Below are 115,343 nucleotides of genomic sequence, written 5' to 3' on the forward strand. Positions count from 1 at the left end.
GATCCAAATAATCCAGATGGACCTCATTATCCTAATGGAACTGGTGTAAATGACCTGACTAAGAACATTACCAGAACCGTGCATTATGTCTATGCTGACGGTAGTAAAGCTTCCGATGATAAAGTTGAAACAGTTACGTTCAACAGAACTGCCACCTTTGATGAAGTTACCGGCAAGGTAACTTACAGTAACTGGACTTCAACGAACGCAGTCTTTGGTGAAATCAATTCACCTGAAATTACGGGATACACCCCAGATAAGGCAAGTGTTGGTTCCGAAACAATTGGACCTGACACAACGAATTCTAGTGTTACCGTTACCTACAATGCCAACGATGAAAAGGCTCAAGTTGAGTACATCGATCAAGACAATGGTAACGAGGTTATTCATACTGATGGCTTGAACGGGAAATTCGGTTCTAAGTCGGACTACAGTACGAAGGAAGAAATCGCTAAACTAGAAGCCCAAGGATATGAACTTGTATCCGATGGCTTCCCAGGTGATGGTTACACCTTCAATACTGATAACCCAACTTTCAAGGTTGTTTTGAAACACAAGACCAAGGAAGTTACTCCGGATAATCCAGGAAACCCAGGACAACCAGTTGATCCAAACAACCCAACTGGACCAAAGTATCCAGATGGTACTAGCAAGACTGACTTGACCAAGACCATCACTAGAACCGTGCATTATGTATATGCTGACGGTAGCAAGGCTTCAGAAGACCGCATCGAAACCGTTACGTTCAACAGAACGGCCACCTTTGATGAAGTAACGGGTAAGGTAACTTACAGTAACTGGACGTCAACGAACGCTGTCTTCGGTTCAATTGTTTCCCCAACCATTACGGGATACACTCCAGATAAGGCAAGTGTTGGTTCACAAACTGCCACGGCTGACACGCCAGATTCAAGTGTCACGGTTACCTACAATGCTAACGATGAAGTCGTTCACATTAACTACGTTGACCAGGATAAAGGCAATGCCCTTATCACTAGTGATACCGTTAACGGTAAGTTTGGTAGCAAGGCTGACTACAGTACGAAAGATGAAATTGCTAAGTTAGAAGCGCAAGGATATGAATTAGTATCCGACGGATACCCTGCGGATGGCTTTACCTTTAATACTGATGGCCCAACCTTCACGGTTGTGCTCAAACACAAGAGTAAAGAAGTTACGCCAGACAATCCAGGAACTCCAGGACAACCAGTGGATCCAAACAACCCAACGGGACCGAAGTATCCTGACGGAACCAGCAAGTCCGACCTAACTAAGAACGTTACTAGAACCATTCACTACGTTGATAAGAATGGTAACAAGTTAGCTGATGATGTGGTTCAATCAACGACCTTTACTAGAACGGCAACGTTTGATCAAGTTACTGGTCAGGTAACTTACAGTGCATGGACGACTAAGAGTGACGTCTTGAGTGGGGTTAACTCGCCAGTTATCAATGGTTACTACACCAACACTGCTTCAGTTGGACAAGCAACCGTTAACGCTGATTCCAACGACTCTGAAGTAACCGTTGTCTACTATGCCTTAGGTCACTTAGTTCCTGATGTTCCGGGAAGTAACCCGATCGTTTATCCAAATGATCCCAACAACCCAAGTGATGCTGGTAATCCACTTATCCCTGACATTCCTGGATACACTCCAGTTGATAAGAACGGGAACAAGTTGGTCCCTGGCACACCATATCCGATCGATCACAATGATTTAGGGAAAGATACCCCAATTCATTATGTGAAGAATGCTGAACCAGAAACTCCGGTAACTCCAAACAAACCAGAGAAACCTTCAGTACAACCGGAACCAACTAAGCCAAGTGCACCAAAGGAAGTTCCGGCCGCACAACCGGAAGCTCCGAAGGCTAAGCAGGCCCCACAAACTCCTGCTAAAGCACCGGCTCAACCAGCTAAACCACAAGCAAAGCAAGTTCCAGCAGCCAAACCAGCTAAAAAGTCTGAAAAGAAGACGACGTTACCACAAACTGGTCAAAATTCTGATAGCTTCTTAAGCCTAATCGGAACCATGCTTCTGTCACTTCTCAGCTTCTTTGGCTTAGGGAAATGGTTTAAAGACCGGAAAGAAACCAAGTAAGTCAGTTTGTGATTTAAAGATTAAGCGAGATTAATAAGTTTAAAGGCTAACATCCATTTTGGGTGTTAGCCTTTTTATAAATTCATACTTTCAAGGACTCATACCGATATTTAATCTGTGTGAGTCTTTTTTCTTACCTGAAATGTTTGCTTTAATGTTAAAAAAATATTTAGTCATAATAAAAAGCTCCAAATCAGTTAGTTTTTACCTAACCATTTTGGAGCCTATTAATGTCTAAAAATTACAGAGCACTTCATAAATTAATAAAATGTTTTTTAATGACAAATTATTAGTCAACGTTTTCACGTCGAACCACACAGGTACCTTCAGGAACTTCGAAATCTTTTTGAATCAAAGTTAATTTTCCGGTATCGGCGTCTCGTGAGTAAAGAGTAGCATTGTCACTGTTTTGGTTAGCAACGATAAACATTGATTCATCGGCACTAAAGTTAAAGTCGCGAGGGAACTCACCTTCACTTGAAATCAATTGAATTCGTTTTAAATCACCATTTGGTTTAATCTTAAAGACCGCAATTGAATCGTTACCACGGTTTGAGACATAGACAAAGCGGTTGTCCTTTGAAACTTTGATTCCAGCAGCACCGTTGTGACTTTCCCAATCGTCAGGAATGGTTGAAACAATTTGTTGAACCGTGAATAATCCAGCCTCTTCGTTGTAGTCAATCACAGCAACTTTACTGCTTAGTTCACCAACAAGGTAACCCTTGCCAGTTCCTGGAACAAAAGTAATGTTTCGTGGTCCAAAGCCAGGGTGAGCGTTGACTTCGCTGACTAAGTTTAATTTACCTTGATCAGAAACATCATAGAGGTAGACGCGGTCAAGACCAAGGTCACACACTACCAGTCGATTATCAGGAGTTAGATTGGCATAATGAGGGTGTGGCCCGTCGGCCTGCTCAGGAAGTGGCCCAGGAATTCCATTATCTTGGGCACGATCGGTAAGCTTTAAAGTGCCATCTGCTTGGATTTTGTAAACGCTGGCGTGTCCCATGTGGTAGTTGGCGGTAAAGACAAATTGGCGTCTTTCGTCAATGGAAACAAAGGCGGCTGAAGTACCTTTTTCGATGCATTCCTGCATTTCTTTAGCGGGGATGGTTTTACCATCGAAAGTTGCTACTCCACCACGGAGTTCTGGTTCGTCCATATTACGATCAACGGCGTAGATCTTGTGGGCTTTTGACTCAGCAAGATATGTAGGACTCCCAATCTCGGCTACTAATTGAGTGTTTTGTAATCTTTTTTTGTCGGTATCTAACTCGATTTGGTAGATCCCCTGGCTAGCATTAATGGTGTAAGTTCCAATTAAATATTTTTCAATCATGATCTCAATTCCCTCCTAATATATACAGTTTCATTTTGCCACAAAAGTGATCCTTTTGCAGTCGAAATGTATTTTTATTTATTCAAGTTTCAAATTTTATGGATGGTAAAAGTAGTAATCGTGACGGAAATGAAATTAGTTTATTAAATTCTATTGACGTATCACATGAGCGGTGTAAACTATTGGAAATTTCACCTATCAACTAATCGTGAAATTATCAACAGGTTTGGAGGGATAAAAATGGGAAGCAAAGCAAAATTTGTTAACTCATCAAACGAACTTTTTGCTGGTTCGTTTGGCATCGAGATCGAGGAGGATCGGGTTGATCTGAATCATGACAGTCTCTCTCGCTACGCTCACAGACGTGAACTAGGTGATCGACGAGGGAAAACCCACTTTCAGACTGACTTTGCTGAGTGTATGGAAGAATTGGTTACGGATAAACACACGACCACCAAAGGAGTGCTCCTACAAATGCGATCACTTCAGTCTATTCTTCATGGAACACTAGAACCAAGTGAGATTATTTGGCCGATGTCGATGCCACCCAAACTTGATGAAGATGATGTTAATTTTGTAAGAAAGACGTTTAAGCGCTTTTGGATGGATGATTATCGCAAATGGCTCGTGAGACGCTACGGAATTTTTCGTCAAATCATGTGTGGTATTCATTTTAACTATTCACCCAGTGCTCAAATTATTGAGATTTTTCAACGAAATTATTCCATTGATAGTCGGAAAAGGGCACAGTCAGAGCTGTTGTTTCAAATTGCTCAACAATTGGTAGGATATCGTTGGCTTTTAACGTACCTTTTTGGGGCAAGCCCGCTATCAGAAAATCCAGAAGATCACTTATTCGGTGCTGAAAAAAAGATTGTCCCAGTCCGTTCTTTACGTTCCAGTCAATACGGATACGAAAACTTGGATAATATCCATGTTTCTTACGCTAGTTTGAGTCAATACGTAAACAACTTGCAGCATGAGGTTAATTCCCACAAATTATTTTCCGAGAGTGAGTTTTATGGTCCGGTGCGCTTGAAGGCTAAAGATGGGATTAATTCTGTTAAGGAAGAGGGATTCGACTATCTTGAACTTCGGACCCTTGATCTTGATCCATTTGACTTTTTAGAGATTAATTTAAAAACTTTAAATTTCATCCATCTTATAATAGTTGACGGGATTGTTAATCCTCAGAAATGGACTGACGAAAGTTTAAATGAAGCAAAAGATCAAAATAATCGGGTCGCTTTACAACATCCAACTGCTCCGTTACCACCATCTTTACAGAGTAAGACTTATCGGGTCTTGGATCAGCTTGATGAATTAATTGAACATGCTCCTAATGATTTAAAACCAGAGCTAGTTCAAGCTAATGAGGCCGCTAGAAATAAAGTTGATAATCCAAACTTGACACCATCCGCAAAACTAATGAAATATGCTGAGAATCGCTCATTAATGAATTTTGGAATTCAGCGCGGTGAGCAACTAAAAAAAGAGTATGAAAATCAGAGCATTGAGGATGCTTTTCCTGGGGTTCAACCAGATACAGTTAATCAATACATTGAGAAACAAAAGGGAGTTTAATGAGTATTCATTAACTCTCTTTTTGAATCATCTTGAGACTATATAAATGACACACCCGGTATGTTATACTTATAAGAGTTTGGAGGCGTCAAAATGGCAGATAACGAACAATTTGTGATTATCACGGGCATGAGTGGAGCAGGTAAAACACTGGCCATGCAAACATGTGAAGATTTAGGATACTTTTGCGTTGATAATATCCCACCTTCTTTAATTCCGAAGTTCATGGAATTGGTTCACACTTCTAGTGAAATTAAGAAGGTTGCTTTAGTAATTGATTTAAGGGCTCCAGCCTCATACCGCGAAATTGTTGATACCTTGGTTAATATGTCTAACGACAAAGACACTGAGGATCAGGTGATTTTTCTTGATGCCTCTGACGAAAAATTAGTGTCTCGATATAAAGAAAGCCGGAGAACCCATCCCTTAGCACGAAAAGGGCGGGTAGTTGATGGAATTGAAAAAGAACGAAAATTAATGAAAAGGGTCAAAGACTCTGCTGATCTTGTTATTAATACAAGTGATTTAACCCCACAGGAATTACGTGAGGAAATCATTCATAAGTTTAAGCTCTCTCATTCAGAGCCATTTCACGTGGAATTGATGTCGTTTGGATTTAAATATGGTCTTCCAATCGATGCTGACATTATTTTGGATGTGCGTTTCTTAAAGAATCCATTTTATGTGGTTAAGTTAAGAAGTAAGACTGGAAAAGATCCAGATGTTTATGACTACGTTATGAACCAAGATGAAGCTAATGAATTTTATAAAAAAGTCTTTGACCTCGTTAAATTTACGTTACCTAAATTTAAAAAAGAAGGAAAATCGACTGTCACCATGGCAATCGGTTGTACTGGCGGTCAACATCGTTCGGTTGCAATGGTTGAACGATTGGCTAAGGATATCAAGGATCAACTTGGATATCCAGTTAATGTTACCCATAGGGACATTAACCGTCACAAAGGGGTTAAATAAATGATCGATAAAGTAGGTAAAAGAATCGGACGTCCTAAAATGGTTGTAATTGGCGGAGGAACCGGGTTACCTGTAATTTTAAAAAGTTTAAAAAAGCGTGATGTTGATATTACCGCCGTTGTCACGGTGGCTGATGATGGGGGATCATCAGGGATCCTTAGAAACTATATTAATGTTTTGCCACCGGGAGATATTCGCAATGTTATAGTGGCACTTTCGACGTTGCCTCAGATTGATTTGGATATCTTTCAGTATCGCTTCGAATCTTCCGACAAGTTTCTTGCTGGGCATGCCATTGGCAATTTAGTAATTGCGGCGCTTTCTGAAATGAGCGGCGGCTTTTTTGATGCCATCCAAAAATTGACCGACATTATGAAGGTCGATGGGCATGTGTATCCGGTGTGTGATGAAAGTCTAGAACTACACGCTGAGTTTTCCGACGGGACGACCATGTCTGGAGAATCTGAAATTACCAATTCTGACAAAATGATTAAAAAAGTGTGGGTTGAATCTACTGATGGCAATAAGAAGCCAGAGGCAGTTCCAAGTGTGATCAATGCGATCATGAACGCTGACCAAATTGTTTTGGGACCGGGAAGCTTGTTTACCAGTATCTTACCCAATCTGATGGTTGATAATGTTGGCAAAGCGGTTACTGAGACCGATGCGGAAGTTGTTTATATTTGTAATATCATGACTCAGAAGGGTGAAACCGATAATTTCACTGACGCTGATCATGTCCAGGTTTTAAATCGTCATTTGAAAACTAATTTTATCGATACCGTTTTGGTTAACAATAAAAAAGTCCCAGCGAGTTATATTGATCATCAACGCTGGGGTGATGAAGCTCAACCAGTGAAATCTGATTTTAAGGGTTTAAAGAAACAAGGTTGTCGGGTAATCTCTTCTGATTTTCTTGAATTAAGAGACCACGGAGCTTTTCATAATGGATTACTAGTGTCCGATGAACTGATTCGTTTATTAGGACAACCTAAAATTCGCCATTAGGGGATGATTAGATGTCATATGCTAGTGACGTCAAAAAAGAATTAACTAACCTAGAAGTCCATCGAGCTAACGCAAAAGCAGAACTGATGGCATTAATTCGAATGAATGGAACACTTAAAATATCCGAAAAACACCTGGTGTTAGATGTTCAGTCCGAAAATCCAGCAATTGCTAGACGACTGTATCAACTTTTACTTCAGTTTTATCACGTTGAAGGAGAAGTTCTGGTTCGAAAAAAGATGAAACTAAAAAAGAACAATCTATACGTGGTGCGTTTGAATCATCATGTAAGAGCAATCTTGGATGATTTGGGCATTTTGGATGGAAACAAGATTATTGAACGGGTGCCATTAGAGTTACTTAAAGATGATGGGCAGGTTCGTTCTTACTTACGTGGTGCATTCCTAGCGGGGGGATCCGTTAATAATCCAGAAACATCTCGGTATCACCTTGAAATTTATTCAACGTATGAGAATCATAACGAAATGATTGCGGAGATGATGAATCGTTATCATTTGGGCGCTAAAACTACCACGAGACGAAGCGGGTGTATTGCGTACCTGAAAGAAGCTGAAAAGATTGCGGATTTTCTGCAACTAATTGGGGCTACTAATTCTATGTTAAAATTCGAGGACATTCGAATTGTTAGAGACATGCGGAATTCCGTTAACCGACTTGTAAACTGTGAAAATGCCAATATGAACAAGGTAGCCAATGCATCAACTAGGCAAATTGAAAACATTCAGTTTATAAAAGAAACCGTGGGACTTAAAAAGTTGCCACCAAAGCTTCGAGACGTTGCCGAGGTTCGCATGAAGCATCAAGAAGTGAGTTTAAAGGAGTTAGGTGATTTGGTTCCAGGAGGACCGATTTCTAAGTCCGGCGTGAATCATCGATTACGCAAGATTAATGAGTTTGCAACTCAATTACGTTCCGATAATGCCTAATGAAACGAACAAAAAAGCAGCAATTAGAATTATTCTAATTGCTGCTTTTGTTATAAACAGAAACTAATTATTTTTTGTCAGAACTGTTTTTCATGATACCATCAATCAAACCGTAATCGACTGCTTCGTCAGCAGTAAGATAATTGTCTCGTTCAGTATCACGGTTAACTCTTTCAAGGGGTTGACCGGAATTTTCGGCAAGTAATTCATTAATCATCTTACGAGCACGCAAAATTTCTTTTGCGGCGATTTCGATTTCAGTTTGTTGACCTTGAGCACCACCAGATGGTTGGTGAATCATGATTTGAGCATGTGGCAATGCAAAGCGCTTTCCTTTGGCACCAGATGAAGCCAAGACACTGGCCATTGATGCTGCCATCCCCATTACGATGGTTTGAACATCGGCGTGGATGAAGTTCATCGTATCGTAGATTGCCATTCCAGAAGTGATAACACCACCTGGTGAGTTGATGTACAAGTAGATATCTTTGTCAGAGTCTTGAGCATCCAAGAACAATAGTTGAGCAATAATTGCGTTAGCCATATCATCCTGGATTTCACCGGATAACATAATGATTCGGTCTTTTAGAAGACGTGAGTAAATGTCATATGCACGTTCACCTTGTGGTGAGTTTTCGATGACAGTTGGAACTAAATTCATATCCATACTCCTCCTTTGATAATTTCAAATTATATCAAGTTATAAAAATCATTCTACATTAAAGGTCAACAAAGGTCAAAAACTTTGCTTGATGATAATTATGCGATTGATTCACGTGAGTATTTGTGTAAATCAACTTCTTTATTGTAGTTCATCTTAGTGTCTTCTGGGAAGTAAACACCATACCAAAGAATGAAAGTATAGATGGTAAAGATCTTTTGCATGCTGGATTTACCTTCCATGTGTTCTTTCAGGATGCGGTCTAATTCGTCCACATTAAAGAACTTTTGGGCAATATCGGAATGAAATGCTGTTTCGATTTTATCATGGTATTTGGGTTCTTTGATCCATTGTGCGATTGGGGATGGGAAACCTAGTTTTTCTTTGTCGGCAACGACCTTTGGTACTTGCGAGGAAGCCGCTTTTCGAAAGGCCACCTTAGTGATTGGATTGCCGTCTTTATCAAATGAAATTCGAGTTTTAGTTGGCATCGTTTTGGCGAATTCTGCTACGTCTTTGTCAACTAGTGGAGTTCGAACTTCAAGACTGTTAGCCATGCTCATCCGGTCAGCCTTTTGCAGGATATCAAAGGGTAACCAGGTGTTAATGTCAAAGTACTGTTCCTGCGTTACTTCGTCCTTGCCAGCCACTTCATCAAAGATATGCTTAGTGTACTGACCAGTATCGAAGTTAAGTGATTTATCTTTTAAGACGCGCTCACGATCGTGTTCGTCAAACACGTAGTTAACCCGATAGTATCGTTCATACAACGGTTGAGCACCACGGATTAAGAAACGACGACCGTGAAAACGTGGGAGTGATGAGGCGATTTTACCGAGAGCGGTTCTAACAAACTTTGGTACCATCTTTTGGTACTTCTCAAAGGTAAAAGCTTCAAGGTACGTATTGTATCCGCCAAAGAATTCATCAGCACCTTCACCGGATAATGAAACAATTAGGTCTTTTCTAGCACTATGTGACAGGTAGTAAAGTTGTGGAGCAGAAGGATTAGACAGTGGTTCGTCCATGTAGTACATCATAGTAGGAAGGAAATCGAAGTAATCCTCACCATCAATTGTGGTGGCCGTGTTCTTTTGTCCAATTTCTTTTGCAAACTTAGTTGACCATTTTAATTCACTGTACTTAGAACCGTTAAACCCAAGTGAAAATGATTGCATGGGTTTAATCTTAGCGGCTTCATTGAGCACATAACTGGAATCGACACCGCTTGAGAGAAAACTACCCAAAGGAACGTCAGACGCCATGTGCGCCTTAACACTGTCATCAACTAATCCTTCGATCTTTTTAGCGTCCCCATCAATGGTTTGCGAATTATCAATGTGATCGTAGTTGTACTTGTAGTATGTGTCAGTGGTAGTTTTACCATCTTTATAGATGAAATACTGTCCTGGCATCACCTTATAAACGTTTTTAAACATTGTTTCTGATGATGGGATGAATTCAAAACTTAAGTGAACTGGTAATAATTTGGTATTCAGTTCCTTTTTAAAATTAGGGTTTGCCAAAAAGGCTTTGATTTCGGATCCCCACATGAAGTTCGTTCCATCATCATAGTAGTAGAGTGGTTTGATACCAAAGTGGTCTCGAGCTCCGAAGACTTGGTGTTTCTTTGAATCGTAGATTGTAAATGCAAACATTCCGCGAAGCTTTGAAAGTAATTTTTTCGGACCCCATGCTTCGTATCCGCGAATTAAAACTTCTGAATCACAGTCAGTATCAAATTTTTGACCTACTGCAATTAATTCTTTTTGTAAATCTTTATAATTATAAATCTCACCATTAAAGGTTAAAACGTCGGTATCATTATCACCAAACATTGGTTGATGACCATTGGCTAAGTCAATGATTGATAAACGACGAAAACCCATTGAGATTTCATCATTTTGGAAGAAACCATCATCATCTGGTCCACGGTGTTTAATTCTTTTAGCCATGCTTTTGATAGTATCCTTCGGGATATTATTTTGGTTAATATAACCAGTAAATCCACACATAGTATCCTCTCCTTTTCAATTGCTTATTAAATTGATTATTTCTGCTAACCAAACTCCATTAACTATCTTAAGTTGTTCGCACACAAAAGGCTAGCTATGTATGGCTAGTCTCAATAAAATATTAATAAATTTGTCTATTTAACGGTTACATTATGGGTTACATTGCTTACAGAACAGCCCTGGTTAGCCGGAACTGTCTAATTAATTTTTAGACGAACGCTTAACCGTCATCCGCTTTAACGGAAACAAGATTCCAAGAATCAAGCCAATACTTAATGTAAATGAAAACATAATTATACCAATAATGGTTCCGACTTTCATCATTAAATCATGACTAAGCATGGCATCAAGATTGATAACACAACCAATTATAAAGATTACTACCCATAATATCGGAGATAAAATCTCGACCTTTTTCATTAAAGGTTTGTCTTGTGTAATGGTTTTCCAGTTCTTCTCATAGAGAATAATGATGCAAATGTCAATCACGAAGAGGGGGATTAACCAAAGGTCACGTAAATTAAAGGGCACAATAAATAATATTATCCCAATTACGAGTAAGACCAGCTCAAAAAAGTAAGCATACTTTGAGATATAACCATACCGTTTTATACGGATCATCTTTTGTCTAAAACTTAATTTTGGTTTGTGGCTATTTTCAGGGTTGTTACCGGTCAGGTTACTGACTGGAACTTGATAAAGGGTAGCAAGGTTGCTTATCGCATTTTGATCAGGCTTACTTCTACCATTTTCCCACGCTGAAATGGTTTTTCTTGAAACGTTAATTTTATTGGCAACTTCTGCTTGAGTTAATTGATTTTGTTTTCGATATTTTTTAAGGTTTGCGTTTAATTTCATATATAAGTTCCTACAGTTCGACTTAACCTCTATTATAACGGTAATGGTCAATTGAAAGAAATTAAAAGCAGTGAGCGAGACTCTCTCACTGCTTTATGCGCATGGACGGAATCGAACCGTCATCTCAAGAACCGGAATCTTACGTGCTATCCATTACACTACACGCGCAACACAATATTAAATATAGTAGATTAGAGGAAAAAACTCAAGATAATAATGGTTTTTAATTACAAATGGGGTTTGTTTTTGCTATACTATTTCTGGTAATGAATTTCGAATTCATTGTCACAATTTTATCGCTTGTAGCTTGTCATTTGGTGTTTTTAATCACTGACATGATTTGGCAAAAGTGTTAAGATGTGAATGTATTAAAATTTGATTATTCCAAAAGGAGGAAGCATATTATGACTACAAAAATTGGTCTTAATGGTTTCGGAAGAATTGGTCGTCTAGCATTCAGACGTATCCTTGAATTGAATTCAAGTGATATCGAAGTTGTAGCAATTAATGATTTAACTACCCCTTCAATGTTAGCTTACCTACTAAAATATGACTCAGTTCATGGTCGCTTTGACGGTGACGTTTCAGCTACTGAAGATGCAATTATCGTTAATGGTACTCGTATCCCAGTTTATGCAGAACGTGACGCAAAGAACATTCCTTGGGTTAAAAATGATGGTGTTGACTTCGTACTTGAATGTACCGGTTTCTACACATCAAAAGAAAAAGCACAAGCTCACCTTGATGCTGGTGCAAAGCGTGTCTTGATTTCAGCACCTGCTGGTCAAATGACTACTGTTGTTCCTGGTGTTAACATGGATGATTTGACTTCAGAAGACAAGATTGTTTCTGCTGGTTCATGTACCACTAGTTGTTTAGCACCTATGGCTTACTGGTTGAACAAAGACTTTGGCGTTAAGTTAGGTACTATGACTACTGTCCATGCTTACACTGCTTCACAAGCACTTCAAGATGGTCCACGTAGCGCTAAGTTACAAAACAACCGTGCCGCAGCTATTAACACTGTACCTCACTCAAGTGGTGCTGCTAAAGCTATCGGTTTGGTTATTCCAGAACTTGATGGTGTCCTTAAAGGTCACGCACAACGTGTTGCCGTAGCTGATGGTTCATTAACTGAATTAGTAGCTGTCTTAGACAAGAACGTTACTGCTGAAGAAGTTAACGATGCTATGAAGAGTCATGCAAACGATGCCTTTGGTTACGCTGATGACTACATGGTTTCAACCGACGTTATCGATGACTCACACGGATCAGTATTTGATCCAGGTCAAACTGAAATCACCCAAAGTGGTGACACTCAATTAGTTAAAACTGTTGCTTGGTACGATAACGAATGGGGCTTCACTTGCAACATGGTTCGTACCTTGTTGAAATTTGCTACTCTATAATTTTAGATTGCAACTTTGAAAAGGCGGAGGAGGGAAATCTCTTCCGTCTTTTCCTTTATAAAATATAACTAACACTGGAGGCAATCACGATGGCAAAAGTAATCGTTGATGATTTAGATGTTCAAGGTAAAAAAGTTCTGATGCGTGTTGATTTTAACGTTCCAATTAAGGACGGTAAAATTGGTGATGACAACAGAATCGTTGCTGCTCTTCCAACAATCAAGTACGTAATTGATCATGGTGGTAAAGCAATCTTATTCTCTCATTTAGGCAGAATTAAAACAGAAGATGATAAACCTGGTTTATCACTTCGTCCAGTTGCAGAAAAATTAGCTGAATTGCTTGGCAAACCAGTTACATTTGTTCCTGTTACTGAAGGTCCGCAGCTTGAAGAGGCAATTGACAACATGTCTGACGGCCAAGTCCTTTTGGTACAAAATACTCGTTATGAAGATGTTGTTAATGGTAAGAATGTTAAACGTGAATCTGGTAATGACCCTAAGTTAGGGGAATACTGGGCTTCACTTGGTGATGAATTCATTAATGATGCGTTTGGGACTGCTCATAGAGAACACGCTTCAAACGTTGGGATCGCTAAAGCAATGGAAAAGGCTGGTAAGCCAGTTGCTGCCGGATACTTGATGGAAAAAGAAATTAAGTTTTTAGGTAACGCTGTTGATAATCCAAAGCATCCATTTATCGCAATTCTTGGTGGTGCTAAAGTTTCCGACAAAATTGGTGTGATCGATCACTTGTTGGACAAGGCTGATAAGATTATTATCGGTGGTGGAATGACCTATACATTCTATGCCGCTAAGGGAATCCCAGTTGGTAATTCACTTGTTGAAAAAGATAAGATTGATGTTGCTAAAGATATCCTCAAAAAAGGTGGAGACAAGATCGTCTTACCTGTTGACTCAGTGGTAGCCGACAAGTTTTCAAATGATGCAAAGGCTGAAGTCGTTGATGGTGGAATTCCAGACGGCATGATGGGTCTTGACATTGGTCCTAAGAGTATTAAATTATTCGAAGACGTTTTAAAGGACGCCAAGACCGTTGTTTGGAACGGACCAATGGGTGTTTTTGAATTTCCTAAGTTTGCTAAGGGAACCTTGGCAATTGGTAAATTCTTGGGTACATTAACTGATGCTACTACCATCGTTGGTGGTGGAGACTCAACTGCTGCTGTTAAGGAATTAGGTGTGGCTGATAAGCTTACCCATATCTCAACTGGTGGGGGAGCTTCGCTTGAATATCTTGAAGGTAAGACTCTTCCAGGGATTGCATCAATTTCTGATAAAAAGTAATTTAAAAGTCACCGATTTAATCGGTGACTTTTTTGTTTGTATCAATTTTCTAGCTTATTGCTTCTCTTTCGGCTAAAATGTAGGTGAAGATGAATTATGAGAGGAGAAGTATCATGCGTATTCCCTTTATTGGTGGGAACTGGAAAATGAACTTGTCTTTAGATGAAGCAGTTCAATTTGTGATTGATATCAAAGATAAAATACCAGATCCTAAAAACGTTGAAACAGCTCTTGCAGCTTCACCGTTATTTCTTGAATCAATGCTTAAAGCCAACGGATCGAGTCCATTGCACGTAACAGCTGAAAATTGCTTTTACAAAAATGAGGGTGCTTATACTGGAGAAGTTAGTCCTAAAGCTCTCAGTCAGATGGGAATCCCGTACGTGATCGTTGGTCATTCTGAAAGACGTCGTTACTTTAACGAGACTAATGACATCATTAATAAGAAGGTTCATGCGGTTTTAAATAACAATATGAAACCGATATTATGTTGTGATGAAACGATGGGACGACTTGAGACTGGTGATCGAATCCACTGGGTAGTTAACCAGGTTACCGCTGGTTTAAAGGGTGTTTCCGAAAAAGACGCTTTAAAGGTCGTTATTGCCTATGAACCAAGTTGGGCAATCGGGACCGGTCATAGTGCTTCAACTACCGAAGCGGAAGAGGGATGTTACCTAATTAGACAAACTTTAGCTGACATTTACTCGGATGATATTGCTAACCAGATTCGAATCTTATATGGTGGAAGTGTGGACCCAAATAACATCATCTCGCTTATGAAACAAATTGATATTGACGGGATTTTAGCCGGTAAAAGTAGTCTTGAACCAAAAGAATTTTTGGAGCTTGCGAATTACCAAGATTTGCAAAATAATTAGTTATTATGATTGCAAGTTAAAGCCTAAACTAATAGAATTAAGTTGACCTTTAAATATAGGTAACAAATTCACTAAGGAGAGATAACATGTCAATTATTTCTGATATTTATGCTCGCGAAGTATTGGATTCACGTGGAAATCCAACTGTTGAAGCTGAAGTTTACACAGAAGACGGTGCAATGGGCCGTGGAATCGTCCCATCTGGTGCCTCAACTGGTGAACACGAAGCCGTAGAACTTCGTGACGGAGACAAAAATAGATATATGGGTAAGGGTGTTACTAAAGCTGTTAGCAACGTTAATAACATTATTGCCAAACAAATCGTTGGTTTCGATGTAACTGATCAATTAGGTATTGACCAAGCTATGATCAAACTTGATGGCACTCCAAACAAGGCTAAGTTAGGTGCTAACGCAATCTTAGCCGTTTCAATTGCTGCTGCTAGAGCTGCAGCTGACGAACTTGGCGTTCCATTATATAACTACTTAGGTGGTTTCGATGCACATGTTCTTCCAACTCCAATGATGAACGTTATCAATGGTGGTAAGCATGCTAACAACAAGGTTGATTTCCAAGAATTCATGATTATGCCAATTGGTGCAAAATCATTTAGAGAAGCTGTTCGAATGGGATCAGAAACATTCCATAACTTGAAAGCAATCTTAGCAGAACGTGGATACTCAACTGCTGTTGGTGATGAAGGTGGATTTGCACCTGATTTGAAGAATAACGAAGAGCCATTTGAAATCTTAGTTGAAGCAATCAAGCGTGCTGGATACAAGCCAGGTAAGGACATTTCAATTGCCTTTGACTGTGCCGCTTCAGAATTCTACAATGCCGACACTAAGAAGTACAACTTGGTTGGTGACGGTAAATCATACAATGCTGATGAATTCATCACTTTGCTTGACAGCATCGTTGAAAAATACCCAATCATTTCAATCGAAGACCCATTAGATGAAAACGAATGGGAAGATTGGCAAATGGCTACTAAGCGCTTAGGTAAGAAAGTTCAAATCGTTGGTGATGATTTGTTCGTTACTAACACTGAGTACTTGTCAAAGGGTATCAAGATGAACGTTGCTAACTCAATCTTGATTAAACTTAACCAAATCGGTACTTTAACTGAAACTGTTAATGCCGTTAACATGGCTAAGGAAGCTAGTTACACTGCAATTATTTCTCACCGTTCTGGTGAAACTGAAGATACCACTATTTCAGACTTAGTTGTTGCTTTAAACACTGGTCAAATCAAGACTGGTTCAATGAGTCGTGGTGAAAGAATTGCTAAGTACAATCAATTGATGAGAATTGAAGATCAATTAGGATCAGTTGCTGTGTACAAGGGAATTAACTCATTCTACAACTTGAGCCCAGAAGCAAAAGAAGCAATCATCAAAAAATAATTGATTTAAAAACACCTTCGTTATGAAGGTGTTTTTTTTACATAAATTTCGTGAGTTCGTAAACCTTCCTCGTATTTAATCACAGAAAGAGGAGGAGAAACATGAATATTACAAAACAATTTTCATTATTTTTAGCATTAATTGCGATTACAGTTGGGTTATCACTTAGGATTTTTACGCCAAATGTGAGGGCAAGCGAGTACACCATTACCGCTCATAAACATTGGGTAAATAAAGATGGAAAAAAGGATTCATCGTATGCCTTTGACATTGCCAGAGTGAACGTCAAAAGTCGAGCTGATATCAAAGCGCCACTAATTCCTGGGTTTCATTTAGATAAAAGTATTTCACCAATCTATGTGGGAAGTGACGTGGTCGTTTTTAACTACAATAAAGACGAAGATTTGCCGATTCCGTCACCTCACATTCCGATTAAACCAATTCCAAGTAACGATCATCCAGATTCTGGTGGAATAGTTCCATCCAATGATCATAAGCACGATCGTCCAGTTGAACCGGCTGATAATCGTAAACCAATCGTACCGGATGAACCGACTAAAAAGACCGCTCATTCTCAAGATCTGCCTCTGCCAGATAACCGACCTCATGAATCAGGTAGAACTACCCCAGATAAAAAGATAGCTGGGAATCACAATGAGCCAATGGCAAAACGTATCAGTCAGAGTAGTAAGGAGCAGAAAGATCAGCATGAACCCGCGAAGAAGGTACTTGAAAATGGGATGAATCCAGTGTTGTTACGTGGTAAAAAAAGATCTGGGAGTCGTCCTGTTCAAATGCCAAATGAAAACGGAATGAGCAAGTATAATCGACGTAATTTCACTCATCACGCTATGCACCTAGATGCGAACCACGATCCAATGGCAACGGTTCACGTGAGAAGAAGTAAACATGGGGTAAACAGAACCCATACGAATCGCCAACCTGCTAAAAGGTTACCTCAAACCGGGGAACGCACCAGCAAACTTCTTTCACTGATTGGAATGGTAATTTTGCTGTTCAGTTCGATTTTGTATATTAGGACCAATCGAACTGAGAAATAATGATGGACTGGAAATAACTCCTAGTTTATGCTAAACTAATTAAAGTATTGATAAGCCTGTTTAGCTGATGGGTAGGAGGCATTTTTTTGAATAATCTTTTGATGATATTATTATGGATCGTTAGTATTCTCATTATTGGTGCAGTTTTAATGCAACCTTCTAAAAATAATGATGCAATGTCATCACTCTCTGGTGGTGCAAACGATTCTTCCTCTGAGTCCAAGCCGAGGGGCTTTGAGGCATTTATGCAAAAAGTGACTGTGGTACTAGGAATCTTTTTCTTTGGTATCGCATTAATTCTAATGTGGATTTCATCACATTAATAAAAAACCTCCTGTTAAACAGGGGGTTTTTGCATTTAAAGCGGATTACTAGCGTTTATTAAAGAATGAGATTTATAATTGACGTATAAGTCAATTGGATTGTAGAGGAAAATATATTGCAAGATAATAAGTTAAAAAATGAAATTGAGCAGGAGTTACAATCACATCCTGATCAAAGTTATAGTGTCGAAAAATTAGCTGATGATTTGAATTATCATGGATCATCAGCTTTCAAATTAATCGTTTCAGAGCTCGCTTCACTGGAACGAGACCGTGCCGTTGTGGTTACTGAAAACGGTGATTTTAAGGTTAATCCAAGTGAGTTGAAGCTAGAGGGGATTTTCCACTCTAATCCAAAGGGATTTGGCTTTGTTAGATATGATGATGAATTACCTGATGCCTTTGTCGCACCTGATGAAACGATGCATGCGATGAACCTGGATAAGGTTGAGATTCAGATTACTAAGCCAGGTGAGAAAGATTCTGATCGGGGACCACAAGCTAAAGTGGTTAGTATTTTAGAACATCATTACACTCATGTGGTTGGTGAATTTCGTAAGACTGATGATGATCATGGTTATCTTGGTCAGGTTGTTTTAAAAGACAAAAAATTAGCAGGATTCAAGTTCTACGTGGTAGATGCTGGTCTTCATCCTACTCCAGGAGAAGTGGTTACTGCTGATATTACGGAATATCCAAGTAACGAGCATCCGGATTACATGGTTGGAATTGTGAAACAAGTAATTGGAAGTGTTGATGACCCTGGGATTGATATCTTACAGGTTGTCTATGCTCATGATGTTCCTTCCCAATTTCCAGAAGATGTTCTAGAAGAAGCAGATGCTATTCCGGACCATGTTTTGCCTGAGGAAACCAAAGGACGAGAAGATATTACCGGTCAGACGTTAGTTACCATTGATGGAGAATCATCCAAAGATTTGGATGATGCCGTCACGGCATGGAAATTACCAAATGGCAATTATCATTTAGGGGTTCACATCGCTGACGTTAGTCATTACGTTAAACAAGGAACACTACTTGATCGTGAGGCGTATAAACGTGGAACCTCAGTTTATTTGACCGACCGAGTTATTCCAATGTTGCCTCGTCGTCTATCAAACGGGATTTGTTCGTTAAACGAGGGACAGTTACGGTTGTGTTTAAGTTGTGATATGGAGATTAATCCACAAGGAAAAGTTGTCAAAAAGCGGATTCATCCGAGTGTTATGAAGTCGAAGGCTCGAATGACATATACAGCTGTCAATAATATTCTTGAATCACATGATAAGAAAACGAGAGAAGAATACCATGATTTAGTACCAATGTTTGAAACCATGGCTGAGTTACACCGAATTTTATACAAGCAAAGAAAGCGTCGTGGGGCGATCGACTTTGATGATGATGAAGCAGAAATCATCATGAACAAAGAAGGTAAACCCGTTGATATTAAACTTAGAACGAGAGGTTTAGCTGAACGAATGATTGAATCATTCATGTTGGCTGCAAACGAAACTGTTGCTGAAACTTACTATCGGCTTAAAGTTCCGTTCATTTATCGTGTCCATGAGACGCCAGATCCAACGCGAGTTAAGGACTTCTTTGAATTCCTAACTGCCTTTGGAATTGAAGTAAAGGCTGATCCAGATCACTTAACTCCCAAGACTTTACAGAACATTTTAAGTAAAGTACACGGACTTCCTGAAGAAACAATGGTATCAGTAATGATGCTTAGAAGTTTACAACAGGCCAAATATAGTGATAAATGTGTTGGACACTTTGGATTAGGTGCCAAATACTACACCCATTTCACTTCACCAATTCGACGTTATCCTGATTTATTTGTTCATCGTTTAGTTCATTATTATGAAGATAATGGGATTAATGATGTTACCAAACAAACTTATGCTGACCAGGTTGGAGAAGTTGCGGTTCACTGTTCAGAAACTGAGCGTCGCGGGGTTGACACCGAAAGAGACGTTGATTCGATGATGAAGGCTGAGTACATGACTCAACATATTGGTGAGGAATACGATGCCGTTGTATCTTCAGTGATGAAGTTCGGAATGTTCGTTGAACTTCCAAACACCGTTGAAGGTCTTATTCATATCAGCAAGATGAATGATGATTACTATGAGTACGTTGAAAAGTACTTGGCGCTTGTTGGTAGAAATACCAGAAGAACTTATAAGATTGGACAAACGTTACGGGTTAAATGTGTTGCGGCCGACGTTGATCAGATGACCGTTGACTTTGAGATCGTTAAACCAGAAGATGCTCCATTGAGTGAACTTCTCCCAAAACAGGAACATAAAAATGATAAGCACCATCACAGTGGCAAACATTCTGATGGGAAAAATCGTCGTCAGAGTTATAAGAATCAAGATCGTAGAAAGAACGGTAAAAAAGGTCATTCGTTTAAAATCAGAACCAAACCATCTAATAGTCGCAAAAAATAGGGGATGGGAACATGGCTAGAAAAAAGCATCAACCAACTGAAAAGAACGTAATGGCAACTAACCGAAAGGCCCGACATGATTACTTTATTTCTGATACTTATGAAGCTGGCATCTCACTAACGGGAACTGAGATTAAATCAGTTAGAGAACGCCGTATGAATCTAAAGGACGGATTCGTGCAGGTGAGAAACGGACAAGCTTATTTGATGAATGTCCACATCAGTGAGTATGCGCAAGGAAACCAGTTTAATCATGATCCATTGCGTAATCGAAAGTTGTTGCTGCATAAAAAAGAGATCAAAAAACTTGGTGAAGCGACTTTGACTAAGGGAATTACCATTGTTCCCTTAAAAGTTTATTTAAAACATGGCTACGCTAAGGTGCTGATTGGGGTTGCTAAGGGGAAGCGTGAATATGATAAACGTGAAACCATAAAGCAACGTGATACCCAACGGCAAATTGATCGCGTTATGAAACATTATTAATTAAAAGAGAGTGCAATAGCACTCTCTTTTTGCTTGCCTAAAAATTCACATTTTATGGTAGAATAAATTGGAGGTGTTAATAGTGAAACCGTTTATTCATAACGACTGGTGGCCGATTCTGGAGCCAGAATTTGAGAAACCATATTATCAAAAGTTAAGGCGTTTTTTGGTTGAAGAGTATAATAACAAGACGATTTATCCAGAAATGCACCATATTTTTCAGGCATTTGAGTGGACTCCCTTTAGTAAGGTGAAAGTCGTTATTCTGGGACAAGATCCATATCATGGTCCTAATCAAGCCAATGGTCTTAGTTTTTCGGTAATGCCAGGCGTAGCTGTTCCACCATCTTTAAAGAATATTTATAAGGAATTACAAAGTGATTTGGGCATTAAACCAGTTAATCACGGTTATCTAAAGAGTTGGGCTGAACAAGGGGTATTGTTGTTAAACTCCGTTTTGACCGTTCAAGATGGAGTGGCTTTTTCTCATCGTGGCAAAGGATGGGAAAGACTCACTGATTATTCTATTGAACAATTGTCAAAGCGTCCTGAACCGGTTGTCTTCATCCTATGGGGAAGGGCTGCTAGGGATAAGATTAAGTTGATTAATACTGACGCTAATATTGTGATTCAGTCGGCTCATCCCAGTCCCCTTTCTGCGAATCGAGGCTTTTTTGGCTCAAAACCGTTTTCAAAGACGAATGAAGCACTAAAAGCCATGGGTGAGACGCCGATTAACTGGAAATTACCGGAACACGTCACTGCCACTAATAAGGAGAGTTAATTATGGACCTTTTTGATAGTTTGAAAGCAAAGATTAACGATAAAAACATTAAGTTAGTATTCCCTGAAGGGGAAGATCCAAGAATTATTGAAGCAACTAGTCGGCTTAAAAAAGATAATTTGGTTGAACCAACGTTATTGGGTGATCCCCACAAAATCAAACAAGTTGCTAAAGAAAACGGAAATGATTTAGACGGAATTACCATCATTGATATCCAAAACGTTGACTCTGACACGTTCAACGAGATGGTTAGATCACTTGTTGCACGGCGTAATGGCAAAACGGATGAAAAAACAGCTCAGCAATGGTTGAAAGATCCGAATTATTTTGGCACGATGATGGTATACATGGGAACCGTTGACGGAATGGTATCCGGTGCGGCTCACCCAACTGGTGATACGGTTCGTCCAGCACTTCAGATTATTAAAACTAAACCAGGTGTGAAGTTGATTAGTGGTGCTTTTGTCATGCAAAAGGGTGACACACGTTACTTGTTTGCAGATTGTGCTATTAACATTGAACTTGATGATCAACAACTTGGTGAAGTTGCCGTTGAAAGTGCACATACAGCCCGGTTGTTTGATATCGATCCCAAAGTTGCCTTACTTAGTTTTTCAACCAAGGGTTCAGCTAAGGGACCAGAAGTCGATAAAGTTCAAAGTGCAACCAAGATTGCCCAAAAGTTAGATCCAGATACTCCAATTGATGGGGAACTCCAATTTGATGCTGCGGTTGTTCCCGCGGTTGCAAAGAGTAAGGCACCGGGTTCAAACGTTGCTGGTCAAGCAACCGTTTTTGTCTTTCCAGAGCTTCAGTCAGGAAACATTGGTTACAAGATTGCCCAGCGTTTAGGTGGATTTGAAGCCATTGGGCCAATTCTTCAGGGATTGAATCAACCAGTTTCTGATTTATCGAGAGGATGCAATGCTGAGGATGTTTACAAGGTAGCCATTATCACGGCTACTCAAGCACTTTAATTTGAGGCGATTGAATTGATTAAATTTAAGGTTGATAATCCCGATCAAACCGAAAAATTAGGCGAAGAACTCGCCCCGGATTTAAAAGCTGGAGACGTTATTTTACTCGATGGTGACCTTGGCGCGGGAAAAACCACCTTCACAAAAGGACTTGGAAAAGGTCTCGGAATTAAGCGAAACATCAAAAGTCCGACTTTTACCATTATTCGGGAATACAAAAATGGACGGTTGCCCCTTTATCACATGGACGTTTATCGTCTTGAAGAGGGAGGAGCCGACGAATTAGGTCTGAATGAATATTTTAACGGTGATGGAGTCAGCGTCGTTGAATGGTCCAAGTTTGCGGAGGAAGAACTTCCCGACCAGTATTTGAGAATCAGATTTACTAGAAATGATGATCTGGGGGATAACGATCGGACAATTGAAATGACTGCTAAGGGACAGCATTTTGATTCAATTTTAAAGTCAGGAGACTTAGTGCTTGGCAAAGGATAATGAAGAAATTACGATTCGTGCTGCTAAATCGGACGATTCCGAAGAACTAATCGAGCTAATGAAACGATTAAGTCAAGAATCTAGTAACTTTACGACGGATGTTCAGATTGATCAATTGACCGCTGAAACCGAAGCAGATGCCATTGACGCGGTGAATGCCACTGGGACTAACATCATTTTAGTGGCAGTTGCTGGGACGAAATTAATTGGAGTCTTGAGTGTTAGTCAGGTTGACGAGACTGCTGGGGAACTTGGTGTCGCCGTTTTAGCTGATTATCAGGACATTGGACTTGGAACCCATCTGATTCAGGAAGCCATTGACTGGGTGGTCACTTTTAGTCACCTTAATGAATTGCGATTAACAGTATTAAAGTCCAATGTAGGGGCTTTTCGATTGTACAAAAAATTAGGATTTATCACTAGTGATCAAAACGATCATGTTATTGAAATGAAAATGAACGTAAAAAAAGACTGAGAAAAAATTCTCAGCCTTTTTATATTAACTTGACGAACGGTTTAACGGCGTTTTTACCAAACTGCTGGTATTCATAAATTAAGATGTTAGCACACGCTAAGCTGTCATCTAGCGCATTATGATGGTGTTTTAATTCGATCCCTAAGTTCTCGCTAACCGTGTTTAACTTATGGTTAACAAATCCAGGGTAAAACTTTTTGGAAGTCTTAACGGTATCAAGAGTCTGATAGTGTGGTTTTGATAAACCATACCTTTCCAGACTCTTTTTTAATACACTATTATCAAAATTATTGTTGTGGGCAATCACCAGCTTATTTCTATCAAAGAGGGGGCTAATTTGATCCCACACCTCTGGAAAGGTTGGTGAGTCAATTACATCTTTTTCATGAATACCATGAACATTGATATTGCGCCAGTTAAACTCACATTCGGGGTTAATTAATGAGTAAAACTCATCAACGACTTCGTTATTTCTTACTACCGTTAATGCGACCGAACAAGCACTAGCCCGTTGGCCCGCAGCAGTTTCAAAGTCAATTGCCGCAAAATTCATTTAACGATTCTCCTCTAATCAATCTTAAGTCCATCAGTAATTAATTGGATCGGAGCATGATCTGAGCCGGTTACCTCACCAAGAATGTTTGACTCGGCAACGTCATCTTGAATTGAGTTAGAAACCAAGAAATAATCCATTCTCCAACCACGATTTTGGGCTCGCTCGTCGTAACGGTAACTCCACCAAGTATAGGCACCACTTTGGTAAGGGTGAAGTGCTCTAAAGGTATCTACAAATCCGGAAGCTAATAATCGACCAAAATCGTCACGTTCCTGTTGGGTGTATCCAGCCTTGTGGTGATCTTCTTCTGGGTCATCAATGTCAATTGGTTGATAAGCAACGCTCATATCGCCGCCAATCACGACCGGCTTTCTTTCAGCAAGTTTACTTACAAAGGTAATAAATTTTTGGTCCCAATCAAGACGGTAGTCGAGTCTTTGCAGCTCTTCGCCTGAATTGGGTACGTAAGTATTAATTAAATAAAAGTCAGGATATTCGAGTGTCAAACAACGGCCCTCGGTGTCAGTGTCGCTTCCATCAACACCATAAAACACGTTATCAGCTTTATGCTTTGTGAAAGTAGTTACGCCTGAGTAGCCGGGGCGTTCCGCTGAGTCCCAGTATTGGTAATAATCACCTGGTACTTCTAAAGCAATATCATTTTCGTGAACTCGAGTTTCTTGAACATTAAAAAAGTCAGCATCAGTTTCATTAAAAAATTCGTAAAAATTCTTTTTAACTGCTGAACGTAAACCATTTACGTTCCATGAGATAAAATTCATTGTATCCCCTCCCTTAATGCCAGTATAGCACGATCAGAAGTGTTTAAATAATGATAACGTGCTAGAATGTAATATGGATAATTAGAAAGGAAAATGACGAATGACTGAAGATTTAACAAAAAAATTCAAGGATATTAAAATTTTAAAAGATGAACCACTTTCCAAGTATTCTTGGACTAAAACTGGTGGGAAAGCTGATTTTCTTGCATTTCCTTCATCATTTAAAGAAACCGAAGAATTATTAAATTATACAAATGAAATTAAAATGCCGCTTACTGTGCTGGGAAATGCCAGTAATCTAATCGTACGAGATGGTGGAATTCGTGGGTTAACCATGATTTTGACCCAAATGAATAACATTAGAACTGAAGACCATCGGGTAATTGCCGAGGCTGGGGCTGCTTACATTGATGCAACTAAGGCTGCTCAAAAAGCCGGTTTGACTGGATTAGAGTTTGCTGCTGGGATTCCTGGCAGTGTCGGTGGCGGAGTGTTTATGAATGCCGGTGCTTATGGGGGAGAGACCCAGTATGCACTTGAATCAGCCACGGTTTTGACGCGTAAGGGTGATATTATTGTTTTAAATAACGACCAGTTAGACTTTGGTTATCGTCATAGTAGTATTCAAGACTATGGGGACGTTGTTTTGGAAGCGACCTTTAAACTTGAACCTGGGAATAAACGTGAGATTCAAAACGAGATGGATCATTTGAACTACCTGAGAAGGTCAAAGCAACCTTTAGAATGGCCTTCATGTGGGAGTGTTTTCAAGCGTCCTAAAGGATACTTTGCTGGAAAGTTGATCCACGATGCTGGACTACAGGGATATCGCTCTGGCGGAGCTGAAGTGTCCAAAAAACACGCCGGATTTATCATTAACGTTGGGGGTGCCACCGCTACTGATTATTTGAATGTGATTAAGCACGTTCAGGAAACTGTGTATAAAGATAATGGGGTTCACCTTGAGACTGAGGTTCGAATTATTGGTGAGCCAAAATAGGAGGAAACATAGCTTATGGTAATAGTTGAAGCAGTCATCACATTAATAGTTTTAGTCCTGCTTTCTAGCATTATCTCTCACTATGTCACTAAGATTCCAGTTAGTTTGATTCAAATTTTGCTTGGTTTAGGATTAGCATTATTCTTTAAATTCAAAATTGATTTAAACACGGACTGGTTTTTATTGCTGTTCATCGCACCATTGCTATTTAATGATGGTCGTGACTTTCCAAAACGAGAACTTTGGGAATTACGTGGTCCCATTTTTGAAAATGCCATCTGGTTGGTGTTCATTACAACCATTATTGGCGGTTATTTCGTTAATTTGCTGGTACCATCAATGCCACTGGCAGCCTGTTTTGCTCTAATTGCGATTTTGTCTCCAACCGATCCAATTGCCGTTCAGTCCATCTCAAAGCGTGTTCATCTTCCAAGTAATATTTTGCATCTAGTATCAGGTGAGAGCTTGATTAACGATGCTAGTGGACTAATTGCGTTTAAATATGCGATTGCTGCAGTTGTCACCGGTTACTTTTCTTTGGAACACGCTGCGGTTGATTTTGTTTATACCGCACTAGTGGGTTTGATCATTGGAATTGTTGGAATGTCTTTAATTATTGTTCTTCGTAATTTGTTATTAAAGGTACACTTCAATGACGTGATTTTTAACGTCGTCCTGCACATCTTGACACCGTTTATTATTTATGTAATTGCTGAAGATCTTCTTCATGCTTCGGGAGTTATTGCGGTGGTTGCCGCTGGGATTATTGATCACTTACAGACTAACGTTACCAATACCAAGTCACCAGAAGTCAACTTGTTGACCAATCGTACTTGGGATGTCATTGTTTACTGTTTAAACGGGATTGTGTTTTTAATCTTAGGTATTGAATTACCGGTTGCTACTAGGGTGGTCATCAATGGATCGGAATATCGAACTTTAGCATCCTTTGGGATTGCTTTTGCTGTTTGGGTGGCTCTTTTGGTAATTCGAGTGGTCTGGATTTTAGGATACGAATTCTTTTCGTACTACGTTACTAAACGGTCCAATAAGAAGCCAAGTTTGTCGGTTGCGCTATTGGCTGGAATTTCCGGGGTTCGTGGTGCCATTACCATGGCAGGAATCCTTTCGGTTCCCGCATTCTTATCGAATGGAAAGGAGTTTCCCGACCGTTCTTTGATGCTTTTTATTGCCGCAATGGTTATCGTGATCAGTTTAGTTGCGGCTACCATTATCTTGCCAATCATTTCCCCAGATGCTAGTTCACTTCAGACCCGAGCCTCATTGATTGATAAGGATGAAGATGATGATGAGACGGAAGATGAAGAAGATGAGCAGGAGGGCTATATTTCGGAAGATGCCGCTCGGATTTACATCGTAAAGAGTGCCATTGTCAGTCTTGAAAATAATAAGACCAACGATAATGAACGAGCGGTATATGATATTGTTTTGGATTATCAGGTTGAGTTACGAAAACTTTTAAGAAAGACGAGAGACGATAGTGCAGAAAGTACGTCTCTCAATGAAGAACTTAGTTTGAGACGAGTTGCTTTAAAAGGAAAACGTGACGCGGTTAAAGATTTGTATCGTGAACAACAAATCTCAAAAGATACTTACTGGATTGCAAATCGAAGGATTAATCGTGAGGAACGTCGAATGTTTGCAAATGGTTACGACGGCTATCGCAAAAACCACTGGTATTATCCGGGATGGTTTTCATCGATTCTTCATTCCATTAAAACCTGGCAGGTAAGTGAATCAGAAAGTAAAAAGACCAAGAGTGAATTACGACTTGTTACGATTGTTGGTGATCAGGCCGCCATTGATGCTATTTCAGACTTTTTAAGTCGAAGTGATATTAATGGTCAGGACTTTGACTCACAAATTGTTCACTTTATTGTCACTTTCTATCAGAGTCAGATTGAACGGGCCAATTCATACGATGATCCCGACGAAGATGATGAAGTCTTTGAGTATCAGTTGTTAAGATTGCGGTCGGTTGCACTGGAAGCAGAACGTCGCGCTGTGGAACAATTGATTAATAATAAAAAAGTTAGTCACGCGATGGGCCTTCACTTGCGTCAGGACATTAATTATAAGGAAACGCTAATGTTGAGTGATAACTAAAGAATCCTCCACTTATTGATAAGTGGGGGATTTTATATTATTCCTTATTATTACTGATAATGGAATAAATCCAGTAGATCATTAACTGTAGAACGGTCATCAAAAATACGAATACGACCATGTGCATATTCCACATGTTTAAAAATGGTCGAATGTACATCCTAGGTGAAAGGATGAGGTAAATTGTGTGGACTCGCATAAACCGTCCAATGAATAGTCCGATGGAACTTGCAACCGTTAGAATCACAATTGTAACGAAGTTAGAAAAATTACCGGATAAATGAATTTTAACGTCAATGGCCTTAGCAACGTGGACTAAACTCCAGAAACCGATAAAGGCACAGCTTAATGCACTGATCATCAGACATGTGTATAAAAACCAGACGTGCGGATCAAGTCGAAGTAATCCATTGGCTTCATCAGGATGTAGCCAAGCGAGATGAAGTAGGTCGGTCAGAATGTAAGGTGAATTGGGATAGAACAATAACCACAGAAGTGATAGGATCCAGAACACGAAACTATTTTGGTGTGGTTTGTTACCGATGTGGAAACTAAGTTCAATTGGGATATATCCTAGAAGGGTGTTGAGCGCTAAAAAACCGAAGCGTGTATCACGTAGAAACATGAATAAAAGCACGATCCACCCGATGAAAAATATTCTAACTTGCCATCTTTTATTTTGTGACATTATAATTTGACCCCTTTTCTTCTATATATAAATTAAACCCCAAATTAGCAAAAAAAACTAGAAATTTAACCATGGAATTTAATTTTTTTAACATTTGGAATTAGTTAACTGCCTTTATTTCAGCAATAATTCAGTGATATAATAATATACAAATTGGAGGTCGTTCTATGGGGATTGATTGGAGTAGCTTATTTACATTACATAACCTAAGCAACTTAATTGATATATTGGTTGTCTGGCTCGTGATATACGAGTTAATCATGCTTCTTCGTGGCACTCGGGCAGTGCAACTTTTTCGCGGCATTATTGTAATTATTATCGCTAAAATTGCCAGTTGGTATTTAGGACTGACGATGGTATCTTGGATTCTGGATCAAATTATCAATTGGGGAGTTATTGGATGCATTATCATCTTCCAACCTGAAATTAGACGCGGACTTGAAAAATTAGGACGCGGCTCACTCTTTAGAGCAACCCAGAATCAGGATGAAAAAGCCAAAAAAATGATTAATGCTTTAGATGGAGCAATTCAATACATGTCTAAGCGTCGAATTGGAGCGTTAATCACCATTCAAATGCATACCGGGCTAGAAGAATACATTGAGACCGGGATTAAGCTTGATGCTGACATTTCAAGTCAGTTATTAATTAACATTTTTATTCCCAATACGCCTCTTCATGACGGAGCGGTCATCATTAAGGATGATAAGATTGCTGCAGCGGCTGCCTACTTACCGTTATCGCAGAGTAATTTGATCCCTAAGGAATTGGGAACTCGTCATCGTGCTGCCGTTGGAATCTCGGAAGTTTCCGATGCTTTAACGATTGTTATCTCAGAAGAAACGGGAGAAGTTTCAATCACTAGAAACAATGAGCTTCTTCGTGGGATGACTCAGGAGGATTACCTGAAATACCTGAGAAGTCAGTTGATTCCTCGTGATCGACAGGAGCAACATCCAACGATTGTGACTCGTGCGATTAGTTTCTTTCAGAAGCATTTCGGAGGTGACAAGTAGCCATGAAAAAATCTTTTCGGAGTAAATTATTCTATGCTATCTTGGCACTAGTCTTTACAATTGCACTGTTTTTCTATGTTCATGATGGCAAAAATGATATGGGTCTCACTAACAGTACCAGTAATTCGACTAAAAGCACCCAGATGGCAGCTAATAAAACCAAGACACTGTCAGTTCCATTACAGCTCAACGTAAACTCAGACAAGTATTTTGTAATTGGTTATCCAGAAAAAGTTAACGTCCAGTTGTCAGGACCATCGGCGTTAGTCACTACAACCGCTAATACCCAGAACTTTAAGGTGTACGCTAACCTTAGTAATTTGGGGCCCGGAGAACACATCGTTAAATTACAACAGCAGGGGCTAAATTCTGACATTAAGAGTAAGATTAAACCTGCTCGCATTAAAGTTAACATTCAACCACGTCGGACCGTTAAGTTCCCCGTAAAAGCTGTCTACGACAAGAAAAACATTGCTTCTGGTTATAAGGCCGGAAAGCCGTCGTTAGACGTCAGTTCTGCAAAAGTGACTGGACCGAGTGATCAAATTAATCGAATTGATTCAGTAGTTGCTAAAACTAACTTGAAGCCTAACACCAAGCGTGATATAAAACAGGATGCGGTGATTGAGGCTTTAGACAAAAAAGGAAAGACCATCAACGTTATTATTACCCCATCAACAAGTTCGGTTGATTTACCGGTTTCAGCAGGTGATAATAAGAGGGTACCAGTCAAGGTTAATTTAGTTAATAAGCAGGCTAGTAAGACCTATGACGTTAAGTGTGATCCATCTGATGTGTTATTGTTAGGTGATAAAGACACGATTGATGGGATTAATTCGGTTAATGCCGACGTTGATGTCGAAAACATGTCTGGTGATAATACTAAGACGGTTTCACTTGATGCGGGTAACTCCAAAGTAAGTGGCTTGGATCCGGAAACGGTTAAAGTACAGATTAACGCAAAGAATAAGTAATAAAGTGAGGACTATATATGAAATATTTTGGAACAGATGGAATTAGAGGAGTTGCGAATAAAGACTTAACCCCAGAATTGGCCTTTCGGGCTGGTCGTGCAGGTGGTTATGCTCTGACTAAGCACAGTGTTCAAGATCATCAGCCACGTGTCTTGGTATCAAGAGATACACGAATTTCTGGACAGATGTTGGAAGATGCTTTGGTAGCTGGAATGTTGTCCGTTGGAATTGAGGTGGTTCAACTCGGAGTTGTCACTACCCCCGGAGTAGCATACTTGGTTAGAGATCAAAGTGCTGATGCCGGAGTTATGATTACGGCTTCACATAATCCCGCTGAGTTCAATGGAATTAAATTCTTTGGCGGTGACGGATATAAATTGTCCGATGACATCGAGGCTGACATCGAGAAGATTCTTGAAAGTGATACTGATGACTTACCACGTCCCTCAGCAAAGGGATTAGGCACTTCAGCAGAGTACACCGAAGCATCGCAAAAGTATCTTCACTTTCTGTCCCAAACGATTCCAGATGAATTAAGTGGGATTAAGGTGTCAGTTGATGCCGCAAATGGGGCTACCAGCAACTTGGTTCCCCGCCTTTACGCTGACCTTGGCCTTGACTTTAAAACAATGGCGACCTCACCTAATGGACTAAATATTAATGATAACGTCGGTTCCACTCACCCAGAACAGTTGCAAAAAATGGTTGTTGAAAATGGTTCCCAGTTAGGAATTGCCTTTGATGGTGATGGTGATCGGTGCATTGCTGTCGATGAAAAGGGAAACATCGTTGATGGTGATAAGATTATGTACATCTGTGGTAAGTATATGGATGCTAATGGTCGATTAAAGCATGACACCATTGTTACGACAGTGATGAGTAACCTCGGAATGTACAAAGCCATGGAAGCCAACGGCTTAAATAGTGTGAAAACTAAAGTTGGGGACCGATACGTGGTTGAATCAATGAAAGCCAATGGTTACAATTTAGGTGGCGAACAGTCCGGTCACATTGTGTTTTTGGACTTTAATACCACTGGCGATGGGATGCTAACCAGTCTGCAATTAATGCATATTATGAAAGAAACCGGTAAACCGCTTTCCGAATTAGCAGACGAAGTGAAAAAATATCCTCAAAGTCTTGTTAACGTGAAGGTTTCTGACAAAAAGCACGCGATGGATCATGACAATGTTAAAAAGGCCATTGATGATGTTGAAGATGAAATGAATGGGAATGGTCGTGTCTTGGTTCGACCAAGTGGGACTGAGCCGCTGTTAAGAGTCATGGTAGAAGCTCCGACTCAAAAAGAAAGTGATAAGTATGCAAACAAAATTGCCGACGTTGTTAGAGACGATATGGGAATTGAGTAAAGCAATCACGAATTAATAAAAGAGTTAACGTTTGTTAACTCTTTTATTATGCTTAAATTTTTATTAAATTTCGTTCATCAGTGCTATACCAATTCTAACTTATATTTGACAAACACTTGTGAAACCATTATTATCAAAGATGTTAAGTATATAAATAAAATTTAAATACATCTATACCAATTTTAAAGAGAGGTCATTCCCATGTGCGGAATCGTTGGAGTTACAGGCAATAAGAATGCGACATCCATTTTAGTTAATGGATTAGAAAAATTACAATATCGAGGATATGATTCAGCCGGAATCTTTGTGGAAGGAAAAGATCACAAAGATTATTTAGTGAAAACGACTGGAAGTATCGACGATTTAAAGAAAAAGATTGGGCCAGAAGTACAGGGAACTGCCGGAATTGGACACACTCGTTGGGCTACTCACGGTGGGGTAAACATTGAGAATGCTCATCCACAATTCTCAGATGACAACCGGTTCTATCTGGTTCACAATGGTGTGATCGAAAACTATGAACAACTGAAGAAAGAATACTTATCAGACGTTAAGTTTCATAGTCAAACTGATACCGAAGTGGCGGTTCAATTGGTTGATAAGTTTGTGATTGAAGACAAAATGAGTACAAAGGATGCCTTCATTAAGATGCTTTCACTCCTTAAGAATTCTTCATATGCTTTCATTTTAATGGATAAAGAAGATCCAGATACTTTATATGCAGCCAAAAACAAAAGCCCCATGTTGATTGGATTATGTGACGGTTTCAACGTAGTATGTTCTGATTCAATTGCTATGTTAGACGTTACTGATACTTTTCTTGAGGTGGTTGATGGTGACGTTGCGATTGTAAAGCCTGATAAGGTAACCATCCTTGATGAAAACCGTAAGCCAGTAGAGCGTCATCAGTTCAAGGTAACCATTGATCCAAGTGCGTCTGATAAGGGGACTTATCCTTACTACATGCTTAAAGAGATTGATGAACAACCCAATGTCATGAGAAAATTAGTTAAAGAGTACTTTGATACAGACGGAAACATGAACGTTGGTTGTGGCGTAATGGATACCATCCTTGATTCAGATCGAATCTATATCGTGGGTGCTGGTACCAGTTATCATGCTGGATTAGTCGGTAAAGATTTGATGGAGAAGTACACTGGAATTCCAACTGAAGTGCACGTCTCATCCGAGTTTGCTTACGAAGATCCATTGCTTTCTAAGAAACCATTCTTTATCTTTTTGACTCAAAGTGGGGAGACCGCTGACAGTCGGGAAGTTTTAGTGAACGTTAACAAGCATCATTTTCCTAGTTTAACCATTACTAATGTTGCTAATTCGACATTGTCACGCGAAGCAACTTACACGATGTTGCTTAATGCTGGTCCAGAAATTTCAGTTGCTTCAACTAAAGCATATACTGCTCAAATTGCAATCCAAGCCATTTTGGCAAAGGCCGTTGGTATGCGGGGTAATCGTCAGGTCGCAAAAGATTTTGATTTAGCACGACAATTGGGTTTGGTTGCGACTGGGATGCAGTCAATTGTTGAAGAAAAAGATAAGATTGATGAAATTGCTAAGAAATATTTCGTTGATGCTAAACAGGCCTTTTACATCGGCCGTGGGGTTGATTACACTGTTTCCCTTGAAGCAGCGTTGAAGTTAAAAGAAATTTCTTATGTCCATGCGGAAGGCTTTGCTTCTGGTGAACTTAAGCACGGAACGATTGCATTGATTGAAAAGGGCACTCCGGTGATTGGTATTATCACCCAGAAGAAGACCGCTGGATTAACTCGTAGTAATCTGGAAGAAACTGCAGCTCGTGGTGCCAGTGCTTTGACGATCGTGCGACAAAGTCTAGCTCAAGATGGTGATACGTTTGTGATCCCGGACGTTGATGAGTTGTTAACACCGCTGCTTAGTGTCATTCCAGCTCAACTAATTGCTTATTACACTAGTTTGAACAAGGGATTGAACGTTGATCGTCCAAGAAACCTTGCTAAAAGTGTTACAGTTGAATAATGTTTTTAAGAGCTACCATTCTTGGTAGCTCTTTTATTATGTTGTTGAAGCATCGTTGAGTACTGAACTTTCTTTACATTTTAGTAATTTTCTCGTATTATTTTATTATCGTGTCAGTTGTAATTTTGAATTTAGGAAGTAAACCATGACTGAAAAAAATTATAAAATTAAAGTACAAGATGTCACCAAAGAGTATGACATGTTCAAGACTCAATCTGACAAGTTAAAGTCGTTTTTCTCATTATCAAGGAAAAATAAAACCCCACATTTTTGGTCTTTGATGGGAATTTCATTTACCGTTCAGCCTGGTGAAGCATTGGGAATCATTGGTGTAAATGGTTCAGGAAAGTCAACCATTTCTAACATTATTTCTGGCATTATTCCGCAAACGACCGGCCAAGTTGACGTGCGCGGAGATACTTCGATTGTTGCGATTAACGCTGGATTGAGAAAGAATTTAACTGGCCGTGAAAACATCCGAATGAAGTCATTGATGCAGGGACTTACAAACCACCAAATTGATGACATGATGGATGATATCATTGCCTTTGCTGATATCGGTGATTTTGTTGATCAACCAGTAAAAGACTATTCTAGTGGTATGAGGTCCCGACTTGGCTTTGCCATTGCCGTTCACATTAAGCCAGACATTTTGATTATTGATGAAGCCTTGTCCGTTGGTGACGATACCTTCTACCAAAAATGTGTTGATAAGATTGATGAATTTAAAGAAGAAGGTAAGACCATCATCTTTGTATCTCATTCACTAAAGCAGGTGCGTTTGTTGTGTGACCGAGTTGCTTGGATTAACTACGGGAAGCTACGGAAAATTGGTCCGATGGAAGAAGTCGTCTCCGAATACCAGAAGTTCATCAAGTGGTTTAAGTCGTTAAGCAAAAAAGAGAAAAAACAGTTCCAGAAAAAAGAAAAGACCATTCAGAAGAATTTTGATATTGATAAGTATCAAAAAGAAATTACTAATGAGTATGCTGAGGATCACCCGAATGACCCTAATCCAGCACGAACCATCCATAAGCGGTTCTATAGTGAAGTTATTCAAGAAAAGATGCCGTTGACCACTAAAATTATGACGTGGGCGGTTTTCTTTGCCATGATTTTCTTTTGCTTGGTAAATGTATCTGGTCATCCAACGATGGCAGTTGTTAGACATCCAAGTTATATCATTCACCCAAGTAAGAAGATGAGGTACCAGAAGAAAAATGGTAAATCAGTAATGGTCACCAAGCATGAATACAAACAACTTGAGAAACATGCCTGGGGACAACGATAAAAATTTTGCTATTATTCATCAAAGTGAATAATAGCATTTTTGTTTAGGAGGAAGATTTAGATGGCAATGAAGAGTCATGAAACATTTACATTGATTGAGGAAATTACGCGATTAGATGGTTCTAAGTACCTTGAAATCAGCAACATGGTGCAGAACGGACGAGCTGAGCTTGCTGCAGAACGAAAAATGATTAAACAGGTTCGAATCCTTCAACTAAACATTCCTCACTCCGTTCATGTCATTAATTACGAGAACTATGTTAACCAGAATTATGTGATGCCAAAGGAAAACTTTGACCACTTTGAGGAGTGGAAACGAACCCCAGCAATGGATCATGAAGTCCAGATGATTTTAAAAGAGAACCATATTGGTTAAATCAATTGGCTAATCTTTTTGTGAATTAAATCATTAATATTTGTTATCACCAACCACCAAATATGGCATAATGAGTATGAATAATATTTGGAGGTGTTGATGATGACTGAAAAATTTTTAATTGGAACTTATACCCAAAAAACTAGTAAGGGCGTTTATCAAATTGAATTAAACAAAGACAAAAAACAGCTGGAAAATGCTCAGCTAATTGCGCAAATTAGCTGTCCAACCTATGTTGTTGATTCTGATGACCATAAAATTTATGCGATTGATCGTAATCAAGATGAATCGGAAACACGTGGTGGGATTGCTGTTTTTGATAGCAGCACCATGCCAGCTAAATTAATGCAAGAAGACATTGAAGTGGGTCCCTCACCAGCCTACATTACTGTAGACGAAGGACGTAAGATGGTCTATACAGCAAATTATCATACTGGTAATGTCATTGCGTATCACATTGAAAGTGACGGGACTGTCAAAGAATCACAGCGAATTCATGACGATGGAATGACCGGTCCACTACCAGAACAACAAAGTGGTCCTCATCCACACTATGCCGATCTAACTCCAGATGATCGCTTAGTGATTTGTGACCTGGGATTGGATCGAGTTTATTTGTATGATGTTTCTGACGCGGGTGAGATTACCCCAGTTAGTGAGGTTCAGTTGTCACCTGGATTTGGTCCAAGACACATTGCTTTTGCTGAATCGACGGGAAAGGCTTACTTAATTGGTGAACTAAGTAGTAAGATTGCAGTTCTTGATTATAATGAAGAAGCTGGCATCTTTACCGTCCAACAAGTTGTTAAAACTATTCCTAATGACTACAAAGATGCCAATGGTGGAGCTGCAATTCGAATAACTAACGATGAGAAGTTTGTGTATGTTTCTAATCGTGGCAATGATTCGATTGCTGTTTTTAAGGTCCTAGATGATGGTGACTTAGAGCGAATTCAAGTAATTTCAACTGAAGGGGAATTCCCGCGTGATTTTAACTTTAATTCAGATCAATCCTTCCTAATTGCTGTAAATCAAAACACTAATAACGCAACCTTGTACGAGCGAAATCATGAGAATGGTAAGTTGTCTGTCATTCAAAAGGATTTTGCGGTACCAGAGGGAACCTGTGTTGCTCCTCGAAAATAGTTAATTTAATTAAAAGTTAATGCTTTTATAGCGTTAACTTTTTTCATTCCCTTAACAAATTGATATAATTAATTTAAACAGGTGGGGTGGAGATTTTGATTAAATTAATTGTGACAGATATGAACAAAACCTTTTTAAATGAAGCTAATCGATATGATGAGATTAAGTTTTTAAAAACGTTTCAAAAAATGAAACACCAAAACGTTAATTTTGCCGTCGCTAGTGGCGGACCGAATGATAAATTACAAAGCCTGTTTATTGATTATCGGGACCAAATGGATTTTATTTCTCAAAATGGTTCAGTAATTTATCGTGGTAATGATTTAGTCCATGCCGAATCGCTGAATGATGATCAGATTAAACAGACTTTAAAGATGCTTTATGATGATTTTGGCCCTGACATTGTCGGGGTTAACGTATCTGGGCTTAAGCATACTTATGTAGATAAAAGGCTACCCGAAAAAATGTATCAGTTGATGAAACAATACTACAGTAATACGGTCCGTTTGAATGATTTGGCTAACATCACAAGTGAGAACACTGATGATCAGTTGGTAAAAGTTGGTGTGACGTTTAAGCAAGGTGCAAACGTGATGCGAAAAGTTCATGAAATGCGACAGATGCTTCCAGATAATCTTGAGAGTTTAAACTCTGGCTTTAATACCGACCTAATTGGTGTAAGGGGGGTTGACAAAGCAACTGGCGTGCGCTATTTGATGAAAAAATATGATGCCAATCCTGAAGAGGTTGTCACATTTGGGGATAATGAGAATGATTTAGGAATGTTGGATTTAACTCCGAATAGTTATGCTATGAAGAATGGCATTCGGGAGGCAAAGGACGCCGCTGGTCACGTTACCGAGTTTGATAATAACGATGATGGGGTTCTAAGGACAATTGATACCATTTTAGATAATCAGTAGTTTCATTTAGTAAGGTAATGACAGTACAAATATACGTGAGGCGATTAAAAATGAATAACGAAGAATTAAATAACATTGTTGAAGGACGTTTGGATAAGTACTTTGAAAAATATCCAAGTACTCCTGATGTTGAGATGTACAAGATTGAGTTGAAACGTTCAATCGTAAAAGATGCATTAGCTAAGATTTCAGATGAAGTTACGATTAACGATGCAATTAACCAGGCTTTTTCTGACTTTGGTGACATTGATCACGCTATTAATCAGATTGTTTTTAAAAGTCATGGAATCAAGGATTAAAATGAATTAGCCGTTGTGGCTTTTTTTATTAGGATACATATGATAATGTATTCATATGAAGTAAATTACATATATAAGGAGAAAATCATGGATTCTAAGATTAATCCCAAAAAATTAGAAGAAGCTCATGAGTTATTTAAAATTTTGAGTAATCCGGTTCGGATTCAAATGTTAGTGTTGTTAGAAAATCACTTACTCAACGTTGGTGAGATTAGTGAGGAACTTGGGCTTGAACAATCAGCTACTTCTCATCAATTGGCAATGCTTAAAAAGCATCAATTGGTAAGTAGCGAACGGAAGGGCAAGTCAAATTATTATCGCCTGGATGATCCTCATATTATGGACATTGTAAATGAAGGACTAGCTCATTCGGATCACGTGGTAAGGGGTGTCAAACATGGAAACTAAAAACGTGGTTGGATATGGAATGATAATTGAGATGGTTGCGATTGCTTGGATGATAGTAGAATTTTCGGTTGGCTTAAAGGCCGGGATCGATGCCCACTCAATTGTATTAATTGCGTTTGGTCTTGATAGTTTGATGGAGATTATTGCTGGATTTGTTTTACTATTTCGTTTGGAAATTGAGTTTAAAGGGAATTCAAAAATTGACATTAATCGAGTGGATAAGGTTGCCACGAAGATCGTTAGCATCATTTTGCTCCTTCTGTGTGTCTATATTCTAGTTACTTCTGGATATAATTTGTTTCAGCATGAAGGTGCTGATGGCAGTCTGATGGGGATCATCATTTCTATTTTGTCTCTTATTATCATGCCAATGATCGCCTATGCTAAGTATTGGATTGGGAAAGTAATTGGTTCTAACGCTTTAATTCAGGATGCCATTTGTAGTGTTACGTGTGCTTATCTTGCTGGGACGGTGCTTATCGGAGTTTTGCTTAATTATTTTTTCCATATTTGGTGGATCGATTCAGCAGCAGCAATTCTAATTGTTTTCCTTATTGGTAAAGAGGCATTAGAATGTCTTGTGGAGAGCTAATCTTGACAAGTGCAATTATAGAACTATAATAATAATTGTATAAAGTTTAGTTGTACAAAACTAAAGGGTGAGGTGTTAAGTATGAGTGAAAACAATTATCAATTTGATGTATTGTATTTAGGAAGTGGACATGGTGCTTTTAACGGTGCTATTCCATTGGCCCTAAAGGGTAAAAAAGCTGGCATTATTGAAGTTGGCAAGATTGGTGGAACTTGTCCTAACCGTGGATGTAACGCTAAGATTGCTTTAGACTTCCCAGTTAAGATGAAAAAAGACGTTGATAACTTCCAAGGACACGGCTTAGATGGAACTACTAAGATCAATTGGGCCGATAACGTTAAGCATGAAAAAGAAGTTATCAGTCAATTACCTGGTGGAATCGAACAAGGTCTAAAGAGTGTTGGCATCGATGTGATCCATGGGTATGGAAAGATCGTTGATGCGCACACCATTGACGTTGACGGTACCAAGTACACCGCTGATAAACTTGTTGTAGCAACTGGAGCTCATTATCACAAGATTGATATTCCCGGTGCTGACTTGGCATACGATGGAACTGATTTCTTGAACTTAGAAAAACAACCAGAACACATGACCGTTATCGGTGGTGGATACATTGCCATTGAATTTGCTACAATCGCAGCAAATGCTGGAACTAAGGTTACCATCCTATTGCACCATGACAAGGCTTTAAGAAAGTTTTATCAACCATTTGTTGAGTCATTACTTAAAGATCTTGAATCTCAAGGAGTTCAAATCATTCGAAACGTTGATCCTGAATCAATCGAAAAATCAGGTGATGGTTTTGTAGTCAAGACTAACAAAGACGACATTGACTCTGATTGGGTTCTTGACGCAACTGGCCGTGATCCGAACGTTGAAGGATTCGGTCTTAAAGAAGTTGGCGTTGATTACGATAAGAACGGAATCAAGGTTGATGATCATCTTCAAACTTCAGTTGACAGCATTTACGCTGCTGGCGATGTTCTTGATAAACAAGTTGGTAAGTTAACTCCAACTGCCATTTTTGAGTCAATGTACCTTACCAAGTTATTTACTGGTGCTACTACTGATCCAATTAAGTATCCAGCTGTTCCAAGTGCAGTTTTCTCATCACCACGAATTGCTGAGATCGGTGTTAGTGTTGACGAAGCTAAGGCCAACCCTGATAAGTATGATGTTAAAGAATCAGACCTTGCCACTGATTGGTTCAGATTTGCAATGCAGGAGAACAAAGGTAAGACCATTTCAATCACCGACAAACAAGGTTACCTAGTAGGTGCTACTGAAATCAGTTCTGAAGCTGATAACGTTATTAGTACTTTGGCACCATTTGTTGAGTATCACATCTCACCAGAAAAGATGAGCGAATTGATCCCATTGTTCCCAACACTTGGTTCTGAGACTTTGAATCATCTATAAAATAAAAAGTTCGCCATTTGGCGAACTTTTTTTGTACCTAATTCTATTTAAGAAATTCCGGTTTTCTGAAATCAGGATCTGGATAAGTGTAAAAGCCCTTACTGGATTCAAGACCAATGTTACCTTGGTCAATCATATCCTTGAATTTTTCGGAAGCTTTTTTAACTTCTGGGTTAGTTGACATCTTAGTGATATCATACATGGTTTTCATCCCAATAATGTCCATAATAGCGAAAGGACCAAGTGGTGCACCAGTTCCAATCATCCATGCCTTATCGATCGTTTCAGGATCAGAAACGCCATTGTTCCAGAGGACTAAAGCATCTGATAGAAATGGTACTAACAGTGAGTTCAATAGGTAACCCGGTTGTTCCTTGTTAACTAGGATTGGAACCATTCCAATTTCGCGTGAAAACTGTTCCATCTCTTTTGGAAGATCCTTATTAGTTTTAGATTGTGACATGATTTCAGCGGTATTGTTTTTCCAAATTGAGTTAGCGAAGTGGTAACCCAAATACTTGTCAGGACGACCAGTAGCATCAGCAAACTGTGATGGTAGTAAAGTCGAAGTGTTAGTAACGATAACAGTATCTGGATCAGCTAAATCGTTGAACTTTTTGTAAAAGTCATTTTTAACATCTGGATCCTCAGAAAGAGCCTCGATAACTAAGTCAGCACCCTTAAGAGCGGCCTTTAAATCAGTGGTGTAATGGAGATGTTCCTCTGCGTTCTTGACCTGTTCATCGGTAGCTCCAATGTCTTTTTTTACTGCTTTTTCCCAACGAGCTACTCGCGCCTTAGCACGATCGAGTGAGCCGTCTGAACGGCCCCAAATAGTAGTGTTTTTTCCGTGAAAAGCCGACATGAAAGCAATTTGTGAGCCTAAGGTGCCTCCACCGACAATGACAACGTTATTGAATGTCATGGTGATTTCCTCCTATATATTTACTTATTATCCACTTCTATTTTATGCTAGTGAAAGCGCTTAAGCAACCTTCTTTATCTGTTATAAATGACAATGGTTGCAAGCCAGAGTAAATTAGTTAAAATATTAACTAAATTGTTAATGGAGGTTCAAAATGATGAGTGAGATTAGAAGGGTAACGATTGATGATATTAGTGCTTTACGAGCCATTAGTCGGGAAACGTTTGCCGAGACGTTTGGAACCGAAAATAAACCTGAAAATTTAAATCAATACTTGGATAATGCCTACGATCCGGAAAAATTAAAGAATGAAATTTCTGATCCTAATTCTCAATTTTATTTTGCCTACGTTGATGGAAAATTAGCTGGTTATCTAAAGTTAAACGTTGATGATGCTCAATCTGAAGAAATGGGTCCGCATCTCTTAGAAGTGGAACGAATTTATTTGAAAAAAGAATTTAAACGTCACGGTCTAGGAACCGAATTGATTGATTTGGCTGTTGATGAGGCGCAGAAAAAAGGGAAAGGAAAGGTTTGGCTTGGCGTGTGGGAACATAATAATGCTGGACTGAAGTTCTATCAAAAAATGGGATTTAAGCAAGTTGGGGATCATGTTTTTCAATTGGGCAAGAGTGCTCAGCGTGATTTGATAATGGAAAAACCAATTAGTGGTAACATTAAGTAAGTAGTTAATAATCTTAATTGGGAAAGTTGGTTCTTTCGTTGTTATTTAATGGTATTTTTCTTTTAATTGCTAGCATCATTGCCGGAACGTTGAGTAGTGTCGTTGGCATGGCAAGTGTGATTCTTTATCCGGCACTTTTGTTTGTTGGATTACCACCAATTATGGCAAACGTCACGATCACGGTGGGAATTATTTTTAGCGGAACAAGTGCGGTCTTGTCATCAAGACGAGAGCTCAAAGGACAGGGTTCGGTCACTCTCCACGTTATGCTATTTGCGGTCATTGGTGCGGTTATTGGATCAATTATCCTGTTACATAGTTCCAATAAGAGCTTTCAAGATGTTGCTCCCTTTGTCATCCTACTGTCCGGAGTTTTAATGTTAATTCCAAAACGACAGTCAACGTTTGCTTCTGAAAGCATTTCAAAAACAGCGAGTGCAATTGCTGCGATTGCCATTGTGATTGTTGGGATTTACGTTGGCTACTTCGGTGCAGGCGGCGGAGTGCTAATGGCTGCCATCCTGATTCGAATTATCGATGCACCATACGCTATTTGTAATGCGGTCCGAAACGTGACGACTTTAACCATGAACGCAGTATCGGCTGTCATCTTTATTTTTACGACACCAATTAGTTGGAGTGCTTTAGTGGTGCTTGCCATTGGGCTGTTTATTGGTGGGTACATTGGTCCCATTATTGTCAGAGTGATTCCATCAGCTGTAATGAAATACACGGTTGCGATCGGTGCGATTATCCTGGCTGCTTTCTTAGCATATCAGGCATATTTTTAAAAAAGATGAATGTAGGGAAAATATTATGTGGAATTTAATTTTTTTAGTAGTGGCAGGAGTTGTTAGCGGGGTGCTTGAAAGTACGGTTGGACTGGCCAGTTTGGTTGCTTATCCAGCGATGCTTCTGGCGGGATTTGCACCGATCGTTGCAAACGTCACCAACACGGTTGGCTTTGCCTTTAGTGATTCAAGTGCCATTTTAGCGTCCCAAAAAGAACTTAAGGGACAAAGCAAAGTCATCTTTAAGGTTACCATCTGTGCTGGAATTGGGACCATTATTGGTTCTTTAATTTTACTTAACAGTTCGAATAAAAGTTTTGAAAACGTTGCCCCAATCATCATTATGATTTCGGGAGTTTTGATGTTGCTGCCAAAGAGTCAAAAACAATTATCTGAGACGCATATGACCGTGTGGGGAAAGATAATTACCGCCATTGCACTTCTTTTTGTTGGGATGTATTTAGGTTACTTTGGTGCTGGCGGAGGAGTCATGTTGATTGCGATTTTACTTCGAGCCGTTAATCAACCCTATGCTGTTTGTAATGCAATCCGAAATTTTGTTTCGTTAATTTTGAACTGGATTTCGGCCATCATATTTATGTTTACAATGCCAATCAATTGGGTGGCTTTGATTGCCATCACAGTTGGGTTACTAGTAGGTGGATATATTGGGCCGTCAGTCGTACGTCATATTCCATCCAATGTTATGAAGTATGGGGTTGGGATCGGTGCCATTGTATTAGCGATTTGTTTGGGAATTAAGACTTATTAATAAAACAAGGAGAAAGTGGAAGTTTGATTTTAAAGTATTTCTTATTGATTTTTGCTGGGATTTTAAGCGGAATTATGGGAACCGCTGTGGGACTTGCTAGCGTTATTTCATATCCAGCAATGTTGGCTTCCGGACTATCACCAATCGTTTCCAGTGTGACTAACATCGTTGGTTTTGCGTTTAGTAACATGAGCGCAGTGGCTTCATCTCAAAGAGAATTAAAGGGTCAAGGTAAGACCATTTTAAAAGTGGTTATTTTTGCTGGAATTGGGTCTGCACTCGGTTCCCTGATTCTTCTTCGTAGTTCCAACAAAAGTTTTGCAGATATTGCACCAGTTGTCATCATGTTGTCTGGGATTTTGATCATGCTACCGAAGAGTCAAAAGCAATTAACGAAAACCCATTTGGGCTTATGGGGTAAGACCATTACCGCCATCGCACTGATGTTGGTTGGAGTGTACTTAGGTTATTTTGGTGCTGGTGGTGGAATTCTGATCATGGCAATTTTAATGCGAGCTTTAAATGAGTCGTATGCCGTGGATAATGCCATTCGAAATGTGATGTCACTAGTGATGAATTGGATCTCGGCTTTGATCTTTATTTTTACAATTCAGATCAACTGGCCGGTTCTGATCACGCTAACGATTGGATTGATGATTGGCGGATACATTGGACCAGCCATCGTGCGTCTCATCCCATCCAATATCATGAAGTATGGGGTTGGAATCTTAGCGGTTTTATTGGCCATTTATTTAGGAATTAAAACTTATTAATGCTGTTGCAACCAGCCTGTGATTATGGTACTTTTAAATCAAATAAGATATGACAATAAAGAGGACGAGTACCATTAGTTTCTTTTATAGCGAGTCGAAGCGGGTGAGAGTTCGATAAAGAGTTAGTGGGAAAAACACCTTGAGTTTTAAAGCTTGAACGAAGTAGGGCTTAACGGTCGCAATCCGTTATCATTGTGTGAGTTGGTTTATGTTACATAAACAATATGGGTGGTACCGCGATGACCTCGTCCCTTTTTGAGATGAGGTCTTTTTTATTGTCTAAAAGGGAGTTGTTAAGTATGAAAGAGCAAAACGTTTTAGCAAAAGATTTGTACACTAAGAAACACGATTTTGGTAGTGAATCAGTAGTTCTAGAAGGATGGATTCGAACCATTCGTAATTCTAAAAAAATTGCCTTTATCGAAATCAACGACGGTTCATACATTAAGAATGTTCAGGTAATTGTCAAGAGTGATCTAGATAACTTTGATGACATCATCAAACTGCCGATTAGTTCAACTCTGAAAGTAATTGGAAAACTTGTGGACACCCCAGACGCCCCACAGCCATTTGAAATTCATGCGGAGCAAGTTAAGATTGAGGGTGTTTCTGATCTAGATTACCCACTGCAAAAGAAGAAGCAATCACTTGAGTACCTTCGTTCTATTGCACATTTACGTCCTCGAACCAATACTTTTTACGCTGTTTTCAAGATTCGTTCGATGGCAGCCTTTGCGATTCATGAATACATGCAAAAACACGGCTTTGTCTATGTAAACACTCCGATTGTTACTAGTAGTGACACGGAGGGTGCTGGTGAGATGTTTCAGATCACTAGCTTAGATCAAAATGACCTTCCAAAGGATAAAAATGGTAAAGTCGATTATTCAAAGGATTTCTTTGGTCAAGAGACGAACTTAACCGTTAGTGGACAATTACCAGTCGAGGCCTTTGCTCTGGCATTTAGAAACGTATACACTTTTGGCCCAACTTTTAGAGCTGAAAATTCGCATACTAAACGCCACGCTGCCGAATTTTGGATGATTGAACCGGAAATGGCATTTGCTGATTTAGATGACATTATCGAAACGTCTGAGGACATGCTAAAGTATGTCATTAATTATCTACTTGAAAATGCTGCAGAGGACCTTCAATTCTTAAATGATAACGTCGACGACAACTTACTTAAGTTGCTTCAAACTACTGTGAACGAGAAGTTTGCGCGGATCACGTATACGGAAGCAATTGATTTGCTTGAAAAAGCTGACGTTGAGTTTAAATATCCGGTTAAGTGGGGGATTGATTTAAAGGCTGAACACGAACGTTATCTATCCGAAAAAGTGTTTGGCAAACCCGTGTTTGTCACTGATTATCCACGGAATATCAAAGCCTTTTATATGCGTGATAACGACGATGGTAAGACCGTTGCTGCTTCAGACCTTCTGGTTCCAAGAATTGGTGAACTAGTTGGAGGAAGCCAACGAGAAGAGCGTGAGCAAGAATTGGCTGACAAAATGGATGAATTTCATTTATCAAAGGATGAGTACGAGTGGTACCTCGAATTACGTAAATACGGTGGCACTAAGCACTCTGGCTTTGGAATTGGCTTCGAACGATTACTGATGTATGTCACTGGGATGGATAATATTCGTGATGTTATCCCTTATCCAAGAACCCAAGGTAGTATTAAATTTTAGACTAAAATGAGCCCATGAGAAATCATGAGCTTTTTGTTATCTTTTGTAACAATTCAAATGAAAAAATGATAGTCTATAAATAGCTATTAAATTAGTACAAATCGAAAAGGAGCGCTTTATATGGCAAAAAGTAATGGACTTAGTAGATTAGAAAGATTTTGGTTTATTACCATCATGTTAATCGGTACTTTCACCATGTCGATTAGTCAGTCATCACTATCGACGGCTTATCCCACATTGATGAAGTACTTTGATATTTCAGCATCAACCGTTCAATGGTTAACGACTGGTTTTATGATCATCATGTGTATCATGATGCCGATCAGTCCTTGGTTGTTGAACAACATGAGTTTTAAGAAACTCTTTATGGGAGTTTTACTGATGTTTGATCTAGGGACGTTAATCATTTTAATCAGCAATAGTTTTATGTGGGTGCTGATGGGGAGAGCCTTAGAGGCAATTGCCGTTGGAATTTTGTTTCCATCGTATCAAACGGTATTACTAAATATCACACCGGAAGATGATCGAGGAACGATCATGGGAGTTGCTGGACTAGTCATGGGTTCAGCTCTGGCGTGTGGACCAATCATTTCCGGAATCGTTTTGAAGTTTACCACTTGGCGTGGTTTGTTTGATGTCTTCATTGTGATTATCACTGCTGTATTCCTGATTTCATTCTTTGTGATGAAAGACGTTATGCCACGAATTAAATCAAAGTTAGATTGGCTTTCAATCCTCTATTCATTTGGTTTGATTGGAATCTTGTACGTAATTAGTGAAATTGCTAAACCAAACAATAACTATGGAATGCTTTTACTCATCCTGATTATTAGTATCGTTTTGATTGCGTTGTTTGTTTTCCGTCAGTTTAGAATCAGCAATCCACTATTGAACTTAAACGTGTTAAAGACGTTTAACTATGATTTGGCGGTACTATTAACCGGATTCTCATACATTTCATTGATTGTAGTTACGATCATTTTCCCACTGTACTATCAACAGGTACTGGGAGTATCACCATTCATTTCCGGGATGGCACTAGTTCCTGGAGCTGTTTTCTTAAGTATCTTGAACCCGATCACGGGTACGATTGTTGATAAAATTGGATTTAAGCCAGTTATGTTAACAGGAATGTTGATGATTGTGCTGGGCTGGGCCATTTTAGCCTTTTTCCCAATTTATAATATTTGGGGCATGATGATTCTGGCAATGTTAATTGAGGGTGGAAATGCCTTTGTCATGATGCCTGCGGTTACGCTTGGGGCCGATTCACTGCCGGAAGATTTGATTTCTTATGGAACGGCTTTAATTACGACGGTCAGACAGGTACTTGGGTCAACCGGAGTTGCGGTTGCTACGATTGTATTAGTGAGAGCAACTGGATTCTTCAAACTCAGCATGCCGGCAATGCCAGCTCAGGTTAATGGATTCCACATGGTTTACTGGGTCTTCTTGGTAATTGCGGTTATCGGACTACTGTTTGCGGTTATGATTAGAACGCCAAAAAAAGATCAAAAATAAATTAAAAACGTATTTTAGGTGGAAATCAAATGATTTCCATCTTTTTTTGGTTAATTATAAATTAATTTCACAAAGTATTGCTTTAATTACTGAAATTAATGGATTTGCAATCGTGATGTAATCATTTGGTATTAATCCTAACCTATCATAGAAAGTGTAGGATGATTGTAAAATAATACACAATAAATTAATAAAGGAGCTGGTAAGATGTTCAAAGGATTAATCAGAGGTGTAACAGTAGCGATTGCGTCGTTAGGTTTATTTGGTGTCGTAAACATCGCCACTAACCAAAATCAAGTATCCGCAAGTAAAGCCCATTTTTCAAACGTTAAGCGGGTTGCGACTAGTGAGCTTGGTAAATCATATTCGTACGGTGCAGTCGGACCTAACAGTTTTGATTGCTCTGGATTTACTCAGTATGTCATGAAAAATGGTGCTAACCGCAATCTTGTAAGAACCGCACAAAATCAATACGATACCTATAAGCATGTCAGAAAGAGTAAAATTAAAAAAGGTGACTTGGTATTTTTTGGCTCAAGTAAAAGTGACATTTACCACGTTGGAATTGCCTTAAACAAACATCAAATGATCGATGCACAAAATCGTGGAGTGGTGATTGAACCAATTCATGCTCCGTGGTGGCATTTAGTAGGTGTTTCGCGTCCCGTTTCATTTGCTAAGAAAACAGTTCAAAGTCCCGTTAGGTTTTAATGAGCCTGACGGCTTTTTTTGACTTCTCCAACTTTGCTGATTACTATGTAGGCAAATGTTGAAGGAGTGCATTTCAAGTGTTAAGAAAAGACGAGCCATTTTTACCGATTACATCTAGAAAGGAACTTCGGGACTGGTTTACCGAAAACTGCAAGAGAGAAGATTGTCTGTGGATTCCGGTCAGTATGAGTAAAACGACTGAAGAAAAGATGTTTTATTTGGATATCGTCGAAGAAGCCCTGTGTTTTGGCTGGGTTGATGGTCTGCACAAAAGTTCGGATGAAACGGGACTAGCACAACGATTGACTCCTCGAAAGGAAAACAGTAACTGGACCGAGCTCAACAAGGAGCGGGCTCGAAGACTAATTAAACTAGGTTTAATGACTGAAGAAGGCAAACGAGTGTTACCAGATTTGTCGCCTAAATCGTTTAAGATTATTCAGCCCGTTAAACGAGCTTTAAAACGTGATCCGAAAGTATGGGATAACTTTAACCAGTTTCCCGATTTGTATCAACGAGTTCGCGTTGATGGCGTTCAATCACGCTTGAAATTTAGTAAACCCCAATCATATAAACATCGGTTACGTAAGCTAGTAAAGAAGACGAGAGTCAATGAGATGTATGGTGGTTGGTGTGATGATGGAAGATTGTTGCATTATTAATTTCTTAATTATTAATAATAAATGAATCTTTCCATACTTTTGAATATTGCTGATTAATTTGTTTTGCTGTAAGAATATTGTTATCAAAGGTAGAAAATGAATTATCCGGAACAGTTATCTTAAATCCCAAATGAAATCCTACTTTGATGGTAGTATCAACACAATACTCAGTTTGTGCACCACATGTTTCAATGGTATCCACTGATTGACTGTTTAAAAATGATTCTAAACCAGTTTCATAAAATGAATCAGGAACATACTTATTAAAGTATCTGTCCTGAGGTAGGTTATTAATATTGTGATTAAGCTGCCATTCTTCACTGTTAATGTGCATTGATTCACTGATATGTTGCATAAAAATGATTGGTTAATTATGTTTTCGGTAGTAGTTTATTCTTTTGTTTATATTGTTTATAATTGAGTCCATCTTATATATTTTTTTTAGACCTTCTTGCATATCAATTATTAATAGTGCTTTCATAATTTCATCTCTCAAACAAATAATTTACATCATTGTACAACGATTATTTGAAATAGGTATATTGTAGAATTCTTTTTGTTTGTGTAATATATAAATATGTAAGTAGATATTAAAACAAGATGATAAAGGAATTCAAATGCCTAAAAAATATTTAACCAGTGGGACACGTACCAGTCATACGTATCAGTTTTATAAGGAACGCAGAAATGATCCAAGTTGGCGGGAAGATTACTTAGAGGTTAAATCAAAACGAAGACGTAATTTTCTGATGAAATTAGTTTCAGGGGTTGTGATTGTATTGATTGGGTTCTTTCTGTTTAACCATTATGCTGGTGCTTTAATAAGTAGAATACAAAATGAGTTTAGACGGAATCCTTCATCAATAATTTCAAATCGAACTTCCAATCAACATAATTCAGCACAAATAACTCCTAATTCTTCTCAAGCAGAAACAGGAGCAACTCCAGCAAATAGTAACAATAATCAGGCTGAAAATGATGTTAAGCAAACAAGCACTTTGACAGAACCAATTGCTAAACAAATATTAGAGAAAGAAACACCTTATTTCCAAAATACGACTACTAATAAAATTAGTTATTGGAATTATGGTGGTAAACTATCTGGAGATCAGACGGGATATTGGTTTATAACTCAAAACGCTACTAGTGATATTGGATTAGAGGGGACCGTTAAAGATAATGGGGACGGAACTGCTCACATATCAGAAAACGTTGTTTCAAAAGCAACCGGTCCACATTCTTCAAATTTAGAAAAAGATGTGACAATTCCACGTTAAGCTTATAAAACACAAAAAAGCGAACCAATCAATTTAATGACTGGTTCGCTTTTAATTATGGAGGCGGCGGGATTTGAACCCGCGTCCGAGCATATTGCCTCCTGAACGTCTACATTCGTAGGCTAATCATTTGAAGTTCACTGTACAATCCGCAATTAGTCAATGCTAGCATGCACAGCTAATCTGATTAATCTCTTCATACTACTTCAGATAGGAGCAGTAAGCGTATCCTATTAAAGGTAGGACCTAGGACTGATCCATAGGAAAAATCAGCTAGATCTACGTCAAGCGCTTATTAGGCAGCTACGGCGTAAGAATTGTTATTATTTTTTGCAGTTATAATTAAACTGAGCGATTTGACGCATCGTCGTACGGAATGCAATTCAGGCTCAAACTATACCCGTCGAATCCATAACGCCCCCGACAGACACATTATTACTATACCATGATATCTGCCTAATTTACAGTAATTTAGATCAGGTTAAAATGCTTCAGTCCGTTGACAATTCCATGGTCGGTATTTTTGGTGGTAATGAATTCACCATGTGGTTTGACATTTGGAAGTCCATTACCCATTACGACCGGATGATCAACGTAGTCTAACATTGGGATGTCGTTATTACCGTCTCCAAACGCGTATGTTGGGATTCCAGTTAGTCCAGCAGTGTTGTTTATTAATTGCTTGATTCCAGTAGCCTTAGAAACGTCATGAACGACCACATCAATTGAATAGGGCGAATTACGGTAAAAGGTTAGGACATCTCCAAAGTTTTCTACGTAGTCAGTATCCAGATCAGTATTGGTAACCACCATCATGTTAATGGGATTTTCGTGCCAATACTTTTTTGTGACAATGGTCGGAAGTGGAGCGTGGACGTGTTCAAAGGCTTTAACTGCCAATTCATCGTGATTGGTAATGGCACCACGTTTTTGGTTCAGTAAAACTAATGTATTATCGTGTTTTTCAACAAAGTTGTACAAACGATCAATGATTTTGGGGTTGATTGTATTAGAAAAGACTTCTTGGTTTCTTAACATTCCAAAATCACCGTTTGCGGCTACCACGGAATCAATCTTGGTTTTCTCTAACGTATCTCTGATTTCAAAAAGATTCCTTCCGGTTGAGATTACAGGAAGGCCACCATGTTTTCTGATTTCATCCATTGCGTTTGCAACTTCATCGTTCACCTTTGAATGTTCATCAAACAAGGTCCTATCTAAGTCAAAAAATACTAAATATTTATACATAATCGAATCTCCTTTGCTTATTATTTTAACATATGACCTACTTTGCAATCCTACTAATTAATCGTGATTACATGTACAATGAGATAGGAAGCGATTTTTAGAGGAGAATAAAATAATATGAAAAAAGTTGAAATAACCGGTAAAGCCGTCAAAAAGTTTGAGGGCGGTTATCCACAAATTAGTGAAAAAGATTTAGTTAACGAAGCGGATTTTAGCAACGGCGAAGTCGTGGCTTTAATTAAGGGAGATCATTTCGTTGCCAGTGCTTACTTTGGCAAACAAGCCGGCGGATTTGGTTGGATTTTGGATCGCAAGGAAAATCAATCTATCGACGATCGTTTCTTTGGTCATTTGTTTAGTCAGGCCTTCAGTAAAAGGATCTTACTTCAAGATGAAGGCATTGATATTCATCGCCTGTTTAACGGACAGGGAGACGGTTTGGCCGGAATTACGATTGACAGCTACGATGGTCAAGACGTGATTACCTGGGAAAATGCTGGAATTTACCAATTGCGAAATCAGTTGATTCCAATCATTGTTAATCAATTGGGGAGTTACCAGAATTTATACGAGTATCAGCAGTTTGAACATGGTTCTGAAGTCAAGTCAGTTGAAAACGCTAGTCCCGATCCAGTAGGCTCGGCCAATGTCTTGGAGGGTGAAGTAACGTATCCAATTAGTTTACAGAACGCCAAAACGACAGGATTAGACATCATTTATCGCGATGTAAGACAGGACGTTTTTGATCAATCACAAGATAAAGTTGGTCTAAATTTATTTTATGAGGGAACCGGAGTTGCTAGTGCCATGATTGGTGGTGGTAGCGTTAAGACCGTTAATGTTGACGATAGTAATCGTGCTAAATCTCAATTGATTAATGAAATTGATGCTAATGGATACGTGATCGGTGCCCAAGAGGTCAGAAAAATGAGTGTCTTTGGGTATTTAGACTATGCGCAAAAGCATGATTTGAAGTTCAACATAATCACCGTTAACGTGCCTGTCTTTGTTAGAGATAAAAAGAATCGGTTTGAGATTAAGCGTGACTTACAAGATCTCGTTAGTGCGGTAAGTCAAGTTGCTAGTAAGGATGCGTCTGTCTTCTTTACCACAGATACCAATAAAATGAATTCGAAAAAGTTTCGGTCTGAAATCTCGGATGCATTTGCCGCAAACGGTGTTAACGTTAATTTTGGAAAAACCTACTCTAACCCAAATGATTTTCCGATTGACCCTGATTATGAACGTGAGGGATCATTTAAGGGGATCAATGTGCGGATTAAATAAGAACTAATATAATAAAATTAACAGAGCAAAAACATCATTATGTAATTAATTTTTGTTGTATAATGTAAGCGATATTATAGAAAGTGGGGATAGTGTAATGGCTTATTTGAAATTTGATGATTCTAAGTTAAGCAAGTTTGTACATCCGGATGAGTTGCCTGAGATTCAAGCGATGGTGACTGCAGCGGATAAAGAGTTAAGGGATGGCACTGGTGCTGGAAATGATTTCCGGGATTGGTTAGATCTTCCAGAAAATTATGACAAAGATGAGTTCGCAAGAATTCAAAAAGCGGCTGACAAAATCAAGTCTGATTCAAAGGTTTTAGTTGTAATTGGAATTGGTGGTTCATATTTAGGTGCCAAGATGGCCGTTGATTTTCTAAATGGTACGTTTTACAACTCTGAACCTGACGACAAGCGTCGTGGTGTAAAGGTTGTCTTTGCGGGTAATTCACTTAGTGCTCCATACATTCATGATTTGTTGAACTACATTGGTGACGATGACTTTTCAATTAACATCATTTCTAAGTCTGGAACAACCACTGAGCCAGCAATTGCTTTCCGAATTTTCAAGGAAAAGTTAGTTAAAAAGTATGGTGAAGATGAAGCTAACAAACGAATCTATGCTACTACTGATGCTCATCGTGGTGCTTTGAAACAAGAAGCCGACGCTAACGGCTACGAAACCTTCGTAATTCCAGATGGTGTTGGTGGACGATACTCAGTTCTTACCCCAGTTGGTTTATTACCAATTGCTGCAACTGGTGCTGACATTAGTCAATTAATGAAGGGTGCACTTGATTCTTCTAAGGAATACACCAATCCAGATGTTAATAAAAACGATGCCTATCGTTACGCTGCGTTGAGAAATATCCTTTACAGAAAGGGTTACACCACTGAATTACTCGAAAACTACGAACCAAACATGAGAATGTTCTCAGAATGGTGGAAGCAGTTAATGGGTGAGTCAGAAGGAAAAGACCAAAAGGGAATTTATCCATCATCAGCTAACTTTACAACTGATCTTCATTCATTAGGTCAATACATTCAAGAGGGGTTACGTGATCTGATTGAAACGGTTGTTAAATTAGATAAGCCTGATGACGATATTGCGATTCCAAAGGAAGAGTCAAACCTTGATGGTCTTAAATACCTTCAAGATGACACGGTTAACGAAGTTAATACCAAAGCCTATGAAGGGGTTGTTTTAGCTCATACCGATGGTGGGGTTCCAGTTATGACCGTTCATATTCCTGATCAATCAGAATATTCACTCGGTTACTTGATTTACTTCTTTGAAGTTGCGGTTGCTATTTCTGGTTACTTAAATGGTATTAATCCATTCAACCAACCAGGAGTTGAAGCTTACAAGAACAATATGTACGCACTATTAGGTAAACCTGGCTACGAAGAATTAACCAAGAAACTGGATGCAGAATTAAAAAAGGAAAACAATAACTAAATAGACAAAAAGAACGGATTCAGTTGAATCCGTTCTTTTTATATGGTTAATGATTTGATTGTAATAAGAGGGTTATTCCCATTTTCCTTCAAGAGTACGTAGCTTCTTAATTAAGCGTTGTTGTGCTCTTTCAAGATCATTCATTTGATCATCAACGTGACGGTTTTTGTCCATCCCACGTTTATCATCTCGAGCGGGCTTAGCAACCTTAGTATCACGTAAGTTATTGGTCTGATTTTCATTTTCAATTAACTCTTTCACAACGTCCATTCGTTCGTTGTAATTAGATAATAAATCAGCACTGAATTTATCTGAGTTTTCTTTTTGAAACTTTTCTTGATCCTTGATTAATTTTTTGAGTTCTTTTTCTTTTGAGTGTGCGTCCATATTGTCATACCTCCAATATAAAAAGAATAGCACTAATGCTGTTTCAATAGCAATCTAATTTTATAAATAAAAATGGTCTTCCGATAATCGGAAGACCATTTATTAGTTTAGATATTATTTGTCAGTATCTTTACGTCTGAAGCCAAGTACTGCAGCAAGAGCAACCATGATAGAACCAATGGCACTCATAAGTAGTGTACTTGCTTGACCAGTTTGTGGCAAGATGTGACCATTCTTTTGGTCATTGTTTTTAACTGCAGAAGCTTGACCGTTATCCTTAGTAGCAATGTGTGAAGTTGTCTTATCATCATTGTTTACCTTAGCAGCAGTTTCTTTGTTTGAAGCATTCTTGTCAGAAACTTCTTTGTTTGAAACAACCTTAGCGGAAGTCTTCTTGTTAAGAGCTGCCTTTTGGTCAGTTGACTTCTTTGAAGCGTTCAAATCAACTGTGTTCTTCTTAGCAGTAGTGTCATTTGACAAGTTACTTACTTGTTCTTTAGGTGCTGCTGGAGTTTGTTGAACATTTTGTTGAACGTTAGGAGTCGTCTTTGAAGTTTTAACAGTTTCGTTAGTGTTGGCACTAGTATTTGATGATGCCTTTGTTGGTTGAACATTCAAGTTAACCGTCTTAGTGTTATTTTGTGATACAACACTAGTAGTTTGTTGTTTGCCATTTGAAGCAGTTGGAGTTGGTGTAACACTAGCTGATTTATTAACAGTGTTCAATTGAGTAGTAGGGACACTAGCTCTCAAGTTGTAAGTGTATGCTCTGTTATTAGCAGGTCTTGCAGCTGGAGTGCTTACGTTTTGTTGAACGTAATTAACTCTTGGAGTATATGAATTGTTGTTAGTGTTTTGGCTTGGTGTGTAAGTACTTGCGCTTCCACCGTTAAATCCGTTAACACGTCCGAATAATACGGTACCAGGGAAGTAGCTTAGTGAATCGTTGTAAATAACACCACGGTTTTGAGCATCAAGCATTAAACCGTTACCTAAGTAAATTCCAACGTGGTAAAGATCTCCACCGTTAGAGAAGAATACTAAGTCACCTTTTTGAGCCTGGCTACGTGAAATGTGTTGTGTAGCAGGGTATTGACTGTAAGTAGTTCTTGGAAGACTGTATCCAGCCTTGCCAAATACGTATTGAACGAATCCAGAGCAATCAAATCCAGCTGGTGTACTGCCACCCCAAACGTATGGAGTTCCAACATATTGTCTACCAATGTTAACTACTTGATCGGCATTAGTGTTTTGAGCTCTAAAGCTGACATTTTGAACTCTAAAGTTAGTTGCGGCTGCACGAGCGGCACTTAATTGAACGTTTGAGTAAGAATGAGCTGCTGGAGTAACATTGTTGTTTTGAGTGTTAGTCTTAACAGTTTCGGTCTTAGCTGATTGTGCGGGAGTAGTAGTTTTAGCATCAGCTTGTTTTGCATCATTGTTTGAAACTGGTGCTTGCTTAGCAGGTGATTGTTGAGTAGTTTCAGATTTAGTAGCTGGGGTTACATTATTTTCAGCTTTTTCAGTATTTACTGATTGTGCTTGTGTAGTAGCTTCGGCTTTAACTGAATCATTGTTAGTAGTCTTTTGGTCAGCGTTGTTGTTTTGCTTGTTATCTGCTTTAGCAGAAACAGCGTTGTCTAAATTATTAACGTTAACATCAGTTTTAGCTGATTGTGCAGGAGTAACAGCTTCTGCAACCTTGTTTTCAATCTTGTTTGGTGTAACAGTTGATGTTTGGTTATCGTTTTTAACGGCATCATTGTTAGCATCATTTTGATTGTTTTGGTTGTTTTCAGCTACTTGATTATTATCAGTAGTTGCTGATTGATCGTTAGTAGTTGTAGCTTTTGTTGCATCATTAGTGGTGTTGTTTACATCATTGTTTGAAGCAACATTAGTTTGAGTAGTGGCATCTTTAGTTGCATTAGCATCGTTTGTTTGATTATCAACGTTAGTGTTAACTTTGGCTGCGCTCTTAGATGAGTCATTTTTAATAGTGCCGTTATCTTTCTTGGCACTTTGAGTAGCTTGTGCGTTATTTCCTAAGGCGTCAGCGTTAACAACGCTGCTGGTAGTTAGAAGGCCACCGGCAACCATCGTAGTTGCAAGGGCAGCAAACATCCATCTCTTACCAGCTTTGTACATTTTATAGTGTAATTTATCATTATTCATATATTTAATTTCCTCCTTTGGAATATATAAACAATAACATCAAAACTATGTGAAAAAAAGAGTTAAACTCAAGCGTAACTATAATGATATAGTGCGAAACATTCAGGAAATGGTTTGTTAAACTAGTAATGTTTCAGTAACATTGGTGTAATATAACTGTGCTACTTATAAAATGTGACTAAACGGCTTGACCACGACGTTACGTAACGGTTAACAATGATTTATAGAGAGGTATCATGCATGCTTAAAATAAAAGAATGAGCCGCTATGGCGGGCGTTATAGCTCGTTCCCTTCAATACTATGATTGAATATATTTATTGGTTCTCAGAAGAGATATTGATTCTGGTTATCGAAATTATAATTCTAACGATATTTTGAAATTACAGGTGATTTTATTTTACAAAAGTTTTGGTTTTGACTTAAAAGAAATTAAAAAAATTATGAGTGATCCAGCCTTTAGTTTTCACAATGCAGTACTGATTCAAGAAAGATTTTATCTGAACTGGGCCGGCACCTTACCCGATTAATCAAAAGCATTTAAACTTATTTGCCGTTGATTTTCAAAATATACAAGAAATGGAAAGTCGAATGATTGGTTTATTAAAACAATCATTAAGGAATAAAAATACTGATTATAAAAAATACTGATTATAATGGAAGAAAAATTTACAAATTACACAAAAAGTGTTTGCAATATACATGGCCAAATTATTCTATAGAAGCTCATCAAGGACTGTCTAAAATTTATTTAAATGATGGCCGGTTTCAAAAATATTACGATAATAAAGCGGGAACTGGTGCCACAGAAATTTTGGCTCAATCAATTCAAAAATATGCAAAGTAATGACCCTAACCCCAAAGACGTTTTATTAAACACTGATTAACCGAATTGTTCAATGTTTGGTAGAATTAGTGTAATACATTTAAGAGGGGGATTATGATGGCATATGGAAACTTAGACTATTATTATGCAATATTAGGATTACCCACAACAGCAGACAAACAAGAAGTTGACCGAGCTTATCGCAAATTGGCTAAGAAGTATCATCCTGATGTTAATCATTCTCCTGATGCTGCCTCCAAGTTCAAAGAAATTACCAGTGCGTATGAAATTATTAAAGAAAATAATTATAGTTCTGGATCATATGCAGGATCAAGTCAGTCTAGTTATGAATCACATTCTAATGAGTCTAACGCTAACAATGATTCTTATCAGCAAAACACTAATTATAATTATTCTAATTACCAGCAACAAAATCAAAATCATGAACCTCATCATTTCACTGAAGCTGACATTGGTAAGGTAATTTTCTGGATTGCAATCGCAATTTCGATTGCGACGGTAGTGATTGTCATTAAGGTCTTACCTCTTAGTATTACTTATGCGGTTTTGATTGTGTGTGGAATTTTGTATTACTTCTATCAGAAAAAGTGATTAATTATAAAGATCGAGCATTAAAATGCTTGGTCCTTATTTTTATTAATTAAGTTTTTATTGTAATAAAAACTTACATGAAAAAATTCTTTATGGTAGATTAATCATTGCTGAAAAATTAGGAGGTTAAGTATGCCAAAGGATTTTAAGGAAGAATTATTGTTTACTGGATTAATGGCAGGTATGATGGTGATCGTGATGGAAGCCTATAACATTGCACTCGGGAGTGGGGTTGATTCCACTTTTGTTAAAAGTGTGTTAGTGGGTTATCCATTTGCGTTAGTTATTGCGGCTGTTTGTGATTTACTTTTTGTGGGACCACTTGCAAAGGGGATCTTTTTCAAATTTATCTTTAATGAAAAGATGGAAGAGAAGCCACTTTTGATTTCTTTAGGAATTTCAATTTTGATGGTTTTAGGAATGGTAACTTGCATGTCAATTTTCGGAATTGTAGTTGAAGGCGGATTTTCTAGTCTTAATCTAGCAACGTTTGGGATGACATGGATTAGAAACTTGATTTTGGCGCTACCATTACAACTTCTGATCGTTGGACCAATTGCTAGAATGGTTTTGGGTAAAGTTCAAGAAATCAGGAATTAGAATCAATTCAATAAAAAAGAACCATTTCAATAGTTATTGAAATGATTCTTTTAGTATTATAGTTGAGTATACTGGGCTCGAACCAGTAAATTGCGGATTCAGAGTCCGCTGCCTTACCAATTTGGCGAATACTCAATATTTGAACAATTAATATACTACAATTCTTTATGGACAGTTGTCAACAGAAAATTTTGCATTACTTTGTTGACAGACCGGTTTAAATTGGGTAAACTATGTAATTGTTCAGTTTATTGCCCGTTGGTCAAACTGGTTTAAGACGTCGCCCTCTCAAGGCGGAGCTATGAGTTCAAGTCTCATACGGGTAATTGATATAAGCTTCTAAACACTGGTTTAGAGGCTTTTTATTTTGCATTGGTCTCCATTTGGTCTATTTAGTTGATTTTATCGAGTAATTTTGTGTTTTTTCTGCTTCATCGTTCTCCTTAGTTTTGAGGAGATGTGCGTAAACGTCTTGGGTAATTCCAATGTTTTTATGGCCAAGTCGTTTGGATACATATTGAATTGAAACATTTTGGCTTAAAAGGTAACTTGCATGTGTATGTCATAGTTCATGAAAAGATACTTGTTTAATGCCTAATTTTTTTGCATAGTATTTCATAGATTTATTAATACATGAATTAGAAATAAAATTATTCATGCGACCAAGGAAAACAAAATTGTTCTTATTTTCAAAATGATTTCTAAGCAAAAGTTCATATAATTATTAACTATCTTTTTTGCTCATTGCATTGATGATTTTAGTATGAGAATGATGTGTTTTTTATAATGAAATCTTTTATTAGTTAACGACGAAAAGTCGTTTTTAAATATGTAATATATGATATTATTATTCATATAATAACATTTAATAACATTTAAATGTTATTAAAGGAAATTGGGGGATGACACTATGCTAGTAGATTTTTCTGTCAAAAACTTTAGGTCATACATGGACTGTGCTGATTTGTCGATGGAAACGGGTGATCGACTCAGAAAAAGAAAAGAAGAAAATACCTTTAAAATTAATGATAAAATGAGTTTAATAAAAGATGCAGCAATATTTGGTGCAAATGGATCAGGTAAAAGTTCTATTTTGTTAGCAATGAACACAATGCGTTTTTTGGTTTTAAATCCAACCAAGGATATAACAACTCCATTAACTTACACACCATTCAAATTTAATAAAAATAGTAGAGAAAAAAACACCTATTTTGGTATTAAATTCATTAAAAATAGGAGATTATATGATTATAGTTTTTCGTATAATCAAAGTGAAATCGTAGATGAAAAATTACTTGTGTCTAAAGTAGGTAAAAAACATCTTTCGGATCCAAAATTAATTTTTGAAAAAAAAGATGGAAAAGTAGTTAGTTTAATTAAAGAATATAAAAGTGATTTTTTGGCTAATAAATTTAGAAAAAACTCACTGATTTTATTCGTTTTGCAGGATATTAATTCAGATTATGCAGTTGATGTTTTTAAGTGGTTTAGAAATGATTTAATAATTTTTGGACCCGAAATAAGAATTAATTTAGATATATTTGATAATGAGTATATTAGCGATAAAATAGTACAAAAAGAATTAAGAAATTTCTTTAGAGCTGCTGATATTAACATTGATAAAATTGGGTATCGTGAGTCTCAAATGGAAATTCCTGAAAAAATCAAAAATATTTTAGAAACATTGAATTCTAATATAACGAATAATAAAGTTAATTCTATAACTAATAAAGAAATTTATACAATTCATAAATGTTATGATTTAGACGGAAAATTTGTAGGTAAAAAAGAATTAAACTTTAGTGATGAATCAATAGGGACACAAAGAGTTATTATGATTGCTCTTGCTATTATCACTGCTCAATTAAATGATAATAACAAAACTATAATATTTGATGAGTTTGAGGAAGGATTGCATGAAAAACTAGCTCTTGCCTTGGTCAAGTTATTTAATTCAAAAAGAAATAAAAACCAATTTATATTTACTACACATATGTTAAAACTACTTGATGCTAATTTAAGAGTAGATCAAATTTATTTATCAGAAAAGAGTTATTTTGGGTCAAGTGAATTATATTCAGTTTTTGATTTTGCAGATTCAAATAAAAGATCTGATGTTTCATATTTAAAACGTTACGTAGAAGGTCAATTTGGGTCTGTTCCAATAATAGACATAGACAGTTTTGATGACTTATTACAAGACTTAAGTGATAAAAAAGATTCATTGGGGGATGCTCCTAATGAGTAGAAAGTCTAAAAACAAAAAAACCAGAAACAAAAAATACATTTATTGTGAAGGAATAACTGAAGTTCATTATTTTAAAATGCTTTGTAGAAGATTTAACGGTTCAAATATTAGTGTTATTCCGTGTGATGCTGATGGTAAAAGTGGTAAAGAAATAATTGATTATGCCATAGGAAAGTTGAATTCTTTTTCGAAAACTAAAAGAAAGGATATTTCAGAAGTATACGTATGTTTTGATAAAGATGACAAAACAGACGAAGAAGTTTGTGGAGATTTTAAGCTTGCAAAACTTCATAATATAAAGATTATATTTTCCAATAATTGTTTTGAATTATGGCTATTACTTCATTTTAAAGAATTTAATATTACTAATCATGATAATTGGATGAATCGTAAGTGGCTTTTTTGTCAAATGGGTAAATATTTAAATGTCAGTAACTATGAAAAGTCTAAAGCAGATGATTTTAATGACATTTATAGTGATGACTTTGTAAATGCATGTGAACGTTGGGAAGCTATGGAAAATCAAGTTAAAGATTCAACATATTCGGATCCATTTACAAATGTACCAACTAAAATAAAAGAGTTATTTGAAAGAAGTATTTTATGATGATTAGGAAAGAGCTCGTTTCTTTATGAATATAGTGAACCACTTTTTTGAATTTAATTGAATACATTAAATTTAATTACTTTGTACAACAAGAGTCTTAATTAGTTATAACCGAACTAATTTTAAGTGTGGAAAATTTTTTATAAATAAATGCAATCATATACTATTATCTAATGACTTTAGTATTATTTTAGTTTATTTACAAATCATTGTGGTTTTTGGGAGTTCATAATTAGTATAATAGTTATTATAAACTAAACGTCCTACTTAGATGCTTTTTAAGTAAATTTAATCTTAAAGTATTTCAAATCTTGATCTATGAAAAGACTAGTATAGTGGACTTCATGAGGAGAATACAAAAATGGATTTTTCAAGAACAAAAGCTAAGATTAAACAAATGATTGAAAATCAGAGTATTCCGGGAGCGGCTTTTTCGTTTATCACCGGGATGAACGTTGAAAGTGATGAAATGGGATTGAAGCAAGTGGAGCCAACGAAAGAAGTCGCTGGACCAAACGACATTTACGACATTGCTTCTTTGACCAAAGTAGTCGGGACCCTGCCAGTTATCATGCGATTACTTCAAGATGGACGGATTCACCTAGATGATTCTGTTTCTGACTATTTACCAGAATGGAAGTATCCGGAGGTTACAATTCGTCATTTGTTGACCCATACTTCTGGAATTGAAGGGTACATTCCCAATCGAAATCAGATGAATATCAATCAACTTCGTGAGGCACTCTTAGGCCTTCATGTAGGTGATGATTTTAACAAGCAAATGAAATACGAAGACGTTAACTATATTTTCTTAGGATGGATTGCTGGGTTGGTAATGGGGATTCCCATTCAACCACTGATCACACAAATGGTTCTAAAACCACTTGGTTTAAATGACACGACTTTTCATCCTGAAGCGCAACGTTCTGTCCCAACCACATACAATGAAGAAACCCATACTAATTTGCAGGGTAAAGTTCATGACCCGAAGGCGCAAATCTTGGGTGATGATTGTGGTTCAGCTGGGATGTTTAGTACCCTGAATGACTTGTCTCGTTTTGCCCAATGGATGCTTCAGGTTAATAGTCGTAGTAGTATCTTTAACAATGAGACGTTTAATGAATTGTATACCGATCAGACACCGATGGAAGATGGTACCCGGTCATTTGGCTGGGCATTAGATGATTACGAAGGTCATCCATATATTTGGCAGTCTGGTTATACAGGGGTGGTAATCGTACTCAATCGGGACCAAAAGAGTGGTTTTGTTTTTTTGGCTAACCGGGTGCACCCCCATTTAAGTGAGCATTTCATGGAAGATCGAAATGACTTAATTAACACCTATCTTTACGAATTATTTAATTAGATAAAAAACACGTTTGCTACTTTTGAAGGGCAAACGTGTTTTTCTTATTTATGAGGAATTTTAAGGTAACTGTTTTCTAGATCAATGGTGTAATCAATCTCTTGATTGCCACGCTGAGTCATCTGGAAGTCCGTTCCGTATAGTACTAGTCCAAGCTTTCTGCCAGCTGGAAGGTGATAGAAAGTTGGTTGTAAAGTCAAGTCAACATCATAAAATTGGTTTGGGACCAATTGATCATTTTGATAAGCGGAATGGCGATTCTGAAGGTTTATATGTCCAAACGAAATCATTTTATTTGGTGTTAAATGCTTATTTAAAGTAAATTCACGTAGATCATCTGTGTACCATTTCGGTCCTAGCAAAAGTCCCTTTGGTTCAAGAATGGTTGGGGTAACATTCAATCTTTTAGCATCCCCGTAATCAACCAATTGAGCTGACAGGATTCCGACGTTCTTAGACGTGGCAATACGCAGGTGAAGAGTACCAAATCCCGAAATGATTTGCTCTTCACTAAGAGGTAAGGTCTTAAAGATCAAACGGTGTCCTTTTAATGAACTGTTTGAATCAAGTAAGTCTTTTTCCCACCACGTTGGATGAGAACAGTATTCCTTAAATCGCGATGGATCCAACTGGTCTTGGTATTTAAGTTGGCCTTTGTTTGAAGTTTTGCTTAGTTTTTCATCATTTAAATAGTATTTTTTACTATGATTATCAAGCCAGTTATTCTTTTTGTTCCACGTTTCCGGCTTGACGTTGTCTTGCACAATCATATTTGGGATTTGGTTCATTACGTTATTCTCAATCCCATATAACTCATGTGAAATCCACATGTTGACGATGTCGTTGAAATCAAACGAACGAAAGGCGTTGATGTAAATGTGTTGACCCTGGTGAAGGATAATCTTTTGATTAATTGGAAGAGACTTGATTCCCTGCCATAGTTTGGCTGCGTTGACTGGTTTAACGTTCCAATCGTTCAGGCCTTGCACGATTAAGACATCGGCTTTAATGTTTTTAACGTTGTTTCGGTAGTTTCTTTTGTCCCAAAATTCGTTGTAATTCCCGGTAGTACGGTCCATCTGTTTTTGCATAATTGATAAGTAGCGATCAAAGAAGGGCCGGATCTGGAAATTATCACCAGGATTGAGACTTCTACTGAATGTCTCGGCCGCTAAAACGTCAGCGTCTTCTCCCTGAAATCCACCCGGAGCCATTACCAGACCATTTTCACGATAATAGTCGTACCAAGAAGAGATGGCGGCTTCTGAAATAATGGTTTTAAGGCCGTTCACTCCAGTAGTTGCTGCAGCATTGGCAAGGGTTCCTAGGTATGATCGTCCGGTCATTGCTACGTTACCATTGGACCAGTCAGCTTTGATCTCGATGTTGTCCGTTCGGTTGGTGAATGCCCGTCGTTTATGATTAAGCCATTCAATTACTGCAACTGTTGAATCCGTTTGTTCGGGGGAACCGCACGTCTGAATTCCGTCAGAATCTTTGGTTCCAATACCAGCTGAATAAACCACTGCATATCCCCGCATTAAGAAGTAGTCATTTAAGGTATAACCCGGCTTTGCAACGTGTCCCTCAATGGCTTCATCGGAAAAACCCTTTGGTGTTCTAGTACTAAATTTTTGGGGTTGTTCTTCATACATAATGTCAGAATAAATGGTATCATCTGGTTCTTTTCGAATAATTGGTTTGTTTACATCATGAGTGATTTGGTCTCCAAACGCATCGTTTGTCCCTTGGTCGTACGGACTAGCCGTATAAAGAGTTCCTAGCTTGAAGCTAGTTTTGGGACGGGTGATCTCAGCTTTGATTAGATCAGCTTTTCCGTCCTTATCAGAATCAGTGTCGGTTTCAACGTAGACTGTCTCATAAATGAGGTCTTCTGGTTCAAAAATAGCCTGCGCTTTGCCATTAAAGAAGAGGGGCTTATCTTTTGGAAATCCCTTAAAGAATCCCTGGTTTGCTAAGTGATCAAGATAGGTTTGAACAGTCTTGTTATGGGTGGTTAGTAGAAGGTACCAAGCTTGAAGTAAGTCGTCTATGTCCCACTGACCAGGTTTATTAAAGTACTTCAAATGAATTTCTTTCATCGCTTTTAGTGGTTCATCAACCTGAAAGTCGACGTCTGCTTGAAATTCAAGCAGTTGGAGGGCCACTAGGTAGAAAACCTGTTGGTTAACTTCACCATTATTTTGCAAATAATCGCCAAGTCGTTTATCTGGAGTCGCTAGTCGATTATTCAATTGCTCCATTTGACCACTTTCATTATTTACGTTAATAAGCGTTTTACTGAGTAATTTCAAAAATGCTTCTGAAACGGTTTTAGAATTTTCGATTTCGGTTGGATTAAAGCCAACTTGGGCTAACTCCCGTTTAGCGGTGTTAAGGTCAACTAGTACTTGTGCGAACTGATTATTTTTCATGTCATCCACCACTCCTTCTTTTCAGTAATTATGCCATAACCAAAGAAGGGTGTTAACGAATTATGACTAAAAGTCCTTATGGATTGTGTATAATGGAGTTAATCTAAATGGGGAAGTGTTATTATGCTAATTTGGATTCATTTATTAACGTGGTTGGTTCTTTTTATTGTGGTTTGTATCGCTCTTTTTTCGAACTGGCATTTTAAAGTTATGACGATGATTGCCAGACTCTGTTATGTGATTTTAATTATTTCGGGAATTTTTCTGATCCCATTTGCATGGGGACGTGATCCAGTCTTGACGATTATCAAGGTTGTTTGCGCGTTACTATTGATTGGTCTGATTGAGATGGCGTTTGCCTTTAAATCACAACAGAAACTTTCAGGATGGTTTTTGTGGATGACCGTGATTGCAATTATAGTGGTGGCGATTCTTGGATTGCTTCTAGCAGGCGGTCGACCGTTTATTCATTTTATGTAAAAAAAGAAGCACTACCAATTAATCGGTAGTGCTTTAATTTTAGAATGATTCAACTTTTACTTTTTTCGTATCACCCGAAAAATCAGTATCGGGATACTTCTTTTCAAGGGCATTAAACATCATACGCTTAGCCAAGTTACCGTTTCGGGCTAAAATAGGGCCATGAAAGTAGGTACAGACGGTATTTTTGTAAATGGCACCCTCAGTTCCATCTTTTCCGTTGTTCCCATGTCCCTTAATGACTTTTCCCAGTGCTCGTTCACTTGGTCCTAAGTAGGTCACTCCAGCGTGGTTTTCAAAACCATGGTATTTTTCCTTGGTTTGTTCGTTTTGAATTTCAATGTTTCCAATGAAACGATTGTCTTTCATTGCATCCGTGTAGTGGTCAAGGGCACCAATGCCAGGAAGCTTTTCGCCATTAGCTGCAACGTAGTAGTTTCCAAGTAACTGGAAGCCACCACAAATTGCAATAACAGGCTTGCCTTGTTCAATGAAACGTTTAATTTCATCTTTCTTGGTTTGAATGTCTTTTGAAACAATGGTTTGTTCAAAGTCTTGTCCACCACCGAAAACCATGAAATCATAATCGTCAGCGTTGAACCCTTCTTCTAAACTAACAACGTCAGAGGTGACTTCAACGCCAATCTGTTTAGCGTAATATCGTAACGACAAAATGTTACCGATATCACCGTAAGTATTCATTAAGTCACCATATAAGTGAGCCACTCGAATGGTTTTTGTCATTAGTCCATTCCTCCTTTAATGAATCCTTTTTGTGCTAGTAAATGTCTGAATTGAAGCATAGCCGTGTAAGTGGCCAGAACGTAAACCTTTTTAGTGGGCAGCTGTTTAATTTGTTCCAAGACTTTCTCAATGTTTGGTTCAATGATGTGATTGTCGTCATGAACCCCGGCAACCTTAAGGCGGAAGGTAATGTCTTTGTATCGTTCACCACCGGAAATGAATTTTTTAATGTTCATTTTTGGCAGACGTTCGAAGTCGCCATCCCAGATCCAACTCGTGTCAATGCCGTCAGCATAGTTAGCATTTTCAAGAAAGACAAACGAAAATGGTTCCCTTTCATGAGAAATCATATCAATGACTTGGTTAAGTCCAACTGGATTTTTAACTAGCACAATGGTTACTTCCTTGTCACCAACTTTGATTTCTTCCTGTCTTCCAAAGAGTCGCTTGTTGGTTTCAAAAGCGTGTTTAATTTGATCAGGACGAACTCCCATTTGTCGACCGGCCGCATAAGCAGCTAGGGCATTGTAAATATTGTACGTCCCACCGACGTCAATCGAATACTGATTTCCATCAATGTCAAAGGTTGAACTAGTTGGGGTTTCGTCCACCACTTTAGTGACTTTGTAATCTAGTTTTGGACGATGGAAACCACAGTTAGGACAGAAGTAATCACCTAAATTTCCGTAAGTGATGTAATGGTAGTGCATAATGTGCGAACAAACGGGACAAAGGACCCCATCCGTGTTAGGGGCTGCCTTGATGTCTTTATCAGCTGGTTGATCTTGAAAGCCATAGAACACTTGTTGATTTGGCATTTTTTTAGAGTTAAAAATGGCGGAATCACCGTTTGCAACCACTAAGGCATCTGGAGCTAGTAAGATCCCATTTAAGATTTTTTGGTAGGTAGTGTAAATCTCACCATAACGATCCAGTTGGTCACGGAAAATATTGGTCAAAACAAACATCTTTGGTTTGATAGCTTGAACAACCGGTTTTACGTTGGCTTCGTCAACTTCTAAGACTGCAATTGGATTTTCACCATATTTGGGATGCTTTGCTTGTAAAAAGGTTGAGACAATTCCCTGAGTCATGTTAGATCCAGTTGGATTAGTCAGAATTTGATCATATTCTTCCTTTAAGACTTGAACGATCAGTGCGGTAGTCAAAGTTTTACCGTTCGTTCCTGACACAATAATCACATCGTAATTTTTACCCAGCGTCTTTAAAATGTTGGGATCAATCGCTGTGGTTATTTTTCCTGGTAATGAGCTACCACGGTGCAAAAAATTATGCAGGAACCAGTAAGATGACTTACCAGCCATGGTGGCAATTCTACTCTGAAATGACATAATGAGTTCTCCCTTAGAAATGATTAGTTTTGCACAATTAAAATAATTCTATCATAAAATTACGCTTATAAGTAAGAATAGTAACTAATTTAAGAAAAAGCAATTATTCAAATGGTAGAACAAATTTTGAATTTGGATGCGAAAAAGTGGTAAATTCGATATAATGAAAAAGTTAGTGAAAATAGAGAAAAGGTGATAACTTGGCACAACTATTCTTTCGTTACGGAGCAATGAATAGCGGAAAATCAATCGAAATTATCAAAGTCGCTCATAACTATGAGGAACAGGGTAAATCAGTTATTTTGATGACAAGTGGCGTTGATACCAGGGAAAAGAAGGGGACCATCGCTTCTCGGATTGGGTTGACTCGCAAGGCCCTTTCAATTAATTCCGATTCAAACGCATTTAAAATGGTAAAAGATGAAATTGAAAAGCGCGATGAACCCATTAGTTGTGTGTTAGTTGATGAAGCCCAGTTTTTAAATAAGCATCACATCTTCGAATTAACCGAAGTGGTTGATCAATTACATATTCCGGTCATGGCATTTGGACTTAAAAATGATTTTCAAAATAAATTGTTTGAGGGATCGAAGTATTTACTATTGTATGCGGATAAGATTGAAGAAATGAAAACGATTTGTTGGTTTTGTGAAAAGAAAGCAATTATGAACTTAAGAGTCCATGATGGAAAGCCCGTTTACGAGGGCGAGCAGATCTTTATGGGTGGTAACGAGTCATATTATCCTGTTTGTCGTTATCATTATTTCAATCCTCCGATTGAAGCACAAAAGAATAAGGAGTAATAAGAATGGCTGAAGCCGATATGGATAAAATTTTTGATAAATTACAATCCGTTTCTGACAGATATGATGAATTAAACGAACTAATCAGTGATCCAGAAGTGATTGCTGACACCCAAAAATTCATGAAACTCTCAAAAGAAGAGGGCAGTCTCAGAGAAACGGTTGAAACTTACAATAAGTATAAAAAGATTAGTAAACAATTAGATGATGATGAGACCATGTTAAGAGAAAAACTTGATAGCGAAATGGAAGACATGGTCAAATCCGAGATTAGTGATTTAAAGGATCAGAAAACACAACTTGAAGATCAAATGAAGTTGTTGTTGATTCCAAAGGATCCTAATGACGAGAAAAATATTATCATGGAAATTCGTGGAGCAGCTGGTGGAGATGAAGCCAGTTTGTTTGCGGCTGACTTATATAACATGTACACCAAGTATGCCGAACGTCAGGGATGGAAAATTGAAGTGATCGATGAAACTGATACTGAAGTTGGTGGTTTTAAAGAGATTGTTTTAATGATCACTGGTGATAAAGTCTATTCCAAGTTAAAGTACGAAAATGGTGCTCATCGAGTACAACGAATTCCTTCGACAGAATCGGCTGGACGAGTTCACACTTCCACAGCTACCGTTGGTGTAATGCCTGAGGAAGAAGATGTGGACATTGACATTGATCCAGGCGATATTCGAACGGATGTCTATCGCTCCTCTGGTGCTGGTGGTCAACATATTAACAAAACTTCATCAGCCGTCCGAATGACCCACCTCCCAACTGGGATTGTGGTTGCAATGCAAGATGAACGTTCTCAACAACAGAACCGTGCTAAGGCAATGCGGGTTTTAAAAGCGCGTGTCTATGACTACTACAAACAAAAAGAACAGAATGAGTACGATGAGAAACGGAAAGATGCCATTGGAACGGGTGACCGTTCTGAACGAATCCGGACTTATAACTATCCTCAAAATCGAGTTACTGACCATCGAATTGGATTAACCTTGAACAAGTTAGACAAAATCATGGATGGTGACTTAGATGACATCATTGATGCATTAATTGTTTCTGATCAAGCTAAAAAGTTGGAGAAATTGAATGACTCAGAAGCTTAGAAATAATGCAACTGTTTTTGAAGCCCTTAAATGGGCTTCTTTGCGTCTGGAGCAAGAAAATTTGGATCCTGATCAAGGACGCCAGGTGATGAGGTCTTTGATGGGATGGAATTTGACGGATTTGCTGATGAATTATCGGTTTAATTTGTCTGGTGATCAGGAAGCTAAATTTATTGAAATGATAGAACGGGTTCTAAATCATGAGCCACTGCAATATGTAATTGGAACTGCCAATTTTTATGGATACACGTTTCAAGTTAATCCCAGTGTTTTGATTCCAAGGCCTGAAACGGAAGAATTAGTGGAGTGGATCTTAAATGATTACGATGATCATCCTATTAACGTATTGGATGTTGGAACTGGTAGTGGCGCCATTGCGGTTTCATTAAAAAAGCAACGCCCAAGTTGGAAAGTAACTGGTTCTGATATTTCACTTAATGCATTAAAAATTGCTCAAAAAAATGCAACGTCAAATCACACCGAAATTAATTTTGTTCAGAGTGACCTATTTGGCGCTTTTAGTGAACAAAAATTTGACCTGATTGTCTCTAATCCACCATATGTGGGTCAAAATGAGATTAAGTATATGGATGAAAGTGTCTTAAAATATGAACCACGTCAGGCTTTATTTGCTGATAATGATGGACTTTCAATCTATCAGAGAATTTCGCGTGATGTTGATGCTCATTTAGAGAGGGATGGCTCTCTTTATTTAGAGATTGGTTTTAGACAGGGAGATCCGGTTCAAAAGATTTTGATGAATAATAATAAAGGGCGATCGGTTAGTCTCCGAAAGGACATGGCAATGCGTGATCGAATGATTAAAATGAAATAAAGGAGAATTTTGAAAATGGATACAAAGATATTTACGCCGGATCAGATTGATGCGGCCGCAGAAGAACTTAAGAAGGGGAACCTCGTTTCTTTTCCAACCGAAACAGTTTACGGACTGGGAGCTGATGCTACTAATGTCTCAGCAGTTAAAAAGGTTTATAAGGCTAAGGGGCGTCCAAGTGATAACCCATTAATCGTTCATGTTGCTGATGTTGAGACGGTTGAAAAGTATGCTCAACCGTTAGACGAAGACGTCAAAAAATTAATGAAAACGTTTTGGCCTGGTCCATTGACAATCATCTTAAAGTTAAAAAAGGGTGCACTTGCTAAAGAAGTTACTGGTGGACTTGATACCGCTGCTTTTCGAAATCCTAATAAGCAGTCAACGCTAAATTTGATTAGGAGCGCTGGTGTTCCGTTAGTAGGTCCATCAGCAAATACGTCTGGCAAACCCAGTCCTACCCTTGCAAAGCACGTTTATCATGATTTAAATGGTAAAATTGCGGGGATTTTAGACGACGGTGCTACTGACTTTGGGGTTGAATCGACAGTTATTGATATGTCAACGGGGAAGCCAGCAATCTTGCGTCCTGGTGCAGTTACCGTTGACCAGATTGAAAAAGTCGTAGGCCCAGTTGACGATGCCGTTCATCATGTTAGTGCGGATCAGGTTCCAAAGGCTCCTGGAATGAAGTACCGTCATTATGCCCCAGATGCTCAGGTTCAAATTGTTGACCATAAAGATGACTGGAAGCGAGCGGCTGATTGGATTAAAAAACAAGATGGGACTGTGGGAGTTATGGCAACTGACGATGTAATTGATGCAGTTGACTGGCCAAACAATGCAGAAATTTACAGTCTTGGAAGTGATATTAATACGGCCAGTCACTTACTATTTGCCGGACTTCGTCAATTTGATTTAGAAGATGGCGTTGACAATATTTTGACACAGGGATTTACCCCAATTGAATTAGGGGAGGCTTACATGAACCGCTTAAACAAATCCGCAGGACAAAAGCACTTTGAATAGTATACTTAATTCAAATAGTGAAATGAGGTAGATATCATGTCAGACAAAGAGTATGAAAAGATGGATCCTGAACTTTGGGATGCCATTCACGGTGAAAAAAAGCGTCAAGAGGACACAATTGAGTTGATTGCATCCGAGAACATTGCCTCAAAGGGTGTCCGAGCCGCCCAGGGCTCCGTTTTAACCAATAAATATGCGGAAGGTTATCCTGGTCATCGTTATTACGGTGGCTGTGAGTATGTTGATAAAGTGGAGACGTTGGCCATTGAACGAGCAAAAAAGTTATTTGGTGCTGAGTATGTAAACGTGCAACCTCATTCCGGCTCTCAAGCTAATCAGGCTTCATATGCCGCTTTCTTAAAGCCGGGAGATAAGATCCTTGGAATGGACCTAAATGCCGGTGGACACTTGTCACATGGTGCTAAGGTCAACTTTTCTGGTAAGATTTATCAGTCGTTCACTTATGGCGTTAATCCAGAGACTGAGCAACTTGATTACGATCATATTCAAACAATTGCAGAGGAAGTAAAACCGCAAATTATCGTAGCTGGTGCATCTGCCTATAGTCGAATCATTGATTGGCAGAAATTTAGAGAGATTGCTGATAGTGTGGGAGCCTACTTAATGGTAGATATGGCTCACATTGCTGGTCTGGTTGCAACCGGATTACATCCTAGTCCAGTAGGAATTGCCGATGTAGTGACAACTACGACTCATAAAACCTTGCGTGGTCCTCGTGGTGGAATGATTTTAAGCCAAAATAAGTACGCCAAAAAGATTAAATCAGCCGTTTTTCCTGGGACCCAAGGTGGTCCTTTAGAACAAGTAATTGCTGCTAAGGCGGTTGCCTTTCATGAAGATTTACAGCCCGATTTTGTTACTTATTCCAAGCAAATTCTTAAAAATGCGAATGCCATGGCTGACGAGTTCAATAATTCCGAACATTTACGAGTAGTTTCTGGTGGAACTGATAATCATTTAATGACCGTTGATCTGACCGATACCGGTTTAAATGGTAAACAAGCTCAAGACATGTTGGATTCATTAATGATTACCACTAACAAGGAAGCAATTCCAAATGAAAAGTTGAAACCAACTTTAACTAGTGGACTACGAATTGGGACTCCCGCGATCACTTCAAGAGGGTTTGATGAGAATGATTCAAAGAAAGTTGCTGATTTAATTATTAAAGCCATTGACAATTACGATCAACCCGATGTTTTGGCTCAAATCAAGAGTGACGTATCCAAATTGTGTAAAGAAAACCCAATTACACGATAAGGAGCTAGAAATTTTTTGGTATTCCTTGTGTTATAATAGGTATAAATATAATACGAAGAGGAGAGTGCGTTATGGGCGAGTTTCACGTAATGGATCATCCGTTGATCCAACATAAATTAAGCATTATTAGAGATAAGAATTGTGGGACACGTGAGTTTAGAGAAGTCGTTAATGAAATTGCTAGTTTGATGGTTTTTGAAGTTGCTCGTGATATGCCACTTAAAGACGTTGAAGTTGAGACACCTGAAGGAACTGCGCACGCTAAGAAATTAGCTGGTAAAAAAGTTGCTGTTGTGCCAATTCTGAGGGCTGGAATTGGAATGGTAGATGGGGTACTTGATCTAATTCCTACAGCCAAAGTTGGTCATATCGGGATGTATCGTGATGAAAAAACCTTTCAGCCCCACGAATACTTTTTAAAGTTGCCAAGTGATATTGGTGAGAGGCAGATCTTCGTTGTTGATCCAATGCTTGCTACGGGTGGATCTGCAATCATGGCGCTCGATGCATTAAAGAAACACGGCGCTAATCCCAAGAACATTAAGTTTGTTTGTCTAGTTGCCGCTCCTGAGGGAGTTAAAGCGGTTCAAAAAGCTGAACCAGAAGTTGACATTTATGCCGCTGCACTTGACGATCATCTTGATCATGGTTACATCGTTCCTGGGTTGGGAGATGCTGGTGACCGTTTGTTTGGAACAAAATAGAAATAATAATTTTAAGTGAGAGTTAGTGAACTCCCACTTTTTTGTTAGATTGCTTTACGTAAAGGCCGGGTTTAAGTTTTACCAATTTCAATTGTGAAGTAATTGTTATAAAGACTATAAAATTAGAATTTTTGGTGCTTTATAGCTTTGAAATTTGCCTGAAATGGTGGTATTATTTCATCAGATTTGAATAAGTGAGCTTTTGACTTGTTTGAATATAGAATCGCAATTATTCAACTACTTTTTATGGCACGTTTTTTATTGCGAGTGATAATAGTTGCGAAAAGAGGTGATATCTGTGGAGCCAACTCGTACTTTTCAATTTTTAGGTCTTACTTTCAACGTCAGCAATATGATTTCTGGTGTGATTGTGGCTGTTGTTTTGTTCGCTTTTATATTCGTCTGCTCGAGAAACCTGCAGTTGAAACCAAAGGGGAAACAGAATTTATTGGAGTACATGATTGATTTTACAAATGGAATTATAAAGTCAACGATTGGTAATGATGCGCCTAAGAATTATGGACTATGGGCATTTACGCTATTCTATTTCATCTTAATAGCTAACTTACTTGGTTTGTTCTTGCATATTCAGGTAGGTAATATTGTCTATGTCAAGAGTCCTACGGCCGATCCAATCGTCGCTTTGACGTTCTCATTAATGTCTCTGACATTTGCTATGTATTGTGGTGTTGAGAAACTAGGTTATAAGGGACACTTTAAGGGATTCTTACAACCTGTCTTCTTGTTCCTACCGATCAACCTGCTTGAGGAGCTTACGAACTTCTTAACACTTGGAATTCGTGTTTATGGGAATATCTTTGCTGGTGAATTGTTGGCCGGGATAATTGCTAATTTAGCATTTTCAAATGGATTGTGGCTGATTCCAGTCGCTGCCCCACTTGAGTTAGCATGGCAAGGATTCTCAGTGTTTATTGGCTGTATTCAAGCCTATGTATTTGTAACATTATCATCTGTATATGTTTCTCAAAAATTATCAATTGAGGAATAAGAAAATAGGAGGATTATATTATGGGAGCTATTGCTGCTGGAATCGCAATGTGTGGTGCCGCTATTGGTGCCGGAATTGGTGACGGTTTAATTATTTCCAAGATGCTTGAAGGTATGGCACGCCAACCAGAATTATCAGGAACACTTAGAACTAATATGTTCATTGGTGTTGCCTTAGTTGAAGTTATGCCCATCTTGGCCTTTGTTGTTGCCTTCTTGGTTATGAACAAATAGAGAAAACATTTTCTTAGTTTAGAAAAAGGAGGTGTCAATAGATGTATACACATTTAGTTATTGCGGCTGGATTCAATGTTGGTGATATGCTGTTTTATGCCATCTTGTTCTTACTCTTGATGTGGATTGTTAAGATTTTCGCATGGAAACCCGTCACAAAGATGATGCAAGATCGTGCAACTAAAATTGCCAACGATATTGATTCTGCTGAACAATCACGTAACGATGCTGCTAAGTTAGCCAAAGAACGTGCCGATGCATTACAAAACTCGCATGACGAAGCAACCAAAATCGTTAGTGATGCTGAACAAGCTGGTCAAAAACGTCGCGACACAATTATTTCCGATGCTCAAGATGATGCTAAAACCTTAAAGGATAAAGCTCATAAAGATATCGAACAAGAACGTGAAGACGCTTTAGCAAGTACTAAAGATGATGTGGCAGATTTATCTATTGAGATTGCTTCCAAAATCATTAAAAAGAACTTAAATGCTGATGATCAAAAAGCATTAATCGATTCTTATATTGAAGGGCTAGGTAATCCAAATGAGTCTAGATAAGGTTACGCTTGCCAAAAGATATTCTAATGCGCTCTTTCAAGTACTAGAAGAACATGATGAGTTAGAAACTGGGAACGCTGATTTAATGGCGATTAAAGACATTTTTCAAAGTGACCCTGGTTTATCTATCGCATTAGCAGGGCCTGTACTTGATCTTAAGCAAAAAGATTCGATCATTAATTCTTTGATTGATGGCGCAACTTCTCAGTACGTCAAGAATTTTGTAAAGATGGTCTATGACTATGGGCGTATTAATGATATGGTCGCGATTATTGATGAATTTGGCAAATTATATGATAAGAAGCAAGGAATCGTGCGTGCTAGCGTAGTTACAGCAGTTCCAATGAATGACGAAGAGAAAGACAAGTTAACCAAGACATTTGCCAAAAGGGTTGGTGCTAAAACAGTTGACTTATCTGCGAAAGTAGACAGTAGTATTATTGGCGGTGCGATTTTGTCGTCAGATAACGTTGTTTACGACGGAAGTGTTCGTACTAAAATTAAAGAAGTACGGAATTTGCTCTCTTAGTCGATAAGATATCTATATTGAAGAGGTGAAACTTTTATGAGCATTAAGGCTGAAGAAATTAGTGCCCTAATTAAAAAACAATTAGATGGCTACAAAGACGAACTTAACGTCGACGAGACTGGTGTCGTTACCTATGTTGGTGACGGTGTTGCTCGTGCATATGGTCTAGATAATGCTTTATCCGGTGAATTACTGGAGTTCCAAAATGGTGTTTATGGAATGGTGCAAAACCTCGAAAGCAACGAAGTTGGTATCGTTGTTTTAGGTGACTTTACAGGTATTCGTGAAGGTGACAGTGTTAAAAGAACCGGAAGAATCATGGAAGTTCCTGTTGGAGACAATATGGTTGGACGAGTTGTGAACTCATTAGGCCAACCAATTGATGGTAAAGGTGAGATCAAGACCGATCAAACTGCTCCAATTGAGAAAAAAGCACCTGGAATCATGCAACGTCAAAGTGTTAAACAACCACTACAAACTGGTATCAAATCAATTGATGCTTTGGTTCCAATTGGTAGAGGTCAACGTGAGTTGATCATTGGTGATCGAAAGACTGGTAAGACTTCAATTGCGATTGATACAATCTTGAACCAAAAAGATCAAGATATGATTTGTATCTACGTTTCAATTGGACAAAAAGATTCAACTGTTAGACAACAAGTAAACACCCTCCAAAAGTACGGTGCAATGGATTATACAATCGTCATGTCAGCTGGTCCATCTGAACCTGCTCCCTTGCTTTACATTGCACCATATGCTGGTGCAACCATGGGTGAGTATTTCATGGACAAGGGTAAAGATGTTTTGATTGTTTTCGATGACTTAACGAAACAAGCTAATGCTTATCGTGAACTTTCCTTAATTTTGAGACGTCCACCTGGCCGTGAAGCTTATCCTGGTGATATTTTCTACACCCACTCACGTTTACTTGAACGTGCTGCTAAGTTGAGTGACAAGATGGGCGGCGGTTCGATGACCGCTCTTCCAATTGTTGAGACGCAAGCAGGGGATGTTTCCGCTTATATTCCAACCAACGTAATTTCGATTACTGATGGTCAGATCTTCTTAAACTCTGACATGTTCTATTCTGGAGACCGTCCAGCTGTTGATGCTGGTACTTCAGTTTCTCGTGTTGGTGGAGATGCCCAAATTAAGGCAATGAAAAAGGTTGCTGGTACATTACGTTTGGATCTTGCTTCATATCATGAACTTGAATCGTTTGCTCAATTCGGTTCTGATCTTGATGAAGCTACTAAAGCTAAGCTGGATCGTGGATCTAGAACGGTGGAAGTCTTAAAGCAACCACTTCATTCGCCACTACCAGTTGAAAAACAAGTTTTGATCTTGTATTGCTTAACTCATGGCTACCTAGATAAAATTGCCGTTGATGATGTTTTAAGATTCCAGGATGAGATCTTCAAATTCTTTGATACAAATTATCCTGACCTACTTGAAAGCATTAAGAAAACTGGTGATCTTCCAGATGAAAAGAAGCTAAACAGTGCAATCCAAGAATTTGCAAGCACCTTTAAGCCTTCAGCTAAAGGTGACAGTATAGTTAATAGTAATTAACTTGAAGGGAGGATAACAACTAATGGCTGAATCGATGAATGATGTAAAGCACAGAATCGCATCGACCAAGAGTACACGTCAGATTACCGAGGCGATGCAGATGGTTTCAACGGTTAAGTTGAACAGAATTCAGGCACATACAGAGAACTATAATCAGTATGTATCTAAGGTTAAGTCTGTAATCGCTCATCTGGCTCAGTCCGATTTGTTAGAGGATAATAAACCTTCAAGTCAAGATTCAAAAAATGCTAAGAAAAAGACCGCCTATATTGTAATTTCATCTGATCGTGGAATGGTTGGAAGCTACAATAGTAATGTAATCAGAGGTACCAATGAGTTTATTGAAAAGCACACTCCAAATACTGATGATTATATGATTTTAGCAATTGGTGGTAATGGTGCAGACTTCTATAAGAAGCGTGGAGCAAACGTTGCATACGAAAATCGTACCGTTTCAGATGTTCCCACTTATACCGAAGTTCAAGGGATCGTTAAGGCCATTACCTCCATGTATAATGATGGAATTTATACTGATTTGTACATTTGTTATAATCACTTCGTTAACCGAATTTCCTCTGATTTTAGGGCTGAAAAGCTTCTTCCCATGGATAAAGAGTCAATTCAATCATCTATGGATGATAAGAATAGTGGTCAAGCTGGATCTGATGTCAAAGTTAAAAACTTGATTGAAGATTATGATATTGAGCCATCCGCTAAGGCTGTGCTTGGTGTTGTAATTCCTCAATATGCTGAAAGTTTAATGTATGGAGCAATCTTGGATGCCAAGACAGCTGAACATGCTTCCAGTTCAACTGCAATGAAATCAGCCACTGATAATGCCGATGATTTGATTTCATCACTTGAACTCAAGTATAACCGGGCACGACAGGCAGCTATCACTACTGAAATTACAGAAATTACTGGTGGTCAAGAAGCATTGAACCATTAATAGATGGGAGGAATTAAAGCATAATGAATACTACTGGTAAAGTACAACAAGTTATCGGGCCAGTTGTTGATGTTAAATTTCCCCTAGACGGTGATTTACCAGAAATTAATACTGCTTTGAACGTTAAAAAGGGTGACAACAAGCAATTAGTTGTTGAAGTTGCTCTTGAGTTAGGTGACGGAGTGGTACGTACCATCGCTATGGACGGAACCGATGGTTTACGTCGTGGGATGGATGTTGAAAATACTGGTGCTCCAATTGAAGTACCAGTAGGTAATGATACTCTAGGTCGAGTATTTAATGTTTTAGGTCAGCCAATTGATGGTGGACCAGAATTTGGTCCTGATCAAACGAGATGGGCCATTCACAGACAACCACCTAAGTACGATGAGTTAAACCCATCGACTGAAGTTCTTGAAACTGGAATTAAAGTTATTGATTTATTAGCTCCATATATTCGTGGAGGTAAAGTTGGATTATTCGGTGGTGCCGGTGTTGGTAAGACCGTTTTGATTCAAGAATTAATTCATAACATTGCTCAGGGTCATAACGGTATTTCCGTTTTCACTGGTGTTGGTGAAAGAACCCGTGAAGGTAATGATATGTACTTTGAAATGAAAGGATCGGGTGTGTTAAAGCATACTGCCATGGTGTATGGTCAGATGAATGAGCCACCTGGTGCTCGTATGCGTGTGGCATTGACGGGTCTTACACTTGCTGAGTACTTTAGAGATGCTGAAGGTGATGATGTTCTTTTATTCATTGATAACATCTTTAGATTTACCCAAGCTGGTACGGAAGTTTCAGCTCTGTTAGGACGTATTCCATCAGCCGTAGGTTATCAGCCTACTCTAGCTACTGAAATGGGACAACTTCAAGAACGAATCACATCAACTAAAAAGGGTGCGATCACTTCAATTCAAGCTGTTTACGTTCCAGCCGATGATTATACCGATCCTGCTCCTGCAACAACGTTTGCCCATTTGGATGCTACCACTAACCTTGAGCGTTCATTAACGCAACAAGGTATTTATCCTGCAGTTGATCCATTGGCATCAACATCATCTGCCCTTTCTCCAGAAATCGTTGGACAAGAACACTTTGACGTTGCAAGTCAAGTTCAACACGTTCTTCAGCGATATCGTGAATTACAAGATATCATTTCAATTCTAGGAATGGATGAATTATCCGACGAAGAAAAGACGATTGTTGGTCGTGCTCGTCGTATTCAATTCTTCTTATCACAAAGTTTCACCGTTGCCGAACAGTTTACGGGTCTTCCAGGTAAGTATGTACCCGTTAAGGATACTATCGCCGGATTCAAGGGAATCCTTGAAGGTAAGTACGATGATATTCCTGAAGACTGTTTCAGAAACTGTGGTGGAATTGATGATGTCGTTGCAAACTACAACAAACTGAAAGAACAAAAAGCAAGTCAAAGCAAATAGGAGGCTGATCTAATTGGCTGATAATAAATCGTCAGTATTAACCGTTAGTATCGTTACTCCTGATGGCGAGGTTTATTCCAATGATCAAGTCACCATGGCTATCATTGAAACCATGATGGGTGACCTTGGAATTTTAGCTAACCATGTTCCAGTGATTGCTTCTTTAAAAATTGGTGAAACGAGGTTTAAGTTTAACGGAAATGACATGGATACCGTTGCGGTCAATGGTGGATTTGCCGAATTTTCCAATAATACTTTAACCATCGTTGCTGATAGTGCTGAACGTAAAGGTGACATTGATGTATCGAGAGCTACTCATGCCCGAGAGCGTGCAGAACAGAAGATTAAAGATGCTCAATCTAAGAACGATACGGATGCATTGAAACGTGCACAAGTTGCTTTACAAAGAGCTGTTAATAGAATTAATGTTGCACAACATTAATTAAAAAAGAGGAACTTTTTAGTTCCTCTTTTTTGTTACAATTTTTTACATGGACCTCCGATTTACGACAATTGAATGATTTTATGATAGTATATAGTAAGAATGAATATTAGGAGTATCGCGTAATGAATCCATTTGGAGTTGAATCTTTAATAACAATAATTAGCCAGCTATTCTTTATTGCATTAGCTTTTTGGTCTATACAAGGAATTCACTTTGAACGGTTTTTACCAATTCAAGAACGACAGGGGAAGGTCTTGATTGTCCTCCTTTCGATCGTAATTGGTTTTATATGCAGTTCGTTCTTTATGTCATTCATTGATAACTTAAAAAATTTAACAGTACTATTTAAATAATACGTAATAGGAGAGAGTACCATGGAAAAAATTGTTGTGCATGGCGGAAACAAACTTAATGGTCGAGTTCACATTGAGGGTGCAAAAAATGCCGTTTTACCGATTCTAGCTGCTACTATTCTTGCAAGTGATGGCGAGACTGTTTTAACCAACTGTCCCATGTTGTCCGATGTGTTTACTATGAATGAAGTTTTAAAACATTTGGGCATTCGAGTTGATTTTGATAAAAGTAAAAATAAAATTACAGTGGATGCTTCTGGGCAAATTTCACCAGAAGCTCCGTACGAATATGTTTCAAAAATGAGAGCCTCAATTGTTGTGATGGGTCCACTTTTAGCTCGCTTAGGTCAAGCAAAAGTTGCTTTACCAGGGGGATGTGCAATTGGAAGTCGTCCCATTGACTTACATTTACGTGGCTTTGAAGCCTTAGGTGCTCACATTGAACAACATGATGGTTACGTAGAAGCATCTGCTCCTAACGGACTTACTGGAACCGATATTTATTTCGATTTTCCAAGTGTTGGTGCTACTCAAAATGTAATGATGGCCGCTACCCTTGCAAAGGGAACTACCAAGATTCAAAACGTTGCCCGTGAACCTGAGATTGTTGACTTACAAAAAGTATTGAACAAAATGGGAGCAAAAGTTTCTGGAGCAGGCACTGATACGATTACAATTACCGGAGTACCAAGTGTTCATGGTGCTAGTCATGAAGTGGTTCAAGATCGAATTGAAGCTGGGACTTTTATGGTTGCCGCAGCGCTTACTGAAGGAAATCTTTTAATTGAAAACGGGATTACCGAACATAACTTACCATTAATTTCCAAAATGAAACAGATGGGGGTTAAAGTTGAACAAGAACGCGATGGTGTTCGTGTCATTGGACCCGCAAAATTAAAACCAGTTAACGTTAAGACTGCCCCATATCCAGGCTTTCCTACTGACATGCAGCCTCAAATGACAGTATTGCAGTTAAGGGCCGATGGTGTCAGCAAGCTAACGGAAACTGTTTTTGAAAATCGGTTTATGCACATGGAAGAATTACGCAGAATGGGTGCTAAGTTCGACATTAATGGCGAAACGGTCACCATGTATGGACCAACCCATTTTGAGGGCGCTAAAGTTGCTGCGACTGATCTTAGAGCCGCAGCTGCCTTGATTTTAGCTGGTCTAGTTGCTGATGGTTATACGGAAGTTACTAATCTGAAGTATCTTGATCGTGGCTACTACGAATTTCACAAGAAACTGCAAAAACTTGGCGCAGAAGTTGAGCGAATCCCAATTAAAGAAAGCGACGCAATTGCTAATGACTAACTTGATCGTTAGAAAAATTTAGATAATTTCGTATGTGATAATTCTCTTTTGCTATTCTGGATATGCTATAATTTAGTTAAACGATGTTACGGAAGGAAGTATTTTTATGGCACAAGATATTGGGATTGACTTAGGAACTGCTAACGTTCTTATATACGTTACGGGGAAGGGTATTGTTCTTAATGAACCATCTGTAGTTGCCGTTGATACTAAAACAAATAAGGTATTGGCGGTCGGTTCTGAAGCTTACCAAATGGTAGGTAGAACTCCTGGAAACATTAAAGCCATTAGACCTTTAAAAGACGGAGTTATTTCTGATTTTGATATTACTCAAGAAATGCTTTCGTATTTTATCAGTAAATTAAGCGTTAAGGGCGTTGTTTCTAAACCACAGACGATGATCTGTGCTCCTACAAACATCACTAACATTGAACGAAAAGCAATTATCCAAGCAGCGGAACGCGCAGCTGGTGGCGAAGTTTTCATTGAAGAAGAGCCTAAAGTAGCTGCCGTAGGTGCTGGTATGGATATCTACCAGCCTCATGGTAGCATGGTAATCGATATGGGTGGTGGAACCTCAGATATTGCGGTTCTTTCACTCGGTGATATCGTAGCCAGTAAATCACTTAAAATTGCTGGAGATGTGATGAACGTTGATATCGTTAACTTCTTGAAACAAGAACATAACCTTATTATCGGTGAACACACCGCTGAACGAATTAAAATGCAGATTGGAACGGCAGACGTTTCCACCCAAGATGTTAAAGAGATGGAGGTTAGAGGTCGTGACTCAGTTAGTGGGATGCCTAAATCGGTAACCATTACTAGTCAGGAAGTTGCGAGAGCTATTAGTGGTTCAATTAACTCCATTGTGTCAGGTGCAAAGGCAGTCTTAGAGACAATTCCACCAGAAATTTCAGCTGATATTATTGATCGAGGAGTAATGTTAACCGGTGGTGGTGCACTTCTTAAAGACATTGATACTGTAATTTCAAATGCGTTAACGGTTCCGGTTTATATTTCTGAAGATCCTTTAGACAATGTTGCAAAAGGTGCTGGTGAAATGCTTGAGCATATGAGTAGCAATAAAAAGAGTCGTGGATTTTTCAGTAGAAAATAATTGAGAAAAAAATTGAAACGAATATTTATATCTTTAATTAAGTTTTACCAGCGTTTTATTTCACCATTGTTTCCGCCTAGTTGTCGGTACTCACCAACCTGTTCGCATTATACGCTCGAAGCGATCAATCGCTTCGGAGCATTGAAAGGGACACTGATGGGGGTTACACGAATTTTGAGGTGTAATCCACTGGTTAAGGGTGGATACGATCCAGTTCCCAAGAAGTTTTCATTGGGAAGAAATAAAAAAGCTGAGGAAGATTATCGTCGCTCAATGAAGCTAAAATAGTTGATTTTATCAACTATTTTTTATTCTAGGAGGTTTTTAAGCGTGGCTCGAAAAGAAAAACGAATTGGTGTTAATATTATTGATGATCCAGAAGAAAACGCGCTGAAATTGGTGCAAATTGGCGGTCATACCGTGGGCACCATTGAAGAAAAGAACGGGAAGTCAATTTGTGTGGTTGGTGACAAAACTTTCCATGAAAACAGCGAAGAAGATGCTGTTGCTGAGGTAATAAGAGAGTATAATTTGCACCAAAGATAAGTATGATTTATGAAAAAAAGGAGTTCTAATCGTGTTTAATAGGTCGGAAAGTACAGACGAGAATCGAATCGATTGGGGAATCATTTTTTGTGTACTGATGCTTGCTTTGGTGGGCATAGGGTCGATCTTTGTAGCTGCCAGTCATGATACAAGTCAAACAAGTGTCGTAAAGGCGGTTGTTTCACAATTAGTGTGGTACGCAATTGGTGCAATTGCCATCGTTGTGATTATGCAATTTGATTCCGAACAGTTATGGAAATTAGCACCTTATGCGTATTGGTTTGGGATCTTTCTTTTAGTTGCTGTTTTGTTCTTGTATAGTCGTTCCTATGCGGCACAAACTGGTGCTAAAAGTTGGTTTCAGTTAGGGCCACTGACATTTCAACCATCTGAAATCATGAAACCTGCGTATATTTTGATGTTGGCTAAAGTCATTGCTTCTCACAATAATGAACATCCAATTCATGAAACTCGAAGTGATTGGGCGTTACTTGGTAAAATGATTCTATGGACGATTCCAATTGTGATTTTACTAAAGTTGCAAAATGACTTTGGAACTACCATTGTGTTCATTGCCATCCTGGCCGGGATGATGATTGTATCCGGGGTTACGTGGAAAATACTGGCGCCAATCTTTGGTGTTACAGGTGGTCTTGGTGCCATTGCACTGACACTTGCCATTACTAAAGAGGGTCGGATGTTACTTGGTCATTTTGGCTTTAAGTCTTATCAATTTGCTCGAATTGATACTTGGTTGCATCCTGAGTCAGATACGAGTAACCAAGGATTTCAACTATGGCAAAGTATGAAAGCAGTTGGATCAGGAGGTCTTACTGGAACGGGATTCAATGTTTCCAAAGTTTACGTTCCTGTTCGTGAGTCTGATATGATCTTTTCCGTGATGGGAGAGAACTTTGGATTCATTGGTGGGGTATTATTGATTCTTCTTTATTTCTTATTGATTTATGAAATGATCAAAGTTACTTTTGAAACTAAGAATGTTTTCTATGCCTATATTTCTAGTGGAGTTATTATGATGATTTTATTCCATGTTTTTGAAAACATTGGAATGAGCATTGGGTTGCTGCCAATGACTGGAATTCCGCTCCCATTTGTTAGCCAGGGAGGTTCTGCCTTAATTGGTAACATGATAGGGATTGGGTTGATAATGTCAATGCAATACCATAACAAGAGTTCAATGTTTAGTACAGATAAGAATTTCTCATAAAGCATGTTCATTCATGCTTTTTTATTTGGGATTATTTACCGGTTAATTTTTGTGTTATAATTAAGGTTCTATTATGAACGACAGAGGTGCGAATATGACTAAAAATAAGAAGCACGTCGCGTTATTATTTGGTGGTAATTCATCAGAACACGACGTCTCAAAAAGATCCGCGCATAATATTTATGATGCGATGGACAAGGATAAGTATGAAGTCAGCTTATTCCTAATTACTAAGGATGGAATCGTCTTGAGCGATGATGCTTCACATCGTGTATTTGATGGTGAAGATGAAACGGATGTGGAAAAAGATGAGATTTTAAATCTCGACATGAATAATCCGCTAGCTCCCATTATTAATTTCGATAGCGCTAAAGATATTGACGTTTTCTTTCCCATTATTCACGGAAACTTAGGGGAAGATGGAACCATTCAAGGGCTATTACGTCTAATGAATAAGCCCTACGTTGGAAGTGGAATCTTAGCTTCTGCAATGTCTTATGATAAGGATATTACTAAGAAAATCCTAGATGAAGCAGGCATTAACAATACCAAATACGTCTTATTGACTCCAGATAATCGTAAAGATTGGAATTATGCTAAATTATCTAAAAAGCTCGGTTCATTAATGTTTATCAAACCAGCCAATCAAGGTTCTTCCATCGGTATTCATCAGGTGCATAATCAAGAGGAATTGGATAGCGGACTAGAAGATGCTTTTCGTTATGACAACAAAATTTTGATTGAGGAAGCAATTGAGGGACCAGAAGAAGTCGAAATTTCTATTTTAGGAAATGAAAATCCCATGGCATCAAAACTAGGGGCAATTAAAGTTCCAGCAGATGACAAATTCTATACCTATGACAACAAGTTCGTGGATGCCAGTCAGGTCCAATTTACCATTCCAGTTGAATTGCCAGATGGTGTCGATGATCAAATCACGAACATGGCATTAGACGCTTATAAGGCCCTTGGATTAAAGGGAATGGCACGAATTGATTTTCTTGTTTCAAAGGATTTTAAGCCGTATTTGAGTGAAGTTAACACATTACCGGGCTTTACCAATATTTCTTTGTATCCGCAACTTTGGGAAGCTTCTGGAATTAGTTATACCGAATTAATCGATAAATTGATTGAACTAGCTTATGCTGAATTTGACCGTCAATCTAAAATTTTGCATGACTTTAAGCCGCTTCAAAAGGGCGATCAGAAAAAAGTATATAAGGATAAATAATAAAAAAAGATTATGACATAGTCATAATCTTTTTTTATTTGAAGATTGTTCTTCGTATATACTTATAAGAGGTGATAATAATGGAAAGATGTAACTGGGCAACTAGGAGTCCACGATTAATGAATTACCATGATACGGTGTGGGGTGTTCCAGATTATGACGAAAAAGCATTATTTAGAGAACTGTCACTAGAAATAATGCAGGCAGGACTTCAGTGGAATTTAATTTTGAAGAAGTTAGACGGACTGGATAGCATTTATCATAATTTTGATTTTAACTATTTGTCTACTCACGCAGAAACCATCAAAGACACTGCAATGAGTGACAAACGTGGAATTAGAAATCGATCGAAACTTGATGCCATTTTAACCAATGCCAAGATTGTTTTTGAGTTAGAGGGAAAGGGGATTCATTTTTTTGACCAATTATGGCAGCAGGTGAATTATACCCCCGTTGATCATTTAATTATTGATGATCAAATCGATATTTCGGAAATGAGACCAATGATTAAAAAATTTAATCAGGTTTTTCAAATGTATCATTTTAAAAGAGTTGGGCCCACAACACTCTATTCGTTTTTACAAGCTTCGGGGATCATTAATGATCATAACGTTAATTGTTTTAGACACGATGAAATTTTGAATCGTCAAGGGAGATGACGTGCAATTGGAAGTCATAATGCCCTCAAAAGCGCTATTGAAAAAGATTGGAGCGAGAATTAAAAAACGCCGAATTGATATTCATATGACGCAGTCGGAGCTTGCCAAAGGACTATGTACTCAGTCAACCATCAGTGCGCTTGAAAATGATGGGTGTTTTAATCAATGGGTGATTATTCCAGAAATTGTGTCCCGATTGGGATTGAACTTAGACGAAGTTTGTTCTGATGAAAAGTATTGCTATGCTAAAAAAATACTGAAGAAAGTTGAATGCATTCTACTTCATTATCATTTCAAGAAAGCTAATACGATTATTGAAACAATTAAAGTTGAGAATATTGATTCAAGAGAAATCAAAGGAAGATATTATTGTGAACGTGGTTTTGCGGAACTATTTTGTGGTTTTTCTTTAGATGAAGTAATCCTATGCTTTCATACTATGATTGACTCGTGTTCCGTCAAAACAAATTTTATTTGTACTGCATGGAGTTATTTGGGCATTGCAATCTCATATCGGAGATTGGGATGTCAAAAATTGGCTCGTAAATATTTGGATGATGCTTTGGTGAGGATGGGGCAATTGCTACATCGAAGAGAAATGAATACAATTGATCGATATGTTGTCATTAAGTTAGGACTTGCCATTGTCACTTTCGCATTTGTAGCTAACGATAATCAACTAGTGATTTCTGAATCCAATGTTATGATATCTTACCTAAAACGCAAGTATTCCTTCTATTGTTTGAAATCATTTTATAATTTGAAATATTTGAGTTATAAACGAGAAAAACTGTTTGAAAAGGCAGAAAGCACCCAAATTAAAATCAATCTTTTGAAAGGAGTAAGAGATAGCGGGCGGATTGATAAATTATTAAAAATTGCCAAAACAAAAAATCATTCGAAATAATCATCGAATGATTTTTTGTTTTACTTAGAAACTTTTTGTTTTCCTTTTTTAGGATCAACTTTTTGATTATTTAGATTTGTTCTTACAACTAATACATCACAGACCGCCATCCTAGTGACATATTCAGTTACTGAACCAATTAGTAACCGTTCAACACCATTTAACCCGGTTGCACCGATCATGATTAAATCAATATCGAGTTTGTCGGGAATTTCCTTTGAGATGATTGTTTTCGGTGCGCCATATTCGATTGAATAATCGACTTTGTTAACGCCATCATCCTTAGCTTCTCTGGCGTACTGTTCGAGTGTTTTTTTAGCGTTTTGAGTTACTTCTTCAACTACTGATGTATCAAAACTAGAGATATTTTGAAATGCTCGTGTGTCTACAACGTGGACAATGTGTAAATGAGCATCATTACGTTTGGCAACGGCAACGGCCTTTTTAAAAGCCAACTCGGATTCGTATGAACCATCAACGGGAACTAAAATATTATTGTATTCTTGTAGCATAAAAACCACCTCGATGTTTTATTTAACTTAATTCTAGTATTTTTTAATTGAAAAGTCAGATATAAAGGCTATTTATCCATGTATTGAATGATGAATAGTTCTGGAATCACAGCACACAAACACCCCGCACATAAAACTAACAGAGTAAAAACGGTGTTATCGAAGAATATTGAAATAATTCCAAAAATTGCTACCACAATTAGAATGACACCACTAATGAGTAAGATGATGCTTAATGAGGTAAACTTTTCGGGATGAAACAGTAGGAAACTTTTATGAGCATGGGTCAAAAAATAAATTCCGTTAATAATTAAAATTACGGAGAAAAATAACATTAAAACTTTTATGAGCATCGACAATTATTCCTTTCCGACATGCCTTTCAGCCTCGTTGATTTTTTCATATTGATCAGCTAGGGCTCTTTCGTATTTACCGTTCAGCTTTGGTTGGTAGTACTTGGCATTCTTAATTTTGTCAGGAAGATACTGCTGTTTAACCCAATCATTGGGATAATTATGTGGGTATTTATAACCGACGTGTCCTAGTTTTTTGGCACCCTTGAAATGGGCATCTTTTAAGTGATCAGGAATGTCTCCGTAATTGCCAGTTTTTACGTCAGATAAAGCCTTATCAATCGCTGTAATTCCTGAATTTGATTTTGGTGAAAGACAAAGATCAATGATGGCATCAGATAGCGGAATCCGTCCTTCAGGGAGACCGAGTTTATCAGCAGCTTGCACTGCCGATACTGTTCTGGAAGCAGCAGCCGGATTAGCTAACCCAATGTCTTCATACGCAATTACCATTAATCTTCTTGTTAGGGAGTTTAAATCCCCTGATTCAATTAACCTCGAGGCATAGTGTAGGGCCGCGTTAACATCGGAGCCACGAATTGATTTTTGAAGTGCTGACATCACGTTGTAGTGAGCGTCGCCATTTTTATCTTGACTTAGTGCTTTCTTTTGTAAACAAGCTTCAATATCAGCCAGAGTAATGTGAATGACGCCATCTTGGTCAGGCTTAGTGGACTTGGCGGATAATTCTAGGGCGTTTAAAGCACTTCTCAAATCACCATTGGTACTGTGAACTAAAAAGCTCATGGCGTTATGGTCAAGTTTGATCTTTAGATTACCTAAGCCATTTTGCTTGTCCGCTAGTGCTCGCTTAACGGCTTTGGTTATGTCATCACTGGTTAATGGATGAACTTGAAATATTTCTGTTCTAGAACGAATGGCCGGACTGATATTGATATAAGGATTTTCTGTCGTTGCCCCGATTAAGATAATTTGCCCACTTTCTAGTAGTGGTAACAAAAAATCCTGCTTGGTCTTATCTAACCGATGGATTTCATCTAGTAATAACACTACCGTTCCACTCATTTTAGCTTCTTCAGCTACCGCCTGGAGGTCCTTTTTGGTATCAGTTGCTGCATTTAACATCCGAAAAGCATATTTAGTCGAACCCGCAATTGCACTTGCAATGCTGGTTTTTCCGGTGCCAGGTGGACCATATAAAATCATTGATGAAAGCATTTTAGCTTTTACCATGCGATCAATAATCTTGCCCTTGCCAACCAAATCCTGTTGGCCAACAATATCTTCAATTTTAGTGGGCCTCATTCTGTAGGCGAGGGGCTTTTGCATTCTATAGCTTCTTTCTACTTAAATAACCGTGAAAACCATGATTGGTGTTTTTTAGGTTGATCGTTGTCATGTTTGGCGTTAACCTTACTAGGATCAAAATCAATATGGTCTTTATTAATTGCATCAGGGGCAACTAAGACCACGGCATATTGATTAGGCATCGTACCATAAGCGCTGTTGTTTTTTAAAGTAAAGTTGGTGTTATTTTGACTGGCTAACTTCATGTACGGTTGTTGCTGTTCTTCAGCTATATTGCCGTTAATGAAGAGTTGATAAGTGGGATGTTGTTTCATTTCTTTACTTAACTGATCGATTGCATCCTGGTTTTTATCTTCAGAAACCGTAATGGCGAAGTCGACCCGTTCTCGAAAAGTTCCCAAGTATTTTCGTTGCTCATCTGGGTTAATTTGAGGGGAGTTTCCACTCATTGCTTGATCAAGTCGATTTTGAACTGATCCTTTGTCATCTGTCATAATATTTGCTCCTTATTGAGTATTTACTACATTTTAACATTAAAGAAATTGGAGATACAAAAAGGCGGTCTCAATCGAGATCGCCTTTTCTTTAACAGACACAATATTTTAACGGTTGTAGTATTCAACAACTAATGAAGTATCGATGTCTGCATTTAATTCATCTGGTTGTGGATATCTAGTCAATGAACCCTCAAGCTTATCAGCATCAAATGATACATAAGCAGGGCGGCTCACAACTGATTCGACAGCTTCTTTGATGATGCCCATGTCCTTATCCTTTTCACGAACACCGATCACTTGACCGGGCTTTACTTCGTAAGAAGGGATATCAACTCGCTTGCCATCAACGGTAATATGACCGTGGTTAACTAATTGTCTAGCTTGTCGTCTAGTGGTAGCTAAGCCTAAACGGTAAACCATATTATCTAAACGGCTTTCAAGCATAATTTCAAAGTTATCACCATGCTTACCCTCACGGATTTTACCAGAGCGGTTAAACAATGAGTAAAATTGACGTTCAGTTAAACCATACATGTAACGTAATTTTTGCTTTTCACGTAATTGAACACCATATTCTGAAAGTTTTTGACGACGACCTTGGCCGTGAACACCTGGAGCATATGGACGACGTTGTAATTCTTTACCAGTACCTGATAAAGAAACTCCAAGACGACGAGAAATTCTCCAACTTGGACCTGTATATCTTGACATAAATGAATCCTCCAATAAAATATTTGGAGTAAAATAACGATGTACGCTTAGTATTCGTGCATATCCCTCTGAACTTTCGCCTCAGCAGCCAGTGGGTTACTAATTAAACTACAAGTAGCAAGGACATGTTGACGAGCTTACCGCATACTGCTGCATTATTTTACACAAGCTCAATTATATGAAATTAGCACTTAAAAGTCAATGCAACGTTGCAGTCGATGATCTTAAAAACTCAGAATGCTATCATAAATTTTTCTCATTTATGATATAATTACTTTAATAACGAGGAAAAGTTTATACATAATTAATTTGTTGAAGGACGGGTATTTAATGGTTAACGTCATTATTGGAATTTTAGTTGTAGTAGCTGTAATTTATTGTGCCGTGGTCATGTATCAGCACCATTTATTAAAAATTGCTGAAACAATTGAAAAACGCGTTAAGCGCCTAAATGATTTGAATCTGCAAGATGAGATTAATAAGGTGAAAGATATCGGCCTCACCGGTGATTCATTAAGTAGCGTTAATAGTGCTCAAGCTGATTTTGATAACGTTACTAATAACTTACTTCCTTCCGTCAAAAATAACGTTGAAGCGGTAAAAAGTGACGCAAAGGGAATTAACTTTGTTAAGACACGGGAAGTTTGCTCAGATGCGGAACAACAAATTAAAACTTCAGAAGATGATGTAAGGGTAATTCGTCAGTTTTTAGCTAAAATGAATCAGCTGAATTCTGAACATAAGAAGGCCATTACTGATTTAGAAGGTCGTTATAAAGAACTTCGAAAAGAATTGCTTACTAAGAATGCTTCCTTTGGGCCCGCAATTGATGCGCTTGAAAATCAGTTGTCGACGATTGAAGGGACCTTTGATGATTTTTCTAATCTATCAAAAAATGGTGATCACGAAAAGGCTGATAAAATTCTTGGTGATTTAAATAAGTCAACTAATCAGTTAGAAGCTGATGTGCAACAAATTCCTCATTTATATGCTACTAATAATGTAGAATTTAAAAATCAAATTGATGAGATTAGCTCAACTCATTCTAAAATGAATGCAAGTGGGTATGAATTTGATGATGATGAATTTGACGTCTCTTTAGAGGAATTAAGAACAGCCGTTTCCGATAACCTTGAAAATATTGCTCACCTTGATTTAAAATTGGCCAAGGATTCTGATAGTGAGATTGAGACCAAGATTGATCGTCTTTACGATTTAATGGAAAAGCAATTAATTGCTAAGAAAAAAATTGATAAAGGATTTAAGATCACTGGAGAATATATCCAACACGCCAAAAAACAAAATCAGGTTTTAATCGATGAATTAGATCGACTCAGTCATAATTACTCACTAGAACATGGTGAGATTGATAAGGCCAATGCTTTAGGAAAACAAATTGATGAGATTGAAGCTACCTATAAAAAAGATCGTGAGGCAATTGACAACAAGAAAGCCATTTATACTCACATCCTTGACAACGTTACTAGTAGCGATAGTCAATTAACGGAGATTGAAAAGAAACAACGGGCCATTAATGATTCGGTTGCTGACTTTAAGGATGAAGAGCAGAAGGCCCATCAGGTCTTAGATGATCTTGATTTGGAACTTCATGGGATTCAGCGTAAGATTGATGAGCTGAATTTACCGGGTATATCACAGGATTACATTGACTACTTTGGCATTGTGGCTGACGAGATTAAGGATCTTAATCGGACGATGGATAAGGTCAAGATTAGTATGGATGATGTTCAAAAACAGTTAAGCGTGATTAAATCAGATCGGGATACTCTTGAAGAGAAGACTGATGATTTGATTGATAGCTCATCGCTTGCTGAGCAAGTGATGCAATATGCCAATCGTTATCGAAATTCTGATCCAGAGATTAACAGAGCACTGGTAAAAGCTAAGCATCTGTTTGACGATGAGTATAAGTATCCTGAAAGCTTAGAAACCATTGCCACTGCGATTGATAAAGCCAATCCTGGATCCTACAAGCGAATTGAAAATACTTATTACAAAAATAAGCAAGATTCACAAAATCAAAAGTAAGCACGAACAAGCTGAATTAGAGTTGGAACAATTCAGCTTGTTTTTATTATGTTTCAATGCTGGTATAATAAATCTTGTTGTAATTTGGACGAATTAGAAAGAGAGGGTACCAAATGATTTACTTTGATAATAGTGCGACGACTAAAGTAGATAGTCAGGTTTTGGATACCTATAATCAGGTAAGTGAAAAGATCTGGGGAAATCCTTCCAGTCTTCATAACTTTGGTCAACAATCGTTTAATTTATTGAATCAATCAAGAAATCAAATTGCGAGAATTTTAGGAGTAGAACCTAACGAAATCTACTTTACTAGTGGAGGAACTGAAGGTGACAATTGGGTTATAAAGGGGACCGCCAAAGAGAAACATCAATTTGGTAAGCATATCATCACTTCTTCTGTTGAACATGCAGCGGTGAAAAATTCAATGCACGCTTTAGAAGATTTGGGATTTGACGTTACTTATTTACCCGTTGATAAAGAGGGACGAGTTTCAGCAAAAGATTTAGAATCCGCTATTAGACCGGATACTATCTTGGTGTCAATCATGGCGGTTAATAATGAGATGGGCGCCATTGAACCCATCAATGAAATTAGTGATGTCTTAAAACAATATCCCAAAATTCATTTTCATGTTGACGCCGTCCAGGCTGTTGGTAAAGGTCTACACGATTTGGTTTTCAATGGTCGAGTTGATTTTGTCACATTTTCTGGGCATAAATTTCATGCTCCCAGAGGAATTGGTTTGATCTATGGGAAAAACGGTCGTAAGATTGCCCCATTAATGGATGGTGGTGGCCAAGAACGAGGGCAACGGAGCGGGACTGAGAATTTGCCTGCGATAGCAGGGATGGCTAAGGCACTCAGAATCATTTCGGATCATGAATCTGAAAGCATTGCACGTGAACAAAAGATCAGAGAACGAATTTATGCTCATATTGCTAAGTTCAACAAGGTTCATCCTTTCTCCGGTTTATCAGACCACTTTGCTCCGCACATTCTTTGCTTTGCAATTGAGGGAGTGAAGGGTGAAACGATCGTGCATGCCTTTGAAGAACATGGGATTTACATTTCTACTACGAGTGCTTGTTCATCCAAAAAAGAGGAAACGGCAGGAACTTTAGATGCTATGGGAGTAGACCCAAGCATCGCTCGCAGTGCCGTTCGAATCTCCTTAGGAGACAAAAATACTTTAGATGAGGCTGATAAGTTTAATCAAGTATTTGATGAGCTGTACGAAGAATTCAAAAAGTTAAGTTAGATAATCATTAAAGAATAGTAAAGGAGTGAGGGTGTGAAGTATAGTGAGATTATGGTTCGTTACGGCGAACTGTCCACAAAGGGAAAAAATCGCAGGGTCTTTATTGGGCAGCTGGGACATAACGTTAGGCAAGTTTTAAAACAGTTTGATGGAGTCACCGTTGACGCCCAACGGGATCGGTTACATGTCAGTTTGCATGGTCAAGATGCAGCCCCAGTGATGGCAGCCCTAAAAAAAGTCTTTGGAATTGAGACTTTTTCACCAGTTGTTAAGTTGGAAAAAAATACCCCAATTGAAGACATTCAGAAAAAGGCACTCGCAATGATTTCGAATCAATTCCAGAGTGGTCAAACATTTAAGATTTCAACTAACCGCCAGAATAAAGATTATCCACTAAATACTTATCAAGTAAATGATAAGGTCGGCGGGTATGTCTTAGATCATTTAGATGGGATTAAAGCTCAAATGAAAAGACCTGACATTAACTTACAGATTGATGTCAGAATGTCTGGCATTTATTTATCAAGTGAGACGATTCAGGGAGCATTAGGACTACCAGTTGGAACTGGCGGACGTGGTACCATGATGCTTTCAGGAGGCATTGATTCACCCGTTGCGGCGTACATGGCCATGAAGCGTGGGGTAAAGTTAGATATGATTCATTTCTACAGTCCCCCATACACTAGTGAACAAGCGCTAGCAAAGGCTAAGGACCTCACGGCGAAGCTTTCGGCATTAGGTGGAACCGTTGATTTTATCCAAGTCCCATTTGCTAAGATTCAAGAAGAGATTAAAGAAAAAGTTCCAGAGGGTTACTTGATGACGGTTCAGCGCCGGATGATGTTGAGAATTGCCGCAGCAATTACCATTGCACGTCATTGTGATGGAGTATTTACCGGTGAGTCGTTAGGACAAGTTGCTTCACAGACTTTAGAAAGTATGCGCGCCATTAATGATGTGACTAATTTGCCAGTTCTACGTCCGTTGCTTTCTTTGGATAAGACTGAGATTATTAAGATTGCTGAACAAATTGACACCTATGATTTATCAATTCTTCCTTATGAGGACTGCTGTACGATCTTTACTCCACCAGCACCGAAAACGAAGCCGGACGTGGAGAAAGCCAGAAAGTTTGAAAAAAACATTGACGTGGATGGTTTAATGAAAGAAGCCATTGAGGGTATTACGATCAGTAAGATTCACCCAAATGATGATTATTTGAACGCTAATGAAGATGTTTTTTCAGAATTACTTTAATGTGATTGACTAAAGATTGTAAATTGAGTAATATTTATTATGTTAAATGCTTTGATCAAGAGGTTGGTTGTTATGACGCGCAGAGAGTGGACACGTGCTGGAAAGTCCATGCGTTAAAATGATCATTGTTGCTTGTGAGCAGTTATGTTGAATGAATTAAGATGTAATCGGTACTAGCCGTTATCTAGTTAAGTTGGAATTAGCAATAATTCAATTTAGGTGGTACCGCGAGCGTTCGTCCTATTCTGGACGGATGCTTTTTATTTTAAATGAGGTGAAGAAATGGCAAAAGAAGTAGATATGTCAACGAAATATGATCCCAACTCAGTTGAAGCAGGGATGTATAAGAAATGGCTTGATGAGGATGTTTTCAAGCCAAATGGGGATAAAAAGGCAAAACCATATTCAATTGTTTTACCTCCGCCAAATGTGACCGGTAAACTTCACTTGGGTCACGCCTGGAATACCACTCTTCAAGACATGTTAATTAGACAGAAACGGATGCAAGGTTATGATACCGTTTGGATTCCTGGGATGGATCATGCGGGAATTGCAACTCAAGCAAAAGTTGAAGCCATGCTTAACGAGAAGGGGATCTCGCGGTACGATTTAGGTCGTGAAAAATTTGTCGATAAGGTTTGGGAATGGAAAGACGACTTTGCTGATACGATCCATAAACAGTGGGCCAAACTGGGATTATCACTTGATTACAGTCGTGAACGCTTTACGTTGGATGATGGTTTGTCAAAAGCCGTCAGGAAAGTATTTGTTGACTTGTACAATCAAGGGTTAATTTACCGTGGTGAATACATTATTAATTGGGATCCAAAGGCTCGGACTGCTTTATCTGATATTGAAGTTATTCACAAAGATGATAAAGGCGCTTTCTATCACGTTAAGTATCCGTTTGCTGATGATACGAAATTTAATGGAAAGAATTACATTGAAATCGCTACAACTCGTCCTGAGACTATGATGGGTGATACTGCTGTCGCAGTGAACCCAAGTGATGATCGTTATAAAGATTTAGTAGGTAAAGAGGTCGTTGTTCCACTCGTAAATCGGACGATTCCGATTATTGCCGATCAGTACGTTGATCCTGAATTTGGGACTGGAATGGTTAAAATTACGCCAGCCCACGATCCTAATGATTTTAAAGTTGGGAACAGACATGATTTAAAACGGATTAATACCATGAATAAAGACGCTACGATGAACGAAAATGCTGGGAAGTATGAAGGCATGGATCGTTTTGATGCTCGAAAGGCAATGGTCAAGGACCTTGAAGATCAAGGCTTGATGATTAAAATTGATCCCATTGTTCACTCGGTTGGTCATTCTGAAAGAACCGGGGTTCAGGTTGAAGCTCGTCTTTCGACTCAATGGTTTGTAAAAATGAAACCATTGGCCAAAAAGGCAATGGAGAATCAAAAGACCAATGATGCGGTTAGTTTCATTCCAGAACGATTTGAGCATACCTTTATGCAATGGATGGAAAACGTTCATGATTGGGTTATTTCAAGGCAACTATGGTGGGGACATCGGATTCCTGCCTGGTACAATAATGAGACTGGCAAGATTTATGTTGGCGAAAACGCTCCTAAGGATCCCGAAAACTGGACGCAAGATCCAGACGTGTTGGATACCTGGTTTTCATCAGCTTTATGGCCATTTACAACCCTTGGTTGGCCTGATACTGACTCAAAAGATTATCAACGCTATTTTCCTACCAACACGCTTGTAACTGGTTATGATCTGGTATTCTTCTGGATCTCAAGAATGATTTTTCAAAGTTTACATTTTACCGGTAAGCGTCCATTTAAAAACGTGCTGTTACATGGTTTAATTCGTGATGAACATGGGGTTAAGATGAGTAAGTCTTTAGGTAACGGGATTGATCCAATGGATGTTATTGATCAGTACGGAGCCGATGCCTTGAGATGGTGCCTTTCAACTGGAACAACGCCTGGACAGGACATGAAGTTTAGTTATAGTAAGGTTGAATCAGCCTGGAATTTTGTCAATAAGATTTGGAATGCCAGTCGTTATGTCATCATGAATTTAGGTGACATGTCTAAACCAGAGTTACCAGCTCAATCAGAATGGAATTTATCCGATCGATGGATTCTTTCGAAATTAAACTCTGTTGTTAAGTATGTTACCGAAGAATATGACAAGTTTAACTTTGGTGAAGCCAACCGTTCACTTTATGATTTTATTTGGAATGATTTTTGTGATTGGTACATTGAAATGAGTAAGGAAATTTTGACTGGCTCAGATGAAAAAGCCAAACAAAACACGCGAAATATCCTAGCGTACGTTTTGGATCAAATCTTGCGATTACTCCAACCAGTTATGCCATTTGTTACTGAAAAAATTTGGCTTTCAATGCCGCACGTTGGTGAATCATTGGTGGTAGCTGAGTATCCAGTAACTCATGATGAGTTTGATGATAAAAAAGCAGAATCAAATATGAATCATCTGATTGACGTTATTAAAACGGTCAGAAATATCCGTTCAGAGGTTAATGCACCACTATCTAGTCCAGTTGACATTCTAGTTAAAACTAAGAATTCCGATTTGAAAAAGATACTGGAAGATAACAGTGACTACATTGAACGATTTGGTCATCCTAATAAGTTAGAGATTGGTTCTGACATTAATATTCCTAAATTGGCTATGACATCGGTAATTACTGATGCTGAGATCAGTATCCCATTGGATGAACTGGTTGACCTAAATGATGAAAAAGAAAGGCTACAAAAGGAAGTCCAAAAATTTGAATCGGAAGTCAAACGAGCACAGAAAAAATTAGCTAATAAAAAGTTTGTAGACAATGCTCCGGAGGCAGTTGTCAACGAGCAAAAGGAAAAGCAAACCGACAATGAGGCTAAACTTAAAGCCGTTAAAATCCGACTTAAAGATGTAATCGATGCTTTAAATAAGTAAAAGACGAGGCTCAGCTAAACAGCTGAGCCTTCTTTTTAGAGGAGTGGCAATGGTGATTGATAGTTACAGTGCAGCATTAAAGTATATCCATGGTAGACCACGAATTAAAAAAGAACCACCTACAAAGCGGATGGATCACTTTATGAAGAAATTGGATTTTCCAGAAAAAACGCTAAACTGCATTCACGTAGCGGGAACTAATGGAAAGGGCTCATGTGTTGCTTATTTAAGTAACATGTTAATGGCTTCTGGACTCTCAGTTGGAACTTTTACTTCACCATTTATGATTAAGTTCAACGAGCGGATCAGTGTGAATAATCAACCAATTTCAGATGATGAAATTTTAGAGTTGGTGCGTGAAATTAAGCCGATTGTCGATGAAATTGATAATAATGATCCTGATTTAGGTCCCTCTGAATTTGAAATCATTTGCGCTATGATGTTCATCTATTTCCGTGATCATCCCGTTGACGTTGTGATTGTGGAGGCCGGAATTGGAGGAAGATCCGATTCAACCAACGTGGTTAATTCGGAAATGTCAATTATTACTACCATTGGGATGGATCACATGGCACTGCTTGGTGATTCGGAAGAAAAAATTGCGGATAATAAGGCTGGAATTATTCGCAAAAACCATCCATGTGTGATTGGAGGGATCAAAGCAGGTCCGAGAAAGGTGATTGAACGAGCAGCTATAAAATTAGATAGTCCAATTTGGGAATTAAAGCGTGATTATCAATTCGTGCCGGCAAATCAAAATCATTTTAATTTTTCAAGTGATCATTTGAACATTGATAACATTTCAATGAAACAAATTGGAAGCTTTGAAATGGAAGATGCTGCAATTGCGATTGAAGCTTTCTTGGTTTATGCGTTCAAATATTTAAACATGACAGAACCATCCATGATTTCTTCGGTCAAAGCGGGAATTAGTTCAACAAAATGGATTGGAAGGATGGAAGTAATTAATAATGATCCCACGATTATGATTGATGGGGCACATAATGTCCCAGCAATTCAGAGCCTTTTGTCGTCACTTCGTTTTAGAAGTAGTAAGTGGAGAAATTCTCATCTTACAATTGTGATGGGGGTTTTCGCTGACAAACAGTATCCAGAAATGCTAAAAATTGTTAAGTCTTTGTCTAATAGTGACGTTATTTTGACACGGTTTTCTGCGGGAGAAAAGCGAGCAAGTGCTGACTTTTCTAAACTTGATATCAATAACTTTCCCAATGTTTCATTAGTTAGCGATTGGCATAAAGCACTGAACAAATCGGTAAAAAAGGTCCGTGACAGTAAAAATGATAATCAGTTAATTTTGGTTACTGGATCGCTGTTATTTATCTCGGAAGTTAGAAAATATATTAAAGAAAATGAAGAAAAACTTAAGTAACTAATTTTGGCCTTATATTTCTGACTGATATAAATGCAGTATGATATACTAGTCTTATCAAAGTAATTACTTAAAAATTAAAACTTAAAATTGAAGGGATGAATAAATTGTTCGGATTAGGTACAAAAAACATCGGAATCGATTTAGGAACCGCTAATACCATTGTTTATGTTGATGGAAAAGGAATCGTTTTACGAGAACCCTCTGTGGTTGCTAAAAATACAAAAACTGGCGAGATTATTGCTGTTGGTCAACAAGCCGAATCTATGATTGGTAGAACGCCTGCCAGCATTGAAGCTATTCGTCCAATGAAAGACGGTGTAATTGCTGATTATGATACTACTGTGACCATGATGAAATATTATATCGATAAAGCATTGGGAAGCCACGGTGGTAAGCCTTATGTAATGGTTTGTGTTCCAAGTGGTATCACTGCTGTAGAAAAGCGTGCCGTAATTGATGCTACTCGAGTTGCTGGAGCAAAGGATGCTTATGTAATCGAAGAACCATTTGCTGCTGCAATTGGTGCCGGTCTACCAGTTATGGATCCAACTGGAAGCATGGTTGTTGACATTGGTGGTGGAACTACCGACGTCGCTACTATTTCTCTTGGTGGGATCGTATCATCACGTTCGGTGAGAATGGCTGGTGATAAGTTGAACGAAGTGATCGTTACCTTTATCAGAAAAAATTATAATGTGCTAATTGGTGAACCAACTGCAGAACATTTGAAATGCACCATTGGTTCTGCATCAATTGGTGCCGCGAAGGACATGAATGATGAAACCGTTCGTGGAAGAGACTTATTGACCGGCCTTCCTAAGTCAGTTGAAGTAACTGCGGAGGATGTGGCTTCTGCAATGCACGAAGACATTCTTGAGATTATCACTACGATTAAAGAAACTCTAGAAGAGACATCTCCTGAAATTTCTGCTGATGTGATTGATCATGGAATTGTTCTTACCGGTGGCGGTGCTCTACTCAAAAATCTCCCAGAAGTAGTATCAGATGCCACTCAAGTTCCTGTGACAATTGCCAAAGATCCGATGGATTGTGTAGCAATTGGAACCGGTGAATCGCTTAAAAGTATTGAGGCAATGAATAGAAAATAAATTGGATAAGCGGGGATGAATTCCCGCTTATTTATTTTAAGCACGTACGGAGGATTATTATGCACAAGTTTTTTTCAAGTCGAAAGCTAGTAATCATTGTCGTTTGCTTAATTATTGGCTTAGGTTTGATTAGTGGGTCAGTGGCAGTGCGAAAAAATCGTGCTACTCCTCCATTGATTCAACAAGTTGGAAATGATGTTGTTGGATTTGGCGATCGAATTGTTAGTATTCCTGCCAATGGCGTTGGCTCATTGTTTGGTGCCACTGATAATTTGTTAAATACTTATCAGGAAAATAATCATTTAAAGGGTCAGGTTGAACAATTAGCTCAAACTCAAGTTAAAAATCAAGCACTGGAAAATGAAAATGAAAAATTAAGACAACAGTTAAATATCAAGGGGACTCCCACGGACTACAAGGCGATTAATGCTAGCGTAATTACTCGGACGCCATCCTCATGGCAAAATCAACTGATCATTAATAAGGGATCGGCTGCAGGAGTTCAAAAGAACATGTCTGTAATTGTTAATTCTGGATTAGTTGGTCGGGTTGCTGAAGTTAATAAGACCAACAGTAAAGTCGAACTAATCACCGACAAAAGTGATACTGCTAGTCGTTTTGCGGTTCAGGTTCAAGGAGAAAAGAAAGTCGTTAATGGATTAATTGACGGTTATAATCGTGATACTAATGAGTTGGTAATGGGAAGTGTTACTAATCAAGACAAGATCAAGACTGGGACGAAAGTTATGACTAATGGTCTTGGTGGCGTGACTCCTAAGGGACTTTATGTCGGAAAAGTTGCTGGAACTAAACAAAATAGTGATGGTATTTCTGAAAAAGTCAACATTAAACCAGCTGCAAACATGGATGATATTGAGGCGGTGACCGTAATTGGCAAGAAGGATTAGAAGAGGAAGTCCAATGAGACGTCCTTCCCGGTTAAAGTTCTTATATCCAATTGGGTTGGTCATTTCATTTCTACTGGAAGGAACGATTTCTAAACTTTTTTCACCAGTACTTTTTGGCAAATTTTCAATGGTACCTTACTTAACCTTATTGTGGTTGGTAATGGCCACTCTTTTTGCGCGCCATGAGAAATTACACATGGGTTGGTGGGCCTTAGGAATTGGAATCGTTTATGATATTTATTACGTTGGAATTATTGGGATCTTTACGTTTGCATTTCCGCTGGTGGTTTATATTAATCGAATGGTTTTAAAATTTGTGCGTGAAAACATGGTCACTTCATCTCTACTTTATGTTGGGGATGTTTTGGTGGTATTTATTTTGAGCTACTTAGGTGACCGAATTGCACATATTGCCTCTCTTAGTGGTGTACAGTTATTGATTTATACTTTAGGGCCAACGTTAGTGTTGAACCTGATCTTATTTGTAATTCTGTATCTCCCAATCAGGGCACTTTTCAATTATTTTAGTTAAACTAGGAGCATTGACTGTATGGAAAATGTAGTTTTAAAGGGTACTCAAAATGGTTATGAAATTAATATTTCTGATACCAGTAGTTTTGATAGTGACATTAATGAATTCAAGAACTTGATGGAACAACTTAGTAGTGGAAAAGAATTAGGGAATGCTAAACAATTTTCTTTTGATGTTTTTACCGGGAATCGGATTCTCACTGGAGCGCAAAAGCAAACGTTAAGGGAGATTGTTTCTAAATATCCAAGGATGAGTATCAGGCGATTTATGGCTGATGTAGTTACTACATCAGAAGCATACCGAATCCGGGACTTAAATAAGGTTTCCGTCATTGGGAGAACCATCAGAAATGGTGAAGAGATTACAGCCAAGGGCGACGTCCTTTTTTTTGGTGCCATTCATGAGGGAGGTAAATTACTTGCGGGCGGTAACGTTTATAATTTAGGATATGTGAGAGGAATTGTGCACGCTGGATTTCCGAACGATGAAGAGGCCATTGTAATTGGCAACTTAAACGATGCCCAGCAGGTTCGGATCGGAGAACAGTTTGATATCGTCAGCGATAATAAGAATAGAATTTCTGAAAACAGCCGTACTGTTATTTACATTAATGACTTACATACTATCGAGTATGGCAATTTAGATCAGATTAAAGACATTAGTCCGAAGTTTTATAATCGAATAGGAGGAACCGAATAATGGGAAAAGCAATCGTTATTACCTCTGGAAAGGGTGGAGTTGGTAAAACAACTACTTCAGCTAACATCGGGACTGCTTTAGCCTTAATGGGGAAGCGCGTCTGTTTGATGGATTTGGATATCGGCCTTAGAAACCTTGACGTGGTTCTTGGACTAGATAATCGAATTATGTATGACATCGTTGACGTTGCCAATGGACGGGTTCCACTGCAAAAAGCATTGGTAAAGGATAAACGCTTTGACGATAATTTATACTTATTACCAGCCGCTCAAAATACAGATAAATCGGCCTTAAAAGAGGACCAAGTTAAAGATATTGTTGATGAATTAAAGCCACAATTTGATTTCGTGTTGATTGATTGTCCGGCAGGAATTGAACAAGGGTTTCTCAATTCTGTTGCTGGGGCAGATAGTGCCATTGTGGTTACCACACCGGAAATTTCTGCAGTTCGAGATGCAGATCGAATTGTAGGGCTATTAGGAAAGCATCCTTTAAAAGAAGCTCCAAGGTTAGTCATTAACCGGGTTCGTCCAAGTATGATGGACAATGGCGATGTGATGGATGTTGATGAAATTACTCATCACCTGGGAATTAGTTTACTTGGAGTTGTAGTTGATGATGATAAGGTAATTACTACTTCAAATCATGGCGAACCAGTAGTTTTAGATACTGATGATCCTGCATCAACGGCTTATCGTAACATCGCACGACGCTTGCTTGGAGAAACCGTTCCATTGATGAAAATTAAGCCACAGAAAAAAGGTTTTTGGTCTAAATTCAAACACGTATTTACAAAGAATTAGTTATACTAATTGATAAAGTTCTCTTAGAATTCTTTCTATGGGAGCTTTTTATTTTGGAGGAATTAGTTTGAAAAAAACAATCACAGATGGGGTTCATTTAAATGTTCATGAGAGTAATAAATTCAAAACAACAGCGATCACAATTGACTTTGTTGCCCCGTTAAACTATGCAGATTATTCTGCTAGAACCATGATTTCTGAAATGATGGAAAATTATAGTCACAAGTACGATTCAAAATTAAAGTTGGCTAGAAGACTTTCCGAACTATTTGGTGCCAGTTTTGGCACGAATGTGTTTAAAGTTGGCAATCGCAGTGTGTTGAGAGTGGTTATGAGCTTTGTTAATGATGAATTTACGTTGGATAATTCTGATGTTTTTGACGATGCGTTAACTTTTCTTTCAGAAGTTATTTTTCATCCCAACCTTAATGGTGAGCATTACGTCAATGAACAATTTGAAATTCAACGAAAAAATTTAATTCAGTATCTAGATTCTCTTAATGATGACCATCGTTATTATGCAGCGAAGAGAGCTCGAGAGCTTTACTTTTCCGACCAACCCAATTATGCCAATTCAATCATTGGAAATCAGGAGCAAATTAAAAACTTAGAAAATGCAGCTGTTGTAAGAGAGTGGGAAAACCTTCTTAAAAACGACGAGATTTATATTTCGATTTTAGGCGATCTTTCGGAGAAACAAACTCAGATGATTGAGACGCATCTACCGTTTTTATCCAGAAGGGAATTTAATGAGCCAATGAATCGCAATTTTAGCCACTTACTGATCAGGACTCAGGTTGAAAAAATTAATGGAGAACAATCCAAGTTTGATTTAGCTTTTGATTTTCCTATTTTCGTAAATGATGATGACTATTACGCAGCAATTGTTTTTAATGCTTTGCTTGGGGGAGCCCAACAATCATTAATGTTTCACAATATTCGTGAAAAACATAGCTTAGCATATTACATTTCGAGTAATTATAATTCTACTTTGGGGTATGTGTTAATTGAAAGTGGCATTAACTCGGGAGACGTGGATCAAGTTAGCCAGTTAATTGGTGAGCAAGTTAGTTTAATTCAGAAACAAGAGTATTCGGATCAGCGATTTTTAGACATTAAATCAGCATTGATTGATGGATATTATTCTAAATTTGATAGCCAACGCCGAACGCTTAATGGTGATTTTATTAATGAACTATATGGGATCGATTTGAGCCCCAGTCAATGGATTAATAGAGTTAGAGGGGTTACCAGTGACGATGTAAGTCAAGTAGCTTCGAAGTTTAAATTGCGGGCTAAATTTTTATTGGAAGGAATTAATAATGGTTGAAATTAAGTATGACAAGCTAAATGAAACGGTTTACCGCTATCAATTAGATAACGGAATGAAAGTATTTATTGACTCTAAGCCAGGCTTTCATTCAACCTACGGCATTTTAAACGTTCATTTTGGTGCAATTAATAATTTGATTTTGGAAAATAAACGATCCCGAAAGATGCCGCTCGGAATTGCTCATTTTTTGGAACATAAAATGTTTGATAAACAAAATTATGATTCAAGTGATCAGTTTGGCAAATTTGGATCGGATTCAAATGCGTTTACGAGTTTTGATCAAACCAGTTATCTTTTCAATACAACTAATCATGTTGGTGATAATTTAGATGTTTTAGTTGATTTGGTTCAGCATCCGTATTTTGACGAAAAAAAAGTTCAAAAAGAGCAAGGCATCATTGGACAGGAAATTATGATGTATCAAGATGATCCCGGTTCTAGAATTTATTTTGATACGATCGGAAATATGTATCATAACTCTCCACTTGATCATGATATTGCGGGCACAATTGATTCAATTGCCAAAATTACGACAGAAGACTTGTATGCAATGTATAACCAGTATTATGTTCCAAACAATATGGATTTAATGCTCGTTGGAAATGTCAACGAGAGTGATGCGATTGAAAGGATTGAAAGACTTGAAAGAACCATTCCCTCAATTAGTCAATCTGAGATTTTAACCTTGAAGCGGCAAACGAACGATGCCATTAAGAAAAGTTCGATTATATCAGATGAGCACACTACTATGAATTTGACAAGAGGGAAAGTTGCGGTTGGATTTAGAGGACCTGACGAGATTAGTAGTGGGGTCCAATTCACTAAAAACGAATTATCACTGGGATTGTTTTTGTCGATGATTTTTTCTGAAGATGCTGAGCCATATCAAAAACTCTATTCCAAGGAGATCATAAATGATTCGTTTGGTTATGACTTTGATCTAGAAGATGGTTATCAATTTGTGATCTTTGTAGAGGATTCAAATCGTCCAGAAGAGTTTCGAAAGGCCGTTGAACGTGAAATTAAGAATGGATTAAATGACGACGCAAAATTGTCTAAGATTTTTAACCTAATTAAACGAGAAGAAATTGGACAGTATATTTCACTTATGAATTCCAACTCGGCTATTGCGAATCAAATGGGAGATCCACTAAATGGATATACCAATCTTTTTGATGAAATTCAAATCTTAAACCAACTTTCCGTTCATGAGGTAATTGATTTTGCTAGTAAATTCTTTGACTTTAATAAAACAACTTTGAAGGTTATTTCCTAATGTATATCTTTTTTTAAGGTAACGCGTTGTGATATACTGACAATGAAATCTAAAACGATGGGGTTTTACATATGGATAAAGAAGAAAAAAATCAAAAAAGTGTAAACATTGGTCAATTATTGCGTAAGGCTAGAGTTGACTCAGGAATTTCAATTGATGACGTTCAAAAGAAAACTAAAATTCAAAAACGTTATTTAGAAGCAATTGAACAAGATGACTTTAAGGCACTGCCTGGTGATTTTTACGTTCGTGCTTTTGTTAAACAGTTTGCAGATGCAGTTGGTTTAAACGGAAGCGAGTTTATTCAAAAATATGACTCCGAGCTTCCTGGTGGAGAAAAGTTTGGCTCTTCTGAGGACGATAACGGTGAGGGTCAAAATAACATTAAGGAAAATCCTCAACCAGTTCAGTCTGAGATGCCCAAACAACGTTCTGTTAGACATCACTCAACGAGTCCAGAATCAGGCCCTTCAGGATCTGGTGTGAAGAAACTAATTCCGATTGTTGGAATTGTGGTCATTGTGATTATTATCATTGGCGTCATCTGGGTTGGAGCCGGAAAGTTAGCTCATCACAATTCAGATACTACTTCAAGTACAACGTCTGTTTCCGTATCTTCGGATAGTTCAAGTTCGATGGCCAGCTCGCGTTCGAAGAAGGCCGCTCAGGATAAGGCCAAAGAGGCCAAAACAAAGAATCAGAATAATCAAGGAACCCAGATTGCTAAGGGTGCTAATGAGAACGAGTACAATGTTAAAACCAATGAAAAAGAAACAAAGGTCACTTTAAAGGGAAATGCTAAGTCTTGGTCAGCTGTTTCGGTTAATGGATCACAGGTTTGGCAGGGAACTTTAAATCCCAACCAGACTCATGATGTCACCATTCCTGCTAACACGAAAGAATTTAACGTTAACCTCGGCAATGCCCCCGCTACTGACATCACGATTAACGGTCAAAAAGCTAATTTAGAGAAGCCCGCTAACAATGGGAATGCTCAAGTTAGAAATGTCACTTTTAAAATTACAAATAAACTTTAACCCAAACCTAAATAACGATCTGTTAAAGATAGCAGGTCGTTATTTTAGCGTTTAACCTCAGGAGGATAAACTTTTGAACTTACCAAATAAATTAACTTTATTTAGAATAATTTTAATACCAATATTTTTAATTTTACTGGTTGTGCCAATGGATCTTGGCAGCGTGATGATCGTGGGAACGATGATTCCAGTTACACAGGTTTTAGCTACCGTGGTATTCATTGTGGCAGCGTTAACGGACTTTTTGGATGGTCAAATTGCGAGAAGACGACACCTAGTGACTAATTTTGGGAAATTCGCTGACCCGTTAGCGGATAAGATGTTGGTAATGTGTGCCTTCATTGTCTTAGTTGGTCTTGGCAGTGTTGCTAGTTGGATTGCGGCTATCATTGTTTGTCGTGAATTAGCGGTGACTGGTTTACGTTTAATTGTTGTTGAAAATGATGGTGAAGTTGTTGCGGCTGCGTGGCCAGGCAAGATTAAAACCTTTTTCCAGATGATTGCGATTATTATTCTGTTATTAAATAATGCATTATTTAATAACATTAATCTTCCGATGGGCCAAATCTGTTTATACATCTGCTTATTCTTTACCATTTACTCTGGTATTGAGTACTTTTACAAGAACCGAAAAGTTTTTTCTGATTCATTTTAATTAATACAGTTAGGAGTGGTTTGATGAATGCTGAAATAATATCAGTTGGGACGGAAATTCTTCTTGGTGAAATTACTGACACCAGTGCGCCCTTTATTGCGCGTCATCTGGCAAATTTAGGAATTGATGTTTACTTTCAAGACACCGTTGGAGATAATTACAAACGGTTAGAAGCTGTTATAAAGCTTGCTGAAAGTCGAAGTAACTTAGTGGTTTTGACAGGCGGGTTAGGTCCTACCGAAGATGACATTACTAAGATTGTGCTAGCTAAGCATTTGGGTCTTGGGTTAGATACGAATCAAAAAGCACTGGAAAAAATTAATCATTTTCATAAAAATTATCCAATGGAAAAGCCTCAAAATGCTGATATTCAAGCTGAATATATCCACGGTTCGACTGTATTACCAAATGATAATGGTTTTGCTGTTGGTATGTTTCTTACGACTAAAAACTGTGATTACTTGGTTTTACCGGGACCACCAGTTGAGATGCAACACATGTTTACTAAATATGCACTTCCAATTTTGACTAAATTAGCTAGTGGTAATCCCGTTATTGCTTCCAAAGTAATGCGTTTCTTTGGAATTGGTGAAACAGAACTTGAGGACCAATTAAAGCCCTTGATTTCTCATCAAACGAATCCAACTTTAGCAACGTACGCTAAGCGAAATGAAGTTACCCTAAGAATTACTGCGAGTGGAAAGAAAAAATCAGATGTCGATCATTTAATTGATGAAATGATCTTTAAAGTAAACTCAATTGTAGGGAAATATTTCTATGGTTTTGGTGATGATAACTCATTGGCTAAAGTAGCTGTTAATATCCTTAAAAAGAAAGCATTGTCAATCACTGCGGCAGAATCACTTACTGCTGGGATGTTTCAGAGTCGGCTTGGTGATGTCTCAGGTGTCTCTGAGGTTTTCCCAGGCGGATTTGTGACTTATTCGGTTAAAGTGAAAGAGGGTGTCTTGCACATTCCAAGCGAAGTGATTGATAAGCATGGAGTGGTTTCATCTGAGACGGCTGTTTGGATGGCTAAAAATTCGAAAGCAATTCTCAATACTGACGTTTCGGTTTCTTTTACTGGAGTTGCTGGACCTGATGAATTGGAAGGACATCCTGCTGGGAATTTCTGGGTAGGAATTTCATTACCTGATGGTGAGGTTAAGACCCGTGAATTTAATTTTGGCAAGGATCGAAATGAAATTCGTGATTACGCTACAAAATGCGGTCTTAAAATGATTTATGATAATTTAAAGTGAAAATAGGAGGATATTGGTTCTCCTATTTTGTACATACTAGTTGACACTAATTTTTCTAAACTTTAGAATTAAGAAGTGAATAACGTTTATGCTAGTTATTTAAATAAATTTTTTATTAGTGATACGGAGGCATATGTAAATGATAGTTACAGTTGTTTCCGCTGTTATCGCTGTCGTTGTTGGTTTTTTGATTGGTCAGTTCACCTATAAGCAGGTATCTGAGAAGAAGTTAGATGCTGCTCATGAAAGCGCAAAAGATATCCTTTCTGATGCTGAAAAGCAAGCTGAGAACTCGCTTAAAGAAGCTAGTTTAGAGGCAAAAGAGAAGGGAAATGCTTATCGACTTCAAGTAGAAAAAGAGTTGAAAAAGCGTCGTCTTGAAGTTCAAAAACAAGAAGATCGTTTGTTGAAACGTGAAGAAACGCTTGATCGAAAGGATAGTGCGTTTGAGAAACGTGATAATTCTTTGGAACGGCAAGAAGAAAAACTTGAAAAAGAAAAGCAAGAACTGACAAAGAAACAACAAAAAGCAGATTCACTTATTGAAAAACGGCAACAGGAAGTTGCCAGAGTTTCTAATTTAACTAAAGAGGAAGCTCGTACGATGGTAATTGATGAGACTAAGCAAGAATTGGCTGATACCCGTGCTCAAATGATTAAAGAGAGTTACGATGCTGCTAAAGAAGCTTCTGCTAAGGATGCTAAAAACTTGATTGTTGAAGCACTTCAACAGAGTTCTGCTGATATTGTCTCAGAGACTACTGTGTCTGTAGTAACTTTACCCAATGATGATATGAAAGGTAGAATCATTGGACGTGAGGGTCGAAACATTAGAACCTTTGAATCATTGACTGGGATTGATCTAATTATTGATGATACTCCCAATGCGGTGGTTTTAAGTGGTTTTAATCCAGTTCGACGTGAAGTCGCCAAAATGGCACTTGAAAAGTTGATTAAAGACGGAAGGATTCATCCAGCACGTATTGAAGAAATGGTTGAGAAGAGTAAAAAAGAACTCGATGCTCAAATTCAAGAGACTGGGGAAAACGTTGTCTTTGATTTAGGGATTCATTCAATGAATCCTGATTTGATTAAATTAATTGGTCAATTGAAATATAAAATTTCATATGGACAAAATGTTTTATCACGCTCCATTCAAGTAGCAAAATTGGCGGGAGTGTTTGCTGCTGAGTTAGGTGAAGATGTTACATTAGCGAAAAGAGCGGGATTGTTGCGTGAGATTGGTCTGTCGTCAAATAGTGGAACTGATGTTTCATACGTTGATGCTGGGATTGATATTGCAAAGAAATATGGTGAGAGCCCAGAAGTAATTGATACAATTCAGTTAGGTGGTCAAAAAAGTGAGCCACATTATATGATTTCAGAATTAGTTGATGTTGCCGATAAGATTTCAATGGCACGACCTGGTGCAAAGAGTGATTCACTTGAAAGCTTCGTTCATCGTTTAGATAAACTTGAAAAAATTAGTAATAGTTTTGACGAGGTTTCCAAGAGTTACGCAGTTCAGGCGGGTCGCGAAATTAGAGTGATTGCCAAACCCGAAAAGATTTCTGACACAGAAGCAATTGTACTTGCCAGAGATATTAAAGATAAGATTGAAAAGGAAATGAATCATCCTGGTCATGTCAAGGTAGATGTGATTCGGGAAGTCCGCTCAGTTGAATATGCCAAGTAAAAGATCAGAGATTATCCTGGTCTTTTTTATTTTGATTTATCAGTGTAAAATAAGGGTATTACAGTAGAAGATGGAGAGCGGATATGCGATTTTTATTTTTAGGTGACACGGTTGGTAATATTGGGGTGGCAACGGTAGAAAAATATCTACCCTTGCTAAAACATGACTTAAAACCACAGGTAACCATTGTGAATGGCGAAAATGCAACAAAGGTTGGACGTGGGATTAATCATGACCTTTATTTAAAAATTATGCATGCCGGAGCAGACGTGATTACTTTGGGGAATCATGCCTGGAATAATCCAGAAATTTTTGATTTTATTAATCAAACCCAAAATTTAATTCGTCCCCTTAACTATCCTGGAAAAGATGTCCCAGGAAAGGGCTACATAGAAATGAACGTTAATGGTAGTAAGGTAGCTGTGATTAATCTTCAAGGTCGCGTGTTTATGGATGAAATTGATGATCCATTTAGTAAAGTGGATGCGCTTCTTGCTAAGCTACATACCAACGGGTTTAATATCATCTTTGTGGATTTTCATGCTGAAACTACTAGTGAAAAGAAGGCCATGGCGCTTCATTTGGATGGGAAAATCTCCGCATTAGTGGGTACCCATACCCACGTGCAGACTAGTGATGGGCAAATCTTACCAAGTGGGACGGCCTTTTTAACTGATGCAGGGATGACTGGACCAGATGATGGAGTGATTGGGATGAAGTTTGAACCCGTTATTAATAAGTTTATGACGGCACGTCCTAATCGGTTTGAGGTTCAAGAGACTGGCGCAGCAGTGTTGTCAGGTTGCTACATTGATGTCGATAACAAGTCTGGCAAAGCTAAAAAAATTAAGAATATTTTAATCAACAAGGATCACCCATATCAAGAATTTTAAAGAGGAGCGATGTTAATGGCAAAATCAAAACAAACTACGCCAATGATGCAACAGTATCAAAAAGTTAAGGATCAATATCCTGATGCTTTTTTGTTTTATCGAATTGGCGATTTTTATGAATTGTTTAACGAGGATGCTATTAAGGGTGCGCAATTGTTGGAGTTAACTTTAACCAAACGAAGTAGGAAGTCAGATAATCCCATTCCGATGTGTGGCGTTCCTCATCAATCCGTTCAAAATTACATTGATACCTTAGTAGATAAGGGATACAAGGTAGCAATTTGTGAACAGATGGAAGACCCTCGGACTGCTAAGGGAATGGTAGATCGGGATGTTATTCAGCTAATTACGCCTGGAACTCAAACTGATGCCAATGCCGAAAATGCCAAGGTCAACAACTACTTAACCGCGGTTACTTATAATAAAGATGAGCATTCTTTTGGATTTTCTTACATTGATCTTTCTACAGGTGAGTTAAAGGTTAGCTTGTTAGCAAGCGATGAAGCTGTCTTAAACGAAGTGATTAATCTTAATTCAAAAGAGATTGTAGTTAACGACTCGATCGATGATAATTTGATTCATCAACTAAAGGAAATCGGTGTTCTTATTTCAAAAGAGAATCAAACTTCTGAGGTGGGGTCAAATGTCATTACTAATATTGATGATCCAACGCTAATTGACTCCCTTAAAATGTTATTAACTTATATTTCGGACACACAAAAGCGTAGTTTATCTCATATTCAACCAGCAGTTAGATATGAGCCAAGTTCTTTTTTGAAAATTGATCATAATTCGCAATATAATCTGGAACTAACTAAAAACATTAGGACCGGCAAAAAGAGTGGCACGTTGCTATGGATCGTTGACGATACTAAAACGGCAATGGGTGGTAGAAAACTCAAGCAATGGTTAGAGCGGCCGCTAATTAATCGGAAAGAGATTGAGCAACGCCAGAATCTAGTTGGGACGCTCTTAGATAATTATTATGAGCGGAGTGAGCTTTCCGACAATTTGATTAAAGTTTATGATTTAGAGCGACTTTCTGGACGAATTTCATTTGGCGGAGTAAACGGTAGAGACTTGATTCAGCTGGAGACTTCACTTGAACAAATTCCCAAAATTAAGCATGTTTTAAATGACCTAGATACTCCAGAGTTTGATGAAATTTATCAAAAACTCGATGATGTTAATGATGTGTATGAATTAATAAAAGACGCCATCGTTTCAGAGCCCCCAATTTCTGTCACGGATGGTGGAGTCATTAGAAATGGTTATAATAAGCAACTTGATCGGTATCGGGATGCCATGAAAAATGGTAAAAAATGGTTAGCTGATATGGAAGCTAAAGAGCGTCAGGAAACTGGGATCCATAACCTCAAGATTGGTTATAATCGAGTATTTGGCTACTATATTGAGGTATCGAAAGGTAATCTTGGTAAACTTGATGATAGTAGGTATGAACGTCTTCAGACACTTACCAATGCGGAACGTTTTTCAACACCAGAACTAAAAGAAAAAGAATCGATTATTTTAGAAGCAGAAGAGAAATCTAAAAGTTTAGAATATGAAATTTTTACACAGGTCAGAGATAAGATTAAAAAGCAGATTCCGCGAATTCAGAAGTTAGCGAGTGGAATTTCACGCTTAGACGTTTTGCAGAGCTTTGCGACTATTTCTGAGAAGTATCAATTTGTAAAGCCTAAGTTTAATAATGGTCATGATTTGAACATTAAAGCAGGACGTCATCCCGTTGTGGAGCGTGTGATGGGGGCTCAAAGTTATGTTCCAAATGATGTGATAATGAATCCAGATATTTCTGAATTATTAATTACTGGTCCGAACATGTCCGGTAAAAGCACATACATGAGACAACTAGCTCTAATTGTAATCCTGGCACAAATGGGGTGTTTTGTTCCAGCTGATGCAGCCGAGATGCCCATATTCGATCAAATTTTCACTCGAATTGGTGCTGCCGATGACCTTATTTCGGGTAAAAGTACGTTTATGGTGGAGATGAGGGAAGCCAATGAAGCCTTGAAACATGCTTCTGCTAATTCACTGATTTTGTTTGACGAAATTGGACGAGGAACTTCCACATATGATGGCATGGCACTTGCACAATCTATCATTGAGTATATTCATGATAATATTGGTGCTAAAACACTATTTTCAACTCATTACCACGAATTAACCGAATTAGATCAAGAGTTAAAGCATTTAAAGAACGTTCACGTTGGGGCAGTTGAAAAAGATGGCAACCTGGTTTTTCTTCATAAAATTATGAATGGACCAGCCGATCGTTCCTATGGGATTAATGTTGCTAAGTTAGCTGGCCTTCCTGATCAGTTGTTGAAGCGGGCTAGCACGGTTCTTTTAAAGCTAGAAGATGATGAACAACAAAAAAGTAATGATAATCATGCTACTCAAGCTCAAAGTCCCGTTCATAAGGATAACCCAGCATCTACCACGCCATCTAGTTCAATTGATTTAAATGATTCAGAACAAATGGCATTGTTTAAAGTGGATGATCCCAAAAGTGATAAGTCATTAGATAAAAATAAAAGTAAGATTATTGAGGACATTGAGAATACTGATCTTATGAGTAAGACTCCAATTCAGATTATGAATTTGGTGTATAAATGGAAAACTAAGTTAGAAAATTAAGGTGGTGATATTGTGTCCGACATTCATCAATTACCGACAATTCTTTCCGATCAAATTTCGGCTGGAGAAGTTGTTGAGAGGCCAGCATCGGTAGTTAAAGAACTAGTTGAAAATTCAATTGATGCCAATAGTAGTAAAATTGACATTGAAGTGGTTGATTATGGCCTTAAAAAGATTAA

General features: G+C 38.2%; 112 protein-coding genes, 3 tRNA genes, 1 other RNA gene and 2 other annotated features (1 of these 118 running past the window's edge). Of the genes, 93 read left to right on the forward strand and 23 right to left on the reverse strand.

Annotated elements, in window-relative coordinates; genetic code table 11:
- Positions 1-2,103, forward strand: a 2,103-nt coding sequence (locus tag AC6UDB_RS05565; RefSeq protein ID WP_500709394.1) for a mucin-binding protein, incomplete at its 5' end; no start/stop codon positions are given.
- A gap of 289 nt (positions 2,104-2,392) precedes the next feature.
- On the opposite strand, the gene AC6UDB_RS05570 is transcribed toward AC6UDB_RS05565, so the two are convergent.
- Positions 2,393-3,445 carry a lactonase family protein gene (locus AC6UDB_RS05570; protein WP_500699768.1) on the reverse strand — a complete coding sequence of 351 codons (1,053 nt, stop codon included), beginning with the start codon at positions 3,443-3,445 and terminating at the stop codon, positions 2,393-2,395.
- Positions 3,446-3,685: 240 nt separating this feature from the next.
- On the opposite strand from AC6UDB_RS05570, the gene AC6UDB_RS05575 reads away from it, so the two are divergent.
- From AC6UDB_RS05575 to whiA, 4 genes are all read left to right on the forward strand, one after another.
- Positions 3,686-5,029: a glutamate--cysteine ligase gene (locus AC6UDB_RS05575; RefSeq protein WP_500709395.1), complete on the forward strand. Its 1,344-nt coding sequence runs from the start codon at positions 3,686-3,688 to the stop codon at positions 5,027-5,029.
- 93 nt (positions 5,030-5,122) lie between these two features.
- Positions 5,123-6,004 carry an RNase adapter RapZ gene (gene rapZ / locus AC6UDB_RS05580; protein ID WP_500709396.1) on the forward strand — a complete coding sequence of 294 codons (882 nt, stop codon included), beginning with the start codon at positions 5,123-5,125 and terminating at the stop codon, positions 6,002-6,004.
- The gene (gene mgfK / locus AC6UDB_RS05585; protein WP_500694290.1) at positions 6,005-7,012 is read left to right on the forward strand and encodes a gluconeogenesis morphogenetic factor MgfK; all 1,008 of its coding nucleotides are present in this window, start codon (positions 6,005-6,007) and stop codon (positions 7,010-7,012) included.
- Between the two features lie 11 nt (positions 7,013-7,023).
- On the forward strand, positions 7,024-7,959 hold the full coding sequence (gene whiA, locus AC6UDB_RS05590) for a DNA-binding protein WhiA (RefSeq protein ID WP_500694291.1): 936 nt from the start codon (positions 7,024-7,026) through the stop codon (positions 7,957-7,959).
- Between the two features lie 67 nt (positions 7,960-8,026).
- On the opposite strand, the gene clpP is transcribed toward whiA, so the two are convergent.
- The 4 genes from clpP to AC6UDB_RS05610 form a co-directional block, all read right to left on the reverse strand.
- Positions 8,027-8,620, reverse strand: a complete 594-nt coding sequence (clpP, locus tag AC6UDB_RS05595; protein WP_500694292.1) for an ATP-dependent Clp endopeptidase proteolytic subunit ClpP — start codon at positions 8,618-8,620, stop codon at positions 8,027-8,029.
- A 98-nt stretch (positions 8,621-8,718) separates the two neighbouring features.
- Positions 8,719-10,635: an asparagine synthase (glutamine-hydrolyzing) gene (asnB, locus tag AC6UDB_RS05600; protein ID WP_500709397.1), complete on the reverse strand. Its 1,917-nt coding sequence runs from the start codon at positions 10,633-10,635 to the stop codon at positions 8,719-8,721.
- Between the two features lie 201 nt (positions 10,636-10,836).
- Positions 10,837-11,493 carry a helix-turn-helix domain-containing protein gene (locus AC6UDB_RS05605; protein ID WP_500709398.1) on the reverse strand — a complete coding sequence of 219 codons (657 nt, stop codon included), beginning with the start codon at positions 11,491-11,493 and terminating at the stop codon, positions 10,837-10,839.
- A gap of 96 nt (positions 11,494-11,589) precedes the next feature.
- Positions 11,590-11,661 (reverse strand) — tRNA-Arg (locus tag AC6UDB_RS05610).
- A gap of 236 nt (positions 11,662-11,897) precedes the next feature.
- On the opposite strand from AC6UDB_RS05610, the gene gap reads away from it, so the two are divergent.
- The 12 genes from gap (at position 11,898) to AC6UDB_RS05670 (ending at position 23,552) form a co-directional block, all read left to right on the forward strand.
- Positions 11,898-12,902 (forward strand): type I glyceraldehyde-3-phosphate dehydrogenase, encoded by a 1,005-nt coding sequence (gene gap / locus AC6UDB_RS05615; protein ID WP_500696018.1) that lies wholly within the window; start codon positions 11,898-11,900, stop codon positions 12,900-12,902.
- Positions 12,903-12,991: 89 nt separating this feature from the next.
- The gene (locus tag AC6UDB_RS05620; protein ID WP_500694296.1) at positions 12,992-14,209 is read left to right on the forward strand and encodes a phosphoglycerate kinase; all 1,218 of its coding nucleotides are present in this window, start codon (positions 12,992-12,994) and stop codon (positions 14,207-14,209) included.
- Positions 14,210-14,322: 113 nt separating this feature from the next.
- Positions 14,323-15,090 carry a triose-phosphate isomerase gene (tpiA, locus tag AC6UDB_RS05625; protein ID WP_500694419.1) on the forward strand — a complete coding sequence of 256 codons (768 nt, stop codon included), beginning with the start codon at positions 14,323-14,325 and terminating at the stop codon, positions 15,088-15,090.
- An 86-nt stretch (positions 15,091-15,176) separates the two neighbouring features.
- Entirely contained in the window at positions 15,177-16,496 is a 1,320-nt protein-coding gene (gene eno, locus AC6UDB_RS05630) for a phosphopyruvate hydratase (protein ID WP_500694297.1), read from the forward strand.
- Between the two features lie 101 nt (positions 16,497-16,597).
- Positions 16,598-17,557: an LPXTG cell wall anchor domain-containing protein gene (locus AC6UDB_RS05635; protein ID WP_500709400.1), complete on the forward strand. Its 960-nt coding sequence runs from the start codon at positions 16,598-16,600 to the stop codon at positions 17,555-17,557.
- An 86-nt stretch (positions 17,558-17,643) separates the two neighbouring features.
- Positions 17,644-17,880, forward strand: coding sequence for a preprotein translocase subunit SecG (gene secG, locus AC6UDB_RS05640; RefSeq protein ID WP_500694299.1), 237 nt, complete (start codon positions 17,644-17,646; stop codon positions 17,878-17,880).
- Positions 17,881-17,996: 116 nt separating this feature from the next.
- On the forward strand, positions 17,997-20,336 hold the full coding sequence (rnr, locus tag AC6UDB_RS05645) for a ribonuclease R (protein ID WP_500709401.1): 2,340 nt from the start codon (positions 17,997-17,999) through the stop codon (positions 20,334-20,336).
- A gap of 11 nt (positions 20,337-20,347) precedes the next feature.
- The gene (gene smpB, locus AC6UDB_RS05650) at positions 20,348-20,821 is read left to right on the forward strand and encodes an SsrA-binding protein SmpB (RefSeq protein ID WP_500694301.1); all 474 of its coding nucleotides are present in this window, start codon (positions 20,348-20,350) and stop codon (positions 20,819-20,821) included.
- Positions 20,822-20,903: 82 nt separating this feature from the next.
- Positions 20,904-21,605 (forward strand): uracil-DNA glycosylase, encoded by a 702-nt coding sequence (locus AC6UDB_RS05655; RefSeq protein ID WP_500709402.1) that lies wholly within the window; start codon positions 20,904-20,906, stop codon positions 21,603-21,605.
- Between the two features lie 2 nt (positions 21,606-21,607).
- On the forward strand, positions 21,608-22,582 hold the full coding sequence (pta, locus tag AC6UDB_RS05660; protein WP_500709403.1) for a phosphate acetyltransferase: 975 nt from the start codon (positions 21,608-21,610) through the stop codon (positions 22,580-22,582).
- A gap of 15 nt (positions 22,583-22,597) precedes the next feature.
- Positions 22,598-23,077, forward strand: coding sequence for a tRNA (adenosine(37)-N6)-threonylcarbamoyltransferase complex ATPase subunit type 1 TsaE (gene tsaE, locus AC6UDB_RS05665; protein WP_500709404.1), 480 nt, complete (start codon positions 22,598-22,600; stop codon positions 23,075-23,077).
- Positions 23,064-23,552: a GNAT family N-acetyltransferase gene (locus AC6UDB_RS05670; protein WP_500709405.1), complete on the forward strand. Its 489-nt coding sequence runs from the start codon at positions 23,064-23,066 to the stop codon at positions 23,550-23,552. The genes tsaE and AC6UDB_RS05670 overlap by 14 nt, the downstream gene beginning before the upstream one ends.
- A gap of 19 nt (positions 23,553-23,571) precedes the next feature.
- Here AC6UDB_RS05670 and AC6UDB_RS05675 read toward each other — a convergent pair whose 3' ends face one another.
- Together AC6UDB_RS05675 and AC6UDB_RS05680 are read right to left on the reverse strand one after the other, a co-directional pair.
- Entirely contained in the window at positions 23,572-24,105 is a 534-nt protein-coding gene (locus AC6UDB_RS05675) for a 3'-5' exonuclease (RefSeq protein WP_500694306.1), read from the reverse strand.
- A gap of 14 nt (positions 24,106-24,119) precedes the next feature.
- Positions 24,120-24,890, reverse strand: a complete 771-nt coding sequence (locus tag AC6UDB_RS05680; protein WP_500694307.1) for an exodeoxyribonuclease III — start codon at positions 24,888-24,890, stop codon at positions 24,120-24,122.
- Between the two features lie 100 nt (positions 24,891-24,990).
- On the opposite strand from AC6UDB_RS05680, the gene murB reads away from it, so the two are divergent.
- Together murB and AC6UDB_RS05690 are read left to right on the forward strand one after the other, a co-directional pair.
- Positions 24,991-25,890 carry a UDP-N-acetylmuramate dehydrogenase gene (gene murB / locus AC6UDB_RS05685; protein WP_500709406.1) on the forward strand — a complete coding sequence of 300 codons (900 nt, stop codon included), beginning with the start codon at positions 24,991-24,993 and terminating at the stop codon, positions 25,888-25,890.
- 15 nt (positions 25,891-25,905) lie between these two features.
- A complete protein-coding gene (locus AC6UDB_RS05690) occupies positions 25,906-28,017 on the forward strand; it encodes a cation:proton antiporter (protein WP_500709407.1) in 2,112 nt (703 codons plus the stop codon).
- A gap of 37 nt (positions 28,018-28,054) precedes the next feature.
- Here AC6UDB_RS05690 and AC6UDB_RS05695 read toward each other — a convergent pair whose 3' ends face one another.
- Positions 28,055-28,705, reverse strand: a complete 651-nt coding sequence (locus AC6UDB_RS05695; RefSeq protein ID WP_500694310.1) for a DUF1361 domain-containing protein — start codon at positions 28,703-28,705, stop codon at positions 28,055-28,057.
- Positions 28,706-28,872: 167 nt separating this feature from the next.
- Between AC6UDB_RS05695 and cdaA the strand changes: the two genes are divergently transcribed.
- The 12 genes from cdaA to AC6UDB_RS05755 all read left to right on the forward strand — a co-directional run bounded on the left by cdaA (position 28,873) and on the right by AC6UDB_RS05755 (position 40,540).
- Entirely contained in the window at positions 28,873-29,721 is an 849-nt protein-coding gene (gene cdaA, locus AC6UDB_RS05700) for a diadenylate cyclase CdaA (protein WP_500694311.1), read from the forward strand.
- 2 nt (positions 29,722-29,723) lie between these two features.
- Positions 29,724-30,695 (forward strand): CdaR family protein, encoded by a 972-nt coding sequence (locus AC6UDB_RS05705; protein WP_500694312.1) that lies wholly within the window; start codon positions 29,724-29,726, stop codon positions 30,693-30,695.
- A 17-nt stretch (positions 30,696-30,712) separates the two neighbouring features.
- Positions 30,713-32,065 carry a phosphoglucosamine mutase gene (gene glmM / locus AC6UDB_RS05710; RefSeq protein ID WP_500694313.1) on the forward strand — a complete coding sequence of 451 codons (1,353 nt, stop codon included), beginning with the start codon at positions 30,713-30,715 and terminating at the stop codon, positions 32,063-32,065.
- 201 nt (positions 32,066-32,266) lie between these two features.
- A complete protein-coding gene (gene glmS, locus AC6UDB_RS05715; protein WP_500709408.1) occupies positions 32,267-34,084 on the forward strand; it encodes a glutamine--fructose-6-phosphate transaminase (isomerizing) in 1,818 nt (605 codons plus the stop codon).
- Positions 34,085-34,229: 145 nt separating this feature from the next.
- The gene (locus AC6UDB_RS05720) at positions 34,230-35,375 is read left to right on the forward strand and encodes an ABC transporter ATP-binding protein (protein WP_500696841.1); all 1,146 of its coding nucleotides are present in this window, start codon (positions 34,230-34,232) and stop codon (positions 35,373-35,375) included.
- A 60-nt stretch (positions 35,376-35,435) separates the two neighbouring features.
- Positions 35,436-35,750 carry a hypothetical protein gene (locus AC6UDB_RS05725; protein ID WP_500696028.1) on the forward strand — a complete coding sequence of 105 codons (315 nt, stop codon included), beginning with the start codon at positions 35,436-35,438 and terminating at the stop codon, positions 35,748-35,750.
- Between the two features lie 102 nt (positions 35,751-35,852).
- A complete protein-coding gene (locus tag AC6UDB_RS05730; protein WP_500709410.1) occupies positions 35,853-36,896 on the forward strand; it encodes a lactonase family protein in 1,044 nt (347 codons plus the stop codon).
- 95 nt (positions 36,897-36,991) lie between these two features.
- A complete protein-coding gene (locus tag AC6UDB_RS05735; RefSeq protein ID WP_500709411.1) occupies positions 36,992-37,819 on the forward strand; it encodes an HAD-IIB family hydrolase in 828 nt (275 codons plus the stop codon).
- 50 nt (positions 37,820-37,869) lie between these two features.
- Positions 37,870-38,118, forward strand: a complete 249-nt coding sequence (locus AC6UDB_RS05740) for a hypothetical protein (protein WP_500694319.1) — start codon at positions 37,870-37,872, stop codon at positions 38,116-38,118.
- Between the two features lie 87 nt (positions 38,119-38,205).
- A complete protein-coding gene (locus AC6UDB_RS05745; protein WP_500694320.1) occupies positions 38,206-38,526 on the forward strand; it encodes an ArsR/SmtB family transcription factor in 321 nt (106 codons plus the stop codon).
- Entirely contained in the window at positions 38,516-39,118 is a 603-nt protein-coding gene (locus AC6UDB_RS05750; protein WP_500709413.1) for a cation efflux transmembrane domain-containing protein, read from the forward strand. Before AC6UDB_RS05745 ends, AC6UDB_RS05750 begins: the two co-directional genes overlap by 11 nt.
- A gap of 81 nt (positions 39,119-39,199) precedes the next feature.
- Positions 39,200-40,540, forward strand: a complete 1,341-nt coding sequence (locus AC6UDB_RS05755) for a dihydrolipoyl dehydrogenase family protein (protein WP_500706784.1) — start codon at positions 39,200-39,202, stop codon at positions 40,538-40,540.
- A gap of 43 nt (positions 40,541-40,583) precedes the next feature.
- Here AC6UDB_RS05755 and AC6UDB_RS05760 read toward each other — a convergent pair whose 3' ends face one another.
- Positions 40,584-41,465, reverse strand: a complete 882-nt coding sequence (locus AC6UDB_RS05760; RefSeq protein WP_500709414.1) for a 3-hydroxyacyl-CoA dehydrogenase — start codon at positions 41,463-41,465, stop codon at positions 40,584-40,586.
- 157 nt (positions 41,466-41,622) lie between these two features.
- On the opposite strand from AC6UDB_RS05760, the gene AC6UDB_RS05765 reads away from it, so the two are divergent.
- The 8 genes from AC6UDB_RS05765 (at position 41,623) to AC6UDB_RS05800 (ending at position 49,077) form a co-directional block, all read left to right on the forward strand.
- On the forward strand, positions 41,623-42,150 hold the full coding sequence (locus AC6UDB_RS05765; RefSeq protein ID WP_500709470.1) for a GNAT family N-acetyltransferase: 528 nt from the start codon (positions 41,623-41,625) through the stop codon (positions 42,148-42,150).
- Positions 42,151-42,188: 38 nt separating this feature from the next.
- Positions 42,189-42,941 carry a sulfite exporter TauE/SafE family protein gene (locus AC6UDB_RS05770; RefSeq protein ID WP_500709415.1) on the forward strand — a complete coding sequence of 251 codons (753 nt, stop codon included), beginning with the start codon at positions 42,189-42,191 and terminating at the stop codon, positions 42,939-42,941.
- Between the two features lie 25 nt (positions 42,942-42,966).
- A complete protein-coding gene (locus tag AC6UDB_RS05775) occupies positions 42,967-43,713 on the forward strand; it encodes a sulfite exporter TauE/SafE family protein (protein WP_500696847.1) in 747 nt (248 codons plus the stop codon).
- Positions 43,714-43,736: 23 nt separating this feature from the next.
- Complete coding sequence (locus tag AC6UDB_RS05780) at positions 43,737-44,486, forward strand: sulfite exporter TauE/SafE family protein (RefSeq protein WP_500709416.1); 750 nt, start codon at positions 43,737-43,739, stop codon at positions 44,484-44,486.
- A 46-nt stretch (positions 44,487-44,532) separates the two neighbouring features.
- Positions 44,533-44,742: a binding site (T-box leader), on the forward strand.
- 43 nt (positions 44,743-44,785) lie between these two features.
- On the forward strand, positions 44,786-46,183 hold the full coding sequence (gene asnS, locus AC6UDB_RS05785; RefSeq protein ID WP_500709417.1) for an asparagine--tRNA ligase: 1,398 nt from the start codon (positions 44,786-44,788) through the stop codon (positions 46,181-46,183).
- A 120-nt stretch (positions 46,184-46,303) separates the two neighbouring features.
- Positions 46,304-47,704, forward strand: coding sequence for a DHA2 family efflux MFS transporter permease subunit (locus AC6UDB_RS05790; RefSeq protein ID WP_500709418.1), 1,401 nt, complete (start codon positions 46,304-46,306; stop codon positions 47,702-47,704).
- Between the two features lie 207 nt (positions 47,705-47,911).
- Positions 47,912-48,415 (forward strand): C40 family peptidase, encoded by a 504-nt coding sequence (locus tag AC6UDB_RS05795; protein ID WP_500709419.1) that lies wholly within the window; start codon positions 47,912-47,914, stop codon positions 48,413-48,415.
- Positions 48,416-48,492: 77 nt separating this feature from the next.
- Complete coding sequence (locus AC6UDB_RS05800) at positions 48,493-49,077, forward strand: YdeI/OmpD-associated family protein (RefSeq protein WP_500709420.1); 585 nt, start codon at positions 48,493-48,495, stop codon at positions 49,075-49,077.
- A 4-nt stretch (positions 49,078-49,081) separates the two neighbouring features.
- On the opposite strand, the gene AC6UDB_RS05805 is transcribed toward AC6UDB_RS05800, so the two are convergent.
- Entirely contained in the window at positions 49,082-49,432 is a 351-nt protein-coding gene (locus AC6UDB_RS05805) for an isochorismatase family protein (RefSeq protein ID WP_500694331.1), read from the reverse strand.
- A 262-nt stretch (positions 49,433-49,694) separates the two neighbouring features.
- Here AC6UDB_RS05805 and AC6UDB_RS05810 point away from each other — a divergent pair, with 262 nt between their 5' ends.
- A complete protein-coding gene (locus tag AC6UDB_RS05810; RefSeq protein WP_500694332.1) occupies positions 49,695-50,354 on the forward strand; it encodes a hypothetical protein in 660 nt (219 codons plus the stop codon).
- Positions 50,355-50,409: 55 nt separating this feature from the next.
- Here the strand turns inward: AC6UDB_RS05810 and ssrA are convergent.
- Positions 50,410-50,776: a transfer-messenger RNA gene (gene ssrA, locus AC6UDB_RS05815) on the reverse strand.
- Positions 50,777-50,825: 49 nt separating this feature from the next.
- The gene (locus AC6UDB_RS05820; RefSeq protein WP_500709421.1) at positions 50,826-51,602 is read right to left on the reverse strand and encodes a Cof-type HAD-IIB family hydrolase; all 777 of its coding nucleotides are present in this window, start codon (positions 51,600-51,602) and stop codon (positions 50,826-50,828) included.
- 117 nt (positions 51,603-51,719) lie between these two features.
- Here AC6UDB_RS05820 and AC6UDB_RS05825 point away from each other — a divergent pair, with 117 nt between their 5' ends.
- Together AC6UDB_RS05825 and AC6UDB_RS05830 are read left to right on the forward strand one after the other, a co-directional pair.
- Entirely contained in the window at positions 51,720-52,889 is a 1,170-nt protein-coding gene (locus tag AC6UDB_RS05825; RefSeq protein WP_500709422.1) for a class I SAM-dependent rRNA methyltransferase, read from the forward strand.
- A gap of 97 nt (positions 52,890-52,986) precedes the next feature.
- On the forward strand, positions 52,987-54,351 hold the full coding sequence (locus AC6UDB_RS05830; RefSeq protein ID WP_500694335.1) for a glucose-6-phosphate isomerase: 1,365 nt from the start codon (positions 52,987-52,989) through the stop codon (positions 54,349-54,351).
- Between the two features lie 72 nt (positions 54,352-54,423).
- Here AC6UDB_RS05830 and AC6UDB_RS05835 read toward each other — a convergent pair whose 3' ends face one another.
- Together AC6UDB_RS05835 and AC6UDB_RS05840 are read right to left on the reverse strand one after the other, a co-directional pair.
- Positions 54,424-54,738, reverse strand: coding sequence for a hypothetical protein (locus AC6UDB_RS05835; RefSeq protein WP_500709423.1), 315 nt, complete (start codon positions 54,736-54,738; stop codon positions 54,424-54,426).
- Between the two features lie 114 nt (positions 54,739-54,852).
- Positions 54,853-56,913, reverse strand: a complete 2,061-nt coding sequence (locus AC6UDB_RS05840; RefSeq protein WP_500709424.1) for an NlpC/P60 family protein — start codon at positions 56,911-56,913, stop codon at positions 54,853-54,855.
- Between the two features lie 318 nt (positions 56,914-57,231).
- Here AC6UDB_RS05840 and AC6UDB_RS05845 point away from each other — a divergent pair, with 318 nt between their 5' ends.
- The 4 genes from AC6UDB_RS05845 (at position 57,232) to AC6UDB_RS05860 (ending at position 58,949) form a co-directional block, all read left to right on the forward strand.
- On the forward strand, positions 57,232-57,441 hold the full coding sequence (locus tag AC6UDB_RS05845; protein WP_500701350.1) for a MerR family transcriptional regulator: 210 nt from the start codon (positions 57,232-57,234) through the stop codon (positions 57,439-57,441).
- Between the two features lie 137 nt (positions 57,442-57,578).
- Positions 57,579-57,758: a TipAS antibiotic-recognition domain-containing protein gene (locus AC6UDB_RS05850; RefSeq protein ID WP_500709471.1), complete on the forward strand. Its 180-nt coding sequence runs from the start codon at positions 57,579-57,581 to the stop codon at positions 57,756-57,758.
- Between the two features lie 96 nt (positions 57,759-57,854).
- Positions 57,855-58,349 (forward strand): DnaJ domain-containing protein, encoded by a 495-nt coding sequence (locus AC6UDB_RS05855; protein WP_500696048.1) that lies wholly within the window; start codon positions 57,855-57,857, stop codon positions 58,347-58,349.
- 132 nt (positions 58,350-58,481) lie between these two features.
- On the forward strand, positions 58,482-58,949 hold the full coding sequence (locus tag AC6UDB_RS05860) for a DUF2798 domain-containing protein (RefSeq protein WP_500709425.1): 468 nt from the start codon (positions 58,482-58,484) through the stop codon (positions 58,947-58,949).
- Positions 58,950-59,011: 62 nt separating this feature from the next.
- On the opposite strand, the gene AC6UDB_RS05865 is transcribed toward AC6UDB_RS05860, so the two are convergent.
- A tRNA-Gln gene (locus tag AC6UDB_RS05865) sits at positions 59,012-59,084 on the reverse strand.
- A 117-nt stretch (positions 59,085-59,201) separates the two neighbouring features.
- Between AC6UDB_RS05865 and AC6UDB_RS05870 the strand changes: the two genes are divergently transcribed.
- The 4 genes from AC6UDB_RS05870 to AC6UDB_RS05885 all read left to right on the forward strand — a co-directional run bounded on the left by AC6UDB_RS05870 (position 59,202) and on the right by AC6UDB_RS05885 (position 63,170).
- A tRNA-Glu gene (locus tag AC6UDB_RS05870) sits at positions 59,202-59,275 on the forward strand.
- A gap of 584 nt (positions 59,276-59,859) precedes the next feature.
- Positions 59,860-61,197, forward strand: coding sequence for an AAA family ATPase (locus AC6UDB_RS05875; RefSeq protein ID WP_500709427.1), 1,338 nt, complete (start codon positions 59,860-59,862; stop codon positions 61,195-61,197).
- Positions 61,190-61,804 carry an RloB family protein gene (locus AC6UDB_RS05880; protein ID WP_500709428.1) on the forward strand — a complete coding sequence of 205 codons (615 nt, stop codon included), beginning with the start codon at positions 61,190-61,192 and terminating at the stop codon, positions 61,802-61,804. The genes AC6UDB_RS05875 and AC6UDB_RS05880 overlap by 8 nt, the downstream gene beginning before the upstream one ends.
- 361 nt (positions 61,805-62,165) lie before the next feature.
- Entirely contained in the window at positions 62,166-63,170 is a 1,005-nt protein-coding gene (locus tag AC6UDB_RS05885; protein ID WP_500709429.1) for a serine hydrolase domain-containing protein, read from the forward strand.
- A gap of 44 nt (positions 63,171-63,214) precedes the next feature.
- Here the strand turns inward: AC6UDB_RS05885 and AC6UDB_RS05890 are convergent, their stop codons facing one another.
- On the reverse strand, positions 63,215-65,605 hold the full coding sequence (locus AC6UDB_RS05890; protein ID WP_500709430.1) for a Xaa-Pro dipeptidyl-peptidase: 2,391 nt from the start codon (positions 65,603-65,605) through the stop codon (positions 63,215-63,217).
- A 123-nt stretch (positions 65,606-65,728) separates the two neighbouring features.
- On the opposite strand from AC6UDB_RS05890, the gene AC6UDB_RS05895 reads away from it, so the two are divergent.
- Entirely contained in the window at positions 65,729-66,085 is a 357-nt protein-coding gene (locus AC6UDB_RS05895) for a DUF1516 family protein (RefSeq protein ID WP_500694343.1), read from the forward strand.
- A gap of 39 nt (positions 66,086-66,124) precedes the next feature.
- On the opposite strand, the gene AC6UDB_RS05900 is transcribed toward AC6UDB_RS05895, so the two are convergent.
- Both AC6UDB_RS05900 and AC6UDB_RS05905 read right to left on the reverse strand, forming a co-directional pair.
- Positions 66,125-66,829: a type 1 glutamine amidotransferase gene (locus AC6UDB_RS05900; protein ID WP_500709431.1), complete on the reverse strand. Its 705-nt coding sequence runs from the start codon at positions 66,827-66,829 to the stop codon at positions 66,125-66,127.
- Positions 66,829-68,181, reverse strand: coding sequence for a MurT ligase domain-containing protein (locus AC6UDB_RS05905; protein WP_500709432.1), 1,353 nt, complete (start codon positions 68,179-68,181; stop codon positions 66,829-66,831). The genes AC6UDB_RS05900 and AC6UDB_RS05905 overlap by 1 nt, the downstream gene beginning before the upstream one ends.
- Positions 68,182-68,411: 230 nt before the next feature.
- Here AC6UDB_RS05905 and AC6UDB_RS05910 point away from each other — a divergent pair, with 230 nt between their 5' ends.
- From AC6UDB_RS05910 to AC6UDB_RS06020, 23 genes are all read left to right on the forward strand, one after another.
- Positions 68,412-68,984, forward strand: coding sequence for a thymidine kinase (locus tag AC6UDB_RS05910; protein WP_500707357.1), 573 nt, complete (start codon positions 68,412-68,414; stop codon positions 68,982-68,984).
- A gap of 20 nt (positions 68,985-69,004) precedes the next feature.
- Positions 69,005-70,093: a peptide chain release factor 1 gene (prfA, locus tag AC6UDB_RS05915; RefSeq protein WP_500694425.1), complete on the forward strand. Its 1,089-nt coding sequence runs from the start codon at positions 69,005-69,007 to the stop codon at positions 70,091-70,093.
- Entirely contained in the window at positions 70,077-70,928 is an 852-nt protein-coding gene (prmC, locus tag AC6UDB_RS05920; protein WP_500709433.1) for a peptide chain release factor N(5)-glutamine methyltransferase, read from the forward strand. Before prfA ends, prmC begins: the two co-directional genes overlap by 17 nt.
- A gap of 15 nt (positions 70,929-70,943) precedes the next feature.
- Positions 70,944-71,957 (forward strand): L-threonylcarbamoyladenylate synthase, encoded by a 1,014-nt coding sequence (locus AC6UDB_RS05925; RefSeq protein ID WP_500709434.1) that lies wholly within the window; start codon positions 70,944-70,946, stop codon positions 71,955-71,957.
- Positions 71,958-71,993: 36 nt separating this feature from the next.
- Positions 71,994-73,238 carry a serine hydroxymethyltransferase gene (gene glyA / locus AC6UDB_RS05930; RefSeq protein ID WP_500699807.1) on the forward strand — a complete coding sequence of 415 codons (1,245 nt, stop codon included), beginning with the start codon at positions 71,994-71,996 and terminating at the stop codon, positions 73,236-73,238.
- A gap of 71 nt (positions 73,239-73,309) precedes the next feature.
- Positions 73,310-73,942 (forward strand): uracil phosphoribosyltransferase, encoded by a 633-nt coding sequence (gene upp, locus AC6UDB_RS05935; RefSeq protein WP_500694349.1) that lies wholly within the window; start codon positions 73,310-73,312, stop codon positions 73,940-73,942.
- A gap of 298 nt (positions 73,943-74,240) precedes the next feature.
- Entirely contained in the window at positions 74,241-74,951 is a 711-nt protein-coding gene (gene atpB / locus AC6UDB_RS05940; protein WP_500694350.1) for a F0F1 ATP synthase subunit A, read from the forward strand.
- A 20-nt stretch (positions 74,952-74,971) separates the two neighbouring features.
- Positions 74,972-75,184 (forward strand): F0F1 ATP synthase subunit C, encoded by a 213-nt coding sequence (gene atpE, locus AC6UDB_RS05945; protein WP_010021947.1) that lies wholly within the window; start codon positions 74,972-74,974, stop codon positions 75,182-75,184.
- 41 nt (positions 75,185-75,225) lie between these two features.
- Positions 75,226-75,744 (forward strand): F0F1 ATP synthase subunit B, encoded by a 519-nt coding sequence (atpF, locus tag AC6UDB_RS05950; RefSeq protein ID WP_500694351.1) that lies wholly within the window; start codon positions 75,226-75,228, stop codon positions 75,742-75,744.
- Positions 75,731-76,273, forward strand: a complete 543-nt coding sequence (gene atpH, locus AC6UDB_RS05955; RefSeq protein ID WP_500694352.1) for an ATP synthase F1 subunit delta — start codon at positions 75,731-75,733, stop codon at positions 76,271-76,273. Before atpF ends, atpH begins: the two co-directional genes overlap by 14 nt.
- A 36-nt stretch (positions 76,274-76,309) precedes the next feature.
- On the forward strand, positions 76,310-77,845 hold the full coding sequence (gene atpA, locus AC6UDB_RS05960) for a F0F1 ATP synthase subunit alpha (RefSeq protein WP_500694353.1): 1,536 nt from the start codon (positions 76,310-76,312) through the stop codon (positions 77,843-77,845).
- Positions 77,846-77,867: 22 nt separating this feature from the next.
- Positions 77,868-78,794 (forward strand): F0F1 ATP synthase subunit gamma, encoded by a 927-nt coding sequence (locus AC6UDB_RS05965; RefSeq protein ID WP_500707360.1) that lies wholly within the window; start codon positions 77,868-77,870, stop codon positions 78,792-78,794.
- Between the two features lie 23 nt (positions 78,795-78,817).
- Complete coding sequence (gene atpD / locus AC6UDB_RS05970) at positions 78,818-80,242, forward strand: F0F1 ATP synthase subunit beta (protein ID WP_500701338.1); 1,425 nt, start codon at positions 78,818-78,820, stop codon at positions 80,240-80,242.
- Between the two features lie 13 nt (positions 80,243-80,255).
- On the forward strand, positions 80,256-80,684 hold the full coding sequence (locus AC6UDB_RS05975; RefSeq protein ID WP_500694356.1) for a F0F1 ATP synthase subunit epsilon: 429 nt from the start codon (positions 80,256-80,258) through the stop codon (positions 80,682-80,684).
- A gap of 125 nt (positions 80,685-80,809) precedes the next feature.
- On the forward strand, positions 80,810-81,040 hold the full coding sequence (locus AC6UDB_RS05980) for a DUF1146 family protein (protein WP_500694357.1): 231 nt from the start codon (positions 80,810-80,812) through the stop codon (positions 81,038-81,040).
- A 21-nt stretch (positions 81,041-81,061) separates the two neighbouring features.
- Positions 81,062-82,354 (forward strand): UDP-N-acetylglucosamine 1-carboxyvinyltransferase, encoded by a 1,293-nt coding sequence (murA, locus tag AC6UDB_RS05985; protein WP_500709436.1) that lies wholly within the window; start codon positions 81,062-81,064, stop codon positions 82,352-82,354.
- A 106-nt stretch (positions 82,355-82,460) separates the two neighbouring features.
- Positions 82,461-83,474 carry a rod shape-determining protein gene (locus tag AC6UDB_RS05990; RefSeq protein WP_500694359.1) on the forward strand — a complete coding sequence of 338 codons (1,014 nt, stop codon included), beginning with the start codon at positions 82,461-82,463 and terminating at the stop codon, positions 83,472-83,474.
- Between the two features lie 12 nt (positions 83,475-83,486).
- Positions 83,487-83,762 (forward strand): membrane protein insertion efficiency factor YidD, encoded by a 276-nt coding sequence (gene yidD / locus AC6UDB_RS05995; protein WP_500696061.1) that lies wholly within the window; start codon positions 83,487-83,489, stop codon positions 83,760-83,762.
- A 42-nt stretch (positions 83,763-83,804) separates the two neighbouring features.
- Complete coding sequence (locus AC6UDB_RS06000) at positions 83,805-84,020, forward strand: DUF2969 family protein (protein ID WP_500696062.1); 216 nt, start codon at positions 83,805-83,807, stop codon at positions 84,018-84,020.
- A 31-nt stretch (positions 84,021-84,051) separates the two neighbouring features.
- A complete protein-coding gene (locus AC6UDB_RS06005) occupies positions 84,052-85,248 on the forward strand; it encodes an FtsW/RodA/SpoVE family cell cycle protein (RefSeq protein ID WP_500694362.1) in 1,197 nt (398 codons plus the stop codon).
- Positions 85,249-85,342: 94 nt separating this feature from the next.
- Positions 85,343-86,479, forward strand: a complete 1,137-nt coding sequence (locus AC6UDB_RS06010; RefSeq protein WP_500699810.1) for a D-alanine--D-alanine ligase family protein — start codon at positions 85,343-85,345, stop codon at positions 86,477-86,479.
- A gap of 80 nt (positions 86,480-86,559) precedes the next feature.
- The gene (locus AC6UDB_RS06015; protein WP_500709437.1) at positions 86,560-87,138 is read left to right on the forward strand and encodes a DNA-3-methyladenine glycosylase I; all 579 of its coding nucleotides are present in this window, start codon (positions 86,560-86,562) and stop codon (positions 87,136-87,138) included.
- Between the two features lie 19 nt (positions 87,139-87,157).
- A complete protein-coding gene (locus tag AC6UDB_RS06020; RefSeq protein ID WP_500709439.1) occupies positions 87,158-88,045 on the forward strand; it encodes a helix-turn-helix domain-containing protein in 888 nt (295 codons plus the stop codon).
- Between the two features lie 20 nt (positions 88,046-88,065).
- Here AC6UDB_RS06020 and AC6UDB_RS06025 read toward each other — a convergent pair whose 3' ends face one another.
- The 5 genes from AC6UDB_RS06025 to rpsD form a co-directional block, all read right to left on the reverse strand.
- Positions 88,066-88,557: a universal stress protein gene (locus AC6UDB_RS06025; protein WP_500694366.1), complete on the reverse strand. Its 492-nt coding sequence runs from the start codon at positions 88,555-88,557 to the stop codon at positions 88,066-88,068.
- A 68-nt stretch (positions 88,558-88,625) separates the two neighbouring features.
- Complete coding sequence (locus AC6UDB_RS06030; protein WP_500701336.1) at positions 88,626-88,910, reverse strand: hypothetical protein; 285 nt, start codon at positions 88,908-88,910, stop codon at positions 88,626-88,628.
- A 6-nt stretch (positions 88,911-88,916) separates the two neighbouring features.
- The gene (locus tag AC6UDB_RS06035; RefSeq protein ID WP_500701335.1) at positions 88,917-90,200 is read right to left on the reverse strand and encodes a replication-associated recombination protein A; all 1,284 of its coding nucleotides are present in this window, start codon (positions 90,198-90,200) and stop codon (positions 88,917-88,919) included.
- Between the two features lie 14 nt (positions 90,201-90,214).
- Positions 90,215-90,673, reverse strand: a complete 459-nt coding sequence (locus tag AC6UDB_RS06040) for a YueI family protein (RefSeq protein ID WP_500701334.1) — start codon at positions 90,671-90,673, stop codon at positions 90,215-90,217.
- Between the two features lie 108 nt (positions 90,674-90,781).
- Entirely contained in the window at positions 90,782-91,387 is a 606-nt protein-coding gene (gene rpsD / locus AC6UDB_RS06045; RefSeq protein ID WP_039144319.1) for a 30S ribosomal protein S4, read from the reverse strand.
- A gap of 330 nt (positions 91,388-91,717) precedes the next feature.
- Here rpsD and ezrA point away from each other — a divergent pair, with 330 nt between their 5' ends.
- The 19 genes from ezrA to mutL form a co-directional block, all read left to right on the forward strand.
- Positions 91,718-93,436 carry a septation ring formation regulator EzrA gene (ezrA, locus tag AC6UDB_RS06050; protein WP_500709440.1) on the forward strand — a complete coding sequence of 573 codons (1,719 nt, stop codon included), beginning with the start codon at positions 91,718-91,720 and terminating at the stop codon, positions 93,434-93,436.
- Positions 93,437-93,549: 113 nt separating this feature from the next.
- The gene (locus AC6UDB_RS06055) at positions 93,550-94,695 is read left to right on the forward strand and encodes a cysteine desulfurase family protein (protein WP_500709441.1); all 1,146 of its coding nucleotides are present in this window, start codon (positions 93,550-93,552) and stop codon (positions 94,693-94,695) included.
- Between the two features lie 33 nt (positions 94,696-94,728).
- Positions 94,729-95,952 (forward strand): tRNA uracil 4-sulfurtransferase ThiI, encoded by a 1,224-nt coding sequence (thiI, locus tag AC6UDB_RS06060; protein ID WP_500709442.1) that lies wholly within the window; start codon positions 94,729-94,731, stop codon positions 95,950-95,952.
- Positions 95,953-95,994: 42 nt separating this feature from the next.
- Positions 95,995-96,198: a binding site (T-box leader), on the forward strand.
- A 36-nt stretch (positions 96,199-96,234) separates the two neighbouring features.
- Positions 96,235-98,901, forward strand: a complete 2,667-nt coding sequence (locus AC6UDB_RS06065) for a valine--tRNA ligase (protein WP_500709444.1) — start codon at positions 96,235-96,237, stop codon at positions 98,899-98,901.
- Between the two features lie 49 nt (positions 98,902-98,950).
- Positions 98,951-100,294, forward strand: a complete 1,344-nt coding sequence (locus tag AC6UDB_RS06070; RefSeq protein WP_500696875.1) for a bifunctional folylpolyglutamate synthase/dihydrofolate synthase — start codon at positions 98,951-98,953, stop codon at positions 100,292-100,294.
- 107 nt (positions 100,295-100,401) lie between these two features.
- Entirely contained in the window at positions 100,402-101,406 is a 1,005-nt protein-coding gene (locus tag AC6UDB_RS06075) for a rod shape-determining protein (RefSeq protein WP_500709472.1), read from the forward strand.
- Between the two features lie 59 nt (positions 101,407-101,465).
- A complete protein-coding gene (gene mreC / locus AC6UDB_RS06080) occupies positions 101,466-102,314 on the forward strand; it encodes a rod shape-determining protein MreC (RefSeq protein ID WP_500694374.1) in 849 nt (282 codons plus the stop codon).
- Complete coding sequence (gene mreD, locus AC6UDB_RS06085; RefSeq protein WP_500694375.1) at positions 102,298-102,846, forward strand: rod shape-determining protein MreD; 549 nt, start codon at positions 102,298-102,300, stop codon at positions 102,844-102,846. The genes mreC and mreD overlap by 17 nt, the downstream gene beginning before the upstream one ends.
- 18 nt (positions 102,847-102,864) lie before the next feature.
- On the forward strand, positions 102,865-103,545 hold the full coding sequence (locus tag AC6UDB_RS06090) for a septum site-determining protein MinC (protein WP_500694376.1): 681 nt from the start codon (positions 102,865-102,867) through the stop codon (positions 103,543-103,545).
- Positions 103,545-104,348, forward strand: coding sequence for a septum site-determining protein MinD (gene minD / locus AC6UDB_RS06095; RefSeq protein ID WP_500694377.1), 804 nt, complete (start codon positions 103,545-103,547; stop codon positions 104,346-104,348). Before AC6UDB_RS06090 ends, minD begins: the two co-directional genes overlap by 1 nt.
- Positions 104,349-104,415: 67 nt before the next feature.
- Positions 104,416-105,678, forward strand: coding sequence for an EF-P 5-aminopentanol modification-associated protein YfmF (yfmF, locus tag AC6UDB_RS06100; protein ID WP_500709445.1), 1,263 nt, complete (start codon positions 104,416-104,418; stop codon positions 105,676-105,678).
- Positions 105,671-106,957, forward strand: coding sequence for an EF-P 5-aminopentanol modification-associated protein YfmH (gene yfmH / locus AC6UDB_RS06105; RefSeq protein WP_500696080.1), 1,287 nt, complete (start codon positions 105,671-105,673; stop codon positions 106,955-106,957). Before yfmF ends, yfmH begins: the two co-directional genes overlap by 8 nt.
- A gap of 71 nt (positions 106,958-107,028) precedes the next feature.
- A complete protein-coding gene (locus AC6UDB_RS06110; protein WP_500694380.1) occupies positions 107,029-107,994 on the forward strand; it encodes a helix-turn-helix domain-containing protein in 966 nt (321 codons plus the stop codon).
- 73 nt (positions 107,995-108,067) lie between these two features.
- On the forward strand, positions 108,068-108,649 hold the full coding sequence (gene pgsA / locus AC6UDB_RS06115) for a CDP-diacylglycerol--glycerol-3-phosphate 3-phosphatidyltransferase (RefSeq protein ID WP_500699822.1): 582 nt from the start codon (positions 108,068-108,070) through the stop codon (positions 108,647-108,649).
- A 23-nt stretch (positions 108,650-108,672) separates the two neighbouring features.
- The gene (locus tag AC6UDB_RS06120; protein ID WP_500709446.1) at positions 108,673-109,911 is read left to right on the forward strand and encodes a competence/damage-inducible protein A; all 1,239 of its coding nucleotides are present in this window, start codon (positions 108,673-108,675) and stop codon (positions 109,909-109,911) included.
- 139 nt (positions 109,912-110,050) lie between these two features.
- Positions 110,051-111,607 carry a ribonuclease Y gene (rny, locus tag AC6UDB_RS06125; RefSeq protein ID WP_500696083.1) on the forward strand — a complete coding sequence of 519 codons (1,557 nt, stop codon included), beginning with the start codon at positions 110,051-110,053 and terminating at the stop codon, positions 111,605-111,607.
- 83 nt (positions 111,608-111,690) lie between these two features.
- Positions 111,691-112,500, forward strand: coding sequence for a TIGR00282 family metallophosphoesterase (locus AC6UDB_RS06130; protein WP_500709448.1), 810 nt, complete (start codon positions 111,691-111,693; stop codon positions 112,498-112,500).
- Positions 112,501-112,515: 15 nt separating this feature from the next.
- The gene (gene mutS, locus AC6UDB_RS06135) at positions 112,516-115,164 is read left to right on the forward strand and encodes a DNA mismatch repair protein MutS (protein WP_500709449.1); all 2,649 of its coding nucleotides are present in this window, start codon (positions 112,516-112,518) and stop codon (positions 115,162-115,164) included.
- A gap of 12 nt (positions 115,165-115,176) precedes the next feature.
- Positions 115,177-115,343 carry the 5' portion of a DNA mismatch repair endonuclease MutL gene (gene mutL, locus AC6UDB_RS06140; RefSeq protein ID WP_500709450.1) on the forward strand. 1,750 nt of this gene lie beyond the right edge of the window, so 167 of the gene's 1,917 nt are visible here — the first part of the coding sequence; it begins with the start codon at positions 115,177-115,179; its stop codon lies beyond the right edge, outside the window.

Source organism: Fructilactobacillus sp. X3R2C1 (assembly GCF_059901235.1).

Excerpts from the sequence above, each read along its gene's own strand:
- AC6UDB_RS05570 (WP_500699768.1), bottom strand. The coding sequence starts at position 3,445 with ATGATTGAAAAATATTTAATTGGAACTTACACCATTAATGCTAGCCAG.
- AC6UDB_RS05575 (WP_500709395.1), top strand. The coding sequence starts at position 3,686 with ATGGGAAGCAAAGCAAAATTTGTTAACTCATCAAACGAACTTTTTGCT.
- rapZ (WP_500709396.1), top strand. The coding sequence starts at position 5,123 with ATGGCAGATAACGAACAATTTGTGATTATCACGGGCATGAGTGGAGCA.
- mgfK (WP_500694290.1), top strand. The coding sequence starts at position 6,005 with ATGATCGATAAAGTAGGTAAAAGAATCGGACGTCCTAAAATGGTTGTA.
- whiA (WP_500694291.1), top strand. The coding sequence starts at position 7,024 with ATGTCATATGCTAGTGACGTCAAAAAAGAATTAACTAACCTAGAAGTC.
- clpP (WP_500694292.1), bottom strand. The coding sequence starts at position 8,620 with ATGAATTTAGTTCCAACTGTCATCGAAAACTCACCACAAGGTGAACGT.
- asnB (WP_500709397.1), bottom strand. The coding sequence starts at position 10,635 with ATGTGTGGATTTACTGGTTATATTAACCAAAATAATATCCCGAAGGAT.
- AC6UDB_RS05605 (WP_500709398.1), bottom strand. The coding sequence starts at position 11,493 with ATGAAATTAAACGCAAACCTTAAAAAATATCGAAAACAAAATCAATTA.
- gap (WP_500696018.1), top strand. The coding sequence starts at position 11,898 with ATGACTACAAAAATTGGTCTTAATGGTTTCGGAAGAATTGGTCGTCTA.
- AC6UDB_RS05620 (WP_500694296.1), top strand. The coding sequence starts at position 12,992 with ATGGCAAAAGTAATCGTTGATGATTTAGATGTTCAAGGTAAAAAAGTT.
- tpiA (WP_500694419.1), top strand. The coding sequence starts at position 14,323 with ATGCGTATTCCCTTTATTGGTGGGAACTGGAAAATGAACTTGTCTTTA.
- eno (WP_500694297.1), top strand. The coding sequence starts at position 15,177 with ATGTCAATTATTTCTGATATTTATGCTCGCGAAGTATTGGATTCACGT.
- AC6UDB_RS05635 (WP_500709400.1), top strand. The coding sequence starts at position 16,598 with ATGAATATTACAAAACAATTTTCATTATTTTTAGCATTAATTGCGATT.
- smpB (WP_500694301.1), top strand. The coding sequence starts at position 20,348 with ATGGCTAGAAAAAAGCATCAACCAACTGAAAAGAACGTAATGGCAACT.
- pta (WP_500709403.1), top strand. The coding sequence starts at position 21,608 with ATGGACCTTTTTGATAGTTTGAAAGCAAAGATTAACGATAAAAACATT.
- AC6UDB_RS05675 (WP_500694306.1), bottom strand. The coding sequence starts at position 24,105 with ATGAATTTTGCGGCAATTGACTTTGAAACTGCTGCGGGCCAACGGGCT.
- AC6UDB_RS05680 (WP_500694307.1), bottom strand. The coding sequence starts at position 24,890 with ATGAATTTTATCTCATGGAACGTAAATGGTTTACGTTCAGCAGTTAAA.
- murB (WP_500709406.1), top strand. The coding sequence starts at position 24,991 with ATGACTGAAGATTTAACAAAAAAATTCAAGGATATTAAAATTTTAAAA.
- AC6UDB_RS05690 (WP_500709407.1), top strand. The coding sequence starts at position 25,906 with ATGGTAATAGTTGAAGCAGTCATCACATTAATAGTTTTAGTCCTGCTT.
- AC6UDB_RS05695 (WP_500694310.1), bottom strand. The coding sequence starts at position 28,705 with ATGTCACAAAATAAAAGATGGCAAGTTAGAATATTTTTCATCGGGTGG.
- cdaA (WP_500694311.1), top strand. The coding sequence starts at position 28,873 with ATGGGGATTGATTGGAGTAGCTTATTTACATTACATAACCTAAGCAAC.
- AC6UDB_RS05705 (WP_500694312.1), top strand. The coding sequence starts at position 29,724 with ATGAAAAAATCTTTTCGGAGTAAATTATTCTATGCTATCTTGGCACTA.
- glmM (WP_500694313.1), top strand. The coding sequence starts at position 30,713 with ATGAAATATTTTGGAACAGATGGAATTAGAGGAGTTGCGAATAAAGAC.
- glmS (WP_500709408.1), top strand. The coding sequence starts at position 32,267 with ATGTGCGGAATCGTTGGAGTTACAGGCAATAAGAATGCGACATCCATT.
- AC6UDB_RS05720 (WP_500696841.1), top strand. The coding sequence starts at position 34,230 with ATGACTGAAAAAAATTATAAAATTAAAGTACAAGATGTCACCAAAGAG.
- AC6UDB_RS05725 (WP_500696028.1), top strand. The coding sequence starts at position 35,436 with ATGGCAATGAAGAGTCATGAAACATTTACATTGATTGAGGAAATTACG.
- AC6UDB_RS05730 (WP_500709410.1), top strand. The coding sequence starts at position 35,853 with ATGACTGAAAAATTTTTAATTGGAACTTATACCCAAAAAACTAGTAAG.
- AC6UDB_RS05740 (WP_500694319.1), top strand. The coding sequence starts at position 37,870 with ATGAATAACGAAGAATTAAATAACATTGTTGAAGGACGTTTGGATAAG.
- AC6UDB_RS05745 (WP_500694320.1), top strand. The coding sequence starts at position 38,206 with ATGGATTCTAAGATTAATCCCAAAAAATTAGAAGAAGCTCATGAGTTA.
- AC6UDB_RS05750 (WP_500709413.1), top strand. The coding sequence starts at position 38,516 with ATGGAAACTAAAAACGTGGTTGGATATGGAATGATAATTGAGATGGTT.
- AC6UDB_RS05755 (WP_500706784.1), top strand. The coding sequence starts at position 39,200 with ATGAGTGAAAACAATTATCAATTTGATGTATTGTATTTAGGAAGTGGA.
- AC6UDB_RS05760 (WP_500709414.1), bottom strand. The coding sequence starts at position 41,465 with ATGACATTCAATAACGTTGTCATTGTCGGTGGAGGCACCTTAGGCTCA.
- AC6UDB_RS05765 (WP_500709470.1), top strand. The coding sequence starts at position 41,623 with ATGAGTGAGATTAGAAGGGTAACGATTGATGATATTAGTGCTTTACGA.
- AC6UDB_RS05775 (WP_500696847.1), top strand. The coding sequence starts at position 42,967 with ATGTGGAATTTAATTTTTTTAGTAGTGGCAGGAGTTGTTAGCGGGGTG.
- asnS (WP_500709417.1), top strand. The coding sequence starts at position 44,786 with ATGAAAGAGCAAAACGTTTTAGCAAAAGATTTGTACACTAAGAAACAC.
- AC6UDB_RS05790 (WP_500709418.1), top strand. The coding sequence starts at position 46,304 with ATGGCAAAAAGTAATGGACTTAGTAGATTAGAAAGATTTTGGTTTATT.
- AC6UDB_RS05795 (WP_500709419.1), top strand. The coding sequence starts at position 47,912 with ATGTTCAAAGGATTAATCAGAGGTGTAACAGTAGCGATTGCGTCGTTA.
- AC6UDB_RS05805 (WP_500694331.1), bottom strand. The coding sequence starts at position 49,432 with ATGCAACATATCAGTGAATCAATGCACATTAACAGTGAAGAATGGCAG.
- AC6UDB_RS05810 (WP_500694332.1), top strand. The coding sequence starts at position 49,695 with ATGCCTAAAAAATATTTAACCAGTGGGACACGTACCAGTCATACGTAT.
- AC6UDB_RS05820 (WP_500709421.1), bottom strand. The coding sequence starts at position 51,602 with ATGTATAAATATTTAGTATTTTTTGACTTAGATAGGACCTTGTTTGAT.
- AC6UDB_RS05825 (WP_500709422.1), top strand. The coding sequence starts at position 51,720 with ATGAAAAAAGTTGAAATAACCGGTAAAGCCGTCAAAAAGTTTGAGGGC.
- AC6UDB_RS05830 (WP_500694335.1), top strand. The coding sequence starts at position 52,987 with ATGGCTTATTTGAAATTTGATGATTCTAAGTTAAGCAAGTTTGTACAT.
- AC6UDB_RS05835 (WP_500709423.1), bottom strand. The coding sequence starts at position 54,738 with ATGGACGCACACTCAAAAGAAAAAGAACTCAAAAAATTAATCAAGGAT.
- AC6UDB_RS05840 (WP_500709424.1), bottom strand. The coding sequence starts at position 56,913 with ATGAATAATGATAAATTACACTATAAAATGTACAAAGCTGGTAAGAGA.
- AC6UDB_RS05855 (WP_500696048.1), top strand. The coding sequence starts at position 57,855 with ATGGCATATGGAAACTTAGACTATTATTATGCAATATTAGGATTACCC.
- AC6UDB_RS05860 (WP_500709425.1), top strand. The coding sequence starts at position 58,482 with ATGCCAAAGGATTTTAAGGAAGAATTATTGTTTACTGGATTAATGGCA.
- AC6UDB_RS05875 (WP_500709427.1), top strand. The coding sequence starts at position 59,860 with ATGCTAGTAGATTTTTCTGTCAAAAACTTTAGGTCATACATGGACTGT.
- AC6UDB_RS05880 (WP_500709428.1), top strand. The coding sequence starts at position 61,190 with ATGAGTAGAAAGTCTAAAAACAAAAAAACCAGAAACAAAAAATACATT.
- AC6UDB_RS05885 (WP_500709429.1), top strand. The coding sequence starts at position 62,166 with ATGGATTTTTCAAGAACAAAAGCTAAGATTAAACAAATGATTGAAAAT.
- AC6UDB_RS05890 (WP_500709430.1), bottom strand. The coding sequence starts at position 65,605 with ATGAAAAATAATCAGTTCGCACAAGTACTAGTTGACCTTAACACCGCT.
- AC6UDB_RS05895 (WP_500694343.1), top strand. The coding sequence starts at position 65,729 with ATGCTAATTTGGATTCATTTATTAACGTGGTTGGTTCTTTTTATTGTG.
- AC6UDB_RS05900 (WP_500709431.1), bottom strand. The coding sequence starts at position 66,829 with ATGACAAAAACCATTCGAGTGGCTCACTTATATGGTGACTTAATGAAT.
- AC6UDB_RS05905 (WP_500709432.1), bottom strand. The coding sequence starts at position 68,181 with ATGTCATTTCAGAGTAGAATTGCCACCATGGCTGGTAAGTCATCTTAC.
- AC6UDB_RS05910 (WP_500707357.1), top strand. The coding sequence starts at position 68,412 with ATGAATAGCGGAAAATCAATCGAAATTATCAAAGTCGCTCATAACTAT.
- prfA (WP_500694425.1), top strand. The coding sequence starts at position 69,005 with ATGGATAAAATTTTTGATAAATTACAATCCGTTTCTGACAGATATGAT.
- prmC (WP_500709433.1), top strand. The coding sequence starts at position 70,077 with ATGACTCAGAAGCTTAGAAATAATGCAACTGTTTTTGAAGCCCTTAAA.
- AC6UDB_RS05925 (WP_500709434.1), top strand. The coding sequence starts at position 70,944 with ATGGATACAAAGATATTTACGCCGGATCAGATTGATGCGGCCGCAGAA.
- glyA (WP_500699807.1), top strand. The coding sequence starts at position 71,994 with ATGTCAGACAAAGAGTATGAAAAGATGGATCCTGAACTTTGGGATGCC.
- upp (WP_500694349.1), top strand. The coding sequence starts at position 73,310 with ATGGGCGAGTTTCACGTAATGGATCATCCGTTGATCCAACATAAATTA.
- atpE (WP_010021947.1), top strand. The coding sequence starts at position 74,972 with ATGGGAGCTATTGCTGCTGGAATCGCAATGTGTGGTGCCGCTATTGGT.
- atpF (WP_500694351.1), top strand. The coding sequence starts at position 75,226 with ATGTATACACATTTAGTTATTGCGGCTGGATTCAATGTTGGTGATATG.
- atpH (WP_500694352.1), top strand. The coding sequence starts at position 75,731 with ATGAGTCTAGATAAGGTTACGCTTGCCAAAAGATATTCTAATGCGCTC.
- atpA (WP_500694353.1), top strand. The coding sequence starts at position 76,310 with ATGAGCATTAAGGCTGAAGAAATTAGTGCCCTAATTAAAAAACAATTA.
- AC6UDB_RS05965 (WP_500707360.1), top strand. The coding sequence starts at position 77,868 with ATGGCTGAATCGATGAATGATGTAAAGCACAGAATCGCATCGACCAAG.
- atpD (WP_500701338.1), top strand. The coding sequence starts at position 78,818 with ATGAATACTACTGGTAAAGTACAACAAGTTATCGGGCCAGTTGTTGAT.
- AC6UDB_RS05980 (WP_500694357.1), top strand. The coding sequence starts at position 80,810 with ATGAATCCATTTGGAGTTGAATCTTTAATAACAATAATTAGCCAGCTA.
- murA (WP_500709436.1), top strand. The coding sequence starts at position 81,062 with ATGGAAAAAATTGTTGTGCATGGCGGAAACAAACTTAATGGTCGAGTT.
- AC6UDB_RS05990 (WP_500694359.1), top strand. The coding sequence starts at position 82,461 with ATGGCACAAGATATTGGGATTGACTTAGGAACTGCTAACGTTCTTATA.
- AC6UDB_RS06010 (WP_500699810.1), top strand. The coding sequence starts at position 85,343 with ATGACTAAAAATAAGAAGCACGTCGCGTTATTATTTGGTGGTAATTCA.
- AC6UDB_RS06015 (WP_500709437.1), top strand. The coding sequence starts at position 86,560 with ATGGAAAGATGTAACTGGGCAACTAGGAGTCCACGATTAATGAATTAC.
- AC6UDB_RS06020 (WP_500709439.1), top strand. The coding sequence starts at position 87,158 with ATGCCCTCAAAAGCGCTATTGAAAAAGATTGGAGCGAGAATTAAAAAA.
- AC6UDB_RS06025 (WP_500694366.1), bottom strand. The coding sequence starts at position 88,557 with ATGCTACAAGAATACAATAATATTTTAGTTCCCGTTGATGGTTCATAC.
- AC6UDB_RS06030 (WP_500701336.1), bottom strand. The coding sequence starts at position 88,910 with ATGCTCATAAAAGTTTTAATGTTATTTTTCTCCGTAATTTTAATTATT.
- AC6UDB_RS06035 (WP_500701335.1), bottom strand. The coding sequence starts at position 90,200 with ATGCAAAAGCCCCTCGCCTACAGAATGAGGCCCACTAAAATTGAAGAT.
- AC6UDB_RS06040 (WP_500701334.1), bottom strand. The coding sequence starts at position 90,673 with ATGACAGATGACAAAGGATCAGTTCAAAATCGACTTGATCAAGCAATG.
- rpsD (WP_039144319.1), bottom strand. The coding sequence starts at position 91,387 with ATGTCAAGATATACAGGTCCAAGTTGGAGAATTTCTCGTCGTCTTGGA.
- ezrA (WP_500709440.1), top strand. The coding sequence starts at position 91,718 with ATGGTTAACGTCATTATTGGAATTTTAGTTGTAGTAGCTGTAATTTAT.
- AC6UDB_RS06055 (WP_500709441.1), top strand. The coding sequence starts at position 93,550 with ATGATTTACTTTGATAATAGTGCGACGACTAAAGTAGATAGTCAGGTT.
- AC6UDB_RS06065 (WP_500709444.1), top strand. The coding sequence starts at position 96,235 with ATGGCAAAAGAAGTAGATATGTCAACGAAATATGATCCCAACTCAGTT.
- AC6UDB_RS06070 (WP_500696875.1), top strand. The coding sequence starts at position 98,951 with ATGGTGATTGATAGTTACAGTGCAGCATTAAAGTATATCCATGGTAGA.
- mreC (WP_500694374.1), top strand. The coding sequence starts at position 101,466 with ATGCACAAGTTTTTTTCAAGTCGAAAGCTAGTAATCATTGTCGTTTGC.
- AC6UDB_RS06090 (WP_500694376.1), top strand. The coding sequence starts at position 102,865 with ATGGAAAATGTAGTTTTAAAGGGTACTCAAAATGGTTATGAAATTAAT.
- minD (WP_500694377.1), top strand. The coding sequence starts at position 103,545 with ATGGGAAAAGCAATCGTTATTACCTCTGGAAAGGGTGGAGTTGGTAAA.
- yfmH (WP_500696080.1), top strand. The coding sequence starts at position 105,671 with ATGGTTGAAATTAAGTATGACAAGCTAAATGAAACGGTTTACCGCTAT.
- AC6UDB_RS06110 (WP_500694380.1), top strand. The coding sequence starts at position 107,029 with ATGGATAAAGAAGAAAAAAATCAAAAAAGTGTAAACATTGGTCAATTA.
- AC6UDB_RS06120 (WP_500709446.1), top strand. The coding sequence starts at position 108,673 with ATGAATGCTGAAATAATATCAGTTGGGACGGAAATTCTTCTTGGTGAA.
- rny (WP_500696083.1), top strand. The coding sequence starts at position 110,051 with ATGATAGTTACAGTTGTTTCCGCTGTTATCGCTGTCGTTGTTGGTTTT.
- AC6UDB_RS06130 (WP_500709448.1), top strand. The coding sequence starts at position 111,691 with ATGCGATTTTTATTTTTAGGTGACACGGTTGGTAATATTGGGGTGGCA.
- mutS (WP_500709449.1), top strand. The coding sequence starts at position 112,516 with ATGGCAAAATCAAAACAAACTACGCCAATGATGCAACAGTATCAAAAA.